The sequence below is a fragment of the Streptomyces yaizuensis genome (genome assembly GCF_034961445.1).
GTDB lineage: Bacteria > Actinomycetota > Actinomycetes > Streptomycetales > Streptomycetaceae > Streptomyces > Streptomyces yaizuensis.
Map to the genome: position 1 here is coordinate 57672 of NZ_BSBI01000012.1, position 111440 is coordinate 169111.

A 111440-nucleotide genomic window follows, 5' to 3' on the forward strand; every position below is an offset into this window, starting at 1 on the left:
CGCTGACGAACCGGGGGTTCGGGTCGACGCCCTCGCCCATGGGGTGGCGGCCCATGTGCTCGACGCCGCCGGCGACGACCACGTCGTACGCGCCGAAGGCGATGGAGCCGGCCGTGGTGGTGACGGCGGTCAGCGCGCCCGCGCACATACGGTCGACGGAGTAGCCGGGCACCGACTGGGGCAGCCCCGCGAGGATGCCGGCGGTGCGGCCCAGGGTCAGGCCCTGGTCGCCGATCTGGGTGGTGGCGGCGATGGCCACCTCGTCCACGCGGGCCGGGTCCAGGCCGGGGTTGCGGCGCAGCAGCTCGCGGATGGCCTTGACGACGAGGTCGTCGGCCCTGGTCTCGTGGTAGATGCCCTTCGGGCCCGCCTTGCCGAACGGGGTGCGGACGCCGTCGACGAAGACGACGTCCCTGAGGGTACGAGGCACGATGGCTCTCCTCCGGGTGCGAGGTTGCACTGCTGCGGGACACACTCGGGCCAGGCCCTAAGCGCGCGCTTGCTCCCCCATGCTACTTATGAGTAACCAGCCTGCACAGTCCCGCGCCGGTACGCGTCGTACGTCACATCGCGGCCCGGCGGACGGCCCGGCCCTCGGGCGGGACGCGAACCGCCCCCGGACGGAATCCGGGGGCGGTCGCGGGGGGTCGCGGAAGGCCGGGGCGTCAGGGCTGGGCGGCGACGGCCCGCGCGAGCAGCGGCGCCACCAGCTCCACCTGCCAGGGGCGGGCGCCGAGCGCGGCCAGCGCGGCACCGACGGCCGCCTCCGAGTGCTCGGCGGGCGGCTCCCAGCAGACCCGGCGGACCGTGTCCGGCGTGATCAGGTTCTCCTGGGGCAGATTCAGCCGCTCGGCCAGGGCGGAGACGGCCGTCCGCGCCGCCGAGAGGCGTGCGGCGGCCGCCGGGTCCTTGTCGGCCCAGGCGCGCGGCGGCGGCGGGCCGTTCAGTGCCTGGCCCGGCTGCGGCAGCTCGGACTCCGGCAGCGCCCGCGCCCGCTCCACGGCGGCCTGCCACTGCTCCAGCTGACGGCGGCCCATGCGGTGCCCGAACCCGGGCAGCGCGGTCAGGGCCTGCACCGAGACCGGCACCGCGAGGGCGGCCTCGATGATCGCGCCGTCGCTCAGCACCTTCCCGGGGGAGACGTCGCGCCGCTGGGCCACCGCGTCCCGCGCGGTCCACAGCTCGCGCACGACCGCCATCTGCCGGCGGCGGCGCACCTTGTGCATGCCGGAGGTGCGGCGCCACGGGTCCTTGCGCGGGGCGGCGGGCGGCGCGGAGACGATCGCGTCGAACTCCTGGCGGGCCCACTCCAGCTTCCCCTGCCGGTCCAGCTCCTTCTCCAGGGCGTCCCGCAGATCGATCAGCAGCTCCACGTCGAGCGCGGCGTAGCGCAGCCAGGGCTCGGGCAGCGGGCGGGTGGACCAGTCGACGGCGGAGTGGCCCTTCTCCAGGGCGTAGCCGAGGACGGACTCGACCATGGCGCCGAGGCCGACCCGGGGGAATCCGGCCAGCCGGCCGGCCAGCTCGGTGTCGAAGAGCCCGGCGGGGACCATGCCTATGTCCCGCAGGCACGGCAGGTCCTGGGTCGCGGCGTGCAGGATCCACTCGACGCCGTCGAGGGCGGCACCGAGACCGGAGAGGTCGGGGCAGGCCACCGGGTCGATCAGGGCGCTGCCGGCGCCCTCGCGGCGGAGCTGGACGAGATAGGCGCGCTGGCCGTAGCGGTAGCCGGAGGCCCGCTCGGCGTCCACGGCCACGGGGCCGGTGCCGGCGGCGAAAGCGGCGGTCACCCGGGCGAGCGCGGCCTCGTCCGCGACCACCGGTGGAATGCCCTCCCGGGGCTCCAGCAGGGGAGTGGGGGCCTCTTCGGCTGCGACGCCGTCGTCCGGGGGAGCGCCCCCGGCGGTTCGCAGTGCGGTCTCTGCTGCGGTCTCTTGGGCGTCGGTCACGTGTCAAGGGTATCCGTGAACGGAGCGCGCCTGTCGACGGAACGTTCCGTCGACAGGCGCGGACCGTCCGGCCGCTCAGTGGATGATGCCGGTACGCAGCGCCACCGCCACCATTCCGGCCCGGTCGCCCGTGCCGAGTTTCCGTGCGATCCGGGCGAGATGGCTCTTCACGGTGAGGGCCGAGAGCCCCATCGAGACGCCGATGGCCTTGTTGGACTGGCCCTCCGCGACCAGCCGCAGCACCTCCACCTCGCGCCCGGACAGCTCGCGGTAGCCGCCCGGGTGGCTCGGGGCGCCCGGGGGACGGCGGTGGCCGAGACGGGCCCCGGCGCCGATGGGGGCGGCGCCCGGCCGGGTGGGGTGGCCGATGTTGGTCCGGGTGCCGGTGACGACGTAACCCTTGACGCCGCCGGCGAGCGCGTTGCGGACGGCGCCGATGTCGTCGGCGGCGGAGAGGGCGAGGCCGTTGGGCCAGCCCGCCGCGCGGGTCTCCGACAGGAGGGTCAGCCCGGAACCGTCGGGCAGGTGGACGTCGGCAACGCAGATGTCGCGGGGGTTGCCGACGCGGGGACGGGCCTCCGCGATGGACGAAGCCTCGATCACATCACGCACTCCGAGGGCCCACAGGTGGCGGGTGACGGTGGAGCGGACGCGCGGGTCGGCCACGACGACCATGGCCGTCGGCTTGTTCGGGCGGTAGGCGACCAGGCTTGCGGGCTGCTCAAGTAGAACGGACACCAGGCCTCCTGGGGAAGGTTCGGGGCAGGCCGGCTCGGGGAGAAGCCGGGGCGAACCGATCGGTTCGGGTCACTGACCTCTTCGGCATCAAACCTGATCGCCTTTAGGGAAAGATCACGATTTAGTGAGTGATAAATGGTGCAATTCGGACAGGTGATCGATCATCCTACGAACGAGCAGCCGGAGGGGGCGGCTCGCGCCGCCGGAGGGGTGCCGTCGCGCGGGGCCCCGGAGGGCCCTGAGCGGCCCGGCCGCGCCGGCCGCCCGGGCCCGGGCGCGAGCTCCCGGGGGCTGTGCGGGGCGGTCGCCCTCGCCCCGGGCCTTGCGCCGCCGCGCGGGGGCGGGCCGTGGGGGCGGGCCCGTGTCGAGCCGGGGCCTGAGCCCCTGGCCCTGCGCTCGTACGAGTGACCGAGGGCTGTGCCTGCGCCTGTGCCGATCGGGGGTCTGTGCCCCGCGGCGTTCCGCCCTGTGGGAGTGAGCCGGGTGCCGCACCGGACGACTGCCTCCGCCCCTTTACGGTGCCCTCCGTGCGAGTGAGCCGAAGGGGCGCCGCGGGTGTCGAAAGGGAGAACGCGCGGAAGGTCCACCGGTACGCCGGCAACGACGCCCAGAGCACGATCGACCGTCGACACTCGCTCCAGCGCCCCGGAGGTGAACCGAGCCTGCAAATAAAGGCCGCGCGGGGCCCGCACCGGACGACCGCCACCGCCTCGGGGTGGTGTCCCCGCCGGTGGCCGACCTGCGGACGCCCCCGCACTGAACAGGGGCGTCGGCCTCGATGGCGCATCTCGGTGGCGAACCGCCCTCACCCCGTGGTGGTACCCCCGCCGACGCCCGACCCGCAGATGTCTCCGCACCGGACAGGGGCACCGGCCCCGACGGCCCGCCCCGGCGGCGAACCGGGCCTGCAAAAAGTCAGCGCTGGGGCCCCCGCCGTTGCGGCAGCGTCACCACGCCCGCGCCCGTCTCCGTCCCGCCCGCCGGGGCCGGTGGCAGCCCCGCGATCTGGCCCAGGAGGTCGCACCAGGCCACCAGGTGTGCGGCGGTGTCCGGGGCGCCTTCGGGGTCTTCCTCGGGGGTCCAGGACGCGCGGATCTCGATCTGGGTGGCGGGGCGCCGGTCGGCGAGTCCGCCGAAGTAGTGGGATCCCGCGCGGGTGACGGTTCCGCTCGGCTCCCCGTGGCCCAGCCCGCGGGCTTCGAGCGCGCCGGTCAGCCAGGACCAGGACACCTCCGGCAGCAGTGGGTCGGCGGCCATTTCGGGCTCCAGTTCGGCCCGGACCAGGGTCACCAGCCGGAACCGGCCCTTCCAGGCCTCGTGGCCGTCCGGGGCGTGCAGCAGCACCAGCCGCCCGTCGGCCAGCACTTCGTCACCGTCGGTGACCGTCGCTTCCAGCGCGTACGCGTACGGCGCCAGCCGCTGCGGCGGACGGGCCGGCTCCACCTCGATTTCCGGGCGCGGCGCGGCGGACCGCAGCGCTTCGACGGCCCGCCGGAACGCGCGGGGGACGGTGTCGTCCCCGGCGTCGTCCCGGTCGCCCGTGTCGTTCATATGATCTGGATGATCGGAAAAGTGTCCCTGCGCCGCAGCCATGCGGGGAAGACTAGGCGGAACGGGGGCCGCGCGCTCGGAGAGACACCCGGGGCGGCGCCGCCACTTGTCCGGGCCGTGCGAAGATTTGGGGCGTGAGCGCCATTGACCGCCCCTCGGGCCAGCAGCAGCCGACGCCGTACGACTCCGCCTTCCTGAAGGCGTGCAGGCGGGAGCCCGTGCCGCATACGCCGGTGTGGTTCATGCGGCAGGCGGGGCGTTCGCTGCCCGAGTATCTGAAGGTGCGCGAGGGCATCGGGATGCTCGACTCGTGCATGCGGCCGGAGCTGGTCAAGGAGATCACCCTCCAGCCGGTCCGCCGGCACGGCGTCGACGCCGCCATCTACTTCAGCGACATCGTCGTCCCGCTCAAGGCCATCGGTGTCGACCTCGACATCAAGCCCGGCGTCGGACCGGTCGTCGCGGAGCCCTTCCGCACCCGCGCCGACCTCGCCCGGCTGCGCGACCTCACCCCGGACGACGTCTGGTACGTCACCGAGGCCATGGGGCTGCTCACGGCCGAGCTGGGCACCACCCCGCTGATCGGCTTCGCCGGGGCCCCCTTCACCCTCGCGAGCTATCTCGTCGAGGGCGGCCCCTCCCGCAACCACGAGCACACCAAGGCGCTCATGCACGCGGACCCGGAGCTGTGGGCGGATCTGCTGGACCGCCTCGCGGAGATCACCGCCACGTTCCTCACCGTGCAGATCGAGGCCGGCGCGAGCGCCGTGCAGCTCTTCGACTCGTGGGCGGGGGCGCTGGCCCCCGCCGACTACCGCCGCTCCGTGATGCCCGCGTCGGCGAAGGTCTTCGAGACGGTCGCCGGGTACGGGGTTCCGCGCATCCACTTCGGCGTCGGCACCGGTGAGCTGCTCGGTCTGATGGGCGAGGCCGGCGCCGACGTGGTCGGCGTCGACTGGCGGGTCCCGATGGACGAGGCCGCCCGCCGGGTCGGCCCCGGCAAGGCGCTCCAGGGCAACCTGGACCCCGCCGTGCTCTTCGCCGGCCCCCGCGCCGTCGAGGCCGCCGCCGACGAGGTGCTGAGGGCCGCCGCCGGTCTCGAAGGCCATGTCTTCAACCTGGGCCACGGGGTGCTGCCCACGACCGACCCCGACGCGCTGACCCGGCTCGTCGCGCACGTGCACGAGCGCACCGCCCGCTGAGCCGTCGTCCCGGGCGGCGCCACTCCCGCCGTCCGGGACAGGCCGCCGAGGCCCGCTGAGCCCTGCCAGGGGCTGCCAGGGGCCGTCAGCCGGCCGCCCGGACCGCCGCCACCGCCTTGCGCGCCGCGATCAGCACCGGGTCCCACACCGGTGAGAACGGCGGCGCGTACCCCAGGTCCAGTGCCGTCATCGCCTCCACCGTCATCCCCGCCGTCAGCGCCACCGCCGCGATGTCCACCCGCTTCGCCGCGCCCTCGCGGCCCACGATCTGCGTCCCGAGCAGCCGCCCCGAGCGCCGCTCCGCCAGCATCTTCACCGTCATCACCGCCGCCCCCGGGTAGTACCCGGCCCGGCTGGTCGACTCGACGGTCACGGTCACGTACCGCAGCCCCACCGCCGCCGCGTCCTTCTCCCGCAGCCCCGTCCGGGCGATCTCCAGGTCGCAGACCTTGCTGACGGCCGTGCCGACCACACCGGGGAAGGTGCCGTAGCCGCCGCCCGCGTTGGCGCCGATGATCTGGCCGTGCTTGTTGGCGTGGGTGCCCAGCGGCACATGGCGCTCCCGGCCGGAGACCAGGTCCAGCACCTCCACGCAGTCGCCGCCCGCCCAGATGCCGTCGTGGCCGCGCACCCGCAGCGACAGATCCGTCAGCAGCCCCCCGTACACCCCGAGCGGCAGCCCGGCGGCGCGCGCGAGGCCCGTCTCCGGTTCCACGCCGAGACCGAGGACCACCACGTCCGCCGGGAACTCCCGCTCCCCGGCCGCCACCGCCCGTACCCGGCCGTCCGGGCCGGTCAGTACGGCGGTCACGGCGGTCCCGTTCACCGTGGTGATGCCGAGACCGTCCAGCGCGGAGCCGACCAGCGCCCCCATGTCGGGATCGAGGGTCGCCATCGGCTGCTCGCCCCGGTTCACGACGGTGACCTCGAAGCCCCGGTTCAGCAGCGCCTCCGCCATCTCGACGCCGATGTAGCCGGCGCCGACGACGACCGCGCGCCGCCCCCGTGCCGACGCGAGGCCGTCCAGGAGCGCCTGCCCGTCGTCCAGGGTCTGGACCCCGTACACCCCCGGGGCGTCGATCCCCGGCAGCGGCGGCCGCACCGGCCGCGCCCCCGTCGCGATCACCAGCTTGTCGTAGCCGGTCCAATCCTCGTGGCCGCTCTCCAGATCACGGGAGCGCACCCGGCCGCCCGCGACGTCGATCTCCGTCACCTCGGTCCGCATCCGCAGATCGATGTCCCGCTCGCGGTGCTCGGCGGGCGTCCGCGCGATCAGTTCGTCGCGCTCCTCGACCTGCCCGCCCACCCAGTACGGGATTCCGCACGCCGAGTACGAGCTGAAGTGGCCGCGTTCGAAGGCGACGATCTCCAGCTCCCCGGGGCCCTTGAGCCTGCGCGCCTGCGACGCGGCGGACATCCCCGCCGCGTCGCCCCCGACCACCACCAACCGCTCCGCTGCCATGGGACCCACGTTACGGGTGGGACCCGCAGGGACGGTACGGCGCGGGCGCGCTCAGCTCTGCCCGGAATCCTGCCCGGAGCCCTGCCCCGAGCCCTCCCCGGCGCCCTGGGGCGGTACCGCGACCGCCGTCCGCGAGCGCACCAGCGGCCGTACCGCCCACCGCCACACCGCGAACCCGGCCCCGAACACCACCGCGAACGGCAGCACCGCGCCGACGGCGGCCCCCGCCCAGCGCACCGTCGTCACCAGGGCGTCCCAGCCGCCGCCCAGCGCCGAGGCGAAGCCCGGATCGTCGTCGTCCCGCTCCGTGTCCCGGTGCGGCCTGCGCTCCGCCTCGGAGAGCGTGAGGGTGATCGTCGACAGGGTGGTCCGGTTCCGCAGCGACTCCTGCCGGGCGAGCAGCGCCTCCAGCTCCGCCTGCCGCTCGCTGAGCTGCCCCTCCAGGGCGACCACGTCGCTCAGCTCCTCCGCCCGGCCCATCAGCTCCCGCACCCGGGCCACGCTGGCCCGCTGGGTGGCCACCCGGCTGCGCACGTCCACCACCTGGTCCGTGACGTCCTCGGCCTTCACCGAGCGGCTCAGCAGCCTCCCGCCCCTGGCGAGCCCCGTGAGCACGGTGTCGTGCTCCTCCTGCGGCACCCGCAGCACCAGCACCGACGACATCCCCCGGCCGTCGCTCCCGGTCGTGTTCTCGTCGGCGACCTGGCCACCGGCCGCCACCGCCGCCGCGCGGGCCGCGGCCAGGGCCCGCGGCACGCTCTCGACCTCCACGTCCACCTCGGCGGTACGGATGATGTGGGCCCCCGCCGCCGGGGCCGGCTTCTGCTCCGCCGTCTTCCGGGCGCCCGGGTCCGCCGGCTCGGCGACCGCGCCCGCGGCCCCGGGCGCCCGGTCCGCCCGGTCCTCCCGGGGCTGGGCGGCCGCCTGGCCCTGTGCCGACTTCGACTGGTCCTGGGAGCCACCGCCGGCGGAGCAGCCCGCCACCCCCACCGCCGCCACCAGCGCCAGCGCGGCGGCCCCCTCCCGTACTCGTATCCGTATCCGTATCCGCTGTGCCCGCCGTATCCGCTGTGCCCGCATACCGGACCCCCCGTGATCGTTCCGCACCGACATCGTGTTCCTTCGACGGAGCGGGCCCGCCGGGCGTTTCCCCCGCAAGGCCGCGAAAAGGTCACGTTCGGGACACGGAACGGCGTTTGAGAGAGTGGCCCCATGCAGCCTTCCCCGCATACGCACAGCACCCCCGGGCCCGGTATCGGCCCGTCCGGCCCGCCCGGCCATGTCGTCGTCGTCGGAGGCGGGATCTCCGGCCTCGCCGCCGCCCACCGGCTGGTGACCGCCGGAGCGCGCGTGACCCTGGTCGAGGCGTCCGGCCGCCTCGGCGGCAAGCTGCGCACCGGGGAGATCGCCGGCGTCCCCGTCGACCTCGGCGCCGAGTCCATGCTCGCCCGCCGCCCCGAGGGCATCGCCCTGGCCCGCGCCGCCGGCCTCGGCGACCTGCTCCAGCCGCCCGCCACCGCCACCGCCGCCATCTGGACCCGGGATGCGCTGCGCCCCATGCCCCAGGGCCACGTCATGGGCGTCCCCGGCACCCCCGAGGCCCTGGCCGGGCTGCTCACCCCCGAGGGCGTCGCCCGCGTCGGCCGCGAGCGCGAACTGCCGCCCGCCGCCGTCGGCGACGACATCGCCGTCGGACAGTACGTCGCCGAACGCCTCGGCCGCGAGGTCGTGGACCGGCTCGTCGAGCCCCTGCTCGGCGGCGTGTACGCGGGGGACGCGTACCGGATCTCGCTGCGGGCGGCCGTACCCGGGCTGTTCGCCGCCGCCCGCCGCCACGGCCACCTCCTCGACGCCGTCCAGGAGGTCCAGCGGGAGGCGGCGGCCGCCGCACCCGCCGGACCCGTCTTCACCGGCCTCGCGGGCGGCATCGGCACCCTCCCCGACGCCGTCGCCGGCACGATCCGCGCCCACGGCGGCACCCTGCTGACCCGTACGCGGGCCCTGGGCCTCGCCCGTACCCCGGACGGCTGGCGGGTCCGCACCGAGTACGGCACCCTCGAAGCCGACGCGGTCGTTCTCGCCGCCCCCGCCTGGTCCACCGCCGAACTCCTCGCCGACTCCTCGCCCGCCGCGGCGGCCGGGATCGGCCGCATCGAGTACGCCTCCATGGCGCTGGTCACCCTCGCCTTCCGGCGCGCGGACACCGCCGCTCTCCCGGCCGGCAGCGGTTTCCTCGTCCCCCCCGCCGACGGCCGCGCCATCAAGGCGTCCACGTTCTCCAGCCGCAAGTGGGCCTGGCTGGACGAGTCGGCACCCGGACTGACCGTGCTGCGCGCCTCCCTGGGCCGCTACGGCGAGGAGGCCCAGCTGGACTGGGACGACGCCGACCTCGTCGCCGCCGCCCTGGCCGACCTCGCCACCGCCACCGGGCTCCGTGCCCGCCCCGTCGCCCACGAGGTCACCCGCTGGATCGGGGGGCTGCCCCAGTACCCCGTCGGCCATGTCACCCGGGTCGCCCGGATCCGCGCGGAGGTCGCCAAGCTGCCCGGACTCGCCCTCTGCGGGGCCGCGTACGACGGGGTCGGCATCCCCGCCTGCGTCGCCGACGGACAGCGCGCGGCGGACGAGATTCTCGCCACGCCGACCCTGGCGCGGGGCACCGGGGAAGGCGCGGGACAATAGGCACATGAGTGCGCCCGAAAAGATCCCGAACGCAGGCAAGAAGGCCAAGGACCTCAACGAGGTCATCCGCTACACGCTGTGGTCCGTCTTCAAGCTGCGCGATGTCCTGCCCGAGGACCGCGCCGGCTGGGCCGACGAGGTCCAGGAGCTGTTCGACCGGCTCGCCGCCGAGGACGTCACGGTGCGCGGCACCTACGATCTCTCCGGGCTGCGCGCCGACGCCGATGTCATGATCTGGTGGCACGCCGAGACCGCGGACGAACTCCAGGAGGCCTACAACCTCTTCCGCCGCACCCGCCTCGGCCGCGCCCTCGACCCGGTCTGGTCGAACATGGCACTGCACCGCCCCGCCGAGTTCAACAAGTCGCACATCCCGGCGTTCCTCGCCGACGAGACCCCGCGCGACTACGTCAGCGTCTACCCGTTCGTGCGTTCGTACGACTGGTACCTGCTGCCGGACGAGGACCGCCGCCGGATGCTCGCCGACCACGGGAAGATGGCCCGCGGCTACCCCGACGTGCGCGCCAACACCGTCGCGTCGTTCTCCCTCGGCGACTACGAGTGGATCCTCGCCTTCGAGGCGAACGACCTGCACCGGATCGTGGACCTGATGCGCCATCTGCGCGCCTCCGAGGCCCGCATGCACGTCCGCGAGGAAGTGCCGTTCTACACCGGCCGCCGCAAGGACCTCGCGGAGCTGGTGGCAGGGCTCGCCTGAGCCGCCCGGGGGCCGATTTCGGCCCCGCGCCGGTGCCGCTGACGCGACGGCACCGGCGCCGTACCGGCAGCCGGTTACCTCTCCGGTGCCTGACCTCGCGTAACATCCCTTCGCCGGGCCCATGACGGGTCCGTGCGACGCCCGTACCGGAGCCCAGCCAGGGTCGGGACGGCGCGGAAGCGGAAGGCAGGGGCCGTACACCAGCGGCCCGGCCTTTGACCCGGAAGATCAGACGGCGGGCCTGAGCCGCGGCTCCAGCGCCCGCCGGTCCAGCGACACCGGGTCCGGCTCCGGGTGCGGCGCGCACGACGCGCGCCGCACCGGCGTCACTCCGCGGAGCAGGTAGTCCTCCATGTGCGCGTTGACGCAGTCGTTGGCGCCGCCGCCGATCCCGTGCGTACCGGAGCCCTCCTCCGTGATCAGGACCGAGTCCTTGAGCCGCCGGGACAGCTCCCGGGCCCCCGCGTAGGGGGTCGCCGCGTCCCGCTCGGCCGCCAGGATCAGCACCGGCGGCAGCTCACCACGGTGGGTGCGCACTTCCAGCGGCTGCTGCCGGGGCGCCGGCCAGTAGGCGCACGGCAGGTTCATCCACACGTTGTCCCAGGTCTCGAAGGGCGCCCGGCGGGCCAGCGCCGTGTTGTCCCGGTCCCACACCGCGAAGTCCTCCGGCCACGGCGCGTCGTTGCACTCGATCGCCGTGTAGACGGCGGTGCCGTTCTCCGCCCCGCGTGCCGCCTGCCGCCGGGGCGCCGCCTGGTCGATCAGCGGCTGCTCGTCGCCGCGCAGATACGCCGCGAGCGCCCGCGCCCGGGGCGCCCAGAAGTCGTCGTGGTACGCGGCCGCCAGCATCGCCGCCTGGAGCTGCCCCGGCCCCACCCGGCCGCCCGCGGGACGCAGCGCGAGCCGCGCCCGTACCTCCTCGTACGCGCGCCCCACGGCCTCCGGGCTCCCCCCGAGACCGAACACGGAGTCGTGCCGGGCCGTCCAGGCCCGGAAGTCCGCCCACCGCGTCTCGAACGCCAGCGACTGGTCCAGGTTGCTGCGGTACCAGATCTTCTCGCGCGCCGGGTTCACCGGGGAGTCGAGGACCATCCGCCGCACCCGGTCCGGGAAGAGGGTCGCGTACAGCGCGCCGAAGTAGGTCCCGTACGACGCCCCGTAGAACGTCAGCCGCTCCTCGCCGACGGCCGCCCGCAGCACCTCCAGATCGCGCGCGTTGTTGAGCGAGGTGTAGTGCCGCAGCGCCGCACCGGCCCGCCGGGCACAGCCCGCCGCGTACGCCTTCGCCTCGGCGATCCGCTCGCGCTTGAACGCGGGGGAGGGGTGGACGGGGGCCTCGGTCGGCGCCTTGAGGAAGTCCTGGGGCTCCTGGCAGGTCAGCGGCGCGGAACGGTCGACCCCGCGCGGCGCGTAGCCCACGAAGTCGTACGCGCGGGCCAGCCGTTCCCACTCGGGGACCTGCGCCAGCAGCGGGAACCACATACCGGAGGCGCCGGGCCCGCCGGGGTTGAAGACCAGGGCGCCCTGCCGCTGCCCGGCGGGCCCGGTGGCCCGGCCCCGGCTCACGGTGAGCGCGATCCGGCGGCCGTCGGGCTCCGCGTAGTCGAGGGGGACCTCGACGGTGCCGCAGCGGACCGCCTCCTTCGGCAGCGACTCCACGGCGGGGCAGGGCCCGAAGTCGATGCCCCGCTCCGCCGCGCGCCGGGCGGCGACGGCGACACCGCGCGCCTCGGCGACGGCGGGGGTGACGTCCTCGGCCGGTGCGGTGCCGGTCGCCGGGGCGGCGGCCAGCGTACCGATGACCAAGGCGCCCAGACCCGTCATGAGCCCGGTCCTCAGCCCGGTCCTCGCCACTGCTCTCATCGAGGTTCCCTTCGTGCCGGAGGCATTCGGGGCATCCTTCGCCGGACGGGGGGCGGGGCCAAGCACCGCGGGGTGGTGTCGGACGGAAGTGCTCCGACGCGCCTGGGGCGTGCGCCCCTGGGGGCCGGGAATCGGCGGCGCCGGGCCTCGGTGCGTCCGGTACGGGCGGCTGCCCGGCGACGGTGCTGTCCGGGCGTCCGGGAGCAGCCGTGCCCCGGGGGCCCGCCGGAGGAACCCGGGTGTCTGGGCGGGACACCCGGGCGTCCCGAGGGAGGGGTCCGCGAGCCCGGGAGTCCGGGAGTCCGGGCGTCCGGGAGTTCGGGTGTCCGGGTGTCCGGGTGTCCGCGAGCCCGGGAGTCCGGGCGTCCGGGAGTTCGGGTGTCCGGGTGTCCGGGTGTCCGCGAGCCCGGGAGTCCGCGAGCCCGGGAGTCCGGGTGTTGCGCATTCGGCGCCGGGTCAGCCGCAGCCGCAGCCGCCGCACCCGCCGCAGCCTCCTCCGTCGCCGCCCCCGCCGTCCCCTCCTCCGTCACCGCCGCCGCTGCCGTCCGAGGAGCCGCCGTAGCCGGTGCCGCCCCCGCACCACTGCGCCGAGGCGGCCGTCTCCTCCCCGCCCGTACCGCCCCCGGCCGTACCGGCGGCGACCGCGCCGAGCAGGACGACCGGCACCACGGCGGCGGCGACGAGGGCCACCCGGGTCGTGGACTCGCCGGGCAGAGCGCCCGGCCCGCCGAGGGCCACCAGGACGGCCGGGTCGGTGGAGGAGGCGGTCCGGATCCGGTACGCCTCCAGGGTGTTCGTACCGGCGTAGGTGATCCGCCGCCCGTATCTGCTCACCAGCGAGAAGCTCTGGAGCATCGCGACGATGGTCACGGGCACCACCAGCAGCGCGAAGGGCAGCGGCGGACGGTCCCAGTCCAGTTCGTGGCTGAGCACTGTCACCACGAGCGACGCGATCATGGTCAGGACCGAGAGGGTGGCCAGGGCGCTGCCGGCGCTCCACAGCCGGTCCTGGGCGCGGCTCGGCGGCTGGAGCAGCCCCCGGGAGGCGAGGTCGTCCCCGATGCCCTGGACGGCGCGGTGCCGGGCCACCTGGGCGCGCAGCTGGGGCAGTGAGCCGTTCGGGGAGGCGTCCAGCGTGTCGAGGACCGCCCGGTGGACCGGGTCCCCGGCGGCCCGGCCCTCCGCGTCGGCCACGGGCGTGACGATGCCGGGACCGCCGATCTCCACCCGGCCGTCGGCGGCGAGGGCCGCGAGCGCCGTGTCCACGACCCGCAGCGGCCCGCCGCTCAGGAACGCGGCCTCGTGGGCGCCGAGGACGGGGGCGCCCTTGCCGAGAGAGGGCCGGGACCGGGTGCGGCGGTCCAGGACGTGCAGGACGGCCATGACCGTCACGAAGACGGCCACGGTCACCGCTGCGGCTGTACCCATTGCTACCTCCGAAGGAGAGCGGCGCGGACGGCGCGGGCCAGCCGGCCCGGCCGCCGCGGCGGTTGCGGTGGTGCGACACGCTCCTCCCACCAGCGGGTGAGCCGCAGGCGGGATGCGTCGTCGGCCGGCTGTCCGGCGACGAGCAGATGTTCGGCGAAGGCCAGGGAGTCCCGGCGGTAGCCGTCGCGCATGGGGCGGTTCCTGGCGTACGCGACGAACGCGGCCCGGTAGCCGTCGCCCAGGATCTCCCGCAGCTCGGGGGCGATCCGGGCGACGACGGACGCCCGCTTGGCGACGAGCGCCCGGCTCTGGGTACGGAGCCGGCGGGCGTCGAAGCCCTCGGGCGCGGGGGTGCCGGCGACGAGGGCGGACAGCAGGGCGGTCTGGGCGAGGGCGAGCCGCTGCCGGACGGCTGCGTCGGGGGCCGGCTCGGTGTCGACGGCGACGGCTGGAGCGGCGGGGGCCGGTCGCGGACTGTGCCCGGCCGACCGGGCCCCGGTGACGGCGAGTTCCCGCCGCACGGCCGGTTCCTTACGTACGGCCGGTATCGCAGTGGTGGCAAGAGCCTTACCCGCCCGGAGCGCCGCGCGGATGGCGTCCAGCTCCCCGGCCAGTTCGGCGGCGGGCGGGAAGTCCTCGTCGCGTTCCAGGAGCACCCCCGGGGGCGCGACCCGGGAACGCAGTTCCCGCAGGATGTCCAGGACGGGTTCGGTGACCGGGTGGGCGTGGCTGTCGTGCCAGACGCCGTCGCGTTCCACCCCGCCCGCGACATGGACGTACGCGATGGCCTCGACCGGCAGCTCGGCGAGGGCCCGGGCGGGGTCCTCGCCCCGGTTCACCCGGTTGGTGTGCAGGTTCGCGACGTCGATCAGGAGCCGTACGCCGGTCCGCTCGACCAGCTCGGCGAGGAACTGCCCCTCCGTCAGCTCCTCGCCGGGCCAGGAGAACAGGGCGGCGATGTTCTCCAGGGCGAGCGGCACGGGCAGCGAGTCCTGGGCGATCCGTACGTTCTCGCAGAGCACGCGCAGCGCGTCCCGGGTGCGGGGGACGGGCAGCAGATGCCCGGCCTCCAGGGGCCGCGAGGCGGTGAGCGCGCCGCCCGCGCGGACGAACGCGATGTGCTCGCTCACCAGGGGCGAGCCCAGCACCTCGGCCCGCCGCGCCAGGTCGGCGAGCTTCTGCGTGGAGGGCCGCTCCGCCCCGCCGAGACCGAGCGAGACCCCGTGCGGGACGACCCGTACGCCACGGGCGCGCAGCCGGACCAGCGCGTCGGGGAGATGGCCGGGGCAGACGTTCTCCGCGACCACCTCGACCCAGTCCACGCCGGGCAGCTCCGCGACGGTGTCCGCGATCTCCGGACGCCAGCCGATACCGATGCCGAGTTCCATGTGCTGTCCCCCTTCCCGGCCCCCCGATCGGTGGGGCGGGCTCTTTCCGGGGTCATGACCCTGCCAGGCGTCGATGAACCCCGGAGGGGAGACGTTCTGAGCATCTTCAGAGGTTCCCGGTCCGGCGTGGAATGTTGGTGTCCGCCTCGCCTCAGGGGCTGAGGGAGGGTTCCGGCCGGTCGGTATTGACGGGCCCGGGCTCGCCGGCCCCGGGCGAGGGCACGGACGTCAGCTGCCCGGGCGCGCCGGGCTCCACGGCCTGGGGCGCGGCCGGAAGATTCCCGTCCGGCGGCGGAGGCCCGGTCGGACTGGCGGTCAGCCCGCCGGCGGCCTCGTCGGCGATGGCGTCGAAGTCGACCTTCCCGGTCGCCTCCAGCATGGTGATGTGGTCCAGGACGGTCTGGTTGGCATCGGTCGCGAGCTGCCGGATCAGCGCATTCCGGGTGGTGTGCCGCACCTGCGCCACCAGCGAGAAGACCTTGCCGTGGGCGTTACGGAGCAGATTGGCGAACTTGCGCTCGTACTCCTGCCCACTGGCCGCCGACAGCTCCCGCAGCCACCCCTGCTGAAGATCGTTCGGCTGGTTCGGCAACTGCACCCCCAGCTTGCCGGCGACATCCCGGGCCCGCCGGTCGAGGTCGGCGTGACCGACGACGAGATGGTCCCCGGCGTCCCGGATCGCCTGCGTGGGCGCCCGCTCGATGGCCTGCTGCCCGGCGGGCAGCTCCCACAGCCCCGCGAGCCGCACCTTCACCAGGAAGTCGCGGTCGGTGGCGGACAGGGGCCCCCACTGGGTGGCGACGGTGCCAGCGTTGAGCTGGTCCTGCCCGGTCCCGGAGCGGTCGGCGTAGGTCCAGACGGGGAAGGCGAGAGCCCCGACGGTGGTCACGAGCCCCGCGATGATCAGTGTCGTCCCGTTGACGCGGCGTAACAAGGCGTTCCTCCCGAGCCGATGGTGCCCCCTGTGCCAACCAACCGCTTACTGAACCTTCGTTCAACCGGTTCGGGGGCAGTGAGAGGTACGTAACGGTGGGGCGGGGCGTTCAGCGGGGGTCGGTCGTCGCGGCCTGCCGGGGAGGGGGCGGTTCGGCGCCCTGACCGGAGGCGGGTCCGGCCCTCCGGGTGCCGTTGTTCGGGATCCTGGGGGCAGCGGTCTGCTCGCTCTGGTCGTCGGCGTGCTGGAACGGCTGCGTTGTCCCTGTCGGGGTGGGTACGGTGGCGTCGACTGTTCTTGAGCCAGAGGAAGTCCGTAATGTCGCAATCCTTGGAAGCGGTAAAAAACGCTGCCCTGCCGCGATAAAGCCGCAGGTCGCGTGCTCTGCTCCCCGCACGTGCGGGGACGGACCCCCTTCACATTGTCGGTTCCCCCCTCCTGGTGTCTGCTCCCCGCACGTGCGGGGACGGACCCCTGGCCAGACTTCGCCCGGGGGTGCCGTGGGGCTGCTCCCCGCACGTGCGGGGACGGACCCTGTGGCGACACACTCGCCGTTGATCGAGAAATCTGCTCCCCGCACGTGCGGGGACGGACCCTCGTACGGCAAGTCGTAGAGCAACTTGTAGGGCTGCTCCCCGCACGTGCGGGGACGGACCCGCTGCTCGTGGGCCACTCCCGGGGCGGCGAGGCTGCTCCCCGCACGTGCGGGGACGGACCCTGCCCGCCGGGGCCCGGATCGGGACCTCGTCCCTGCTCCCCGCACGTGCGGGGACGGACCCCCTCTCCCGACCCCGAATTTCCCCACGGGTGACTGCTCCCCGCACGTGCGGGGACGGACCCTGGAGGAGGTCCGCGAACGCAGGGCCGCTCTGCTGCTCCCCGCACGTGCGGGGACGGACCCGCCCAAGCTCGCCGTGCACACCGGCTTCAGCCCTGCTCCCCGCACGTGCGGGGACGGACCTCTACCTCGCCCCTGCGTCCCCGGAGCGACTGTGCTCCCCCATGGCCGCGTGCAGCCAGTCGAGAGGTGACTGGGCCAGCAGTTGGTCGGCAAGCGCCTGGCCGGACCTGGTGACGATTCGGGCGCGGCTGTTGTCGACCCATCGCTGAGCAGCTTCGTACCCCTGGGCTTTGTACTCCAGGCCCTGCAACATGCACTCCAGCTTGTCCGCGTCACGCGCGCAGATCGCCTCCGGGGTTTCGCCGGCCTCGTACTCCGCCACCACCGCGCGGATCGCCGTACGCAGAACCTCCGGCATCCCGGCCGTCTGGTCCGCTGTCACCGCGACGGGGTCGCCCGGGGCCGCGTACTTCTTCCCCAGGTGGTTCACGTCGCCCGTGCGTGTCTCCTGGGAGTCGTGCCACACCGCCATGTGGGAGGCCCGCGCTGCGTCGGCGCCCTCAAGGGTGGCGATGACCGAGGCGATGACGGACGTGCGCCAGGCGTGCTCAGCGACACTCTCCGGATCACGGACGCCGGCCAACCACCAGCCCGTTCGCCGGGCTGACTTCAACGTGCCTGCCTCCCAGAGGAAGTGGGCCACGTCCTCCAGGTCCTGGTCACCCATTGGTGTCCCCTTTCATGCCTCGGCGAGGCGGATTGCGTACCGCACACCGTCCCAGCTTCCACCGAGTCTGTGACGACAGCAGGTACGGGCAGTGGGCGAGCAGTGTTTAGATGGTGCGGGCGTTCAGGCCGAAGTCCATAGCACCTCGCTGATGAATTCGTCCGATAGCTGGGCATACGAAGCTCACCGACCCAGTACACCCGGTGGTTCAGGTTCGTCGCTGTTCAATCCGATTGGTGAACATAGTGGCCGCGCGAGCGCAAGGACGCGGCGCCCGGTGTCATGGCAGCGTGGTCCTCCGCGCACGGACCGCGTCGGTGTACAGCTCCCGCGTGAGATCGGCCGTGCCGATGCCCAGGCCGGCCAGGACCGCACGGATGTCGGCCAGGGCGTGACCCACCTGATCGGTGTCCACGAGGGTCTCGACCTCCAGGAAAGTGCCCTCCAGCTCAGGGACTCGTACGAGCGTCGCGAGCAGGCCCCGCCCCCGCTCCGTGAAGGCGTAGTTCCGGCACTCCTTCCGGAAGGCGATGACGACCTCGTACCCGAGACCCCGGAGGACGGCATGCGTGGCTTCGGCGTCCCCCACCCGGGTTTCACACTCCGGTTTTGAACCGGAGGCGGCCTCGACCTGAGCGCCCTTGTAGGTCAGGACGGTCCGGATCCCCTCAGGCCCGCGCACTGTCCGCAGCCGCAGCTCGTTATCCTGCCGGGCGAGGGGCCCGCCGGGCAGGTCGTAGTAGGTGTCCTCGTACACCTCGGCCACGCCGACCGCCCGCTCGTCCAGCCTCCGCAACACCTCGGCCGGTGTGTGGACTCGCGCCTTCAGCTCTGCCTCGATCACCGCAGCTCCGTCTCGGACGCCTTGGACGTCTCGGTCGACTCGACACGGTCGGGAACGCGCAGCAGAAGCAGATCGAACACGGGCCCGTTCCGGTAGGGGCCCGCGTAGGTGTACCCCAGCCGTGTGTACAGGTCTCTGCCTCCCCGGTTGGAGGGCAGCACGAGCAGCGACGACCATGCCGGGTCGATGGCCTTGACCAGCGCGGTGTGGAGGCGGGTGCCGATGCCCCGGGACTGCCAGGGCGGCCGGACGGCCAGTTCGCACAGCCCCATCAGTCGCTCGGTGCGGGCGCCTTCGGGGACCTGGTCGACCAGATCCGGTCCGAACCAGTAGTCGGCGGAGCAGGGAAAGGCGTAGCCGAAACCAACGGGAGTGCCGCCTGAGTACGCCACCGCCAGGGCGAATCCCCGGTGCTTGAGGTGTCCGGTGATCTGACGGTGGAGCGCGGACACGGAGAGCCCGTCGGTGTCGGTGCCGGGGTTGTCCAGCAGTTCGGGGTGTGCGTCCGCCCAGATGTCGGCGATCACATCAAGCATGGGCGACACCTCGCCAGGGCCGTAGGTGCGGATCACCACGTCCGTTCCAGTGCTCGGGATGGTCACCGTCTCCTCCTCAGCTGGCACCGACAGTTGTGTGGAACCCATCCAGCCAGGCGGCGACCGCCGGAACGGCGGCGAACGAGGAGCGGGAGTTGGCGCGGGGCCTGCTCGCCGCCCGTGGCCTGAACCGGGTGCCACGTCGAGGGACTCCGTCATTCAGCCACCCGGCGGCTTGGTAGACGGCTGCGCTCGTCGCTGAGGCGCAACGTGACTCCGCAGGGCGCGGCACGTGTGCGTCTTGACCGGTCAGACCCCCGACCACCGGTCCATGAGCGCGGCCATCCGCCCCGTGTGCTCGGCGACCGCAGCCCGGAGGGAGGGGAAGTCGCGTCTCGGGAAGCAGGCTTCCACTAGGCCGTAGTACGGGGCGTTCGTGGAGAGCTTTGAGGTGAGGTGCTCCGCCGGCGTGTAGTGGATCAAGGTGTTGCGGAAATGCCGTGCCTCGCCGCTGCGGATCTCGGCGCTCACGGGGTGGTCGAGCATGGCGGCGAGCAGCGAGCGGGATGCCATGCCCAACGCCTTCCCGTACTGGTGCCTGAGCTTCTCCAGGCTGGACAGCACGTGGTAGAGCGTGACGTATCTCAGCTTGAACACGGTCTCGGCGGAAGCAGGGTTGTCGTCGTCCCGCAGCATGGCGTCGAGGACGTTGAGGGAGCACTGGAAGGCGGTCAGGGACGCCTTCATCTCCTCGGGCAGGCCAGCATCGAAGATCCGGTTGAAGTGGCGCTCGGACCGGCGATTCCGGGCCTCAAAGGCGTCGAGGGTGATGCTGTTCATGAACGAGGGGCCAGGCCATGGCAGGTGCCCGGCTGCTTGGCTGACGTACGCGCTCTGAGCCTGGGCCACGGCCGATAGTTCCTGCCCCAGGGCTGGGAGGTCCTGCAGGGCGTTGGCGCGGAGGGCCATGACGAACCCGACCGTGTGGGTAGTGCTCACGAGCCGGCCTCGGTAGCGGTACTCGCCCAGGTCCGTCTCCCACCGGCGCGCGGGCGGGAACCAGGTGTTGCCCAGGAACGCCTGCCGTCCCTCGTCGATGATGCGTGTGAACGCGTCACCCACTTTGTCCAGGCCGGTCTTGGAGTCGTCGAAGAGCTTGACGCTGAGCCGCGCCCTCTGGATGGTCTCCTCGTGCTCATAAGCCAGGGAGGCAGCGAGTCCGGGGTCGTTGACCTTCAGGGTCCTGTACGACTCGTGGATGATGAGCGACAGGTAGCTGTTCATGCAGAAGATCGGGACGACGGCCTTGTCGATGTCCTCGACGACGCATTCCAGGAAGCGGCGTGAGAACGCGAGGTCGCCCTCGATGAGGAGACGCGCCACGTCTTGCTTGATCCCGGTTTCTGAACTCATCGAACTCCCCCGTTTCTTTCCTGATTTGGCGCTTTTTACCATATCGTCCTCGCCGGGGCGATGAGTTTTGGAGGCGGGCCCGGCGGGGGAGGCGAGCAGGGCGTCGGACTGCCCGGTGGTGCCGAGGGCTTCTCGGCCAGCTCGCGGCTGCGGCTGTCGGGGAGGCGCTCTGCGGACGCATAACTCACGGGCAGGCGTTGCCGATGGCATCACGGAGGGTGGCACGGGTGCTCGCCCAGGCGAGGCGGATCCGGGCGGTGTCGAAGGGCGACTCCTCCGCGGGCGGCAGTGCCAGTGCGCCCTCGAATCGTGCGCCTACATCACGAACGACGAAGGCGCGGGGTGGGGCAGTAGACCGTGCTGCTTCGAGTGTGACAGTTAGCCCGGGGGCGATCTCCGTGAAACCGGCATCGCCGACGACCGGCGGCCCCCGACGCCGTCAGAGCGGGCCAGGTGGCGGGGCCCTGGTCGGACCACCATGCGTGGGTTTCGTCCGGCACTCCACACCAGGCGGCTTCGCCGCGTGGCCCATCACCTTGTCGGCTGCCATCGGAACCGACGGGTTGAACCAGAAGGTGGAGAAGGAACGGTCCCGGTGAGGTGGGAGCCGGGACCGGTGAGGCGGAGTTGCTTACTGGGACAGCCGGAGGTTCCACCCGCTGGTGTCCCGGTCGTCTCCGTGAGGCACCAGGACGGGCCGGTGGGTCTCCGGGGCGGGCCGCCCGGCTTTCTCCCATGCGGCGAGCCAGCCGCGCAGGGCGGTGAGGGACGGGGAGTCTGCGGAGTCGGCGAGGATGGCGCCGTCCTGCTGGAGGACGGCGGCCGTGGTGGACGTGGAGTGCCCGAGCGCCCACAGGTCCGGGTTAAGCCCGGCCATGGTCAGCTGTCGGCCGGCGGTGGCCGCCGCCCAGGTGCGCCAGGACGGCCAGTCGAGCTTGGGACCGTCGTACGGCTCGGTGTACGGGTTCTTCAACAACCGATCCAGGGTGGTGCGTGCGCCGGTGTGGAGGTGGTCGTCGTCCTCGCGCCAGGCGATGGAGATCCAGGATGGTGCGGGAACGCGGTTCTCCCAGTCGACCCAGCGACCGGGCAGGTCGAGATCGGTCTTCGGAGAAGCGGTGGCTTCGATGTAGCCGCCGGTGAACACGGCTTCCACGGCCGGCTGGCCGCCCTTCACACGGATCTTGGTGACGAGGGTCATGTTGGGCACGGCCGCGATGGGCAGGGGGGCGACGATCAGGCCGCCTTCAACGGTCTGACCGACCCACGCCCTGGGCAGCAGCGGCGGGGTGCACCATGCCACGATCCGGTCGTACGGGGCCCGCCCGGCGAACCCGGCGGTGCCGTCGGCGGTATGACAGCGGATGTTGTCGACGCCGCGCTGGTGGTGGATGAGGCCGGCCCACCGTACGAGATAGTCGTCGATGTCGAGGCTGGTCACGGTGCCGGCCGGGCCGACGAGGTGGGCGAGGAGGGCGCCTGAGTAGCCGGAGCCGGTGCCGAACTCGGCGACGTTCATGTCCGGGCCGACGTCCAGGGTGGTGAGTTCGCGGTGGATCACCTTGGGGTTGGAGCGGTGCGGGGTGGTGCCCCGGCCTTCGTGATGGGTGTAGTGGCGCTCGGGAACGGTCTCGGCGGCCAGGGCGACAGGGGTCACGCTCACTCCTTGGAGGGACGGGCGGGTACGTGTGTGCAACTGCTCCGGGCGGGTGAAGGACACGTCTGGGGGAAGCCCGGTCAGATCCTCAGAGCTGCGTGGTGGTGCCAGCCGCCCTCGGTGTACTCGCCGACCGGCCCGGCGCCGGGTAGTTCGGCCCAGGCGTGGTACTCGGTCGGGGGCGGCGAGAACCGGGCTCCCAGGCACCAGGTCAGTTCCTGCCGCAGTAGCGCCGCCGCGAGGACGGACCCGAGGCTCGTTTCGGCGCATGCGAGGCGGCCCGGCCACAGCCGTCCCGTGTGTCGTACAGCTGCGACCAGGGCCTCGGCCCGTCCAGGGGTGAGCCGGAGGTGTCCGAGCCGTCGGGCCCAGCGGACCGTGCGGACGGTGTGACGGAAGGGCAGCCGCAGCAGCACCAGGGCAAGCGCGAGCCCGGCGAAGGCCGCAGTACGTTCGGGGAAGGTGCCGGTGCGCATGGTGGAGTACGCCTCCGTGCTCGTCATTGCCACCACCCCCACCAGCGGCGGTGGTGTGAGGTCGGTCCGGTCCGGGCGAGCCCGGTGGCGGCGAGGGCGTCCGAGACGGTCCGGATGTCCTCCCAAGCGTGGTTGGTGGCCAGCCGGTAGCGGATGGCGTACTTCTGGGCCGCCTGGGCGGGGGTATTGCCCGCCAGCAGGAGCATGACCGCCGCCGCAGCGGTCGGGGTCAGGTGGGTCCACCGGCCGGTCCGCTCGTCCAGGATGGCGCCGCCCTCGTCGGTGAGGACCGGGTGGGTGCTGTCACGCAGGTGCCACATGGGAGTTCACCTTTCGCCAGGCGGGCGCGGGCGCTGTGTCCAACTGTCGGAGCCAGATTTCGGCGCTGGTCATCAGGTGCAGGGCTCCCTGGGCGGTCGGCTGTCCGGCCGCAGCACGCTTCAGCATCTCGTGGACGGGGGCTTCGGTGACCAGGCCGAGGGCGGCGAGCCGGGAGGTGGTGCCGAGCAGGTCTTGCAGCTGGCCGGTGTGACGGCGCAGACCCTCATAGGCGAGGGCGTTGAAGCCGCCCTTGGTGATGCGAGTGAGGACGAAGCCCGGCAGGACCCCGGTGCCGACGAACGCCGAGGCCAGCAGGGGCTTGTACCTTCCGGGCGCCCCGCGCTGGTCGGCCGGGACGGAGAGGCAGGCCCGGACGACCTCGTTGTCCAGGTAAGGCGTGGCCAGCTCGATCCCGTACTCGGCCTGTGCGATCTCGCGCCATCCGTTGCTGTTCGCCCCGACCCGGGCGAGGTCCTGGCGGTCCGACCATGGGGCCAGCAGCTTCGGTGGGTCGGCCAGCTCCTCGGCTGCCCGGGTGAGGGCGTCGGCGAGGTGGTGGCGGGCATCCGGGCTCATCCAGTCGGCCGTGGCCAGCAGAGGTGTCCAGCTCACGGGCCGCTGGGCCTGCGGTACCCATGCCCGTGCAGGGCCGCGCAGTTCGGCGGCGATCTGCTGCCAGGCGCCGGGGAGGGTGGTGCGGGCAGCAGGGCGGGCCCGGCGAAGGGTCGTGAAAGCGGAGGTGTGCCGCAGGCGTGCGTGTCCGAGGGCGTGGCGCCAGGCGTCGCGGTGCCGCCCCTCGCGCAGCAGATCCGCCAGGTAGGACGACGGCGCGGAGAGCAGCGCGTCCCCGGCCGCCCCGGTCAGATGGACACCGGGTGCCGGATGCCGGGCGGAGACCGTGTCCAGCACCGCCCGTTTGATCGCGGCGGTTACGGTGTAGGCGCTGGGCGCGTCGGTGGCCGGCAGCTCCGTGAGGTCGTCCAGGCCCTGGTAGTACACCGTGTCCGGATTTCCGGATACCACCTGGTGGTGCAGGTCCGGGACGGTGACTGCGGTACGGGCCGCGTAGACGAGGTCGTCGTCCCTCAGCCTCGGGTCGGCGAAGGTCACGGCGGTCACTGGTCCGCTGCGGGCAGCGAGGCAGGCCAGGGTGGTGGAGTCCAGGCCCGCCAGGTCCGCGCTGACAGGACGATCGACGATCCGGGTGGCCACCGCTTCGAAGAGCGCGGCCCGCAGGGCTGGCCCGGCCCGGTGAAGGTCCACCGGGTCGTAGGAGGCCGGTTCGTAGGGCACCGTGCCAGCTTCCTCGGGGCTGATCAGCAACAAATGGCCCGACGGGACGCGGCGCACAGTGCGAAAGAGGCTCCGCTCTCCGAGGACGTCGGGCTGTCCGAAAGACAGATGGGCGGCGAGCGCTAACGGGTCGACCGGTGCTCCATCGAGTGTGGCGAGGGCACAGGCGGAGGTCGACCACCAGGTCCCGGCCGCGTCCGTGCGCCAGTACACCGGGTGTTGGCCGGTGAGATCGCCGATCACCGCGAGCGTCGGGCCACTGCGGGCGACCGTCAGGTAGGAGCCGGGCCAGCGGGTCAGCGCCCGCCATTTCCCGGCCCGCACCAGAGCCGGTGCGGTCGCCAGCTCACGGTCGTCGGCCCCGCACTCGCCGATGACAGCCAGGGCTGCCCATCCCTCAGCGGCCGTCCTGATCCGGGCCGAGGGCCAGCCAAGGGTCCATACCGCGTCCAGGCCCGGCACCGCCCTGCCCCCAGCGGGCAGCCGGTCACAGGCGCTGTCGCCGTACCATCCTGTGCTCCACCTCATCTGTGCCCCTTTCCGCGTACGCGTCTGCGTGGTTTCGTAGAGACGTGAAGGCGCCGGGTCACCCGCCCCGTGTCCCAGCACGGGAGGCGGGCAGACCCGGCGCCCTGGTGGCGCCGGAGCCGGTCCGTGGCGCAGGATTCCCTTCCCGGCCCCGGCGGATCAGAGGGTCAGGCGTTCTTGTACTCGGTGTCGTCGGCGGTGTCGAAGGTCTCGGTGCCCAGCGTCACCTCGACGACAGCGCCCGCGTCCAGCACGACGGGCGCTTCGTAGACCGCGGTGAGGGTGTCTTCCATGACGTTCTCCTTCACTCGCCGCCCCGTGCGCGTCCTTGTGAGCGCACCGCCGGGCGGGATGTTCCAGTCCGGCTGGCGCTGGCGTTCACGCTGCCGGGCTGTGACCAACAGTCAACTGGCTGCCACTCTCGGCGAGTAGAGTCCGGGCCGGGCCAGGCCGTATATCGGGTATACGAGGGCGAGGACCCCATGACCCAGCGCATGCCGAACCACCAGGTCAGCGATCTGATCGAGGAATCCGGGCTGTCGTATGACGGCGTTGCCCGCGCCGTGAGGGCGGTCGCGTCGGAGAGCGGCCAGCGCCTGGGAACCAACAAATCGGCCGTCCACCACTGGGTGGCGGGTGTCGTGCCGTCCGGGTCGACCCCGCAGTACCTGGCCGAAGCGCTGTCCCGCCGTCTTGGCAGGCGCATCACCCGCGAGGACCTCGGCCTGCCCTGCCCGGACGGCGGCGAAGATGGCAGCATCGGACTGACCCTCGACTTCGACCCGGTCGAAACCCTGGCCGCTATCGGGAAGGCTGATGTGAACCGCCGCAGATTCCTCTCCGCCTCCGCCTACTCGATGGCCGCCGCCACCCTGCCACTGGAGACCGTCCGGGAAACCGCCGCCCGGACCCGGGCCGCAGTGAACGGGGCCGTGGCCGGTCACGCCGACGTCGCAGCCATACGGGATATGGTCCGCCTCTTCATGGACATGGACGAGCGTCACGGTGGACAGCACGGGCGCTCCGCTTTCGTCCAGTACCTGGTCACCGACATCCTCGACCTGTGCCGGGCCCGGTTCAGCAGCGAGGAGGCCCGCGCCGAGGCCCTGTCCGTCGCCTCGGCAGGTGCCCACCTGGCCGGGTGGAAGGCGTACGACAGTGGCGAACAGGGACTCGCCCAGCGCTATTACCTGCAATCACTGGCCCTCGCCCGCGAGTCCGGCATCCCCGGCCAGGACGGCTTCGTCATGCGGACCATGTCCCAGCAGGGCATGAAACTGCACCGGGCCGAACACTGCCTCACCCTCGCCGAAAGCGGCTGGGACCGTGCCCGGGGCCGGGTCGACGCCCGGACCGAAGCCCTGTTCGCGATCACCCATGCCCACGCGCTCGCCAAGACAGGGCAGACCGATCGGGCGCTGGCCGACGTCAAACGGGCCCACGCCTCACTCGCGGCCGGGGCGGACGATCAGGTGCCGTTCTGGGCCCTGGTCTGGGGGCCGCCGGCCGCCACCGTCCACTCGCGGACCGCGAAGGTCTTCGAAACCCTCGGTGACCGCCCCAACGCCGCCCGCCAGTACGCCACCGCCGCCGCAAGCCGCCCTGGCACCACCTACGCCCGGATCATCGCCCTCGACCTTGTCGCCCAGGCCGAGCAGCAGGCCAAACAGGGCAGCATCGAGCAGGCTTGTGCCACCTGGACCCGGGCCATCGACACGATGGACGGCGTACGGTCCGCCCGTACCCGTAAGGCCGTCCGTTCCCTGCGTGGGGACCTGAACGTCTACCGTGCCCGGGGCCTGCGATGCGCCACGGAACTCGATGAGCGAGCCCGGCTTTTTCTCGCCCATCAGCGCTGATCGGAAGCTCTCCGGCCCTCTTCAACTGGCGGACCATCCCCGCCAGCGCGGGGAACATTCTTTCCGACCTGCGGTGTTGAAGCGACCTTGCCAAGCCGTGAAGCTGCCCGGCCCCTGCCGAGGGCGGAGAGCGAAGGCCCGGTCAGCCCACCCCGCCCGGCCCCGCCCCCATCAGGACCCCGTGGTCCGCCACCACCGTGCATGTCCCCGGAGCGATCTCCGTGAAGCCCGCATCGCGCACGACCGGCAGCCCCGACATCGTCAAGCCGGACCACGCGTCCGCGGCGGCCGTGCGGACGGACAAGGGGAAGCCCGCCGCCGACCACCGTTCGCGGGTCGCGTCCGGGAGTTCCCACCACGCCAGCTGCGCCGCGTGGCCCGCCTGGGCCATCGCCTTGCCGGCGGACATCGGGACCGACGGGTTGAACCAGAGGACCGGGGTGTCGGGGGCCGGCGGCGGTGGGGGCTCCGGGTCGGTCAGGTCCGTGCCCGAGACCTGGAGTTTGGCCAGGTCCTTCGGCCAGCCGTCCAGGGGGACCGGGGGGAAGACCCGGACCTCCGCGTCCGTGCCCGTCACCGTGATGCCCGGCAGGGTGGACGCCCGGCGCCACTCCGCGCCCCGGGCCCGGCGGACCACCTTGCGGATGCGGGCGTCCTCCCAGTCGCGGACGGCCTTCTCCCACTCCCCGCCGGGCCCCGAGCGCTCGTCGGCCAGGAGGGTCAGCACCGCGCGGGCCGCCGTCTCCAGGGCGTCGGTGCGGGACGGGGGCGTCGTCTTCTCGATGTGGACGACCAGGGGGAGGACGTACTGGGGGGCCGCATCGCGGTCCTCGGGGGAATCGCTGCTCACCAGGTCAGTCTGCCAGGCACGATGCGGAACCATGTTGTGGGAACGACGGGCTCCGGGCGAGGATGCACCGTATGAAAAGCGATCTCTTTGCCTCGGAAAACATGGCTCAGCCCGCCGCTGTCCCCGGAATGGTCCTCCAGAACCCCAAGTCGATCAAGTATGTGGTGAACGGGGAGATGCACGCCCGGCAGGGATCGATGATCGCCTTCCGGGGGAACCTCCAGTTCGAGCGGAAGGGCCAGGGCATCGGCGGCATGCTCAAGCGCGCCGTCACCGGTGAGGGCCTGGCGCTGATGGCCGTGCGCGGTCAGGGTGAGGCGTGGTTCGCCCACGAGGCCAACAACTGTTTCATCGTCGAGATAGAGCCGGGCGACGAGCTGACCGTCAACGGCCGCAACGTGCTGTGCTTCGACGCCACCCTCTCGTACGAGATCAAGACGGTGAAGGGCGCCGGCATCGGCGGCGGCGGGCTCTTCAACAGCGTCTTCAGCGGCTCCGGCAAGCTGGCCGTGATCTGCGAGGGCACCCCGATCGTGATCCCCGTGACGGCCCAGCAGCCGGTCTGCGTGGACACCGACGCGGTCGTCGGCTGGAGCGCCCACCTGGACACCTCGCTGAACCGCTCGCAGTCCATCGGTTCGATGGTGCGCGGCGGCTCCGGTGAGGCGGTGCAGCTGAAGCTCCAGGGCGAGGGCTTCGTCATCGTCCGGCCCAGCGAGCTGGTCGCCGAGAAGGCGGGAAGCTGACCCGCGGGCGTACCGGGCACGACGCCCGCCGAAGCGGCGCCGTGCCCGGTACGCTCGTCCACATGGACGAGCGCGGCGACGAACCGTACTGCGGGACCGACCGTCCCGCCCGCCCGGCGGCCGGTGGGCCGCCGTTCGCCGAGTGCGTGCTCTGCCGGGAGCCGACCGAGTATCCGGAGTCGACCCGGGGGGCGACCCTCTGCCCCGTCTGCGAGTGGCAGGAGGGCCAGCGCACGGCCTGCTCCGGCTGACTACTTTTTCTTCGCCGCCTTCATCAGGTCGGAGACCTTCACCAGCCGATAGCCCTGGTCACGCAGCTCGGGCACGATCTGCTCGATGGCCGCCTCGGTGACCGGCGCCGCGCTCCGGGTCAGGTGCAGCACCACGACCGACCCCGGCGTGACGTCCTCCATCACCTGTTCCACCACCGCGTCCGCGTAGTTGGCGAACGCGTCCCCGCTGACCACGTCCCACTGGACGGCCGTCTTCCCGGCCGGGGCGATGGCCTTGAGCGACGTCTTGTCGAAGCAGCCGCCGGGGAAGCGGAAGTACGGGACGATGTTGCGCGCCCCGGTCCGGCGGATCGCCGCGTCGGCCCGTTTCACGTCCGCGAGCATGCGGCCCTTGCTGACCGTGGGCAGGTCGTGGCAGTTGGCGGTGAAGCCGTAGTGGCTGTACGAGTGGTTCCCGATCTCGAAGAGCGGGTCGGTGCCGATCTCCTTGGCCTGGTCGGGGTACTCCTCCGCCCAGCGCCCGGTCATGAAGATCGTGGCGGGGACCTTCAGCGTCCGCAGGGTCTGGACGAGGTCCGGGTTGTCGAAGCGTTCGCCGCTCATCGCCCGCCGCCCCTGGTCGGCGGTCATGTCGGCGTCGAAGGTGAGGGCGACGAGCGGTTCCGTCTCCTCCGTCTCCTCCGATTCCTCGTCCGATTCGTCGGGGACGGGGGCCCGCCGGTAGACCGGGGTCACGGCGGGCGGCTTGATGGCGTTGGGGCCGTTGGCCGCCACCGGGTCGGACGCGCCCTTGCGGGGCTGGTCCGACGCGTTCTGCTGGCCGCAGCCGACGAGGGCGACGGCGCTCAGGGCGGCCACAGCCGTCAGTTTCCGCAGAGATGTAATCACATTACGTAAATATATGATTACCCATGGGAAAAGTGTGTAAATCGGGCATTGTGTCGCAGGGGGTCGCGGGAGGTCGCGGGGGTCAGGGTGCGGCCGCGTCCAGTGCCCGCGTCAGCCGCTCCAGCTCCTCCCGCAGGCCCCGGATGTCCTCCACCCGCAGGCCGGTGGAGTGCGCGATCCGGCGCGGCACGTCCCGCGCGCTTTCCCGCAGCTCCGTACCCGCCGGCGTCGGGCGCACCGTCACCGAGCGCTCGTCCTCCACCGAGCGGCGGCGCTCGACCAGGCCCGCCGACTCCAGCCGCTTCAGCAGTGGCGAGAGTGTGCCCGAGTCCAGCCGCAGCCGCTCCCCGATCCGCTTCACCGGCAGCTCGCCGTCCTCCCACAGCACCAGCATCACCAGGTACTGCGGATAGGTCAGCCCCAGATCCTTCAGCACGGTGCGGTAGACGCCGTTGAACGCCCGGGACGCGGCGTGCAGCGAGAAGCAGATCTGCTGGTCCAGGCGGAGGAAGTCGTCCCCGTCGGTGGCGGGGGAGCTGTGCGCGGTCATGAGGTCAGTGTACCGAGCGCGCCATTTGGTTGTGTGCAATTGAATTGTGTGGTGTAGTTACCTCGTCGGGCTCCCGCACGGAGGGCCCGGAAAAGAAACCCGAGAGAACCCGAGAGAAGGGGACGTCATGGACGCGCTCTACACCGCCGCCGCCACCGCCAACGGCCGCGAGGGCCGCGCCGTCAGCTCCGACGGCACGCTGGACCTCCCCCTCGCGCTTCCCCCGGCGCTCGGCGGCAACGGCAAGGGCACCAACCCCGAGCAGCTCTTCGCCGCCGGGTACGCCGCCTGCTTCGCCAGTGCCATGGGTGCCGTCGGCCGCCAGGAGAAGATCGACGTCTCGGACGTCTCGGTCACCGCCGAGGTCTCCATCGGCAAGGACGCCGCCGACGGCGGCTTCGCGCTCTCCGTGGTGATCCGGGCCGAGCTGCCCGACCACCTCCAGGGCGAGCCCGGCCGTGCGCTGCTGGAGAAGACCCACGCCTTCTGCCCGTACTCCAAGGCCACCCGCGGAAACATCCCGGTCGAGCTGGTCATCGAGTAATCGGGCGAGTGGTCGGGTGGGTGGTCAGGGCGGGGTGCTCCTCGATTGGATGGGCCCATGGGAGCTTCCGAGCACACAGAGGGGTACGGGCCCGGTCCGGCGGAGCCGCAGTGGGCGGCGCTGCGCGAGCGGATGCGGGCCACCGAGGCCAACTGGGACGCCCGCACCCCCGTCCATCTCGCCAGCGACTTCTACGGTCTCGACGACCGGGACCGCGACCCGGCCGACTGGTTCGCCCCCTTCGAATGGGCGGACCTCGGCGACCTGGCCGGCCGGAGCGTGCTTCATCTCCAGTGCCATCTGGGGACGGAGACCCTGGCCTTCGCCGAACGCGGAGCCCGCACCACGGGCCTCGACTTCTCCGCCGCCTCCGTGGCCGCCGCCCGCGAGCTGGCCGCCCGCCGGGGCCGCGAGGTCGACTATGTCCGGGCCAATGTGTACGACGCGCCCGAGGCCCTGGCCGGCCGCCGCTTCGATGTCGTCTACACGGGCAAGGGCGCCCTCTGCTACCTCCCCGACCTCGCCCAGTGGGCCCGGACCGTCTCCCGGCTGCTGACGGACGGCGGCCGGCTCTACATCGTGGAGTTCCATCCCCTGCTGAGCGCCCTGGGGCCCTCGCCGGGGCCGGGCGAGGGCCCCGAACTCCTGCTCCGCCACGACTATCTCGGCGGGGGAGAGGTGCGCAAGGACTCCCCGCACACCTACACCGACGGGCCCGCCGTCGAGGGGCCGACCGTCTCGTACGAATGGCCGCACGGCCTGGGCGAGGTGGTCGACGCGGTCCTCGGCGCCGGGCTGCGGATCGAGCGGCTGCGCGAGTGCGACGAGCTGCCCTGGCCGCGCTGGCCCTCGATGGACCGTACCCCGCACGGCTGGTGGCGGCTGCCGGACATCAGGATTCCGCTGCTCTACGCCCTGCTCGTGTCCCGCCCCTGAAGGAGTGGAAGAGAACCCACGAGAACCCACGAGAACCCAAGAGAACCCAAGGACACCGAAAATCCACAAGAACGCCAAGGGCCCGTGCGGACATCCGCACGGGCCCCGGGCACAGCCGGTGGATCAGGCCAGCTCGGCGCTGAGCGTGATCGTCGTGCCGGTCAGCGCCTGGCTCACCGGGCAGTTCTTCTTGGCGTTCTCGGCGGCCTCGGCGAAGCCCGCCTCGTCCAGTCCGGGCACCTCGCCACGGACCGAGAGGTGGATCCCGGTGATGCCCTCACCCGGCTGGAAGGTGACATCGGCCTTGGTCTCCAGGCGGGTCGGAGGGGTCCCGGCCCCGGCGAGCCCGTGCGAGAGCGCCATCGAGAAGCAGCTGGAGTGGGCCGCCGCGATCAGCTCCTCCGGGCTGGTCTTCCCGTTGGCCTGCTCGGCGCGGGACGGCCAGGAGACCGGCTGCGAACCGATGCCGGAGGAGTCGAAGGTGACCGTGCCCGAACCCTTGAGCAGGTCGCCCTCCCAGACCGTGTGCGCCGTACGCGTAGTGGCCATGGTGTGCATCCCTTCTGAAACGTCAGAAATCTGAGCGTGCGAGAAACGAGGAAAGCGGGTGAGAAACGAGGAAACGGAGGAACACGGAGGAACGAGGAAACGGAGGAACGGACAGGGGCGGCATGACGGGGACCCGGCACGCCGCCGGAAACGCACCCCCGACGCTACTGCCCCGCGGGCACCTTCGCGTCACGGGCCAGCGCCGTCAGCCGTGAGATCGCCCGGAAGTACTTCTTGCGGTACCCGCCGTTCAGCATCTCCTCGCCGAACAGCCGGTCGAAGGGCATCCCGGAGGCGAGCACCGGCACCTCGCGGTCGTACAGACGGTCGGCGAGGACGACCAGGCGCAGCGCCGTGGACTGGTCCGGCACCGGGCGGACATCGGTGAGGCAGACCGTCCGCACCCCGTCGATCAGGGCCCCGTACCGGCTCGGGTGCACCCTCGCCAGATGGTCCAGGAGCGCCGGGAACGCGTCCAGCGACGCGCCCTCCGTGGTGCGCGCGGTCCGCTCGACCACCTCGTCCGCGAACGGGGGCGGCGCCTCGGGCAGACCCCGGTGGCGGTAGTCCTCGCCGTCCACCCGCAGCGGGCGGAAGTGCGCCGAGAGGCCCTGGATCTCCCGCAGGAAGTCGGCGGACGCGAACCGGCCCTCGCCCAGCTTGCCGGGGAGCGTGTTGGACGTGGCCGCCAGCGCCACGCCCGAGTCCACCAGCTTGCCCAGCAGGGTGGAGACGAGCACGGTGTCGCCCGGGTCGTCGAGTTCGAACTCGTCGATGCAGAGCAGCCGGTGGCCGCCGAGGGTCCGTACCGTCTGCTGGAAGCCGAGGGCGCCGACCAGGTGCGTCAGCTCCACGAACGTGCCGAACGCCTTCAGCGCCGGCTCGGCCGGGGTGGCGTGCCAGAGGGAGGCGAGCAGATGGGTCTTGCCGACGCCGTAGCCGCCGTCGAGATAGACCCCGCGCGGCCCCGTCGGGGCGGGCGCCTGGCGGCGGCCGAAGAAGCGGCGCAGCCCGCCGCCCGCCGTGCCGTCGCCCGGGGCGGCGGTGAGGCCCGCCGCGAACGCGCTCAGCGCGGTGACCGCCTCGCGCTGGCTCGACTGCTTCGGGTCCGGGACATAGGTGTCGAAGCGGACGGAGTCGAAGCGTGGGGGCGGCACCATCTCCGCGACCAGCCGGTCGGCGGGGACATGGGGTTCACGGGAGCACAGCGACAGCGGCTCGCGCTCGGTGGGGGCACTGGTGGCAGGGGTCGGCACAGTTCCCCACTGTACGGGGCATGCCAGACTGATCCCCATGCGAAGCCTGCTCCCTGTGACCGACCGAACACCCGTCAACGGCGCTGTCGACCGCGAGTGGTCGCTGGACGAGCTGGCCGACGCGTACGCCTATCCGGAGCTGGGCGCGGACGGCGTCTGGCTGCGGGCGAACATGGTCTCCTCGCTGGACGGGGCCGCCCAGCACGAAGGGCGTTCCCAGCCGCTCTCCTCCGACGCCGACATGCGGATCTTCGGCACGCTGCGGGGGCTGGCGGACGCGGTCGTGGTGGGTGCGGAAACGGTACGCCAGGAGGGGTACCGGCCCGCCCGCGCCCGGGAGGCGTTCGCCGCCCGCCGGGCGGCGGCCGGGCAGGGGCCCGCGCCCGCCGTCGCCGTGGTGAGCGCCTCCCTCGCGCTCGATTTCACGCTGCCGCTCTTCACCGGGCCGCTGGTGCCCACGCTGGTGCTGACCGGCGCCGCCGCACCCGCGGAGCGGCTCCGGGCCGCCGCGGAGGCGGGTGTGAAGGTGCTGATCACGGGGGAGGGGCCTGGTGTGGATCCGGCCGCCGCCGTGCGGGCCCTCGCGGGCCAGGGGCTGCGCCGGCTGCTCACCGAGGGCGGGCCGAGGCTGCTGGGGCAGTTCGCGGCCGCCGGTGTCCTGGACGAGCTGTGTCTGACGATCTCGCCCACCCTGACGGCGGGCGGGGCCCAGCGGATCACCCAGGGTCCTTCGATGGCCGTTCCGGAGCGGCTGGCCCTCGCGGGTGTGCTGGAGGAGAAGGGGTTTCTGTTCACCCGTTACCGGCGCGTCTGACAATCGTCGGAATTTACCGTTCCGGTTAGCTGCGGATGGGCACACTTACTCTCGCAGGCCCCGTGCGGGCACGGGGAAGGATGGTTTCCGCAGAAGGGCTCCTGGCGTGTTCACAAGCGTACTGATGATCGAGAAGCCCCTGACCTCCGAGGACGTGGACTTCGTCACCACCCTGCACGGGGACGAGGAGATCTCGTTCATCGTGTTGTTGCAGCCCCGAGGCGATCAGGCCGACATCCTGCTCCGCGCGATCGACGACGTGGCCATGGGCGAGCTGAAGGACGCCGTCCACGAGGGCGAGGAACCCGAGGGCGCGGACGCCGAGGCCCCCGCCGCGCGCGGGCTCGAACACTCGCTCGCCGCCCTGCACGCCGCCGGCTGCGCCGCTGTCGGCCAGGTCGTGGAGAAGCACCCCCTGGACAGGCTGAGGGAGGTCGTGGACGAGTCCCGCGCCGACGAGGTCATCGTGCTGACCGCGCCCCACTACGTCGAGGAGTTCTTCCACCGGGACTGGGCCTCCCGGGCGCGGCACAAGGTGGGCGTCCCGGTGCTCAAGCTCTTCGCGCACAGCGAATAGGGTGGACCGGACACCCCGCCCGCGCGCCGGGCGGGGCGCCGCACACCCGGCCGGCGCCGCACCCGTGGCACCGGCCGCACCCGCCCCTCGTACCCGCCGTACCCCTGGAGACACACACATGGCACCCGCCGTTCCCACCGCCATGGAACGCCCGCACTTCATCGGCATCGGCGGCGCCGGGATGTCGGGCATCGCCAAGATCCTGGCCCGGCGCGGTGCCCGGGTCGCGGGCAGCGACGCCAAGGAGTCCCCGGTCGCCGGCGCCCTGCGGGAGCTGGGGGCCACCGTCCACATCGGGCACGCCACGGACCACCTCGCCTCCGACGCCAGCTGCGTCGTCGTCTCCAGCGCCATCCGCGCCGACAACCCCGAGCTGCTGCGGGCGGCCGAGCTGTCCGTCCCCGTCGTCCACCGCTCCGACGCCCTGGCCTCCCTGATGACCGGGCTGCGCGCGATCGCCGTGGCCGGCACCCACGGCAAGACCACCACCACCTCCATGCTCGCCGTCGCCCTCGGCGAGCTGGACCTGGACCCCTCGTACGCCATCGGCGGCGACCTCGCGGGCCCCGGCAGCAACGCCCACCACGGCGACGGCGAGATCTTTGTCGCCGAGGCGGACGAGAGCGACCGCAGCTTCCAGAAGTACGCCCCCGAGGTCGCCATCGTCCTCAACGTGGAGCTGGACCACCACGCCAACTACGCCTCGATGGACGAGATCTACGAGTCCTTCGAGATCTTCGCCGGGCGGATCGTCCCCGGCGGCACCCTGGTGATCTCCGCCGACCAGTCCGGCGCGGTCGAGCTGACCTCCCGGCTGCGCGCCCGGGGCGATCTGCGGATCGTCACCTACGGCGAGTCCGCCGGCGCGGACGTCCGCATCGAGCGGATCACTCCGAACGGGCTGACCAGCGAGGTCGCGGTGGTCCTCGACGGCACCCCGCTGACCTTCACCGTCTCCGTCCCCGGCAGCCACTACGCGCACAACGCGGTGGCCGCCCTCGCCGCCGGGGCCGCCCTCGGCATCCCCGTGCCCGACCTGGCGAAGGCCCTCGGCGCCTACACCGGCGTCGGCCGCCGGCTCCAGCTCAAGGGCGAGGCGGCGGGCGTGTCGGTCATCGACTCCTACGCGCACCACCCCACCGAGATGTCCGCCGACCTGGCGGCCATGCGCGGCGCCGCCGCCGGCTCCCGGCTGCTGGTGGTCTTCCAGCCGCACCTCTTCTCCCGCACCCAGGAGCTGGGCACCGAGATGGGCCGGGCGCTCGCCCTGGCCGACGCATCGCTGGTCCTGGACATCTACCCGGCGCGCGAGGACCCCGTCCCCGGCGTCACCAGCGAGCTGATCATCACCGCCGCCCGCGAGGCGGGCGCGGACGTCACCGCCGTGCACGACCAGGCGGCGGTCCCCGACGCGGTCGCGGGAATGGCGGGGCCCGGCGATCTCGTTCTCACCATGGGCGCGGGTGACGTCACGGACCTCGGGCCCCGGATCCTGGACCGGCTGTCGGAGCGGTCGATCCCGTCGAGCTGAGGAAGCGGTTTTCATGGCGTACGACATCGAGAAGCCCGACGAGGAGTGGCGCGCGGAGCTGAGCCCGGCGGAGTACCAGGTACTGCGCCGGGCGGGCACCGAGCCCGCCTTCACCGGCGAGTACACGGACACCACCACTGAGGGCGTCTACTCCTGCCGGGCGTGCGGCGCGGAGCTGTTCCGCTCGGACACGAAGTTCGCCTCGCACTGCGGCTGGCCGTCCTTCTACGACCCGAAGGACAGCGACGCGGTGGAGCTGGTCGAGGACACCTCGCACGGCATGCACCGCACCGAGGTGCGGTGCGCCCGCTGCGGGTCCCACCTCGGCCATGTCTTCTCCGGTGAGGGCTATCCCACCCCCACCGACCAGCGGTACTGCATCAACTCCGTCTCGCTGCGGCTCGCGCCCGACGAGAAGTGACCCGGTGGGGCGGCCCCGGGGCCGCCCCACCCCCCGCTCACGCGGGCTGGATCAGATCCCACAGGTTGCCGTACAGGTCCTCGAAGACGGCGACCGTGCCGTACGGCTCCGTCTTCGGCTCCCGTACGAAGCGGACCCCCGCCGCCGTCAGCCGGGCGTGGTACGCCGCGAAGTCCTCCGTGTACAGGAAGAACCCCACCCGGCCGCCGGTCTGCGCCCCGACGCCGGCCCGCTGGACCTCGTCGCGCGCCCGCGCGAGCAGCAGATCCGTCCCGCGGCGCAGCGGATCCGTCCCGCCGCCCGCGCCCGGCGGACGCACCACCACCCAGCGTGACCCGTCGCCCCGGTCGGTGTCCTCGACCAGCTCGAAACCCAGCTTCCCGGTGTAGAAGGCGATCGCCTCGTCGTACTCCCGGACCACGAGCGCCACCAGCGCGATGTAGGACATGAACGGGGACGTTATACGTATGACAACGGTGGGGGCAATGCGCTGGGACCATGGGGAGGTGCAGACCCTCCCGACCCCTCTCCTGGAGCGGGCCCGCTCCCTCGCCGCCCGGGGCCCCCGGTCCGTCCTGGGCATCACCGGAGCGCCCGGCGCGGGCAAGTCCACCCTCGCCGAGCGGCTCGTGACCGCCCTCGGACCGCACGCCGTCCTGGTGCCCATGGACGGCTTCCACCTCGCCCAGGCCGTCCTGGAACGGCTGGGCAGAGCCGGCCGCAAGGGCGCCCCGGACACCTTCGACGCCGACGGCTACGCCGCCCTGCTCACCCGGCTGCGCGCCCCCGAACCGGACACCACCGTCTACGCCCCCGCCTTCGACCGCGCCCTGGAGGAGCCGATCGCGGGCAGCGTCCCCGTACCCCCCGGAATCCCGCTGATCGTCACCGAGGGCAACTACCTCCTCCACGACGAAGGCCCCTGGGCCCGGATCCGGCCACTCCTCGACGAGGTGTGGTTCCTGGACACCGACCCCGGGGTCCGCGTGCCCCGGCTGGTCGAGCGGCATGTGCGGTACGGGCGGGAGCGGGCCCGCGCCGAACGCTGGGTCCGGGAATCCGACGAGGTCAACGCCCGGCTGATCGAACGCGGCCGGGACCGCGCCGACCTCGTCGTACCCCTGCCCGGGTGACCGGCCGCCACCTGGGTACCCTCACAGCGCGGGCAGCGGCAGGGAAGGCCACGAACGCCCGGAAGGCCGGGGAGGGCCGGGAGGGCCGGGGCCGGGGATTGCCGAGGAAGGGGCGACGACGTGGGGCTGTTCCGGCGGAGACCGAGACGCGACGGCCGGGAGACCCCCCGTGACCCCGCGTTCGGCTACTTCTCGGCCGACGAGGGTGCGCGCTTCCGCACCCTGGTGCGGGAGGCGTTCGCCGAGCGGGGACTCGAAGTGACGGTCTACGCGGACACGGTGACCGACAGCGCGGGCCGGCGCTTCGGCCTGACCAATCTCGCCGCCGTGCTCCACCACGACGACCGGGGCCGGCGGGCCTGGCCCGACCTGGTCCACCAGCACGTCGGCATGGTGCTGCGGACCATGGACGAGCCCTCCGCCCTCGACACCCTCTCGACCGAGCAGATCCGCTCCCAGCTCTACCCCCGGATCGTCGGCGCCGACGCCTTTGAAGCGGAGAACTTCGGCTACGCCCGCTCCCCGGCCCCGGGCCTCTACGAGATCATCGCGCTCGATCTGCCGGAGAGCGTCATGATGCTCACCGACGACGCCCTGCGCCCTCTGGGCGACCTGCGCTACCTGCGCGAACAGGCGCTCTACAACCTGCGTGGGCTGCCCGTCGAGAGCCACGAGACCATCCGGGGCGAGGCGGGCATGCGCTTCGAGGTGGTCGTCGGGGACTCCTTCTACACCGCCAGCCGGCTGCTCGCCCTGGAGAACGTCGTCCGCGAGACCACCGGCGAGGAGCTGACGCCCGACGGCGCGCTGGTCGCGGTGCCCTTCCGGCACCAGCTGGCCTTCCACGTCATCCGGGACGCCTCGGTGGTCCCCGCGCTCAACGCGATGGCCTCCTTCGCGGCCACCGGATACGTGGACGCGCCCGGCGCCATCAGCCCCTGCGTCTACTGGTGGCACGGCGGCCGGCTGACCGGGCTCAGCGCCCGGGACGAGGACGGGGAGGGGCTGCGGATCGTCGTCGGCGAGGAGTTCCAGGCGGTGCTGGAGCGGCTGGTGGGCGGGGTCTGAGCGGCGGTTGGCCGCGCCACGTCCCGCCGCTGGTCCCGTGCTTGTACGGCTCCGAGCGGCGGGACCGTACGGCCGCAGGCGCCCTGCCTCCGTGCTCGTACGGTCTCCGCAGGCGCCCTGCCCCGGCCGCCGTGCGGGCTCGCGGACCCGCCCCGCCCCGGGCACCATGGGCACATGCCGACGACACCCCCGCCCTTCACCGCCGACGACTACCGGGCGCGGATGGACCGCGCCGCCCTGGCCGCTGCCGACGCCGGGTTCGCGGGCGTCCTGGTCGCCCCCGGCCCCGACCTCGTCCACCTCACCGGCCACCGGGTGCCCGCCGACACCGAACGGCTCACCCTGCTCGTCCTCGCGCCCGGCCGCGACCCCGTCCTCGTGGTGCCCGCCCTGGAAGCGGGCGAAGCCGCCCACGCCCCCGCCGCGCCCGCGCTGACCCTGCGGGACTGGACCGACGGCCGGCACGACCCGTACGCCCTCACCGCGCCCCTGCTGGACGCGGCGGGCCGGTACGCCGTCAGCGACAATCTGTGGGCGCTCCATCTGCTGGGGCTGCGCGGGGCACTTCCCGGCACGGACTTCGCCGCGCTCAGCGACGCGCTGCCGATGCTGCGGGCCGTCAAGGACGCCCGCGAACTGGAGCGCCTCGCGGCCGCCGGGGCCGCCGCCGACGCCGCCTACCGCGAAGTGCTCCGGCTCCGCTTCGCCGGGCGGACCGAGCGGGACGTCGCCCGCGACCTCGCCGACCTGCTCCGCCGGTTCGGCCACGAACAGGTCGACTTCACCATCGTCGGCTCAGGCCCCAACGGCGCCGACCCGCACCACGAGGCCGGCGAACGGACCATCCGCCACGGCGACATGGTCGTCATGGACTTCGGCGGCCTCAAGGACGGCTACGGCTCCGACACCACCCGTACGGTCCACGTCGGCGAGCCGTCCCCCGCCGAGCAGCACATCCACGACGTGGTCCGCGAGGCCCAGCAGGCCGGGGTGGACGCGGTCCGGCCCGGCGTGGCCTGCCAGGACGTCGACCGGGCCGCCCGCGAGATCATCGAGGCGGCCGGGTACGGCGACCTGTTCATCCACCGCACCGGCCACGGCATCGGGGTGACCACCCACGAACCCCCGTACATGGTGGAGGGCGAGAAGCAGCCGCTGGTGCCGGGGATGTGCTTCTCCGTCGAGCCCGGCATCTATCTGCCGGGCCGGTTCGGGGTGCGGATCGAGGACATCGTGGCGGTGACGGAGGACGGCGGCCGGCGGCTCAACACCACCGACCGGGCCCTCGCCGTCGTCGAATAGCCGAGGAGTCGAGCGGACGGGGTCTCAGACCGCGAGGACCGCGCAGGACTCGCCCGGCAGCGACAGCACCCCGTCCGCCCCCGGCGGCCCCACCGGCTCCCAGGCCTCCAGCACCCGCCCGGCGCCCGCGCCCCCGACCCGTACCCGCGCGGGCTCCGGCGCCAGGTTCACCACGGTCCGCACCTCGCCCCGGCAGAGCACCAGCCGGCGGGCGTCCTCGTCGAACACGACCCGCACCGCCCCCAGGTCGGGATCGGTGAGATCCGGGTGGGAGCGCCGCAGCGCGATCAGCTCCCGGTGCCAGGCCAGCAGCCGGGCGTGCGGCTCGCGCTCCCGCTCGGACCACCGCAGCACGGAGCGGTCCCGGGTGGCCCGCGCCTGCGGGTCGGGGATCTCGTCCGGGGGCCATCCGTACGCGGCGAACTCCCGCCGCCTGCCCTCCCGTACCGCGTCCGCGAGCACCGGATCGGGGTGGTCGGTGAAGTACTGCCAGGGCGTGGTGGCCCCCCACTCCTCGCCCATGAAGAGCATCGGCGTGAACGGGCCCGTCAGCAGCAGCGCCGCCGCGCAGGCCAGCAGCCCGGGGGAGAGGGTGCGCCCGAGCCGGTCGCCGAGGGCGCGATTGCCGATCTGGTCGTGGTTCTGGGCGCAGGCCACGAACCGGTGGGCGGGCGTGCTCGTCACGTCCACGGGCCGCCCGTGCGTCCGGCCCCGGAACGCCGAGTGGGTGCCGTCGTGGAAGAAGCCCCGGGTCAGCGACTTCGCCAGGGCCGCCAGCGGGGCCCTCGCGAAATCGGCGTAATAGCCCTGCGACTCGCCGGTGAGCGCGGTGTGCAACCCATGGTGGAAGTCGTCGTTCCACTGGGCGTGCAGCCCCAGGCCGCCCGACCGTCGCGGCGCTGTGGTGCGCGGATCGCACCGGTCCGACTCGGCGATCAGGAAGAGCGGCCGCCCCAGTTCGGCGGCGAGCGCGTCCACCGCCGCCGACAGCTCCTCCAGGAAGGTCAGCGCCCGGCCGTCGGCGAGGGCGTGCACCGCGTCCAGGCGCAGCCCGTCCAGCCGGAAGTCCCGCAGCCAGGCGAGGGCGCTCTCCCGCAGATACGCCCGTACCTCGTCCGAGCCCGGACCGTCGAGATTGACCGCCTCGCCCCACGGGGTGCGGTGCGCGCCGGTGGTGTACGGGCCGAACGCGGGCAGGGGGTTCCCCGACGGGCCGAAGTGGTTGTGCACCACGTCCAGGACGACCCCGAGCCCCAGCCCGTGGGCCGTGTCCGCGAACCGCCGCAGCGCGTCGGGGCCGCCGTACGGCTCGTGCACCGCCCACGGCGCGACCCCGTCGTACCCCCAGCCGTGCGTCCCCGGGAAGGGACACACCGGCATCAGCTCCACATGGGTGACGCCGAGCGCGGCGAGGTCGCCGAGGCGGGCCGCCGCCGCGTCGAGGGTGCCCTCGGCGGTGAACGTGCCGGTGTGCAGCTCGTACAGGACCGCGCCGGCCAGGCCCCGGCCCGCCCGGTCATGACGCCAGGGGTACGCCCCGGGCACCACCACCGCGCTCGGCCCGCCGGGTCCTTCGGGCTGCCGCCGGGAGCGCGGATCGGGCAGCGGCGGGCCGCCGTCCAGGCGGAAGCCGTAGCGGTCCCCCTCCTCGGCCGGGGTCTCGACGGCCCACCAGCCCGCGCGCTCCGGCCGGGGGGCCATCGGCAGCTCCGACTCGCCCAGCCGGAGTACGACCCGCTCCCGGGCGGCGGGCGCCCACACCTCGAACAGCACTCGCGGTCCTCCAGGTCCGGCCGATGGATCCGTGCCGGTCCATGCTGGCCGATCCCGGCCCTGGAAGAGGGGCGGCTCGCCCGTTAGGGTCACGGGCCATGCCGACCCCACCGGAACAGCCCGCACCGGAACAGCCCGCGACCGGCCCCCAGGCGTCACCGCTGCCCGTCTTCCCGCCCGGGTTCCGCTGGGGAACCGCCGCCTCCGCCTTCCAGACCGAGGGCGCCGCCCGCACCGCGGGCAAGGGCCCCTCCGGATGGGACGACTTCGCCGCCCGGGGCCGGATCAAGGACGGCGCCGACGCCGCGCGCGGCACCGGCTTCCACGACCGCTACCGCGAGGACGTGGCCCTGCTCGCCGGGCTCGGCGCGGACGCCTTCCGGTTCTCCGTCAGCTGGCCCCGGGTCGTCCCCGGCGGCACCGGCCCCGTCAACCCCGCCGGGCTCGCCTTCTACGACCGGCTCGTCGACGAACTCCTCGCCCGGGGCGTGGCCCCCGCGCCCACCCTCTACCACTGGGACACCCCGCTGGAACTCGACCGGGCCGGCGGCTGGCTCGCCCGCGACACCGCGTTCCGGTTCGCTGACTACACCGCCGCCGTCGCGGACCGGCTCGCCGACCGCGTCCCGATGTGGATCACCATCAACGAACCCGCCGAGGTCACCCTCCTCGGCTACGCACTCGGCGAGCACGCCCCCGGCCACCGGCTCCTCTTCGACGCGCTGCCCGCCGCCCACCACCAGTTGCTCGCCCACGGCCTCGCCGTGGGCGCCCTGCGCGCCGCCGGGGCCCGCGAGATCGGGATCGCCTGCTCCCACTCGCCGGTCCGCACGGCCGGCGGCGGCCCGGCGGACGACGCGGCGGCCGGGCTCTACGACACCCTCACCAACCGGATGTTCGCGGATCCGGTCCTCACCGGCCGCTACCCGGACGACGACCTCGCGGCCCTGCTGCCGGGGCCGGTCGCCGACGATCTCGCGGTGATCTCCACCCCGGTGGACTGGTACGGCGTGAACTACTACCACCCCATGACGGTCGCGGCCCCCGGAGCCGGTGACGCGGACGGCTTCGGGGGCATCGAACTGCCCGAAGACATCCCCTTCGCGCTGCGGCGGACACCGAGCGCCGACCGCACCGACTTCGGCTGGCCCGTCGTCCCCGACGGGCTCCACGAACTCCTCACCGGGCTCCGGGCCCGCTACGGCGACCGGCTGCCACCACTGTGGATCACCGAGAACGGGTGCTCCTGCGCGCCCCTGGACGACCAGGCCCGGATCGCGTTCCTCGACGCCCATCTGCGCGCGCTGCACCGGGCCGTCGCGGACGGGGTCGACGTACGCGGCTACTTCACCTGGTCGCTGACCGACAACATCGAATGGGTGGAGGGCGCCTCCCAGCGGTTCGGCCTCGTCCACGTCGACTACGCCACCCTGGAACGCACCCCGAGGGCGTCCTACGCGTGGTACCGCGACACCATCGCGGCCCAGCGCGCCCACCACCGTACGGGCTGACCCACTGCCACCGGCGCTCACGGGCCTGCGCGGGATCCGCTCCAAGCTCAGCGGACCGACCGGATCCGCCACACCAGCACCGCGCCCAGACCCGTCGACAGCGACGCGGCCAGATAGAGCCCGGTGTACCCGCCGGCGACGGAGACCACCGTCGCGGCCATCACCGGCCCCAGCACCTGGGGCACGGTGTTCGCCGCGTTGAACATCCCCAGATCCTTGGCGTGGTCGCCCGAGTGCGGCAGCACCTGCGTGAGCAGCGCCTGCTCCGCCGAGACGTAGACGCCGAAGCCGAGCCCCAGCAGGGCCGCCGCGACCGTCGCCGTCGCCCAGCCGGGCCACACCGCCAGCACCAGCGACGCCGCCGACATCAGCACCGCCCCCGCCGAGACCGGCGCCCGCCGCAGCCCCAGCCGGTCCGACACCGCCCCGGCGGCGGACGCCGTCACCACCACACCCGTCGTGTAGAGCACGGTGAGGACCAGCACCCCGCGCTCCGGATCGCCGTATCCCACCGCGTCCTTGAGGAAGTAGAGGAGGTACAGCGTGCCCAGACCGTTCCCCAGATTCACCAGGAACCGGGTGGCCCACGCCCAGGCGTAGTCCGGATGGGCCCGCGGGCTCAGCCAGAAGTCCCCCGCCCGGGGCCGGGGCCGGGGCGCCGCCCGCACCGGCTCCTCCGGTACCAGCACGAACGGCAGCGCGCAGAACACGACCACGGCGGCGAGCAGCGCGTAACCGCCGCCCGTGCCCGACGCCACCACCGTCACCAGCACCGCGCCGACGACCAGCCCCAGCGCCTGCGGCACCGCGACCGAGCCGGAGACCGCCGCCCGCCGCTCCACCGGCACCCGGTCCGGTACGGCGGCCAGCGCCCCCGCGAGCTGCGCGCTCAGCCCCAGCTGCGCCAGGGCCCAGCCGAGGGTGACCCCGGCCGTCGTGGACTGCGCCGCCGTGAGGAGCAGCCCGCAGGCGCCGACGAGGGCGCCGCCCGCGATCCACGGCCGGCGGCGGCCGAACCGTCCCCCGGTCCGGTCCGACAGCGCGCCCGCGAACGGGGCGGCGGCCACGGCGACCAGCGCCCCCAGGCCGGTCGCCCAGCCGAGGGCGATCTCCTTGCCGCCGGGGTCGATCTCCGCCAGGTGCGCGGCGAGCAGGATCTGCATCGGGGTCAGCAGCGCCATGTACAGGCCGAGATGGAGCAGCATCAGCCGGGCGGTCCAGCCCCGGCCCACGGGCGCGGTCTGCCGCCGGGGGTCCCTCCCGGCGGTGGGCTGGTGCGCGTGCGTGTCCATGGGCGGCTCGCCATCGGCTCGGACGACAGGGGCCGTGCGTCCGCCGGCCGGGGCGCGGGGCCGGGCGCCTGCGGCCGGGGGGGGGTGTCCGGAGCCTACGGACACCCCCCGGCCGGGGACAACGCGTCAGGATTCGGCCGCGGCCGATTCCTCCTCGTACACCAGGATGGTCCGCTCGTCGGAGACCGGGTGTCCGGCGCGGGCGAAGTGCCGGGCCATCGGGATGTTGGTCCGGTCGGTGGCGCCCGCGATGAACTCGGCGCCCTCGGCGGCCAGCAGGTGGGTGCACTCGGCGAGCAGATCGTAGGCGTAGCCGTGGCCGCGCTGCTCGGGGACGACGCCGATGAAGCCGATGCACGGCCCGGAGGGGGTGTGCGCCGGGATGTGCAGCCCGACCAGCTCCCCGCCGGGGGTGTACGCCAGCTGCCACCACGCGCGCGGCGAGGGGCACCAGCGGAAGAAGTCCAGTTCCTCCTGGGCGGCGAGGTCGAGGCCGCCCCGGGCGATGTCGCGCAGGGCGTGCGCGTCGAGAGTGGCCGAGTGCACCCGGCGCAGCACGTCGAAGATGACGGCGTCGTCGGGCTCGGGCCGGAACACGAGCCGTCCGGGCCGCTCGGGGAGCCCGCAGTCGGGGGTCCAGCGGTACTGGTAGCGCTCCACCAGGACGCTCATCCCGGCGGCCTTCGCGATCCGCAGCCGGGCCTCGGCCGCGGCCCGGGCCACCGGGTCCTCGCGCCAGTCGCGGGGCAGGATCAGCTGGTAGGCGACCCGGTAGGGGGCGGTGCGCAGCAGCTCGACGCCCGCCTCCTCCTCACCGTCGGCGATGTCGAGCCGGTTGATGTTGCGGGGGGTGGTGTCGTCGGGGCCGCCCCACCAGGAGCCACGGGCCACGACCACGCCGTCGCGCAGGGCGACCCGCTGCCATTCGGGGCGGTAGGTGACATGCGCCAGCGTGCGGCCGGTGCCGAGCGGGTCGGGCAGGGTGTCGACGAGGGATGCGTCGCTCGCGTCGAGCGCGCGGATGACCAGAGAGGTCATGGGAGAGTCCTCCGGAAGAGATGCGGTGAGAGCGCTCCCGGTCAGACTGCGAACGCCGGACGGGCAGGGCGGGAGCGCGGAAAACGTGTGGTGTACACGGCACTCGCCTCCTCTCCGTACGTCCTCTGGCGTCGTGATCACGCTAACCCGGACGGTGCGGCGGAGTCCAGCGTGTTTTTCCGGGGCCTCGCGCGGGCCGTCCCCGTTTCTGGACACCGGGCGCGCTCCGGACCGACAATCGACGGGTGACGTCGTCGTTCGAGTTCCCCACGCACTCCGCTCCGGTTCAGGTCAGGGTCGCCGACGCCGAACGGGACCGGGTCGTCGGTCTGCTCAGCGAGGGCGCCGCGGAGGGCAGGCTCTCCCACGACACCTTTCTGCGCCGGCTGGAGCTGGCGCTCGCCGCCCGCAGCGCCGACGAACTCGCGGTGCTGACCGCCGATCTGGCACCGGAGGACGGCCCGGGGGTGCGCGGCCGGCTGGTCGGCGCGGTGGGCGAGGTGTCCGCGTTCTGGGAGCGGATGCGCCGTGCGTGGTACGCGCAGAAGCTGCCGCCGCTGCTGCTGCCGGAGCCGGGCCCCGGCCCGCTGGGCATAGGGCGGGACCCGGGCAACGGGCTGCGGCTGAACCACGACACCGTCTCGCGCCGGCACGCGGAGCTGACCCGGCGTCATGGCACGTGGGTGCTGCGGGACCTGGGGTCGACCAACGGGACCATGGTCAACGGGCGGCGGGTCGTGGGGGCGATCGTGGTCCGCGACGGGGACATGGTCAGCTTCGGCCGGGTGGGGTTCCGCCTCACCACGGACTGAGCACCGGCACCGCACCCGTACGGCTCCGGACCCGCGGGGAGCCTTCCGCGTACGGGCCGCTCATGCGGGGATCCGGGCGAGCAGCGCCACCGGCCGGTCGGCGAACAGCTCCCGCAGCTCCACCGGGCCGCCGCCGTCCCACCACCGCTCCCGCTCCGCGAGCCGGTCCGCCCACCGGCCCGGCGGCAGCTCCAGCGCCGTGTCCGCCCAGCCGCCCGCCCGCTCCAGCCGCAGCGACAGCCGGGTGACCGCCGTGACCACATCCCCCGTACGGCAGAAGGCCACACAGTGCGCGGCGGCGGCCCCGGCCGCCCGCAGCGGCGCATAGGTCCCCGACGCGCCGAACACCCCGGGCCGCTCCCGCCGCAGCCGCAGCGCCGCCCGGACGAGCACGGTCCGCTCGTCCGGCTCGGGCTGCCGGAACGGCGCCCGGTTGTCGGGGTCGACCAGGGCCGCGTACTCCCGCTCGCTGCCCTGGTAGAGGTCCGGTACGCCCACCGCCGTCAGGTGGAGCAGGGCCGCCCCCAGGGCGCCCGCCCGGCTGTGGGGGGCCAGCTCCCGGGCCAGGTCGCGCAGGGTGTGCAGCGGCGGGCCGAGGGGCCCGGCGGCCACGAAGCGGGCGACGGCCGCCTCGTACGCCGGGTCCGGCTCGCTCCAGCCGGTGTGCAGCGCGGCCTCCCGTACGCCCTTGAGGAGCGCGGCCGGCAGCCGCTCCGCGTCGGGGAGGCCGAAGCCGAGGGCGGTCTGCCAGGCCACCCACGCCAGATGGGGGTCCGGGGCCGCGGCATCGGGGGCCTGCGCCGCGGTGACCTCCGCCAGGAACGCCGACCAGCGCTCCGGGCACTGCGACAGCACCGCGATCCTGGCCCGTACGTCCGCGCTCCGCTTGGTGTCGTGGGTGGTGAGCACGGTGCCGGTGGTGGGCCAGTCGCGGGCGAGCCGCTCCTCGTGGGCGTGGAAGGCGTCCGGGTCGACGGCGGGTGCCCCCGGGTCGCCGCCGACCTCGGACGCCGACAGCAGCGGCGCGTACCGGTAGCCGGCCGTGTCCTCGACGGACTTGGCGCGCAGGGCGGCGGCCGTCTGCGCGAACCGGGCCCGGAAGGCGTCCCGGGACGGGCTCGTGCCCAGCCGGCCCAGCGCCAGATCCCGTACGACGTCGACCGCGCCCGCCTCCTGCGCGACGGAGAACGCGGCCTTCGCGCCCGCCGCCGCCGCGATGGTGAGCACGTCCTCGCCGCCGGACGGGTAGGGGCGGTAGACCGGCACCCGCACCAGCAGCTCCCGGATCGCGACCGCGAGCGCCCAGGGCGCGTGGTCGCGCAGGGCGAGATCGTCGGCGCAGACCCGTTCGGCGAGCCGCACCAGGGCATTGACCTCGGCGGCCAGGTCGTGGTGGACGAAGCGGTACGCGGCCCTGCGCACCGTCGGCTCCCAGAAGCCGCCCCGGTCCCCGGCGGCCTGGGTGAAGGCGCGGTAGCGGCGGGTCAGCTCGGCCAGCCCCTCCGGGTCGGTGAACAGGCCGTCGATCCGCCGCAGGGTGTCGTAGCCGGTGGTCCCCGCGACCGGCCACGCGGGCGGCAGCCGCTCGTCCCCGGTGAGGATCTTCTCGACCACCGTCCAGCAGGCGCCGCCCACCGCCGCGTCGAGCCGGCGCAGATACGCCTCCGGGTCGGCGAGCCCGTCGGGGTGGTCCACGCGCAGCCCCGCGACGACACCGTCCCGGACCAGCTCGATCACCTTGGCGTGGGTGGCGTCGAAGACCTCCGGGTCCTCCACGCGGACCCCGATCAGCCCGAGGACGGTGAAGAACCGCCGGTACGCCAGCTCGGTGCGGCCAAGACGCCACCAGCCGAGCCGGTACCACTGGGCGTCCAGCAGCTCCGGCAGCGGCAGCGACGCGGTGGACTCGCGCAGCGGCAGCCGTACCTCCCCGTAGCGCAGCTCGGTGCCCTCGACGCGCAGCGCGGCCAGCCGCTCCGCGCCCATGGGCCCGTCCAGCAGGGGCAGCAGCACCCGTCCGCCGCCCGCCTCCCAGTCGATGTCGAACCAGCGGGCGTACGGCGAGGAGGGGCCCGAGCGCAGGACGTCCCGGAGGGCCGCGTTGTCCTGGGGCAGCGCGGACATGTGGTTGGGCACGATGTCGAGGACGAGCCCCAGGCCGTGGGCGCGCGCGGTGCGGGACAGCTCCCGCAGCCCCTCCTCGCCGCCCAGCTCGCGGCGGACGCGGGTGGGGTCGGTGACGTCGTAGCCGTGGCGGGAGCCGGGAGTGGCCTCCAGGACGGGGGAGAGGTGCAGATGGGAGACGCCGAGGGAGGCGATGTAGGGGACGGCGGCCGTCGCCGCGGCGAAGTCGAACGCGGGCTGGAGCTGGAGCCGGTAGGTGGCGGTGGGGTGCATGCCCGCGTATGTACCCGCTGGGTGCCGCTCCCTGACATCCCCGTGGTGTTCGGGTACGGGAGGCGGCCCCGGTCAGCGGCGGCGCAGCACCACCAGGCTCCGGCCGGTCAGCGGGACCTTCTCGCCCGCCGTGGCCTCCGGTCCGCCGCCGGGGGGCACGGCCACCGGGCGGGCGGTGTCCACCACGGTCCGCCAGCGCGCCCCGAGCCCCTCGGGGACCACGAAGTCCAGGTCGTCCGCGTCGGCGTTGAACATCAGCAGGAAGGAGTCGTCCGTGATCCGCTCGCCGTGCGGGCCCGGCTCCGAGATGGCGGCCCCGTTCAGGAAGACGGAGAGCGCCCCGGCGCGCGCGGACTGCCAGTCCCGCTGGGTCATCGCGTCGCCCTGGGGGGTGAACCAGGCGATGTCCATCAGCCCGTCCCCGTCCCCGCCGTCCCCGCCGCCCGTGCCGTCGCCCGTGGCCACCGGGCGGCCCTGGAAGAACCGCCGCCGCCGGAAGACCGGGTGGTCGCGGCGGAGCCAGACCATCGCCCGGACGAACTCCAGCAGCGACTCGGGGCCCTTCTCGGCCGGCTCCGGCCAGCGCACCCAGGAGACCTCGTTGTCCTGGCAGTACGCGTTGTTGTTGCCGCCCTGGGTGCGGCCGAACTCGTCGCCGTGGCCGAGCATCGGCACCCCCTGGGAGAGCAGCAGGGTCGCGATCAGGTTCCGGACCTGGCGGGCCCGCAGCGCCAGCACCTCCGGGTCGTCGCTCTCGCCCTCCGCCCCGCAGTTCCAGGAGCGGTTGTGGTCCTCGCCGTCGCGCCCGCCCTCGCCGTTGGCGGCGTTGTGCTTCTCGTCGTACGACACCAGATCGCGCAGGGTGAAGCCGTCGTGGCAGGTGACGAAGTTGATGGAGGCGAGCGGCCGGCGGCCGTCGTCCTGGTAGAGGTCGGAGGAGCCGGTGAGCCGGGAGGCGAACTCCGGGAGCGCGCGCGGCGCCCCGCGCCACAGGTCCCGTACGGTGTCGCGGTATTTGCCGTTCCACTCGGTCCACAGCGGCGGGAAGTTGCCGACCTGATAGCCGCCCTCGCCCAGGTCCCAGGGCTCCGCGATCAGCTTCACCTGGCTGACCACCGGGTCCTGCTGCACCAGGTCGAAGAAGGAGGAGAGCCGGTCCACCTCGTGGAACTGCCGGGCCAGGGTGGCCGCCAGATCGAAGCGGAAGCCGTCCACCCGCATCTCGGTGACCCAGTAGCGCAGCGAGTCCATCACCAGCTGGAGCACCTGCGGGCTGTTCATCCGCAGGGAGTTCCCGGTTCCGGTGGTGTCCGTGTAGTGGCGCCGGTTCTCGGCCAGCCGGTAGTAGGAGGCGTTGTCCAGGCCCCGGAAGGAGAGGGTGGGGCCGAGATGGCTGCCCTCGGCGGTGTGGTTGTAGACGACGTCGAGGATGACCTCGATGCCGGCCTGGTGCAGCGCCCGTACGGCGTGCTTGAACTCCAGCACCTGCCCGCCGCGCTCGCCCCAGGAGGCGTAGGCGTTGTGCGGGGCGAAGAAGCCGATGGTGTTGTAGCCCCAGTAGTTGGCGAGGCCCGCGTCCACCAGCCGGTGGTCGTGGACGAACTGGTGCACCGGCATCAGTTCGAGGGCGGTGACGCCCAGCTCGGTGAGGTGGGAGAGCACCGCCGGGTGGGCGAGCGCCGCGTAGGTCCCGCGCAGCTCGGGGGGCAGCGCCGGATGGAGCATCGTCAGGCCCTTCACATGGGCCTCGTAGATGACCGTACGGTGGTACTCCGTCCGGGGGGCGCGGTCGTCGCCCCAGTCGAAGTACGGATTGACCACCACGGAGGCCATCGTGTGCGGGGCTGAGTCCAGGTCGCTCCGGGAGTCCGGGCGGCCGAAGTGATAGCCGTACACCGACTCGTCCCAGGTGACGGCGCCGCTCATCGCACGGGCGTACGGGTCGAGGAGCAGTTTGGCGGAGTTGCAGCGGTGCCCCCGTTCGGGAGCGTAGGGGCCATGGACCCGGAAGCCGTACCGCTGGCCCGGCATCACCCCCGGCAGATAGGCGTGCCGGACGAAGGCGTCGGTCTCCCGCAGCTCCACCGGGGTCTCGGAGCCGTCGTCGTGCAGCAGGCACAGCTCGATCCGGCGGGCCGCCTCCGAGTACACCGCGAAGTTGGTGCCCGCGCCGTCGTAGGTGGCCCCGAGGGGGTAGGCCCGTCCCGGCCAGACCTGCATGGGGGAACCTCTCCCTGTCGACCCGGATGTACCGGAAACAACGGTATACAGGGTTTCAATCGGGATGAAAGTACATTGATCCGGCATTTTGCCGGGAGGGTGACCCGGTCAACCGGGAGCGGCCCCCGTCCCACTCCGGCGGCCCTCCCCTCCCGCCGTTATGAATCAGCTCACTCCCGGCGACCCCGCCAGGAGGAACCTGCCCGGGCCCGGCGGGAGTTGGGCCACGACCCGGCCGATCCTGCTGCGTCGGCTCCCGTGCGCGGAGTAGTCTTCCTTGATCGTTGGGTGGGGGACGGGAAGGCGGTGCGCGGGTGAGCGGAGGGCTGGAACTGCCCCCCGGTGACACGGGTCACGACGGGGACTCCGCCGACGCTCCACCCGGCGCGGTCTCCCTCGCCCGGCCGATGGAGATCGGGGCGGAACTCGACTGGGACGCGGACGCCTGGAGCGAGGTGCGCACCCGGGCCCAGCGCGCCGGACGGGCCTACATCTGGCTCAATCTGGTCGAACAGCGGCTGCGCGCGGTGGTGGCGGCGGTGGTGCGGCCCGTCTACGAGCCGGTCCACGGCGACGACTGGGTGGTGGCCGCCGCCGGGCCCGCGGGCCAGGAGTGGGTGCAGCGGGCGGTCGCGGTCCGGGAGGTCTCCCGGCGCAAGGGGTATCTGCTCGACCCCGCCGACGACAACGTCCTCTCCTTCCTCACCCTGCCCCAGCTGCGCGAGCTGATGGTGCAGCACTGGCCGTGCTTCGAGCCGTACTTCGACGACCGGCGCGATGTCGAGCTGGCCCTGGACGAACTGGAGGTCGCCCGCAATGTGGTCTCCCGCAACCGGGCGCTGAACGAGGCCGTCCTCGCCCAGGCCGAGCGGGCCTCCGGGCGGCTCATCGCGATCCTGTCCGGCGGCGGGGCCGGGGTGCCCTCCGCCGACCGGCTGCCCGTCGACGCCGTCGAGGACCTGGTGGGGGACCGGTACGCGGACGTCGTCTCCGTCCACCCCGACCGGGTCAGGCTCCAGCGCCAGCTGCCCGCCGAGGACCTCTTCGGCGGCGCCCGCCGCCTCGACGCCATCGGCATAGGCCTCAATCTGCTGGTGCAGAACTTCTCCGGCCGCCGCCTGGTCCACCTGGCCGGGTCGGGCTGCCGGGTCCGGCTGCTCTTCCTCAACCCCGCCAGCAGCGCCGTCAAGCGGCGCGAACGCGAGCTGGGCATCCGCAAGGGGGAGCTGAGCCGCACGGTGGAGATGAACATCCTCCACATGCGCCGGGTACGGGCCCGGCTGCGGGACCCCGGCGCCTTCGAGATCCATGTCTTCGACGAGACGCCCCGCTTCACCGCGTACCTCGTCGACGGCGACGGCGCCGACGGACTGGCGGTCGTGCAGAGCTATCTGCGCCGGGCCCGCGGGATGGAGGCGCCGGTGCTGGTGCTGCGCGGCGGCGGCCGTCCGGTGGTCCGCGCGGGCGGCGACGCCGAGCACGGGCTCTTCCAGACCTACCGGGAGGAATTCGAATCGGAGTGGGCCGACTCCCGGCCGGTCTCCTGACCCTGTCCTGGCCGGCCCCTGACCCTGTCCTGGCCGGCCCCTGACCCTTCCCCGGCCGACCCCTGGTCCTTCCCCGGCTGTCGCCCCGGACCTTCCCCGGCCGTCCGGCCGGTTGTGGGGGTGCTCCGGTCAGGGTGTCAGTGGCGCATGGGAGGGTGAGTGTCCGATGGGGGAAAGCACCACAGACGCACCACGGAGGAGGGCTCCACGATGGCTTGGCACGGGGAACCGCTGGTCGGCTTCGACCTGGAGACGACGGGCACCGACCCGCGGGAGGCACGGATCGTCACCGCCGCCGTGGTCGAGGTGCGGCTCGGACAGCCGGAGCATCGGCGGACCTGGCTCGCGGACCCGGGGATCCGCATCCCCGAGCAGGCCTCGGCGATCCACGGCATCAGCAGCGAGCGGGCCAGGGCCGAGGGCCGGCCCGCGCGGGAGGTCGCCGACGAGATCGCCGACGAGCTGTGCGGCCACTGGTCCCGGGGGGTCCCCGTCGTCGCGTACAACGCCGCGTTCGACCTGTCGCTGCTCGCGGCTGAGCTGCGGCGCCACGAGCTGCCGTCGCTGGCCCGGCGGCTGGGGGGCGCCGCCACCGGCCCCGTGATCGACCCGTACACCATCGACCGGGCCGTCGACCGCTACCGCAAGGGCAAGCGGAATCTGGAGGCCGTGTGCGCGGAGTACGGGGTGGAGCTGGACGCCGCCCACGACGCCACGGCGGACGCGGTGGCGGCGGTCCGCGTCGCCCGCGCGCTCGCGCTGCGCCACCCCTCCGTCGCGGCCCTGGACCCCGAGCGGCTGCACGAGCGCCAGATCCGCTGGTACGCCGAATGGGCGGCCGACTTCCAGGCGTTCCTGCGCCGCAAGGGGAACGCGGACGCGGTGGTGGACGCCGAGTGGCCGCTGCGGGAGCAGGCGGCGGCGGGCGTCTGACCCACGGCCCACGGCCCGGGTCCAGGGGCGATGGGCCGGGCCGGCCGCTCCGGCGCCGTCGGCGACGAGGCCCCCAGACGTATACCGACGCCGTGCCGGAGGCCGTCCGCGCGCCGGTACCGGCAGGCCGTCCGCCGTACCCGGGTACGCGGTTTCCCGCGAGCGCAGGCCCGCCGGGCCGGACCCCGCCTAGGTCGTTTCTTACGGATCAGGCTGGGTCAGGGAGCGGGGTCTGGTGCCGTGGATCGCAAGGCGGAGGAGGGAGTCCATGCGGAGCATCGGCGACTGACGACAACGCGGCGAGGCGCGGTGCCAGGGCACGCGAGCCCCAGCAAGATCCGTAAGAGACGGCCTAGCCGCCGGCCGGGTGCGGCCGGCGGCGAGGCGGGGTCCGGAAGCGCGTGCCTCAGTCCTGTCGGCTCGTGACCTCGACGAGGTGCATCCCGAACTGGGTCTTCACCGGGCCCTGAACCTCGTTGACCGGCGCGCTGAAGACCACCGCGTCGAACTCGGGGACCATCTGACCGGGTCCGAACGAGCCGAGGTTGCCCCCGTCGCGGGAGGAGGGGCACGTGGAGTGCTGCCTGGCGAGCTGGGCGAAGTCCGCTCCGCCCGCGATCTGCTCCTTCAGCCGCAACGCCTCGGATTCCGTCTTCACCAGGATGTGGCGGGCAGTGGCCCTGGCCATGGCAGTTCCCTTCGAGTGGCCTGATCATGAAATGAGCTACCCGGCATGCTACCGAGCGCCTCCGCGGGCCTCCGACGCCGCCGGGCCCGGGGCGGTATGCCCCGAGGCCCCGAGGCCCCGGGTGATCCGGCGGCCCGGTCAGAAGGGGTGCCAGCGCACCTCGGGCCGGTTCTCCCGCAGGGACGCCACCCGGCGGGCGAACTCCTCGCGGGCGCGCGGGTTCGCCGGGGCGTGCTGGGCCACCCACGCACAGCTCGCGGTCTCCCGGGCGCCCCGCAGCACCGCGCAGCCGTCCCAGTCCCGCACGTCCCACCCGTACACCCGGGTGAAGTCGTCGTACTCCCCGGGCGGCAGCCCGTACCGGTCCCGGGCCAGCGCCAGGACCACGAGGTCGTGCTCGCGCAGATCCGCCGAGAAGGTCTCCAGGTCCACCAGGACCGGCCCGTCCGGACCCACATGGACATTGCGGGTGAGCGCGTCGCCGTGGATGGGCCCCGGCACCAGACGCGGGGTGAGCGCGGCGGCGGCCTCGGCGAAGCCGTCCCGGCGGGCCCGCAGATAGGCGGCGTCCGCCGGGTCGATCGCGTCGCCCGCCAGCCGCAGCCAGCGCTCCACCCCGCCCAGCAGCTCACGCGGCGGCAGCTCCACGGGTGCCGCGCCCAGCGCGTGCACCAGCCGCAGCAGCTCCGCCAGATCCGCCGGCCGGGCCGGGCGGACCGCGTCCGGCAGCCGCTGCCAGCGGGTCACCGGATGACCGTCGACCAGCCGGGCCACCGGCTCGGCGGGCCGCACCGCCGGGACGCCCGCCGCCGCCAGCCACAGCCCCACGGCGACCTCCCGCCCGGCCCGCTCCAGCAGCTCCGCCGAGCGCCCCACCTTGACGACGGTGTCGCCCACCGCGAAGACCGCGTTCTCCCCGAGCGCCAGCAGCGGGGCATCGGCGGGCTCCCCCGCGGCGGCCAGCACCTCCCGCGCGCGTGCCTCGTCCATCGCCCTGCTCTCCCGCCGGTGTCGGTCCTGCCTCGTACGGTCGTCACGGACCGCCGCGCCGCATGTTTCCCCGGCGACCGGCCCGAACACGCCAAAGTCTGCCATCCGGACCAACGCGCCTTGACGGGCCGACCCCCCCGTCAGCACGATGACCGTGCCTCATGGACCGTGCCTCATGACTGCCGGACCGGCGGAAATCGGCCCCTCGGCAAGGAGTCGACATCGTGACATCGACCGCTCCGGCCCCCCAGCCCCCTCCGCCCCGCACCGCCCGGCGCTCCTTACCGCGGCAGCGCCCCGGGCGCCACGCCCGCCCCCGCGTGCTCGACCACGGCGCCTGGTTCCTGGTCCTGCCCGCGCTGCTCCCGATCCTCCTGCTCAGCGTCGCGCCCCTCCTCTACGGGATCTCCCTCGCCTTCACCGACTCGCAGGCCGGGCGCACCGACCCCACCCGGTGGATCGGCTTCCTCAACTTCCGCGACCTCGCCCGCGACACCCTCTTCCTGGAGTCCTTCGGCATCGGCCTGGTGTGGGCCGTCGGGGTCACCGTCCCCCAGTTCGCCCTCGCCCTCGGGCTCGCCCTCCTGCTCGACCAGGAGCTGAGGCTGCGCTGGCTGGCCCGCGCCCTCGTGATCATCCCGTGGGCCATGCCCGAGGTGGTCGTCGGCGTCATGTGGCGGCTCGTCTACCACCCCGACGCGGGCATCCTCAACGAGACCCTGCGCGACCTCGGCCTCGGCTCCGGCCAGGCCTGGCTGACCGGCCTCGACACCGCCCTGCCCGCCGTCGTCGCCGTCGGGATCTGGGCCGGGCTGCCGGTGACCGCCGTCGCCCTCCTCGCCGGACTCCAGAACACCCCGCGCGAACTCCACGAGGCCGCCGCCCTCGACGGCGCCGGCGCCTGGCGCCGGTTCACCACCGTCACCTGGCCCGCGCTGCGGCCCGTCGCCCTTTCCATCACCGCGCTCAACGTCATCTGGAACCTCAACGCCTTCGCCCTGGTGTACGTGCTCACCGGCGGCGGCCCCGGCGGCCGCACCCGCCTCCCGGCCCTCTTCGCCTACGAGGAGGCCTTCCGCTACGGCCAGTTCGGCTACGCGGCCGCCATGAGCTGCGTCCTCGTCGCCGTGGTCGCGGTGCTGCTCGCCGTCTTCCTTGTCGGACGGCTCACAGGAGGCGACGAGAAGTGATCCGCACCAGCCGGGCCGCCCGGACCGGACAGTACCTCGCCCTCGCCTGCTATCTCGTCCTCCTCGGCTTCCCCTTCGTCTGGCTGCTCTCCACCGCCGTCAAACCCGCCCGCGAACTGGCCTCGCTCCACCCCGCCTGGATCCCCGCGGACCCCACCCTCGCCAACGTCCGCCAGGCGTTCGAGGAGCAGCCCCTGCTGCGGGCTGCGGGCAACAGCCTCCTCGTCGCCGTCTGCGCCGCCCTGATCTGCGTGGCCGTCGCCACCCCGATGGCCTACGTCCTGGCCCGGCGGCGCACCCGGCTCACCGCCGCCGCCACCGGCTGGGTGGTCGTCAGCCAGGCCTTCCCCTTCGTCCTCGTGATCATCCCGCTCTTCCTGGTGCTGCGGAACCTGCGGCTGGTCGACACCCTGACCGGGCTGGTCCTCGTCTACGTCGTCTGGTCGCTGCCCTTCGCCCTGTGGATGCTCACCGGCCATGTCCGCGCCGTCCCCCGCGAGCTGGAGGAGGCCGCCGCCGTCGACGGCGCGGGCCGGGTGCGCACCCTCGTCTCCGTCGTCGTCCCGCTGCTCGCCCCCGGGCTCGCCGCCACCGCCCTCTTCGCCTTCATCACCGCCTGGAACGAGTTCTTCTTCGCCCTGGTGCTGCTGAAGTCCCCCGAGCACCAGACCCTGCCGGTGGTCCTCACCCGCTTCATCGGCGCCGAGGGCGTCGCCGACCTCGGCCCGCTCGCCGCCGCGGCCCTCCTGGCGACCCTTCCCTCCCTGCTCGTCTTCGCCGTGATCCAGCGGCGGATCACGAGCGGCGTCGCGGCCGGGGCGGTGCGCGGCTGATGGGCGCGGCCCTGGCCCGGCGTACCGCCGTCGAACGGCTCGCGGCGGCCGCCACCGGGCTCGCCCTGCTGCTCACCGGCTGCGCCGGCGACGGCGACCGGCACCGCCGCGCCGACGGCACCATCGAACTGCGCTTCCACTCGCTGGCCTGGCAGAAGGAGTCCGTCGCGGCCACCAAGGAGCTGGTACGGGAGTGGAACGCCCGCAACCCGGCCGTGCGGGTCCGCTATGTCCAGGGCTCCTGGGACAGCGTCCACGACCAGCTGCTGACCTCCTTCGAGGGCGGCGAGGCACCGGACATCATCCACGACGCCGCCGACGACCTCGCCGACTTCGCGTACGGCGGCCGGCTCGCCGATCTGCGCCCGCTGCTCTCCGCGCGGCTCACCGCCGACATCCCCGCCGCGAGCTGGGAGACGACCACCTTCGGCGGCGACGGCGGTGTGTACGGAGTGCCCTTCCTCCAGGAGCCCCGGGTCCTCATCGCCAACCGCCGGCTGATCGAGGGGTCCGGGGTACGGATCCCCACCCCCGAGCGGCCCTGGAGCTGGCCCGAGTTCCGCGCGGTGGCCAGGGAGCTGACCGCGTACATGGGCCGGGGCCGGTACGCCGTCGCCTGGCCGCTGCGGGAGCCGGTCTCCGTCACCCTCAATCTCGGGCTCTCCGCCGGCGGCCGGCTCTTCGTGCGGGACTCCGGCGGCAAGGCGCGGATCCGCTTCACCGACGGGGACGCGGTGGTGCCCGACACCATCCACCACCAGGTCAACACCGACCGGACCGCGGCCCCCGACACCGCCGGCACCGGGGGCTCGGACACCCTGCCCGGCTTCTTCGGCGGCCGGTACGCGATGGTGCCGCTCGGCTTCGCCTACCGCCAGCAGATCGCGCAGCAGGCCCCCGAGGGCTTCGCGTGGACGGTGCTGCCCGCGCCCGCCGGGCCCGGAGGGCCGGTGCAGGGGGTGAGCCCGCAGACGCTGTCGATCGCCCAGGACACCCCGTACAAGAAGGAGGCCGCGCGTTTCATCGAGTTCCTGCTGCGGCCGCCGAACATGGTGCGGCTGGCCCGGGGGGACTGGATGCTCCCGACCGGGCGGGCGGCCCTCGCGGACCCGGCGCTCCGCACGGACCGGGACGGCTGGGCCGTCGGCGCGGCGCTCGCCCGGGAGCTGCGGGCCGCACCGGCCCCGGCGGTGCGGGGGTACCCGGAGTGGAAGGACAAGGTGGCGACCCCCGCGTACCAGGAGTACTACAGCGGCGCGATCGACCGGGAGGAGCTGGCCGAACGGCTGGTCGAGGACGGGAATCTGGTGCTCGCCCGCTATCAGCGCTGAGCGCCGCCGGGGGAGCCCGGGAAAATTTATGTTGCACGAGACGTCTCGTCTCGTTTATGCTCAGTGCATGATCGAACGACGCCCCGCCCACATCGCCATGTTCTCCATCGCCGCCCCCGGCCATGTGAACCCCAGCCTGGAGGTCGTGCGCGAGCTGGTCGCGCGCGGACACCGGGTCAGCTACGCCATCCCCGCGTCCTTCGCGGACAAGGTCGCCGCGACCGGCGCGACCCCCGTCGTCTACGAGTCCGTCCTGCCGACGGAGGACGACCCCGACGCATGGGGCACCGAGCTGATCGACAACCTGGAGCCCTTCCTCAGGGACGCCGTCCATGTCCTGCCGCAGCTGGTGGACGCGTTCGCGGGCGACGAACCGGATCTGGTGATCCACGACATCACCGCCTACCCGGCCCCGGTCCTCGCCCACCGGTGGGGGGTGCCCGCCGTCTCGCTCTGGCCCAACCTCGTCCCCTGGGAGGGGTACGAGGAGGAGGTCGCCGCCCCGATGTTCGACGAGCTGAAGAAGTCCGAGCGGGGGCAGGCGTACTACGCGCGCTTCGGCGCCTGGCTCGCGGAGAACGGGCTCGGCGAGGTGGAGCCCGACCATCTCGTGGGCCGCCCCCGGCGCGGGGTCGTGCTGATCCCGAAGGCGCTCCAGCCGCAGGCCGACCGCGTGGACACCGATGTCTTCACCTTCGTCGGCGCCTGCCAGGGCGAGCGGGCCGAACAGCCCGACTGGGAGCGCCCGGCGGACGCCGAGAAGGTGCTGCTGGTGTCGCTCGGCTCCTCGTTCACCAAGGTGCCCGACTTCTACCGGGCCTGCCTGGAGGCCTTCGGCGGGCTGCCGGGGTGGCACACGGTGCTCCAGATCGGCAAGCACGTCGACCCCGCCGAGCTGGGGGAGATCCCGGCCGGCGTCGAGGTCCACCCCTGGGTCTCGCAGCTGTCCATCCTGCGCCAGGCCGACGCCTTCATCACCCACGCGGGTGCGGGCGGCAGCCAGGAGGGGCTGGCCACCGCCACCCCGATGGTCGCCGTCCCGCAGGCCGTCGACCAGTTCGGCAACGCGGACATGCTGGCGGCGCTGGGCGTCGCACGACGGCTGGACTCCGCCACGGCGACCGCCGATGAGCTGCGGGAGGCGGTGCTCGGCCTGGTGGGCGACCCGGCCGTCGCCCGGGAGCTGGCCCGGATCAGCCGGCAGATGGGAGAGGAGGGCGGCACCCGGCAGGCGGCGGACCTGATCGAGGCCGAACTGCCGGTGCGCTGACACCCCCTCCGGTCCCGGGGCCGTCGGCGCTCCACGGCCCCGGGAGCGGAAACCCCCGCTTCACCCGCCCGTCATGGCGCTGAAACCCGTGCGCCACAAGGTGGTTGACGGTGCCGGGCCGGTGCCGAGTCCGTTCTGAACGGCCATGGCCGATTTTTCATTATAAAACCTTGTTGCAAAAATCACACCTGCTCAGGGCGCTTGATCTGAGCACGCCAGATGGGCAGAGTTCGGGTCAGCCCCGGGACTTCCCCTCACCCGGGGCGGGCGGCTCCGTGCTCACCCCCCACGGGGCACGGGGCCGCCCACCACGACCTCGCCGGGCAGCCGGGCCGAGCGCCCCGGTCGGCGGCTCAGCCGACGTCCAGCGCCGTCCCGTACAGCCGGTCCACCCGCAGCCGGAGCACCACCCGGCCCTGTGCGACCTGCTGCTCCAGGAAGACCGTCTCCGCCGCTCCGCCTTCGGGGCGCATGTCCCCGGGGAGCATCGCCAGCAGCTCCCGGCCCACCGCGTCCCCCGGCACGCTCGTGACCGGCGACACCTCGGCCTCGCCCTCCGCGACCGCGAACGACCACACGTCACCGCCGGGTACGTGCACCGCGGCCCGGGGGTCTTTCCGCAGCTGCCGTACCTTGACCCGGTCGGCGGTGGTGGAGAAGCGCACGATCCGCTCCTCGGGATCCCAGTGGTAGAGCATCGTCGTCAGATGCGGACGGCCGTTGCTCTTGTTGGTCGCGAGGGTGCCGAAGCGGCCCGCGCTCAGCAGCTCGGAGAGCGCGGCGTCGGAGAGGGCGCGGGGTGCGGGTCCTTGACTCATGACCGGTCAACACCCTTGTCCCACAAGGATATTCCGGCCCATCCGCCTCCCCCGGGGCGGCTCAGTGGCGCCGCCGGCGGTGCCTGCGCCAGACGAAGCCGCCGGGCAGCCGGACGGCCACCCCGCTCCTGCCGTGGCTGTCCCGGGTCAGATGGGCGCGCCGGCCACCGAGCCGCAGCGACCAGCCGTGCCGGCCGACGTTCAGGTACAGCACCTTGGGGATCAGGGTGATCCGCTTGTGGTAGTGGAACGGCATGGGGGCCTCCTTTCCTCCAGGGTGCGCCGTGCGCACCCCGTACCCGTCACCGTACGGGCACGGCCCTGTCACACCGTACGGGCCGCTCCGGCGGAAGAAGGAGGGGGTCGGTCAGGAGGTCGGTCAGGCGGGGACGGCGAGCGACCCCGTCCGCCGTACCGCGCGCACGGTCCCCGAGGTCCCGACGGCCGCGGCGGTCGCGGCGGTCTGATCGAAACGGTGCAGCAGCAGCCGTGCCAGCTCCGGCGCCGGGCCCAGCACACCGGCCAGGACATCGGCCTCCCGCGCGCCCTCGGCGATCCGGTCCGGCAGTCGGCCGGGGGCGATGACCAAAGGGGCCACCGCCACCCGGACGCAGCCGTCCCCGCGCAGGGCTCGCACCGCGACGTCGGTGCGTGGCGGGGACGCGGAGGCGAACGCGGGCCGCACGGCGCACCAACCGGTGCGCCTCAGCTCCCGCGCCATGTCAGCGATCACCGCGATCGCCTCCGGGTCGGTGGTGCCCGCCGAGGCCAGGACCAGCCCCGTCGAGCACCGGTCGGACGGGGTCAGCCCCGCCTCCCACAGCCGCCGCTCCAGAGCGGCGAGCAGCAGCGGCGAAGGACCCAGGACCCCCGCCTGCCGGATCCGCAGCCGGGGCAGCCGGGCCCCGGCCTCCCGCAGTACCGCCGGGATGTCCGACTTGGCGTGGAAGGCCCGGGTCAGCAGCAGCGGGACCGCCACCACGTCGTCGGCGCCCTCGTCGGCCAGCCGCTCCAGGACCCGCGGCACGGTGGGCGCGTCGAAGTCCAGGAACGCCGTCTCCATCCGCTGCCCCGGCCGCAGCGCGCGGGCCCGCCGCAGCAGGGCGTGGACGGTCGCCGCGTGCCGCGGGTCACGGCTGCCGTGGGCGACGGCCAGCAGGACGGGAAGGGACATGACACGACTCGACTCTGTTCGGGACGGACCGGAGGGGGCAAGGGGAGGAGGGGCCTGCCGTCAGGACTTGACCAGCAGACCGCGGCCGCGCAGCACGGCCCGCTCCAGCGGACTGAAGAGCAGCAGGTCGATGGCGATGCCGACGATCAGGATCAGCAGGATCGCCATGAACACCCCGGGCATGTCGGAGTTGCTGCGGCCGTTCTCCAGGAGCTGGCCGAGGCCGAGGCCCAGATCGGGCGACGACGCGATGATCTCCGCGGCCATCAGCGAGCGCCAGGAGAACGCCCAGCCCTGCTTGAGCCCCGCCACATAGCCGGGCAGCGCGGCCGGCATGACGATGTACCAGGTCCCCTTGAGGCCGGTGGCGCCCAGGGTCCGGCCCGCCCGCAGGAAGAGCGGCGGCACCTGGTCGACGCCCGAGACCAGACCGTTGGCGATCGAGGGCACCGCGCCCAGCAGGATCACCGCGTACATCATCTGGTTGTTGAGCCCCAGCCAGATCACCGCGGGCGGCACCCAGGCCACCGACGGCAGCGACTGGAGCCCGGAGAGGATCGGGCCGATCGCCGCCCGGACGAACTTCACCCGGGCGACGAGCAGCCCCAGCGGGGTGCCGATGGCGAGCGCCAGCAGGAAGCCCAGCAGGCCCCGGGAGACGCTGGTCCAGACGACCTCCAGCAGGGTGCCCTGGAGCCACAGGTCCGAGACGCTGTCCCAGACGGCCCCCGGCGCGGGCAGGCTGCCCTCGTCGGTGACCTCGGCCCAGACCAGGATCTGCCAGACGACGACGACCAGCGCCACCGCCGACAGCGGCGGCAGCACCTTCTGGAGCAGTACCTGCCTGACGGGGGTGCGCTGGGACTCGACGGTCTCCAGCGCGTCGAGCCCGGCTTCGAGCCCCGCGAGGTCGTGCGAGGCGCCCCCCGGTGCCTTCGCGGTGTCAGTGCTGGCCATGTCGGCGGATCTCCCCACGCAGTTCTTCAGTGATCTCGATGGACAGCTCGGCCACCGCGGCGTCCTCGATCCGGCGCGGGTGCTCGATGCCGACCGTCCACTCGCGGGCGATCCGGCCCGGCCGGGACGACAAGAGCACCACCCGCTCGGCCAGCCGGACCGCCTCGCGCACGTTGTGCGTGACGAACAGCACCGACAGGCGGGTCTCCCGCCAGATCCGGGTCAGCTCGTCGTGGAGCACGTCCCGCGTGATGGCGTCGAGCGCCGCGAACGGCTCGTCCATCAGCAGCAGCTGGCTGTCCTGCGCCAGCGCGCGGGCGAGCGCGACCCGCTGCCGCATCCCGCCCGACAGCTCGTGCACCCGCTTGCGGTACGCGCCGCCGAGCCGCACCAGCTCCAGCAGCCGCTCGGCCTCCGGGCGCCGCTCGGCCTTGGGCACCCCGCGCAGCCTGAGCGCCAGCTCGATGTTCTTGCCCGCCGTCAGCCACGGGAAGAGCGCGTGCTCCTGGAACATCAGCGCCGGGCGGCCCTGGGTGGTGATGGTGCCCGCGCTGGGTGCGTCAAGACCGGCCACCAGATTGAGCAGGGTGGACTTTCCGCACCCGGACGCCCCCAGGAGGGTGACGAACTCGCCCGGCGCGACATCGAGGGTGATGTCGTCCAGGACGAGCTGCCGCCCCGAGGGGCCCGCGAAGGACTTCGAGACATGCTCGATGCGGGCGGAGTGCCCGGCCGTCGTACGGTCCTCGGCCTGATCCTTGGTGAGGGTGGCCATGGTCGTCACCTCCTGGGAACGTACTGAGCTGGTTACTTGACGCCGAGACCGGCGTCGGAGACCTCGGCAGCGCCCTCGGCGGCGAGCACCTTGTTGAGGATGGAGAGGTCGTAGATGCCGGCCAGGTCGGGCTTCTCCAGCAGACCGGCCTTGACGGCGTACCCGGCCTGCGTCTGGAGCGTCGACGCCAGCGGGTCGTCGGTGAACTGGATGGACGGCCACGCCGGGTCGATGATCTCGGCGGGCAGCTCCTTGCCGGTGAGCGCCTTCAGCTTGGCGTTGGCGGACGCCTTGGCCCGGTCCGGGTCGGCCTTGATGAACGCGTTCGTCTTCACCGAGCCGCGCACCACGGCCTCGACCACGTCGGGGTGCTCCTTGAGGAACTTCTGCGCCACGATGATGTGGGTGATCACGAACTTCTTGTCCGGCCACAGCTCGGCCTCGTCGAGGAGGACCTTGGCGCCCTGGTCGACCAGCCTGGACGCGGTCGGCTCCGGCACCCACGCGCCGTCGATGGAGCCGGACTTGTAGGCATCCGGGGTGATCTTGTTGTCGGTGCGGACGACCAGTACGTCGCCCTTGCCGCTCTGGGCGTCGGTCTTCCAGCCCCGCTCGTTGATCCAGTTGAGGAAGGCGACGTCCTGGGTGTTGCCCACCTGCGGGGTCGCGATCCGCTTGCCCTTGAGATCGTCCAGCGTCTTGATCTTCTTCGGGTTGACCACCAGCTTGACCCCGCCGGACGCGGAGCCGGCGACGATCCGCAGGTTCTTCCCCTTCGACTTGGTGAAGCCGTTGATCGCGGGGGAGGGGCCGATGAAGCCGATGTCGATCGAACCGGCGTTCAGCGCCTCGATCTCGGACGGGCCGGCGTTGAAGGTGGTCGACTGGAGCTGTGTGCCGCCCAGCTCCTTCTGGAGGATGCCCTCCTGCTCACCGACGAGGGCGGTGGCGTGGGTCAGATTGGGGAAGTAGCCCAGCCGCACCTTGTCGGTGGAGAGCTTCTTGCCCGTGGCGGCCGGGGCGACCTCGTCGTCCTTCTTCTCGGAACCGTAGCCGCAGGAGGCGAGCGCTCCGGTCAGCAGGGTCAGCGCGAGCGCCGTGGTCGCGCCGCGGCGCAGGGTGGTACGGATGGCAGGCACGGAGGGCGTTCCTCTCGTAATCCCCGGTGCGGACGCCGTGCGGGCGCGGCCGGGGAACTGGTGCGGGCGGGTCTTCGTCGGGACAACGGGTCTGTGGTGCTCCGGGTCATCGCGCACATCGCGAGACACCTCCGGATCCGGCACCGAGCGTGCCGCTGCCCACCCGTCCGCCCTCCTTGGCGAAGGTCGCGAAAGCGTTGTTCGTCATCTGGGAAATCCCCCCCTGGGATGTTTTCAGAAGTCCCACTCGGAGCCGGCGGTGTCGCCGTCGGCCCCGTTCCCGGCGTGGGTGGTGTGCGCGAAGGCCTCGCCCGCCATGCCGGCGGCGAGCGTGGTGCCGTCCGCCGGGTCGATCAGCAGGAACGAGCCGGTGCGGCGGGAGTCCGCGTACGCGTCCAGCGCCAGCGGCTCCGCGGTGCGGAGCCTGACCCGGCCGATGTCGTTGGCGACCAGCTGCCCGGGGGCCGGGTGCTGGGAGAGGTCGTCCAGGGTGAGCCGCGAGGGGATCTCCCTGACGATCGCCTTCACCGTACGGGTGGTGTGCTTCAGCAGGACCCGCTGCCCCACCGACAGCGGCTGATCGGCCACATGGCAGACGGTGGCCTCGATGTCCTGGCTGGTGGTGGGCGCGTCACCGCTGGGGACGAGCAGGTCGCCCCGTGAGATGTCGATGTCGTCCGCCAGCAGCAGCGTCACCGACTGCGGCGTCCAGGCGATGTCCACGGGCTTCCCGAGGAGATCGATCCCCGCGATCGTGGAGGTGCGCCCCGACGGCAGGACGGTCACCGGCTCGCCGACCCGGAAGGTGCCGGCCGCGATCTGGCCCGCGTACCCCCGGTAGTCGGGGTGCTCGGCGGTCTGCGGACGGATCACGTACTGGACGGGGAAACGGGCGTGGCAGCCGGTCAGGTCATGGCTCACCGGCACCGTCTCCAGGTGCTCCAGCACCGTGGGGCCGCCGTACCAGTCCATGTTCGCCGACGGGTCGACCACGTTGTCCCCGGCCAGCGCCGAGATCGGGATGGCGGTGATCTCCGGGACGCCCAGCTCGGACGCGTAGCCGGTGAACTCCTCCGCGATCCTCGCGAAGACGCCCTCCGCGTAGTCGACCAGGTCCATCTTGTTGACGGCGAGGACCACGTGCGGCACCCGCAGCAGCGCGGCGACGGCCGCGTGCCGGCGGGTCTGCTCCACCACTCCGTTGCGCGCGTCGACCAGGACCACCGCCAGCTCGGCCGTGGACGCGCCCGTCACCATGTTCCGTGTGTACTGCACATGGCCGGGGGTGTCGGCGAGGATGAAGCGGCGCCGCGCGGTCGCGAAGTAGCGGTAGGCGACGTCGATGGTGATGCCCTGCTCGCGCTCGGCCCGCAGGCCGTCGGTGAGCAGCGCCAGGTCCGGGGCCTCCTGGCCGCGGGAGCGGGAGGCGTGCTCCACCGCCTCCAGCTGGTCGGTCAGCACCGACTTGGAGTCGTGCAGCAGCCGTCCCACCAGGGTCGACTTGCCGTCGTCCACGGAACCGGCGGTCGCGAAGCGCAGCAGCGTCGTCGCGGAGAGCTGTTCGGTCGCAGAGGTCATGGCTAGAAGTACCCTTCGCGTTTGCGGTCTTCCATCGCCGCCTCGGAGAGCTTGTCGTCGGCGCGGGTGGCCCCGCGCTCGGTGAGCCGGGAGGCGGCGATCTCCGCGATCACCGCGTCCAGCGTGGTGGCGTCGGAGTCGACCGCGCCCGTGCAGGACATGTCGCCCACCGTGCGGTAGCGGATCTGCCGCACCTCGACGGGCTCGGACTCCTTCGGGCCGCCCCACTCGCCGGCCGTCAGCCACATCCCGCTGCGGGAGAACACCTCGCGCTCATGGGCGAAGTAGATCTCCGGCAGCTCGATCCCCTCCCGGGCGATGTACTGCCACACGTCCAGCTCGGTCCAGTTCGACAGCGGGAACACCCGGACGTGCTCGCCGGCCGCGTGCCGCCCGTTGTAGAGCTGCCACAGCTCCGGGCGCTGGCGGCGGGGGTCCCACTGGGAGAACTCGTCCCGCAGCGAGAACACCCGCTCCTTGGCCCGCGCCTTCTCCTCGTCGCGGCGGCCGCCGCCGAAGACCGCGTCGAAACGGTGCTCCTGGATCGCCTCCGTCAGCGGCACCGTCTGGAGCGGATTGCGGGTCCCGTCGGGGCGCTCGCGCAGCTTGCCCGCGTCGATGTACTCCTGCACCGAGGCCACGTGCAGCCGCAGCCCGTGCCGCGCGACCGTGCGGTCCCGGTACGCCAGCACCTCGGGGAAGTTGTGCCCGGTGTCCACGTGCAGCAGCGTGAACGGCACCGCCGCCGGGGCGAACGCCTTCAGCGCCAGATGCAGCATGACGATGGAGTCCTTGCCGCCGGAGAAGAGCAGCACCGGCCGCTCGAACTCCCCCGCCACCTCACGGAAGATGTGCACCGACTCCGACTCCAGCGCGTCCAGGTGCGACAGCGCGTACGGAGTGTCCGCACCGCCCGCGTCCGGAACGCCGGGGACGGCGGCGGTGGTGCCCTGGGCCTCGCTCACAGCATGCCCCTCTCGGCGAGCAGCGCGTACAGCGCCGCCGCGGACTCCTGGACGCTCTGGTGCTGGGACTCGATCCGCAGATCCGGCGCCACCGGCACCTCGTACGGGTCGTCCACCCCGGTCAGGCCGCTGATCTCGCCGGCGGCCTGCCGCGCGTACAGCCCCTTCACGTCCCGCTCCGAGCACACCTCGACCGGGGTCGCGACATGCACCTCGACGAAGGGCGTGCCGGCGGCGGCGTGCCGCTTGCGGACGGCCTCGCGGCTGTCCGCGTACGGCGCGATCACCGGGACGAGCACCAGGACCCCGTGGGAGGCGAGGAGTTCGGCGACGAAGCCGATCCGCTGGACGTTCGTGTCCCGGTCGGCGCGGTCGAAGCCGAGGCCCGCGGAGAGGAACTCCCGGATCTCGTCCCCGTCCAGCACCTCCGTGGCCCGGCCCGCGGACTCCAGCCGCTCCGCCAGCGCCCGCGCGATGGTGGTCTTGCCCGCGCTCGGCAGCCCGGTGAGCCAGATGGTGGCCCCAGTCACGTCGTTCTCCCGCTTCCCTGTCCGCTGCCCGTCACTCATCCGTGCAGCCCGCATTCCGTCTTGCCCCTGCCCGCCCAGCGGCCGGCCCTGGCGTCCTCGCCCTGGCGCACCCGGCGGGTGCAGGGCTCGCAGCCCACGGACGCGTAGCCGTCCATGAGCAGCGGATTCGTCAGTACCCCGTGTTCCAGGACATAGGCGTCCACATCGTCCTGCGTCCAGCGGGCTATGGGGGAGACCTTCACCTTGCCGCGCCGCTCGTCCCAGCCGACGACGGGCGTCGCCGCGCGGGTGGGGGACTCGTCCCGGCGCAGCCCGGTCGCCCAGGCGTCGTAGCCGACGAGGCCCCGCTCCAGCGGCTCGACCTTGCGCAGCGCGCAGCACAGGTCCGGGTCCCGCTCGTGCAGCCGGGGACCGTGCTCGGCGTCCTGCTCGGCCACGGTCCGCCGGGGGGTGAGGGTGATCAGCCGTACGTCCATCACGGCCCCGACGGCGTCCCGGGTCCCGATGGTCTCGGGGAAGTGGTAGCCGGTGTCCAGGAAGACGACGTCGACGCCGGGCCGGGCGCGGGAGGCGAGGTGGGCGACCACCGCGTCCTCCATCGAGGAGGTGACGCAGAACCGGGGGCCGAAGGTGTCGGCGGCCCAGGTGAGGATCTCCAGCGCGGAGGCGTCCTCCAGCTCCGTACCGGCGCGCTCGGCGAGCAGCCGGTTGCCGGTGCGGAGGTCGTCGCCGGCCAGGTGGTCCTCGTCGGTGTGGCGATCCTCGTCGGTGCGGTGGGCGGTCATATCTCCCCTCCCGTGTCGCTGTCGCGGGTCAGGCCGCGGGCCAGCAGCCCGAGGAACTTCACCTGGAAGGCCCGGTTGCAGGCGGCGCACTCCCAGGCGCCGTGGCCCTGCTCGCCGGGGCGCAGGTCCTCGTCGCCGCAGTAGGGGCAGTAGAAGGGCGCGGCGCGCTCGCTCATGACAGCGCCTCCTCGGAGGCCCGCGCCGCCCAGACCGCGAACCGCTCGCCGTCCTCGCGCTCCGCCTGGAAGCGGCGCAGCACCCGCTCGACGTAGTCGGGGAGTTCGGCGGAGGTGACCTTCAGCCCGCGGACCTTGCGGCCGAAGCCGGGCTCCAGGCCCAGCGCCCCGCCCAGGTGCACCTGGAACCCCTCGACCGTGCGGCCCTCGTCGTCCAGGACCAGCTGGCCCTTGAGACCGATGTCCGCCACCTGGATACGGGCGCAGGCGTTGGGGCAGCCGTTGATGTTGATGGTGATCGGCTCGTCGAAGTCCGGGATGCGGCGCTCCAGTTCGTCGATGAGGGAGGCGCCGCGCGCCTTGGTCTCGACGATGGCCAGCTTGCAGAACTCGATGCCGGTGCAGGCCATGGTGCCGCGCCGGAACGGGGTCGGGTCGGCCCGCAGGTCGAGGGCCTCAAGGCCGGCGACCACCGAGTCGATCCGCGACTCCTCGATGTCGAGGACGAGCATCTTCTGATCGGCGGTGGTGCGCAGCCGGCCGGAGCCGTGGGACTCGGCCAGCTCGGCGATCTTGGTGAGCGTGGTGCCGTCCACCCGGCCGACGCGCGGCGCGAAGCCGATGTAGTAGCGGCCGTCCTTCTGGCGGTGGACGCCGATGTGGTCGCGCCACCGCTGGACGGGCTGCTCGGGCGCGGGCCCGTCGGCCATCTTGCGCAGCAGATACTGGTCCTGGAGCACCTGGCGGAACTTCTCCGCGCCCCAGTCGGCGACGAGGAACTTGATCCGGGCGCGGTTGCGCAGCCGGCGGTAGCCGTAGTCCCGGAAGAGGGAGATGACGCCCTCGTAGACGTCGGGCACCTCCTCCAGCGGGACCCAGGCCCCCAGCCGGACCCCGATCTTGGGGTTGGTGGAGAGCCCGCCGCCGACCCAGACGTCGAAACCGGGGCCGTGGTCGGGGTGGTCCACGCCGACGAAGGCGATGTCGTTGATCTCGTGGGCCACGTCCAGCGAAGGGGAGCCGGAGATCGCGGACTTGAACTTGCGGGGCAGGTTGGAGAAGTCCTTGTTGCCGACGATCCGGCGGTAGATCTCGTCGATCGCCGGGGTGCCGTCGATGATCTCGTCCTCGGCGATGCCGGCGACGGGGGAGCCCAGGATCACCCGGGGAGTGTCGCCGCAGGCCTCGGTGGTGGAGAGCCCCACCGCTTCGAGGCGCCGCCAGATCTCCGGGACGTCCTCGATCCGGATCCAGTGGTACTGGACGTTCTGCCGGTCGGTGATGTCGGCGGTGCCGCGCGCGAACTCCTGGGAGATCTCGCCGATCACCCGGAGCTGCTGGGTCGTCAGGCGGCCGCCGTCGATGCGGACTCGGAGCATGAAGTACTTGTCGTCCAGCTCCTCCGGCTCCAGGACCGCGGTCTTGCCGCCGTCGATGCCGGGCTTGCGCTGGGTGTACAGCCCCCACCAGCGCATACGGCCGCGCAGGTCGGCGCCGTCGATGGAGTCGAAGCCGCGGTGGGCGTAGATCGTCTCAATACGTGTCCGTACGTTGAGACCGTCGTCGTCCTTCTTGGTCTGCTCGTTGGCGTTGAGAGGTGTCATATGGCCAACGGCCCACTGTCCCTCGCCGCGGTGTCGTCCGGTGCGGCGGCGGGACGCGGCTGGGGCGGGCTTCTCTGGGGTGGCGGCCATGGCGATGTGTCCTTCGAGGCGGGCAGGAGGGCGGCTCGGAGCCGCACAGCCGGGTGCGGAGACGCGGATGTGCGCAGGGGAGACGAACGAGGCGAACGGGCGGTCGCGTACAACGGCTCGGTACGGGGGCGCAGTCGGGCGGCGCTGCGCGAGCTGCGGAGAGGGCAGGAGCCGGAAGAGGCTGAGTGTGTGCGCGGTGGTGCTGAGCTGTCAGCAGGCCGGACAGATGGCGCTGGACACGCGGACGAGATCGACGTGCCGCCGACTCACCAAGGCAATTCCAGCTTCAGACATGACGGAAGCCTGTCACGGCGATCGGACACCAGTCCACCGATGTCCGCATCTCGGACAGTCCTATCCCGAATGGTGGGATGGAGGTCATCGGCCGCGCGTGATTCGGGGGTGCGCGCACGGCGCTGACCGGTGGTTCGACCGTGCGGGGCGGCCTGGGGCCGACCGGTCGGGAAAGAGCCGGACACGGACCGGCCGGGTGGGGTCGTGGACACCGCACCCGGCCGGGAAAACGTCGATTTTCAGCCGCTCTCGGCAGGGTTGGCGGTGGTGCCGGTGGTGCCGGCAGGGGTGGTGCCGGCCGTGGCGCCGGTGGCGGGCTCCTCGGGGAGGGCGCCGGGCCAGGGGCCGGGGGTCTCCCGCACCGTCTCCTCGGCGACCGTGGTGTCGAAGAGGGTGAAACCGCGCCGCTGGTAGTTGGCCATGGCGTGCGGCCCGTCCAGCGAGCAGGTGTGCACCCAGACCCGCTTGGTCGGCGAGCGGTCCGGCCACCGCTCGGCCAGATCCCAGGCGCGGGCGGTGGCGTACGCGAGCAGATGGCCGCCGATGCGCCGCCCCCGGAAGGCCGGGACGAGTCCGAAGTAGACGATCTCCACCGTGCCGCCGTCCTGGGCCTGGAGTTCCGCGTACCCGGCCGGTGTGCCGTGGTCGTACGCCACCCAGGTCTCCGTCCCCGGCCGCTCCAGGGTCTCCTGCCACTGCGCGTAGGTCAGCCCCAGCCGGTCCGTCCAGCGGATGTCGCCGCCCACCGCCGTGTAGAGGAAACGGCTGAACTCGGGCGAGGGGCGCTCGGCGCGGACGATCCGGATGTCCCCCTCCGGCACGGCGGCCGGCCGCAGGTCGGCGGGGGACGTCTGCTCCAGGGACCAGGTGGTGACGGCGATGTTCATACAGGTCAGGGAAGCACGCCGGGGCGGCGGGGCCCAAGCCGGGGCCGGATCGCGGGCTCCGGGGGGGCGCCCGGGTCCCGGGTGCTCCGCCCGGCTCCGGCCGTGGGCGTGGCAGGGTCCCGGCCGGCTGCCGCGTACTGGCTCTCCCGTACGGGGCCGGTCGCCCCGGGCCCTCGGGCGGTCGGTGTGGCACCTGGTGGTCCTCGTCCCGGATCGCGCCGGACTGCGTCGACCTGACGGGGCCGGCGTGAACAGGCTCGACCGGGCGCGGTCGGTCGGCTCCCCGGGGGCGTGCTTTCCGGCGGGGAGTCCGATTCCGGCGGGCCGCCGGGCACTCGGTGGTCCCTGTCCCGGATCGCGCCGGACTGCACCGGCCCGGATCGCGTCGACGGGACGGGACCGGCATGAAGAGGCCCGACTGGCCGGATGGCAGGCTCTCTTGTCCTCTCGCCCGGGCCTTCCCCGTCCGGCTCCCCCGGGGCGCACTTCCCGGTGGGGAGTCCGATTCCGCCGGTCCGCCCGGCACCCGGTGGTCCTCGTCACCGGACCGCACCGGACCGCACCGGACCGCCTCGACCCGACGGGACCGGGCCGGACCGGCCGGGTCGGCCGACTTCCCTGTTCTGCCGCCGGGCCTCGGACGCGGGGACTGCCCCGACGCGGCCGGGCTCGTGGACTCCCACGAACCCCGCGACTCCCACCGTCGACGCCCCGTCCGGGAGGCGGGAGAACCGTCCTGCGCCGCAGGGGCCCGGGGACGCCTCCGCCCCCGGCCGGGGCGCGCCGGAGGTCCCCACTGCCGCATGGGAGACCGGTGCACGTGCGCCCCCACCGGTGCCCAGGGGGCCGCGAGCCGGGCGCGGCGGGTACGCACGATCGTCCGGGTGGGCTCCGCGGGCTGTCCCCACCGCTGCCGGGGCAGGCGGTCGCTCGCGGACACGGTGCGGCGGACCGTCCCCCGGTGCCGCCGGGTGCTACAGGACCGGTGGCACCGGGGGGACGACCTCCACCGTGACCCCGTCCGCGAACCGGTACGGGCGGCTCGCCAGCACCGGTGCCAGGTGCCGGCGCAGCCGCGAGAACTCGGCCCGGACCGTCACCGTGCGGGTCGGGTCGGCGAAGAGGTCATCGGCCAGCTCGGCCGCGCTCCGGCCGCCCGGGTGGCGGGCCAGCGCCCTCAGCAGGTCGGCGTGGCGCGGGCTCAGCTCCTGCGTCCAGCTGCCCGCCTCGCCCCGGACGGTGACCGAGGGCCGGTGCGGGCCGCCGAGGTCCAGCACCACCCGGGCGCCGTACCCCGGGCTGCCCGTGGGCTCGTCCACCCGCAGCAGCCACCCCCCGGGCAGCGGCTCCATCGCGCACATGCCCAGCGAGGGCAGCCAGACGCGGCCGTCCGGCGGCGCCTTCGGCAGTATCAGCCGGTCCGGCGGCGGCATCCCGATCACCGCCGCCGTCCAGCCGTCGGCGTCCACGGCGAGTGCCCGGCCGCCGACCCGCCCCAGCAGCGGTGCCGCCGTCGACCGCAGCCGCTCCAGCGCGGCCGAGTGGTGCCGCCGCAGCTCCGCCTCCGCGAGCCGGGCCACCGAGGTCATCAGCGCCAGCAGGGCCGGATGCATCGTGGACAGCGGCCCGCTGACATTGATCACCCCCAGCGGACGGCCGTCCCGGGGGTCGGTGACCGGGGCGCCCGCGCAGGTCCAGCTGCGGTGGGAGACGAGGAAGTGCTCGGCGGCGTGCACATGGATCGGCCGCCCGGTGACCAGCGCCGTGCCCACGCCGTTGGTGCCGATGCGGTCCTCGCCCAGATCCGCGCCCGGCACGAGGCCGTGGTGGTCCGCCTTGCGCCGGACCGACGACTCCCCGTCCCGCCACAGCATCCGGCCCTCGGCGTCGGCGACGACCAGCACCAGCCGGGCGGCCTCGGCGGCGGGCAGCAGCGGCGCGCTGAGCATGTCCAGCACCCCGCGCAGCGGCGACTCCTGCCGGCGGCGTTCCAGCTCGTCCCGGGGGAGCAGACACCCCGGCCGCTCCCGCCCGGGGTCGAGACCGCTGCGCCACAGCCGCCGCCAGGACTCCTCGATGTCGGCCCGGTGCCCGGCGGACGGCGCGCCGGTGCCGGGCGCGCCGGGCGGGCAGGGCGGCGGCACGGGCGCCTCAGGGGGTACGGGGGGTACGGGCGGCGGCCCCGGCGGTCGGTCTGCCCCCGCCGGGTCCGCGGGGAGGGGACCGGGCAGGTCGAGCGGTGTGGTCGGCACGCGGGGGTCCTCCAGCGCGTTGATGCGGCGCGGTCGTGCGGCGCGAGGGGTCCGGGGGCGCGGCGGCCGGCCCGGGGCCGGCCGCTGCAACCCCCTGCAACCCTCGTGCGGAATTCGGGTCGGTACGAGAGTGGGGCGCGCCGGGGGTGGTGCCGTGTCGGCGCGGCATCACCCCGGGCTTGCAGACCATGATCCCTTGTCGGCGGCGTCCCCTGCCGACGGCGGGGCGCGGCCACGGTACGGGGGTCCGGGGCCGCCCGCGCGGTGTGCGGGGGACTCGTCCCCGTCCCCGGGCCGCCGCCGGCCGGGGGCGGTCGGGGTCCCCCCGGGGACCCCGCACCCGGCCGGCCCGGGCCGCGTCGTCACTCCACCGGCCGGGCCCGTTCCACCACCGCCGCCAGCGCCTGGGTGTGCGGGAGGGTCCCGAACGCCGCCCCCCAGTCACCGCCCAGCCGGGAGGCGCAGAACGCGTCCGACACCTCCGGCGGCGCCCAGCGCACCAGCAGCGACCCCTGGAGCACCAGCGCCATCCGCTCCACCAGCCGCCGGGCCCGCGCCTCGATCCCGTCCAGATCGGCCAGCTCGGTCAGCAGCGCCTTGATCGCGCGGTCCAGCCGGTGGTCCGCGCCCCGGGCCGCGCCCACCTCCTGGAGGAACGCGTTCAGCGCGGCGGGCTCCCGCTGGAGGGCCCGCAGCACGTCCAGCGCCTGGACATTGCCCGAGCCCTCCCAGATGGAGTTGAGCGGCGACTCGCGCAGCAGCCGGGGCAGCCCCGACTCCTCGACGTAGCCGTTGCCGCCCAGGCACTCCAGGGCCTCTCCGGCCACCGGGACGCACCGCTTGGTCACCCAGTACTTGGCGGCGGGCACCGCGATCCGCAGAAGGGCCCGTTCGGCCTCCGTGTCCGCGTCGTACGCGGCGGCCAGCCGCAGCCCCAGGACGGTCGCCGCCTCGGACTCCAGCGCCAGATCGGCCAGGACGTTGCGCATCAGCGGCTTGTCGATCAGGAGCCCGCCGAAGGCGGACCGGTGGGCGCTGTGGTGGATCGCCTGCGCGACGGCCTGCCGCATCAGCGCGGCCGAGCCGATGACGCAGTCCAGCCGGGTCGCCGCCACCATCCCGATGATGGTCCGCACGCCCCGGCCCTCCTCGCCGACGCGGCGGGCCCAGGTGCCGTCGAACTCCACCTCGGCGGAGGCGTTGGAGCGGTTGCCCAGCTTGTCCTTGAGCCGCTGGATCGCGAAGGCGTTCCGGCTGCCGTCGGGGAGCACCCGGGGGACGAGGAAGCAGGTCAGCCCGCCGGGGGCCTGGGCGAGCACCAGGAAGCCGTCGGACATGGGCGCGGAGCAGAACCACTTGTGGCCGGTGAGCAGGTACTCGCCGGCCGCCGCGAGGGGGAGCGCCGCCGTCGTGTTGGCCCGGACATCGCTCCCGCCCTGCTTCTCGGTCATGCCCATGCCGAAGAGCAGGCCCGGCTTGGCGGACGGCACGGTGAGTTCCGGCTCGTACACCCGCGAGGTCAGCAGGGGTTCCCACGCGGCCGCCAGCTCCGGGTCGGCGCGGAGCGCGGGCACGGCCGCGTGGGTCATCGACAGCGGACAGCCGTGCCCGGCCTCGGCCTGGGTCCACACGAGGAAGCCGGCGGCCCGCAGGACGTGCCCGGACGGCCGGTTCCAGGCGTCGGTGAGCCCCGCCCCGACGGCGTGGGAGAGCAGCCGGTGCCAGTCCGGATGGAACTCGACCTCGTCGATCCGGTGGCCGTACCGGTCGTGCGTACGCAGCCTCGGCGGATGCTCGTTGGCCCGTACCCCCCACTCCTGGACCCCGGCGGAACCGGAGGCCCGCCCCAGTGCGGACAGCTCGGTCGCGGCCTGCTCGGCCAGCTCCGCCGGAACATGTCGTTCCACTGCTTCGGTCAGGGCCCGGTCGGAACGGAAGACGTCATATCCCACCAGGGGCGGAGGCTGGTTGGTCACGGTGTGGGTGCTGGTCGCCATGCCGATACGGTAAGGAGGTGCAGGCAGCAAATGAAACACCTGAGCGGCCGACGGGCCGACTCCACCGGGCCCGGGTCCTCTACCGGAACGTCTCCAAACGGAAGATGGCCTGGCTGTTGGTGAAGGACACGGTCAACTCGTGCATCGAGTACCGGATCCTGGGGCTGGCGGCCGAGGCGGCGTTCTTCACCCTGCTGTCCCTGCCGCCCCTGATGCTCGGTCTGCTCGGCCTTCTGGGCTACATAGACGACTGGACCAACACGACCACCGTCGCGTCCATCGAGCAGAACATCCTCCAGGCGGCGGGAACGGTGCTGTCCGAGCGGGGCGTCAACGACGTCGCCCGGCCGCTCCTGGAGGACGTCACCCACGGGGGCCGGCCGGACCTGATCTCCATCGGCTTCGCGATCGCCCTGTGGTCCGGCTCGCGCGCGGTGAACGTCTTCATCGACACCATCACCGTCATGTACGGGCTCGACGGGCACCGGGGCATCGTCGCCACCCGGCTGCTGGCCTTCCTCCTCTATCTGATCGCCCTGGTCATCGGGGCGGTGGTGCTGCCGCTCGCGGTGGTCGGGCCCGACCGGGTGGTGGAGCTGGTCCCCTGGGGCACCACCCTCGTCACGATCCTGTACTGGCCGGTCGTCAGCCTGCTGTCGATCGCGTTCCTCACCACGCTGTACCACGTCTCCGTGCCGGTGCGCTCCCCGTGGGTCGAGGACGTGCCCGGCGCGCTCGTGGCCCTCGCGATGTGGGTCCTCGGCAGTTTCTTCCTGCGGATCTACCTGACCAGCACGGTCGAGGGCCCCACGATCTACGGCTCGCTCTCCGCGCCCATCGCGGTGCTGCTGTGGATCGGCATCTCCGCCTTCGCCGTCCTGGTCGGCGCCGCCGTCAACGCGGCGATCGACCGCGTGTGGCCGTCGGTGGCCACCGCCGCCGCCCGTGCCGAGGGCGAGCGCCGCCGCGCTGCCGAGGCCGCGCAGGTGCTGGCGCGGGCGCGGGCCGCGCGCCTCTTCGAGGAGTTCCGCGACGCCGCCGACGGCCCCGAGGACACGGACGACGAGACCGACTGGGACGAGGACGACTTCATCGTCGGCGGGGACACGGACATGCCGTCGGAGTTCCCCGAGCGCTGGTCCCGCTTCCTGCCGCCGGACGATGTGCGGTCCCGGCTCCACACGCACCGGGGGCACCACCACAAGACCCCGCCCAACGGCCACAAGGGCCCGCCGGGACCGCCCGGCGGCTGAGCCCCCCGTCCCCCTGTCCCCTCCCGCCCCCGGTGAACCGTTCGCCGGGGGCTTCTCCGTACCGGGGACCGCTCTCCCCTAGGATCAAACGGGTGTACGAGGAACGGCCGTCCCGGCTTCCCGGAGCCGTGGTCTGGGAGATCTCCCGCAGCGAGGGCCGCCCGGTGCTGCCCGACGGCTGCATGGACCTCATCTGGACCCCGGGCGACCTGTTCGTCGCCGGACCCGACACCCGCGCCCACCCCGGCGGCGACCGCCCGCCCGGCGCCCGGTACGCCGGCGTCCGCCTCGCCCCCGGCACCGCGCCCGCCCTGCTGGGCGTACCGGCCCACGAACTGCGCGACCGCCGGGTCCCCCTCGCCGACCTGCGCGGCGCCGCCCGGGCCCGCAGCCTCACCGCACGGCTGGACGCCGCGCCCGACCCCGTGACCGCGCTGGAACGGATCGTGCTGCGGGCCGCCGCCGACGCGCCGGAACCACCCGATCCGCTCATCGCGGAGGTGGTCCGCAGGCTCGCCGAAGGCACCCCGGTCGCCGTCACGGCGGCCGCCGTCGGCCTCGGGGAGCGCCGGCTGCACCGCCGCTCCCTGCACGCCTTCGGCTACGGGCCCAAGACCCTGGCCCGGGTGCTGCGCCTCCAGCGGGCGCTGGCCCTGATCCGGCGGGGCACGCCCCACGCGGTCGCGGCGGCCGCCGTGGGCTGCGCCGACCAGGCACATCTGGCCCGCGAGACGCGGGCGCTCGCCGGGACGACCCTGAGCGCCTACGCGGCGTCGCTGCCGGCCCCCGCCGGGTCGGGGGAGGCGTCGGCAAAGAGGGAGACCCCGAGGCCGTCCGGGTCCAGGACGACGGCGTAGCGCTGGCCCCACACCGCGTCCCACGGCGGCAGATGGCCCCGGTACCCGGCGTCCGTCAGCTCCGCGTAGAGCGCGTCCACCCCGGCCGGATCGGCGCAGCGGAAGGCCAGCCCGAGCCGTTCGCCGCCCGCTGGGCGACTCCAGCCGGGGTCGAAGGAGCGGATGACGTCCTCCGTGTCCCACAGCAGCCGTGTCCCGCCCGGCAGTACGGCCTCCACATGAGGGGCGCCGCCGGCGTCCGCCGGTACGTCGATGCCGAGACGGCGGTAGAAGGCGAGCGAGGCGGGCAGGTCGGCGGTGACGATGCCGATGGCGTCGAAGCGCGCGGTGGCTGTGCGTGGCGTCATGGCCCGAGCGTAGGCCGGGCGCGCGCCGGTGGTCTTGAAGGAAACGGACACGCTCCGGAACGGCGGTGCCCGGCCCCGGGTCGGTGGTCTTGAAGGAGACGGACAGGCTCCGGAACGGCGGTGCCCGGCCCCGCGCCGGGCCGGACACCCCCGTACAGCCGTGCCGGTCAGCGCGGTGCCGGGGTGCGGTCGCGGAATGCGGCGCCCGCCGTACGGCCGGGCGTGAACAGCCGCTCGGCCAGCTCGCCGAAGACCAGCCCGAAGACCGTCCACAGCGTGGCCTGGATCGCGAGCGTGGCGAGCCGGAACTCCCAGACCACCTGGGCCGGGAAGCCCTTCGGCACCTCGTCGAACGACGGCAGGAAGGCGTAAGCGACGCCCACCACCAGGACGAAGGCGGCACCCGCCGCCACCGTCGCGTTCCAGTCGCCGAGCCGCCCGGCCAGCCGCCGCCCGAACAGGATCGCGCCCACCGCCAGCAGCACACTGAGCAGGATCAGCAGGAAGTGGAGCGCGGTCCGCTGACCGATGGTGTCCGGGTCGCCGACGGCCGGCGGGTTGGGCGGGTACTTCAGATACGGCACGACGTAGACGGTCAGCAGCGCCCCCAGGGCCACCAGCGCGGCCGTGGCGCGCGGCCCGAAGCGGCCGACGCGCCCCAGCGCCACGCAGTAGGCGAGGGAGGCGATGCCGCCGACGGCGACACCGAAGACCAGGACGCCGGTGGCGAGCCCGGCCGTGGACTGCAGGGCACGGCTGACGAGTTCCTCGCCACCGTGCTCATGCGCGCCTGCCTCCTCGAACGCGATGGCCGCGTCCACGGGGCCCTCGCCGAGGAAGTACGCCACCAGCATCGCGGCGAACCCGGCGACGAGACCCGCGAGCATGCCGCGCGTCAAAAGGGACCTGACGGATCGAGAGTTCATGAAAGCGCTGTTCCCCCGGATCAGTGGCAGGGGAAGCCGAGCAGATGGCGACCGTCGTGGACCCATTCGTGGACGGTCTCGCCGGCGAAGACGGCGGTGGCGCCCTGCTCCGCGCCGACGAAGTAGAGCAGGATCAGCATCAGTACGCCGAAGAAGGCGGCCCAGGGCGCTATCGCCCTGAGCGAGATGGGTGTGATGGCCGGTGCGGCGGCGCTGGCCGGCGCGGTGGTCTGGGCCATGGCGGAACCTCCTGGGGGAACACGCGTCCCGGTCGTGGTGCCTGGTGCATGGAGCGGTACGAGAGCCGGGTCTGACTTCCCCGTGGGCCGGGGACACAGTGGCGCGACCGTGCCGGATTTCCACCGGACTTCCGTCATCTCGTCATGTACACGCGTGACCGTACCGTGTGGGGGCGTGGCCCGCCATGGCCCGCGATGGCCGAAATGCATACGTACGGCAAAGGAAACCGCGATGACGGCGACGCTACGACTGGCACTGATCACCCCCGCGACGACGGCCGCGCTGCGCGAGGCCCGGTTCGAGGCGGACGTACCGCTGGACGCGGCGGGGGAGCGGGCGGCCCGCGCGGCGGCGGCCGGCCTGCCCCGGGCGGACCGCGCGGTGTGCGGGCCCTCCCGGCGCTGCCGGGAGACCGCCGCCGCGCTCGGACTGCGGGTCTCCGGCGCGCCGACGGCCGCCGCGCTCGCCGACTGGGACCTGGGCCGGTGGCGCGGGAGGACCCTCGCGGAGGTCTCCGGCGCCGAACCGGATGCCGTGGGCCAGTGGCTCGGCGACCCGGCCGCCGCCCCGCACGGCGGCGAATCCCTCACCGCCCTGCTCGCCCGCGTGGGCGCCTGGCTGGACGGGCTCACCCCCGGCGGCGGCGCCCTGCTCGCGGTCGTCGACCCCGCCGTCGCCCGCGCCCTCCTGACGCACGCGCTGGACCTGCCCCCGGCCCTCTTCTGGCGACTGGACACCGCGCCGCTGACCCTCACCGAACTCTCCGCGAGATCCGGCCGCTGGAACCTGCGCTGCGGCACCCGGCTGCCGGCCGCCGGAGAGCGTCCGGGCACGGCGGGCGGCGAGGGCTGATGTCCTCGAATCCCTGTTCCCCTGCGGGTGTTGTGGTGAAGGATGGCCCCATGAGGACCTTCCCCCACCGCGCGGCCCGCACCGCCCTCGCCGCACTGCTGGCGTCCGCCGCGGTCGCCCTGGGCGCCGGGCCCGCCGCCGCCCACGCCGGAGTGACCGCGTCCAACCCCCAGGCGATGGCGACGGACGTCAAGCTGACCTTCACCTCCGAGGCGGAGTCCGCCACGGCGGGCCTCGCCCGGATCCACATCCTGCTGCCCCCCGGCCTGTCCCGGGCCGCCGTGGTGACGGACAAGCTCCCGAAGGGCTGGCAACTCTCCTTCGCCGAGGGCGGCTACGTCGTCACCGGGAAGCCGCTCCCGGTCGGCACCGACGCGGTCCACACCGTCGTGATCAAACAGCTGCCGAAGGCGAAGCAGCTGGTCTTCAAGGTCCTGGAGACCTACAGCGACGGCAAGATCTCCCGCTGGATCGAGGAACCGGGCGCCGGCGACACCGGGGACAACCCGGCCCCGGTGCTCCAGCTGCGCCCTGCGGCGAAGGGCGCCAAGAAGATCGACCTGAACATCTTCCAGCCGCCGTCGGTCTCCCCCTCCGCCGGCGGATCCCCGGCCGCCTCCTCCGCGCCGCCCACCCCGTCCACATCCCCGTCCGCTCCTGCTTCCGCGTCGCCGGAGCCCGCCGCGAGCACTTCGGTCAGGGCCACCCAAGCCGATCCCCCCGGTTCGGCCACGGACGAAAGCAACAGCCAGAGCACCGGTACGGGAGTGCTGATCGGCGGCGCGGTCGCCGTGGTGGTCGTGGTCGGCGCGGGCGTCTGGTTCCTCCGGCGCGCGGGCCAACGCCGTACCTGACGGCTTTCGCGACAGAGGGCCCCGGACGTTCCCCGGTGGGAGCGGTCGGGGCCCTTCGCTGTCCACCGCCGGGGGGTGCGGTAGCTCGTTCGGGGGAACACCTCCCGGATCCGCCGCCCTTCGCCTTGGCGGGTGCGTAGGACGTGGTGGCATGGCACTGGGAGACCGGCATCAGAAGAAGGACGTTGAGGCGGCCCTCAAGAGGGCAGAGGCGGCGGGCCTCAAGGTGACCCACGACAAGAACCGCCATCGGTGGGGGTGGGTGCTCTGCTGCCCCTGCAATGAGCGGCATCGTGTGAGCTGCACGCCCAAGAGTCAGGGAGACGAGGCGAACAAGATCGATGAATTCATCAGGGACCACCGTGGCCATGCGTAAATGGCACTTCACCCTGCATCTTCAGGAGCCGCTGACCTCAGAGCAGTCGGACACCCTGGACGGGCTCGACAGCTTCAACGACGGGCGCATGAGCCTGGTCGAGGGCCCTGGCTGGGCGAAGTTCACCTGCATCTTCGAGGGCGCAACGCTGACCGCTGCCGTCGCAGAGGCTTTGAGTCTCTTCAGGGACTTCCCAGGTCCGCTGGTGCGGAGCGTCGAGCTGCGTCCCATCGCACTGGAGGCCAACGACATGGCGACCCCCGCCGTGGTCCCCGCGCCGCCCCCGGTGGAGGCAGCTTTTCCTGGAGTTTCGTGAACCGCCGCGACTTCCTGACCGGGTCCGGCTTCGCCGCATCCGCGTTCACCACCCCCGTGACCCACCGGCTGGTCACCCCTGCCGACGAGGCCGCCAACCACCAGGGCGGCAAACAGGTCGGCCGGGCCGACCTGGACGAGCTGCGGGACGCGGCCGAGGACGCCCGCCGCTGGGACTCCAAATACGGCGGGGGGAACTGGAAGGCCGACTCCGTCACGGCCTGCCTCCAGGAACGGGCCGCCCCGCTGCTGAGGGGCTCCTTCACGGATGCGGTCGGCCGGGACCTGTTCTCCGTCACCTCCGAGCTGTCCCGCCTCGCCGGATGGACCGCGTTCGACATCGGCCACCACGACATCGCCCAACGGCACTTCATCCAGGCCCTCCGCCTCGCCCGCGCCGGCGGGGACGTCCAGCTCGGCTGCTATGTGCTCACCACCATGGCGATGCAGTCGCTGCTGCGGGGCTTCTCCAGCGAGGCCGTCGACATGGCCCAGGGCGCCTTCGAGCGGGCCAGGGGCCGGGCCGCCCCGAGGGTGTTGGCCTTCACCAAGCTGATCGAGGCCCGTGCCCATGCCCGCGAGCGGGACGCGAAGGCCGCCTCACGGGCCCTGGCCGCCTCCGAAGACCTCCTCGGCCGGGCGGACGCCGCAAGCGGCCTGGAGCCCGCCTGGATCGACTTCTATCACCACGCCCGGCTCTCCGCGGACGCCGCCGAGGTCTTCCGCGACCTGAAGAACCCGAAGGCCGCCCTGGCCTGGCACCAGCAGGCCGCCGCGATGCCTCCCGGTGTGTTCACCCGCTCCGTCGGCATGCGGCTCGCGATCGTGGGCACCGCCCACCTCCAGGCCCGCGACCTCGACCACGGCCTGCAACTCGGCAACCGGTCCGTCGACATCCTCGCCCGGGTCCAGTCCTCCCGGGCCAAGGACTACGTCCGCGAGTTCACCACCGCCCTCGGCCCCTGGCGGCGCGAGCCCGCCGTCCGCGACTTCCTCCACCGCGCCTGCAAAGAACTCGGCATCGCGGCATGACCAAGACCCGCAGGCCGGGTCAGCACAGAGCTGCGGGGCCGGCCACACGGCTCGCAGGGGTCCCGGAGGCTTCGGTTTCCTCTGGCGCGAGCTGAGGAGTGAGGGCCTTCAGAGTCGCCTGAAGCCCCCGGCCTCACCCGCAGTGGCCTGCCTTACAGGCCCCCCGTGGCCCGGCGCCAGCACCGGATCCGCGCCCAGGTCGCGCACGGCCAGCGGCACATCCGCCGTGCACTCCTGACGGCCGCACTCGCAGGCGAACGGCAGGACGGTCGCGGTGGCGTCGCCGGGCGCCCAGGGCCGGGCGGCGAACGCCCGGTACTGGCCCGCCAGCGCCGCGTTCGCGTACCGAAGCAGGGCGCCCCGCTCGTCCGCAGACGCGGCGCCCGCCGACAGGGCGTCCCCGCCGAAATGTGCCGCGACTTCCGCCGCCGTCTCCTGTGGGCTCCTGCGGCCGTCGACCCGCAGTACCGCGCCCCCGTACCGCTCCACCTGCTCCTCGATCACGCGCACCAGATGGGCGTACAGCGCCAGCGGGCCCGGTTCCAGGCCCCGTTCGGCCAGCCGTTCCCGCTGGACCTGTGCCGTCGGGAGCAGCCAGATCGCGTGCGGGCCGACGCCTGCCACCGACGGGGTGACGGGGGTGCCCTCCACCAGGGGCGGCGGTGTGGCCGGCAGGGCGCGTACATCGGCGGCGATCATCGGGCCGCGCTCGTGGTGCAGCGACATCGCCAGCAGTTCGTCCGGCGGGGCGGTCCAGCGTTCCGCGCGGGGCAGGGCCTCCCAGCGCACGGCCGCCGGCCGGCCCGCCGCGATGGCCCGGTCCCGGTGGCTCCAGGTGTGCGCGTCGGCGCTGTACCAGCGCAGGCCATGGCGGCGGGCGAGCAGCCGGGCCACCGTCGTCTTGCCCGCGCCCGGCGGGCCGCCGATCCACAGGGCCCTCGTCCCTTGCCGTGCGTCGCTCATCCCGCCTGTTCCCCTGTCTCCCGACACCTCGCCGATCAGGGTACGGTCGCGGATCCGCCGGGGCCGTCGTGACTCCGACGGGCAGCCCCGCTCCCTCGGGTCCGGGGGAGCGGGGCTGTGGTGTGCTCGCTCTACCGGGCGGCGGTACGGGCCAGGGTGACCAGGCCCGTGAACGCGGTGGTGGAGAGCATGAGGATGGGTCCGTGGGCTTGCTTGCTGTCGCGGACGGGGATGGTGCTGGTGGTGGACGCGTGCGCGGGCGCCCACTCGACGCACGCACCTCCATCGGGGCCGCTGTGGCTGCTCTTGACCCATACGGCGTCTGCCGTGTCGAACGAGGACATCACGCCGCGTACTCCTTTGCCAGGGTGACCAGGCCGGTGAACGCGGTGGTGGAGAGCATGAGGACAGGGCCGTCGGATCGCTTGCTGTCGCGGACGGGGACGGTGCCGGTGGTGGACGCGTGCGCGGGCGCCCACTCGACACACTCACCGCCGTCAGGGCCGCTGTGGCTGCTCTTGATCCATATGGCGGTCTTCGGGTCGAAGACGGAAGTCATGGCACGTACTCCTTGTGAATCTCGTGGATACGGGCGACAGACGCATCATGCCCCAGCGCCTCGGACCGCAGACGATCGAAGATGGCCAGTCCTGTCCTCACTGCCTTGGGTGTCTCCAACGGACGGCTTACCTGGGGCCCTTCGACATGGAGCACGGTAGGGGCCTGGTCGAAGGCCAGCAAGATGAAGGCGGTGCCGACGGGCGGTACCACGCTGAAGGGGAGGAACTGAAGAGTGATGTTCGGAGCTTCCGCCTCGTCCTCCAGTTGCTCCAACTGGTCGGCCATCACGCGATGCGAGCCGACGAAGGTGCGCACACACGCCTCGTAGAGGACCACCCAGACGTCCGGGGGGTTGACCTGTTCCAGCACTTCATGGCGGCGCATACGAGCGGCCAGCCGGGATTCGACGGCAGCCGCCGAAAGCCTGGGAGCGCTCGCGCTGGGTGTACGGCTCGAACCACGCGGGGTGATCCCCGTCGATCGCCTGCTGACGCTGTCGTGCCAACAGTGTTCCCGTACCGAACACCCTGTCGCATCCTTCGGCGAACTTCTCATTGGGTACGAGCTTGGCGTTCTCCACCTTGGACACATAGGCGCCGGAGCAGCCAATCGCGCTGCCCAGGCCCCGGACGCCCATCTTGCGTGCCGTCCGCATCTCGCGGACATGGGCGCCGAATTGCTCAACGGGCGTTAACGGCTTCTGCGGTGCGTCATCGTCCATGGCCCTGACCTCTGGCGTTCTTATTTTTCGGGGACGTCGAACGTCGTTCGAAGCGCCCCACGCCTCGCGCTCCCTGGCTCCGGCCGCCCCCGCCCCCGCACCCGGCGGCGGCCGGAGCCGCTCCCCCGACCCTGACCGGCCCGCTCACATCCCCGGCAGCGACTGCTCCGTCCAGATCACCTTGCCGTCCGGCGTGTAGCGGGTCCCCCAGCGGTCCGCGAACTGCGCCACCAGGAAGAGTCCCCGGCCCCCCTCGTCGGTGCTCGCCGCCTGCCGCAGATGCGGCGACGTGCTGCTGTGGTCCGACACCTCGCAGATCAGGGTGCGGTCGCGGACCAGGCGGACCCGGATCGGGCCGGTGGCGTAGCGGATCGCGTTGGTGACCAGTTCGCTGAGGATCAGCTCGGTCGTGAACGCCTCCTCGCCCATGCCCCAGTCGGCGAGCCTGCGGGTCACCGCCGCGCGGACGTCGGCCACCGCCGACGGGTCCGACGGCACCTCCCACTCGGCCACGCGGCCCGGTTCCAGCCGGCGGGTGCGGCCCACCAGGAGGGCGATGTCGTCGCGCGGGCGCTCCGGGAGCAGGGCGGCGAGGACCGCCTCGCAGATCTCGTCCGGGGTGCGCTCGGGGTGGTCCTCGACGGTCCGGCGCAGCAGGGTCAGGCCCTCGTCCATGTCCCGGTCGCGGTCCTCGACCAGGCCGTCCGTGTACAGGAGCAGCGAGCTGCCCTCGGGGAGGTCCAGCTCCAGGGTCTCGAAGGGCATGCCGCCCAGGCCCAGCGGCGGCCCGCCGGGTACCTCCGCGAGGGACGCCGAGCCGTCGGGGCGCAGCACCAGGGGCTGGAGGTGTCCGGCGCGTGCCATCGTGCAGCGGCCCGTCACCGGGTCGTAGATGGCGTACAGGCAGGTCGCGCCGGTGATCTGGGACTCGGAGCCGAATCCGGACTCGTCCTGGTCGAGCCGGTTGACCAGCTCGTCCAGGTGCCACAGCAGTTCGTCCGGGGGCAGGTCGAGGGTGGAGAAGTTGTGCACGGCGGTCCGCAGCCGGCCCATGGTGGCCGCCGCGTGCACCCCGTGGCCCACCACGTCGCCCACGACGAGCGCCACCCGCGCGCCCGGCAGCGGGATGATGTCGAACCAGTCGCCGCCGACGCCGCCGAGCCCGCCCAGACCGGCCTGCGCGGGCCGGTAGCGGTAGGCGATGTCGATGGCGCTCTGCTCGGGGAGCACCCGGGGCAGCAGGCTGCGCTGGAGGGTGACCGCCATGGTGTGCTCGCGGCTGTAGCGGCGGGCGTTGTCGACGCTCACCGCCGCCCGTGCCACCAGTTCCTCGGCGAGGGAGCGGTCCTCCTCCTCGAAGGGCTCCGGGGTGCGGGAGCGCCAGAACATCGCCACGCCCAGGATCGCCCCGCGCGCCCGCAGCGGCACCGCGATCATCGAGTGGAAACCGGCCTCGACCAGGCGTACCGCCCGCTCGGGGGACTGCTGCTCCCAGCCGTCGTACGCGGGCAGGTCCCGTTCCAGGATCCCCTCGCCCTTGCCGAGCCCCGACCCCATCCGGGTGGTGGTCAGATAGCGGATGGTGGTCCCGAGGGCGAAGTGCGCGGTCTCGTCGCCGACGCCGCCGATCGAGATCCGCCGCATGTCCTCGCCCGCCCCCGTCGACCGGGGCTCCTCGCCGCGCAGCACCGCCTCCGACAGGTCGACGGTGGCGAAGTCGGCGAACCGGCCCACGGCGAAGACGGCCAGCTCGTCGCAGGTGCGGACCACGTCCAGGGTGGTCCCGACCTCGGCCCCGGCGTCGTAGAGGAGCTTCAGCCGGGCGCGGGCCACGTCCGCGCGGCCGGTGAGGGCCCGCAGCTCGGTGGTGTCCCGGATGGTGGCCACGCTGCCGGGCGGCCCGCCGTCGCGGCCGGTGGGCGTGGGGCGCTGGTTGACGGCGAGCAGCCGCTCGCCGACCTGGTGCACCTCGTCGGTGACGACCCGGCCCGACATGAGCAGCCGCTCGGTCGGCGGGTCGAGCCCCAGGTCGGTGACGTGCCGCCCCTCGACGGCCGCGGGCAGCCCCAGCAGCCGCCGGGCCTCGTCGTTGGCGAGCAGCACCCGCCCGCCGCCGACGATGAGCACCCCTTCGCGCACCGTGTGCAGCACGGCGTCGTGGTGCTCGTACATCCGGGTCATCTCCTCCGGCCCCAGGCCGTGGGTCTGCCGTCGCAGCCGGCGGGTGACCAGGGCGGTGCCGCCGGTGGTGAGCAGCAGGACCGCGGCGCCCACCCCGAACAGCAGCGGGAACTGGTTCTCGACCACCCCGCTGACCTTGTTCAGCGTCACCCCGGCGGAGACCAGGCCGACCACCTCGCGGTCGGCGCCGTAGACGGGGACGACGGCCTGGACCAGCGGTCCGATGGTGCCGGTGAGCCGTTCGGTGACCACCTCGCCGTGGAGCGCGGGCGCGTACTCGCCGACGAACCGCTTCCCGATCCGGTCCGGTCTGGGGTGCGTGTAGCGGATCCCGTCGGTGTTCATCACCACGACGAAGTCGACGTGGGAGCGGCGGCGGGCCTCCTCGGCGCTGGGCTGGAGCACGGCGGTGGGGTCGGGGGCGCGCAGGGCGGCGGCGACGCCCGGTGCGCTGGCGAAGGTCGCGGCCACGGAGACGGAGCGGTTGACGGCCTCCCGTTCGCTGTCCGCGTGCGACTGGAGCACCAGCGCCACGATGCCCGCCGCGACCAGCAGCAGCACGATCACCACTTGGAGGAGGAAGACCTGCCCGGCGACGGTCCGCATCCGCAGAACCGAAGGGGGGCGACCGTAACGTGCGGCCATGTCCTCTTTCTACACCTCCCGCAAATGGTGGGCCATCCGCGCACGGTAGAACGCGAAGGTCACACGCGTGACCCCTTTGGCCAAATCTCGTCACGCGTGTGACCTGTGCAACTCTTGCGCGCCGTCGCGCCCGCACCGTGCTCAGCGCAGCCGCAGCACCTCCGCGAGGGCTTCCTCGACCGCCCGTTCGGGGTCGAGCGCGCCGCCCGGGGAGCGCCAGGCGACGAAGCCGTCCGGGCGGACGAGGAGCGCGCCCTCCGCGGTCGTCCCGTGCGTGCCGGTCCAGTCGCAGCCCTCCTCCGGCACCAGGTCCGCGAGCGGCCCGTCGCCGATCGCGTACACGTCCAGCGGTACGGAGAGCCGGGCCGCGGCCTTGTGCGCGGCGTCCCGCCACACCGCGCCCTCGCCGCAGAGCAGCACCATCGACCGTTCGTACAGATCGAGTGTGGACAGACGTGTCCCCGCGCGGCGCACCCACAGATGCGGGGCGCGGGTGCCCGGCTCCCCGGTGAGGCTCATCCGCTCGGGGACCACCGGCCGGTCCGGGTCCACGCCGACGACGGCGCCCGCCGGGTAGCCGTACCCCATCGCGACCGTCAGCACCCCGCCGCGCGGGCCGCCGGGCAGCACCGGGGCCGCGTACCCCGGGTGGCTGTGCTCGGCGGAGCGCGCCGACGCCCGCTCGCCGGTCGCCTTCGCCACCGGTCTGCGCTCCTGGCCGTAGGTGTCGAGCAGGGCCTGACCCGCCCAGCCCTGGAGGACCGCCGCCAGCTTCCAGGCCAGGTTGTGCGCGTCCTGGATGCCGGTGTTGGAGCCGAAGGCGCCGGTCGGGGACATCTCGTGGGCCGAGTCCCCGGCCAGGTGGACCCGGCCGGCGCCGTAGCGGCGGGCCACCCGTTCGGCGGCGTGCCAGGGCGCCTTCCCGGTGATCTCCACATCGAGGCCGGGGGCGCCGACCGCCCGCCGGATGTGCTCCCGGCAGCGCTCGTCGGTGAATTCCTCCAGCGTCTCGCCCCACTCCGGGTGCCAGGGGGCGTGGAAGACCCAGCGCTCGGCGTTGTCGACGGGCAGCAGCGCGCCATCGGCGCCCGGGGTCGTCAGATAGCAGACGATGAAGCGCCGGTCGCCGACGATGTCGATGAGCCCCCGCGAGGTGAAGGTCAGGCTCACGTTGTGGAACAGCTCCCCGGGGCCGCTGCGGGCGATCCCGAGGGCTTCGCGCACGGGGCTGCGCGGGCCGTCGGCGGCGACCAGGTAGTCCGCCCGCACGCTCGTGTGCTCGCCGGTGAGGCGGTCCTTCAGCAGTGCCGTCACCCCGGTGGGGTCCTGCTCAAAGGAGAGCAGCTCGGTCCCGAAGCGCAGCTCGGCCCCCGCCTCGGCGGAACGTTTTGCCAGTACCGGTTCGATGTCGTTCTGGCTGCACAGGCACCAGGTCGCCGGGCTGATCCGGGACAGCCCGCCACCGGGGTCGATCTCCTTGAACAGCCACGCGCCGTCGCCGCCGTCGGGGCCCGTCAGCGAGCCCGCCTGGAGGATGCCGTGGTTCGGCGCCAGCACGGCCGCCGCCTCCCGGATGTCCCGCTCCACCCCCGCCCGGCGGAACAGCTCCATCGAGCGGACGTTGATGCCCCGCCCGCGCGGATGCGTCGACGTGCCCGCGTGCTTCTCCACCAGCAGATGCCCCACGCCGTGCCGGCTCAGGAACATCGAGGTGGACAGGCCCACCAGCGACCCGCCCACGATCAGGACCGGCACACGCAGGTCGGTGGACTCGGTTTTCTTGGCGTACTCAGCTGTCCCTTGCATGGAATCTGTGTGCCCGTCACGGCGCCGCTTGCCCCGCCCATTCACTCGTACGGTGCCCATCTCTCGCGCCACACGTGGTACCGCATCACGATCGGTTCACGGGAGCGCCCCGGGCAGCCGGGGCACCGCACACACCGCGGCGATCCCCCGACGACCCAGATGCACCGGACGCCGACGACGGGCCCTGTCCCCGGCGGCGGCGCGGGCGCGAAGGAGTGAAGAGGAATGACTACGTTGTCCGAACGTATATCGCAGTCCGCCTTCGACGGATCCCGGCTCCGGGTCGTCCTGCTGCTGGACCTCTACGACGGCTGCCAGAAGCAGTTCCTTGAGGCCTACGAGCACATGCGCAACCATGTCGCCTCGGTGCCGGGACACATCAGCGACCAGCTCTGCCAGTCCATCGAGAACCCCTCCCAGTGGCTGATCACCAGCGAGTGGGAGAGCGCGCCCCCCTTCCTCGCCTGGGTCAACAGCGAGGAGCACGTGGCCACGGTCATGCCGCTGCACAGCTGCGTCCGGGACACCCGCTCGCTCCGCTTCAGCGTGCTGCGGGAGACCGGACAGGCGTTCAGCGCCCCCCGGCAGGAACCGCGCGGCGGCCTCCAGCCCTACCCCCGCGTCGGCGACGGCGTCGTCCGCCACGCCCTCACCTTCACCGTGAAACCCGGCACCGAGAAGGCCGTGGCGAAGATCCTGGCCGGCTACAGCTCCCCGTCCGCGCGGGTGGACGAGCAGACCCGGCTGCGCCGCACCTCGCTCTTCATGCACGGCAACCGGGTGGTCCGGGCCATCGAGGTCCAGGGCGACCTGATGGCGGCCCTGCGCCATGTCGCCCGCCAGCCCGAGGTCCGCGCCGTCGAGGAGGCCATCAACCCCTACCTGGAGCAGGACCGCGACCTCGACGACGCCAACTCGGCCCGGCTCTTCTTCACCCGCGCGGCGCTGCCCGCCGTCCACCACGTCACCGCCGAAGGCCGGGGACCCGACGAGGTCAACCGGCACGCCCTGCTCTACCGCGCCAAGGAGGAATGCGGGCTCGCGGTCGCCCGGCTCCTCTCCCGGCAGGACGAGCTGGCCGCCGAGGACCCGGCCAACCCCGTCGTCGGCAGCACCGTCTTCCAGCGCGACGACATCGTCGTCCGGCTGATCGACATCAGCGGGCCCCTCGACGGGCAGCCGGCACTCGCCCTCGGCGTCCACGGGCCCCGCAAGCCCGCGGTCCTCGGCCGGCTCCTCGTCGACGGCGACCGGGCCGCCCGGGGCACCCGCGCCGACGTCTCCCGCTTCGTCACCGACTCCGACATGCAGCTGATCACCGACCGGCTCGCCGCGCCCGATTCCTGACCCGGGCACCCCGCCGGCCGACCCGGCAGCCTGCCGGCCGACCCGGCGCCCAGCCGACCGACCCCGGCCCCACCGCCGACTGGAGGAAGAACCACCATGACCACGACCGGCCCACGCATCGTCGACCTGAGCGAGAGCAAGCCCAACACCCGGCGCGGCGGCGACCTGCGTGCCCTGCTCACCCCCACCGCCGTGGGCTCGACCAGCGGATTCATGGGACTGGCCATCATGCGGCCCGGGGAGAGCATCGCCGAGCACTACCACCCGTACTCCGAGGAGTTCGTCTATCTCGTGCAGGGCCGCCTGGAGGTCGACCTCGACGGCGTCACCCACCCCATGCGCCCCGACCAGGGGCTGATGATCCCCATCGACGTACGCCACCGCTTCCGCAACACCGGCGACGAGGAGGTCCGCATGGTCTTCCACCTCGGCCCGCTGGCGCCCCGGCCCGAACTCGGCCACGTCGACACGGAGACGGCCGAGGAGGCCGCCGCCGCGCAGGGCGGCCCGCCGCAGCACACGGGGGCGGTGTCGTGAGGCGCCGGGTCGCGGTCACCGGGGTCGGCGTCGTCGCCCCCGGCGGAGTCGGCGCCTCGGCCTTCTGGGACCTGCTCTCCGCCGGCCGGACGGCGACCCGGGGCATCACCCTCTTCGACCCCGAGGGCTTCCGCTCCCGGATCGCCGCCGAGGTCGACTTCGACCCGGCGGCCCATGGACTCGACGCGGACACCACCGCCCGCGCGGACCGCTACATCCAGTTCGCCCTGGTCGCCGCCGACGAGGCGATACGCGACGCCGGACTCGACCCCGGCGCCGAGGACCCCTGGCGGATCGCCGTCTCCCTCGGCACCGCCGTCGGCGGCACCACCCGGCTCGAACACGACTACGTCGCCGTCTCCCGGCGGGGCGAGCGCTGGGACGTCGACCACCGGGCCGCCGACGCCCATCTGCACCGCGCCTTCTCCCCCTCCACCCTCGCCTCCGCCGTCGCCGAACGGACCGGCGCCCGCGGACCGGTGCAGACCGTCTCCACCGGCTGCACCTCCGGCCTCGACGCCGTCGGATACGCCTTCCAGGCCATCGAGGAGGGCCGCGCCGACATCTGCATCACCGGCGCCACCGACTCCCCCATCTCCCCGATCACCGTGGCCTGCTTCGACGCCATCAAGGCCACCTCCCCCAACAACGACGACCCCGAGCACGCCTCCCGGCCCTTCGACGCCCACCGCGACGGCTTCGTCATGGGCGAGGGCGGCGCCGTCCTCGTCCTGGAGGAACTGGAGCACGCCCGCGCCCGGAACGCCACCGTCTACTGCGAGATCGGCGGCTACGCCACCTTCGGCAACGCCTACCACATGACCGGCCTCACCAAGGAGGGCCTGGAGATGGCGCGCGCCATCGACCTGGCCCTGGACCACGCCCGCGTCGACCGCACCGCCATCGACTACGTCAACGCCCACGGCTCCGGCACCAAGCAGAACGACCGGCACGAGACCGCCGCCGTCAAACGCTCCCTCGGCGCCCACGCATACGCCACCCCGATGAGTTCCATCAAATCCATGGTGGGCCACTCACTGGGCGCGATCGGCGCGATCGAACTGGTCGCCTGCGTCCTCGCCATGGACCGCCAGGTCGTGCCCCCCACCGCCAACTACCAGACCCCCGACCCCGAGTGCGACCTGGACTACGTGCCGCGCACCGCCCGCCCCCGCAAGCTGCGCCACGTGCTCTCCGTGGGCAGCGGGTTCGGCGGATTCCAGTCCGCGGTCGTGCTGACCCCACCCCATGGGAGGGCACCATGACCGGCTCCCGGCAAGGCCGCCGCACCGTCATCACCGGCATCGGCGTCATCGCCCCCAACGGCATCGGCGCCGACGTCTTCTGGAAGTCGACGCTGGAGGGGCTGTGCGTCCTGGACCGGATCTCCCGGGAGGGCTGCGACCACCTGCCCCTGCGCGTCGGCGGCGAGGTGCGCGACCTGGAACCCGGCAGCATGGTCGAGGACCGCTTCCTGGTGCAGACCGACCGCTTCACCCACTTCGCCATGGCCGCCGCCGACCTCGCGCTCGCCGACGCCCGGCTCGGCCGCGCCGACTACCAGGACACCCCCTACGACATCGGCGTGGTCACCGCCTCCGGCTCCGGCGGCGGCGAGTTCGGTCAGCGCGAACTCCAGAACCTGTGGGGCCAGGGCTCGCGCTACGTCGGCCCCTACCAGTCCATCGCCTGGTTCTACGCCGCCAGCACCGGCCAGATCTCCATCCGGGGCGGCTTCAAGGGCCCCTGCGGGGTGGTGTGCAGCGACGAGGCCGGCGGACTCGACGCCATCGCCCACGCCGCCGGGGCCGTCGCACGCGGCACATCGGCCGTCGTCGTCGGCTCCGCCGAGGCACCGCTCGCGCCCTACTCCATGGTCTGCCAGCTCGGCTACGAGGACCTCAGCACCAGCGACGACCCCGCCCGCGCCTACCGCCCCTTCACCGCCGAGGCCCGCGGCTTCGTCCCCGCCGAGGGCGGCGCGATGCTCGTCGTCGAGGAGGAGGACACGGCCCGGCGGCGCGGCGCCCTGCCCCGCGCCCATGTGGCGGGGCACGCCGCCACCTTCACCGGGGCCGCCCGCTGGGAGGCCTCCCGCGAGGGCCTGGCCCGCGCGATCCAGGGCGCGCTGCGGCAGGCCCGGTGCGCCCCGGAGGAGATCGACGTCGTCTTCGCCGACGCGCTCGGCGTACCGGAGGCCGACCGCGCCGAGGCCCTGGCGCTCACCGACGCGCTCGGCGGGCACGGCCGCCGGGTGCCCGTCACCGCCCCCAAGACCGGCATCGGACGGGCGTACTGCGGCGGCCCCGTGCTGGATGTCGCCACCGCCGTCCTCGCCATGGAGGACGGGGTCGTCCCCCCGACGCCCAACGTCTTCGACGTCTGCCACGACATCGACCTCGTCACCGGCAAGGCCCGGCGGGTGCCGCTGCGCACCGCGCTGATCGTCAGCCGGGGGCTGATGGGGTCGAACGCGGCCCTGGTGCTGCGCGCCGCCGACCCCGGCGAGCGGGACCGGGACGGCCGGGGGAGCGGGGACGCACCCGAGCAGGACTGAGCGGCCCGCCCCCGTACCGCGCGGGCGAGCGCCGACCAGCATCGAGAAGGCCGGTAGGCCGAGAAGGAGCACAGGTATGACTGAGCCCGTCACCCCGGAGGAACTGGCCGGCCTGATGCGGCAGAACGCCGGCATACAGGTCGAGCCCACGGATCTCGCGGACCGGCCGGACACCTCGTTCGAGGAGTACGGCCTGGACTCGCTGGGACTGCTGGGCATCGTCGCCGCGCTGGAGAACCGGCACGGCATCACCATGCCGCAGGACGCGGAGAAGTGCCCGACCCCCCGGGCCTTCCTCGACCTCGTGAACACCTCACTGACCAAGAGCGGAGCCTGAAGGTGGCAGGACACACCGAGAACGAGATCACCGTCAACGCGCCCCTGGACATCGTCTGGGAGATCACCAACGATCTGGAGAACTGGCCCCAGCTCTTCAGCGAGTACGCGTCGGTCGAAGTGCTCGACCGGAAGGGGGACACCACCACCTTCCGGCTCACCATGCACCCCGACGACAACGGCAAGATCTGGAGCTGGGTCTCCGAGCGCACCCCCGACCGGGAGAGCCGCACGGTCCGCGCCCGCCGGGTGGAGACCGGGCCCTTCCAGCACATGGACATCCACTGGGAGTACAGCGAGGTCCCCGGCGGCACCCGGATGCACTGGCGGCAGGACTTCGCGATGAAGCCCGACGCGCCCGTCGACGACGACTGGATGACCGACAACATCAACCGCAACTCGAAGATCCAGCTGGCGCTCATCCGGGACAAGATCGAGGAACGGGACCGCCAGCGCCGCACGGCCTCGGCCGGCTGACGGGGGGCGGATCGTCATGACAGGACTTCCCGCGGGACTCCCGGGAGCGACCCGGCTCCCGGCGCCCCCCGCCCACCAGGCGCTGATCGTGGCCCGGATGGCACCGGGCTCCGGCGACGGCATCGCCCGGCTCTTCGCCGAGTCCGACGGCGGTGAGCTGCCCCGTCTCGTCGGCGTGCGCCGGCGCAGCCTCTTCCAGTTCGGCGATGTCTACCTGCATCTGATCGAGGCGGACCGGCCGCCGGGCCCGGCGATCGCCGGGGTGAGTGACCACCCGGACTTCCGGAATCTGTCCGACCGGCTGACGGAGTTCGTCAGCCCGTACGACCTGGACACCTGGCGGAGCCCCAAGGACGCCATGGCCCACCGCTTCTACGTGTGGGAGCGCCCCGACCCCTGACCCCGGTGCCGGAAACGCCTGCGGCCCCCGCCGTGACAGCGGGGGCCATGGGCTGTGCGGGCTCAGCGCTCGGCGGGCGCCGCCGGGACCACGGCCTCGAAGGCGTGCAGATAGGCGTTGACCGGGCGGATGACCTCCGGCACGAGACCGGCGCCGGTCATCCGCTCCACCATGCTGTGCCGGGTGTGCTTGGCGCCGCCCACGTTCAGCAGGAGCAGCAGGTCCATGGCGGTGGTGAACCGCATCGACGGGGTGTCGTCGACCAGGTTCTCGATCACCACGACGCGGGCGCCGGGACGGGCGGCGGCCACCACGTTGTGCAGGGTCGCCCGGGTGCTGGCGTCGTCCCACTCCAGGATGTTCTTGATGATGTAGAGGTCGGCGTCGACGGGGATCTCCCGCCGGCAGTCGCCGGGGACGACGGTGACCCGGCTCGCCAGATCGCCGTCGTCGCGCAGCCGGGGATCGGCGCCCGCGACCACGTCGGGCAGGTCGAGCAGGACGCCGCGCAGCCCGGGGTGCCGCTCCAGCAGGCTGACCAGGACATGCCCCTGCCCGCCGCCGATGTCGGCGACCGAGCCGACCCCGGTGAGGTCCAGCAGCTCGGCGACGTCCTCCGCGGACTGTCTGCTGGAGGTGGTCATCGCCTGGTTGAAGATCTGCGCCGACTCCGGGGCGTCCTGGTGGAGATGGTCGAAGAAGCCCTTGCCGAACAGCTCGTGGAAGACGTCGCCGCCCGAGCGCACGGCGTCGTCCAGCCGGGGCCAGGCCGCCCAGGTCCACGGCTCGGTGCACCACAGGACGATGGCCCGCAGGCTGTGCGGGTCGTCCTCGCGCAGCATCCGCGACATCTCGGTGTGGCAGAAGGTCCCGTCGGGCCGTTCGTCGAACACGCCCTGGCAGGCCAGGGCGCGCAGCAGCCGCCGCAGCGGCCCGGCCTCGGCGCCCACGGCCCGGGCCAGCTTCTCGGGGGTGGCCGGCACATCGCCGAGGGCGTCGGCCACCTTCAGCCGGGCGGCGGCGCGCACGGCGGCGGCACAGGCGGCCCCGAAGGCGAGTTCGCGCAGCCGCATGCCCGGGGGAGGGGCCGAGTCGAGGGAGACGGTCTGGACGGGTCGGGTGCTGAGGGTGGTCATGCGGCGTTCACTCTCCTGGCGTTCGTGGACGGGCGCGCCGGGCCGCGTCCGGTGGATCGGACTCAGCACAGGCCGGCGGGCTGGGACGTGGAGCAGTCGTTGCCGGTGAACCGGTTGCCCGTACCGCCGCCGCCGTCGACCAGGTCCGCCCGGGAGTTGCCCCGGACGTCGTTGCGTTCGACGACGTTGTCGGTGTTGGCCGCGCCGACGAAGCTCTTGAAGAGGACGACTCCGCCCGACATGGGTCCGGTGCCCGCGTTGTCCCGGATCCGGTTGCCGCGGATGACGGTCGCCTCGGAGCCGGTGAGGACGATGCCGGAGCCCTGGAGCACGGGGAGCCGCGCGGTCGCCGGACAGAAGGCGTTGTTCCGGTCGACGGTGTTGTCCCGGACCGTCATCGCGCCCGCCGCCGGCCGGGACTCGTCGCCCACGATGAACATCCCGGCGCAGTTCCCGGTGACGACATTGCCGCGGACGGAGAGGTTGCGGACACGCCGTACGGTGACGCCGATCCGGTTGCCGGTGGCCCGGTTGTCCGCGATCACCGTGCCGCCGGTGTCGGTCGCGCCGCCCTCCGCGTCCACGGCGTTGGCGACGAAGATGCCGGCGTCGCCGTTCTCCCGCACGGTGTTGCCCCGCAGCGAGGACCGGGTGGAGCGCTGCTGGGCGATGCCCCAGACACCGTTCTCCTCGGCCCTCACCCCGCGCACGGAGAGCCGGTCGGTGCGCGAGGCCCACAGCCCGTTGACCCGGAAGCCCCGCAGGGTGAGCGAGCGGACGGACACCCCGGTGAGAGCGGCCCCCTCGGTCCCGGTGACGCAGATGCCGTTGCCCGCCTTGGCACAGGAATGGACGGCCCGGGAACGGGTCTGGGCGGGCGCGAGCACGGTCTGCGGCCCGGCGCCGCGCAGGGTCAGCGCCTTGGTGATCAGGACGCTCTCCCGGTAGGTGCCCCGGGTGAGCACCACCGTGTCCCCGGGGCTCGCCGCGTCGACCGCCGCCTGGATCGAGGCACCGGGCCGTACGGTGTGGCTGCGCGGGGCCGCGAAGGCGGGGGCGGGCGCGGCGGCCAGACCGGCGATGAGGGCCGTCGTCAGGGCAGTGGTCAGTACATAAGGTGTTTTAAGGTGATTTCTTCGTTGGGTCATGAGGCGACGTTAGGAGCGGGCCGGAGGGCCCGCCACACGAGTCGCGCGGACGGGGGAGAGCACGCCGGCCCCTGCCGGCGGCGGGGTGCCGACCGGGGCCCGGGCCTCGTGCATCGGCGCATGCCCCGCCCCGGGTCAGGGCCGGTGGCGCTGTTCCGCCGCCGCCGCCAGATCGCGGCAGAAGTCGCCGAAGCCGAGCCCGGCGGCCTCAAGCGCCATGGGATACGTACTGGTCAGGGTCATCCCGGGGGCGACGTTCGTCTCCAGCGCCACCACCTCGCCCTCGGCGGTGACGATCGCGTCCGTACGGGACAGGTCCCGCAGCCCGAGCGCCCGGTGGGCGGCGACCGCGACCCGGGCGGCCTCCTCGGCGGCGGCCGGCGGGATCCGGGCCGGGTGGTGGAACTCGACCGCGCCGGGCGTGTAGCGGGCGGTGTAGTCGTACAGGCCCTCCGCCACGATCTCCACGGCCGGGAGGGCGAAGGGCCCGTCGCCCAGGTCGGCCACGCCGATGGCGATCTCCGTGCCGGTGACGAGACGTTCGATCAGGGCCTCGTCGTGGTAGGCGAAGCACGCCATCAGCGCCTCCGGCAGCCGCTCGGCCGACTCCACCCGGCTCACGCCGAACGCGCTCCCGCCCGCCCGGGGCTTCACGAACAGCGGCAGCCCCAGCCGCTCGGTGATCCGGGCGGTCAGCGCGGCCGCCCCCAGGTCGTGGAACGCCTCCTTGGGGAGGGTGACCGACTCGGGCGTCCGGAGCCCGGCCCGGGTGAACGCCTCCTTCGCCACCGCCTTGTCGAACGCCGCCCGGCACGCCCCGGGCCGGGCCCCGACGTACGGCACCCCGGCCAGCTCCAGTACCTCCTTGATGGTCCCGTCCTCGCCGGCCACCCCGTGCAGCACCGGGAAGGCCACAGCGCCCCGCGCGCCGGCGAGCGCGGGCAGCAGATCCGTCCCCACATCGCGGAGTTCGGTCTCCACCCCGGCCCGGCGCAGGGCGTCGGCGACCCGGGCGCCGGACTTCTGCGACACCTCGCGCTCGGGGGAGAGGCCCCCCGCGATGACGACCACCCGCAGATCGGTCATGCCTTCTTCTCCTTCGGTGGTCATGCCTGGTCGGGGCCGGGCGCCTGGGGCCCGGTGCTGGTGGCGGGGGCGGAGGTGCCGAAGATGTCGCGCATCCGCAGTTCGGCGCCGATGACGTCCGCCAGCAGCCGCACCCCGTCCCGGATCCGTTCCGGCGGCGGATAGCAGTACGACAGCCGCATCGCCTGGCGCCCGCCGCCGTCCGCGAAGAACCCGGTACCGGGGACGTACGCCACCCGCGACTGGATCGCCCTCGGCAGCATCGCCTTGGAGTCCAGCCCCTCGGGGAGGGTCACCCAGACGAAGAAACCCCCGGCCGGGCGGGTCCACGTCACCCCCGGCGGCATGTACTTCTCCAGCGCGTCGAGCATCGCACCCCGCCGCTCCCGGTACATCGCCCGGAAGTCCCGCATCTGTTCCGGCCACGGCTGGGTGCGCAGATAGCGGTCCACGGCGAGCTGGTTGAAGACGGAGTGCGAGAGCATCGCGCTCTCGGCCGCCAGCACCAGCTTCTCCCGCACGGCGGACGGGGCGAGCGCCCAGCCGACCCGCAGCCCCGGCGCCAGCGTCTTCGAGAACGAGCCCAGATAGACCACATCGTCCGGGGCGTCGGCCCGCAGCGCCCGCATCGGCTCGTCGCCGTCGAGGTGGAGCAGCCCGTACGGATTGTCCTCCAGGAGCAGCACCCGGGCCCGGCGGCAGATCTCCACCACCCGGTGGCGGCGCTCGGCGGAGAGGGTGGCACCGGCCGGGTTCTGGAACGTCGGTACGGTGTAGAAGAGCTTCGCGGGCCGCCCCTCGCGCTCCAGCCGGGCGAAGGTCTCCGCCAGCGCCTCCGGTACGACGCCGTCCTCGTCCATGGCGACGTGCACGACGTCCGCCTGGTACACGGCGAAGACGCCGAGCGCGGTCACATAGGTGGGGGCCTCGGTGACCACCGTGTCCCCGGGGTCCACGAACACCCGCGTCACCAGGTCCAGCGCCTGCTGCGAGCCGACCGTCACCACGACGTCGTCCGGCGACGCGTCGTCGATACCCTCGGCCGCCATCACCTCGCAGATCGTCTCCCGCAGCCCCGGATCGCCCTGCGCGGAGCCGTACTGGAGCGCCACCGCGCCCCGCTCCGCGACCAGTTCCGTCATCAGCGCGCCGACCGTGTCCATCGGCAGCGCGGACACGTTCGGCATCCCACCGGCCAGCGACACGATCTCCGGCCGGGACGCGACGGCGAACAGCGCCCGCACCTCGGACGCCACCATCCCCGCCGCCCGTGCCGCGTACCGCCCCCGCCACGGATCGACCCGCGAACCCGACCGGGAAGACTGCTCGCCAGACTGCATCGGCACACTCCTGTCCGTCACCGTCCAAGTGCACCGACCCTACCGAGCCCTCGTGATCACCACGCTGAATTTCGCGGGGCGCCGTCCGTCCGTGCGTGCCGTGCCGTGTCTAGCGGGCGCTGAGCTTGCCCCGTTTGAGCTGCAACACCTCGTCGGAGGCGTCCGCGACCGCACGGGAGTGCGTCACCACCACCACGCACTTGCCCTCGTCGTGCGCCAGCTTCCGGAACACGGCGACGATCCCGTCCGCCGTCTCGTGGTCGAGGCTGCCGGTGGGCTCGTCCGCGAAGAGGATGTCGACCTCGCAGGCCAGCGCACGGGCGATGGCCACGCGCTGCTGCTGCCCGCCGGACAGCTCCAGGGTCCGCCGGCTGTGGTCGGCGGCGTCCACCCCGAGCAGATCGAGGAGTTCGACAGCGCGCCGGCTCCTGTTGCTCCGGCGCACCCCGGTGATCTCCATGGCGGAGGTGATGTTCTGCACCGCCGTCATGTACGTGAGCAGGTTCAACGACTGGAACACGGTGGCCGCATGACGGTTGCGGTAACGGCCGAGGCCCAGTTCCGCGACGTCCCGGCCGCGGAAGCGGACAGTGCCGGCGCTCGGTGAGTCCAGGCCGCTGGCGAGCGAGAGCAGTGTGGTCTTGCCACTGCCGGAGGGGCCGACCACGGCGTACATGCGGCCCGCTTCGAAGGCGCAGCTGATGCCCCTGAGCACGGTGCGCTTGCGGTTGCCGCTCTGGTAGGAGCGGGCCACGCCGGTGAGTTCGAGCACCGGATCCTCGGTGGGGGAAGTCATCGCCTCAGTCGCCCTTCGTCAGGATGTCGCGCGGGTCGAGGCGCAGCACGCGCGCGCCGGGGATGAGGGTGGCCAGGGCGGCGATGCCGAGGCCGGTGGCGCCGACCCTGGCGATGTCGGCGGCGCCGAGCCGTACGTCGATCGAGTCGATGGGGTCGACCCCGGGTGCCTCCTCCGTGAGGGGGATGGCGCCTCCGGCTCCGGTCACGGCACTGAGGTCGGCGCCGCCCTCCGCGTTCGCGGCGGACTCCCTGGCCGAGGACACCTCGCCCGCCAGCAGCTCGTCGCCGACGGCCTGGGACAGGAACTGGCTGCCCGCCGAGGCGAGGCCCACCGCGATCACCGCACAGGCGACGACCTCCACCAGGTGCTGGCCGAGCAGCCTGGGCTTCTTCTCGCCGAGCGCGAGCAGGATGCCCAGCTCCTTGCGGCGTTCGCGCAGCGACGAGGCGACGATCAGGGCGAGGATCACGGTGCCGGCGAGGGCGACGATCCACACGGTGACGGTGGCGAAGTCCGCGGTCCTGCCGATGGGCCCGACGAGCTGCTGGTACTGCTTGTCGTTGACGGTCATCGGGAAGATGCCGAGGTCGGCGCCGCGTGCTGTCGCGTCCTTCTTCAGCCGGTCCAGGTCGGCCGGGTCGCCCAGGGTGAAGGTGGCCTGGTCGACCACGCCGCCCTCGGCGCCCTGCTTCTTGCCGAGGAGCCGGCTGCCGCCGTCCGGGGTGACGTACAGCTGGTTCACCGGGTCCATCATGGCCGGCGTGTACTGGCCGCTGTCCGGGGTGCCGCCGGCGTAGATACCGACGACCGTGAAGCCGAACTCGTCCTTGTTCGGTTTCTTGCCGGCCTCCGGCAGCTGGCCGACCCTCAGCCTGATCCTGTCGCCGACCTTCCAGCGGTTGTGCTGGGCCAGCCGCTGTTCGACCACGACCTCGTCGCTCCTGCTCCCCGGGCCGATCCCGCGCCCGGCGACCATCTTCGCGTCGCCGTTCCGGAACGAGGACACCGACTGCTGATCGCGCACCCCGTCGGCCTTGAAGAGGTCCAGTCCGTCCGGCTGGGTGCCGGCGGGCCGTGGCACCGCCCGGTACAGCTTCGAGCCCCGGGTGGGCGCGGCGCTCGAATCCGTCGAGTAGTTGCACCGCTTGACCACCGGCGACTGGCAGATCCTGTCGACCAGGCCGCGGTGCAGATCACCACCCGGGCCGATCGTTCCGGGCATGGAGCCGTTGGACTCGGTGCCCTGCCCCGACGCGATCAGCGCGTTCACGTCCAACTGCATGGTGGCGACGGCCCCGACGCTCTCCTTGGCGTCGTCGGCCGCCCGGGCCGACGCGGACCGGATGAGAAACCCGGAGAGCACCAGGGTGCAGATGACGAAGAAGAGACCGACCAGCATCAGGGTCTTTCCCGGATGGCTGGTCAGCCGCCACCACGCCCGTTTGAAGAGATTCATTGCCTACGACAACTCCCTGCCCGGTGAATTACGTGAAACCGCATGTCACCGTAGCCAGGCCCCGTTGTGAGCCGTGTTTGCCGAATGCGCGGTCCGGGCGGTGGCTCATACACGGCTCACATCCCGCTTCTGATAATTGTGGGCGGCGAAGAGATCGAAGGCACCCGGAAATTCACAGGAAAGGGCCGCGGATCGTGCGAGTGCTGGTGGTGGAGGACGAGCAGTACATGGCCCGGGTCCTGGAGATCGAGCTGCGCCGCGAGGCCATCGCCGTCGACGTCGTGCACGACGGGGCGGCCGCTCTGGAGAAGCTGGCGGTCTACGACTACGACGCCGTCGTCCTCGACCGCGACCTGCCCGGTGTCCACGGTGACGAGGTCTGCCGGCGCGTCGTCGCCCTGCGCCTGGAGTGCCGCGTCCTCATGCTCACCGCCGCCGGGCGCCTGGGCGACAAGGTCGAGGGGCTCGGCCTCGGCGCCGACGACTATCTGGCGAAACCCTTCGACTTCCCCGAACTCGTCGCCCGTCTGCGGGCGTTGTACCGGCGCAGTCCCGTGGCCCACGCCCCCGTCCTCACCTTCGCCGACCTCGCCTTCGACACCCATCGCCGCCGGGTGCTGCGCGCGGGACGGGAGATACGCCTCACGCCGAAGGAACTGGCCGTGCTGGAGCTGCTGATGCGCGCCGACGGCGGCGTACTGAGTGCCGAACACCTCCTGGACAAGGCGTGGGACGCGTACACGGATCCGCTCACCAACGCGGTCCGTCTCGTCGTGCACACCCTGCGCCGCAAGCTCGGCGAGCCCCGGCTGGTGCGGACGGCGATCAGCGCCGGCTACTACCTGGGCACGGAGTGAGGGGGCCGGGGCTGCCGGGCCTGCGGCGGCCGGGGCGGCCGGGTCTGCGGCGGGTGGGGCGGCCGGGTCTGCGGCGGCCGGGTCTGCGATGGCCCTTCCGGCCGGGTCTGCGGTGGCTGCCCTGGCGGGGTCTTCGCCGTCCCGGGCGGACCCGGAGCATCCACACCCGGCTCTTCCTCGGCTTCGCGGGCGCGCTCGCCGCCTCGGCCGTCCTGATGGTCGCCGTCATCTACACCGGAATGCGGTTCGTGCCGACGTACGACTTCCGGGACACCCTCGTCGTCAAGGGCCCCGGGACGGTGGAGCGGCTGCCCCGCACCTGGGAGTCGTTCCCCGAGGCCGGGATGGTGCCGGGAGCCACGCCCGGCACTCCCGTCGACCGGTCGATCCGCAGCAAGGAGGACGTCTGGAACACCCTGCTGCGGCTGTCCACCGGAGGTCTCCTCCTGGTGATGGCGATCGGTCTGGCCGTCGGCTGGCGGCTGTCGAAACGCCTCCTCGCGCCCCTCGGCACCGTCAGTCAGGCCGCCGCGAGGGCCGCCGAGGGCCAGCTTCAGTACCGCATCAACGCGGAGGGCCCCGCCGACGAACTCAAGCAGCTCGCCGACACGTTCGACACCATGCTCGCCCGTCTTGAGGAGTCCTTCGCCGCCCATCGGCGCTTCGCGGCCAACGCCTCGCACGAACTGCTCACCCCGCTGGCCACCACCCGCGCCGTCCTCCAGCTCGCGGCCGCCGACCCCGGCGGTGAGGAGTTCGCCGAACTCGTCCCGATGCTCGTCGAGACGAACGAACGCAACATCACCATCGTCCAGGCCCTCCTCGACCTGGCGGCGGCCGACCACGCCCCCTTCGACCCGGACCCCGTCGACCTCGCGGCCCTCGCCACGGACGCGGCCGCCGAACGGGCCGCGCGGGCGGCCGCGACCGGCCTGCGCCTCGACATCGACACCGAGCCCGGCTGCACCGTCCCCGGCAACACCACCCTGCTCCGGCAGCTCCTGCTCAACCTCCTCGACAACGCCCTGGCCTACAACAGGCCCGGCGGCTCGGTGCACCTCGCGGTCCTGCGCGAGAACGGGATCGTCATCGAGGTGGAGAACACCGGGCCGCGCATCGACGGCATCGTCGCCCAGCGCCTGTTCGAACCCTTCTACCGGCAGCGGTCCCGCGTCACCAGCGACCGCTCCGGCCACGGCCTGGGCCTCGCCATCGTCCGCTCGATCGTGCACGCCCACCACGGCACCGTCACCGCGCACGCCAACCCCGACGGCGGCCTGACCGTACGCGCGGAGCTGCCGCCGGGCCCGGGGCGCGGTCCTCGATCGCCGTCCGCCGCTGTCGGGTCCGCGGACAGTCGACAAGGACCGGGGGAGGGCGTGCGCCGGTCAGGCGGCGACGAACTTCCAGCCGGTCTCGAAGGCGTTCCAGGGGGCGCTGGACAATTTCGTGCCTGATGTCTCGGGGGTGGCGCCGGCCACTTCGCCGCCGGACCTGTAGTCGCCCTTGAAACGCACGCGGATGCCGTCGGAGCCGGTGGGGTGCGGCTGGGCGGGCCTGGCGGGCTCGTAGCTCGAACCGGCGAAGCCCGGGTAGCCCATGGCCCACACCTGGGACCAGCCGTCCTGGGCGAGCGGCTGCTGGACAAAGACATCGCCGTCCGCCTGGTGGACCAGGGCCATGCCGCTGTGGACATTGGTGATCCGGAACCAGGTGTAGAACTGGTTCTCGTCGTCGAAGATGGTCACCCGCCACCGCTGGTTGGCGCCGCCGTGGCGCTGCCACAGCAGCGCCCTCGCGCCCGCCTGCTGGGAGTGGCCGGCCATGTCCCACACCAGATCGGGGCGCCCGGCCAGGTGGATGAACACCTCTCCGTCGGGGATGTCGAACCGTGCTTCGCGGTCACGGATCGTCGGCATACCGCTCCCTCCCTCCAACAGTCATGACAAGTCGTCACAAGTCGTCCGGTACGGCCCCGGCGGCCTGCGCCAAGGCGCCGGGGCTGGGGACAGGGTGAACCGGCTGCACCGTAGGAACCGTGCGGACGCGGTGTACAGAACGTCGAACCGGCTACGCCATCCGGCCACCGTGGCCGCGCTGTGTGTGGGCCCGGGTCGCCCTGGGGCGGGTTCCGGTCGTTCTCGGGAGCCTGAGGGGGAGTGGCGGAGCGGGTCCAGTGGTTCCGGTTACGGCCGGGACCGTGGGGCCGCCCCGAAGCCACGGGCATCAGGGCCTCCCGGATCAGGGAGGTATACGCCATTCCGTCTCTGTGCGAGCACAGTGGGCCGTCTGTTCGATTTCCGGTGAGGGTGGGGTGTGGTCGACTGTGCCCCGGCTCGGCATGACCCTTTCTTTACCTGCTCCCCGTGCGGCGGCTGTTCCTTCCCGCCCGGGCAGGGACGGTCGCCGGGTACGGGGTGGCAGGGGTACGGGCCGGAAGGGGACCGGCGCTCCGTACCGCGGGGCGGGCATCCCGCTCCGTGGGCTTCACCTTCTCTGAGAGGAGTACGGGTCATGGGGTTCATGCGCTACAAGGCGACGGGCTTCAGCTGGGTGCTGGCGGCTCCCGCGGGCAGTGAGTGGCGGCTGTTGTTCTCGCAGGGCTCGGAGGGTGCCCTGATCAACGAGCAGCAGCGGATCGGGTCGGACTACCTCACCGGGCTGGCACCCCAGTTGTTCTACTTCCATCAGCGGGGTCTCGCCCTGGGCGCGCTGCTGCTGTCCCAGCCGGGGGAGTCGCAGCAAAGCATCTTCTTCTGGGGCGACAACCACTATTGGTACGACTGGGAGAAGCAGTCCACCCTGAGCGAGGGGCGGTGGACGAAGCTGGCGAACTGGGGCACCGCGCTCCCGGCCGACTACCGTTTCGAGATCGACGTCCTGTTCCAGGCGCCCAACGCGGCGGATGGCTCGCGGCAGACGTACTTCTTCAAGGGCGGGCGGGTCCTCACCCTCAACTGGTCCACCGGCGTGGTGCGCGAGGCCCTGATCACCGATGGCCCGGACGCCTCGGGGTGCGCCGGGTGGGCCGCGCTGCCGGAGGACTTCCGTTCCGGGCTGGACCATGTGGCGCCGTACAAGCCCGCGGCTGACGGGACCCGGCAGAGCCTGCTGATCAAGGGCGCCCAGGGCGTCCTGCTGAACTGGAAGACCGGGGTCCTGGCCTCCGGCGCGTTGGACCGGCTCGGTGTGCCCGGCCTCGCCGCCCTCCCCGAGCACTACCGCACGGCCTACCGTCCGGTCACCGGCCGGTGGACGGGCACCCTCGGAAACCAGCGGGTCGAGGTCCGGGTCGACCTGGAAGGCGAGCGGACCCTGGGGGTGATCAGCGGTGACCTGTTCACCGGCGACACCTGGACCGACTCCTTCCGCACCACCGCCGAGATCATCGCCCTGTCGAGCCGCAACCACCTCGTGGTCGACAGCCTGGGTCTGTCCTGGGCGAACAACTCACCCTGGACGCAAGTCGTACTTCAGCTGCCCCGCGTCGCCGCGAGCAGCCCCATGCCCACGGCGCACTTCGCCCTGCTGAGCCGCGACAACACCCCGTCACTGCAACTGACCTGCTCCTACGTGGGTCCGGCGCTGCGCTCGGTCGAGCTGGAGACCGATGCCATGGCGGGCACCCAGGTCTTCCAGAGCTATGACACCTCCCGGGGATCCTGGGTCCCGCGCGGATACCGCAACCGGGTCCTGACCCTCGCCTCCGCCTACGCCGAGGCGGGCATCGAGCTGAAGAACGCGGGCCAGGTCAATGTCGTCGCCGATACCTCGGGCGCCGATCTGAAGTGGTCGGAGGCCGAGCTGCACGCCGCGATGGAGGCCAACTTCAGCCTCCACCGGGACGCCGAGCAGTGGAAGATCTGGAACTTCATCGGCACCTACCACTCCTACCACGACGGCGTCGCCGGCATCATGTTCGACCAGACCGGCAGGCAGCGCCAGGGCGTGGCGATCTTCTACAACTCCCTGCGGGACTACAACTGCTTAGGCACCGCAATGGAGTTGTTCACCTACGTCCACGAACTCGGGCATGTCTTCAACATGCTCCACTCCTGGGACAAGAATCTGGCCGTCCCGCCCGCCCCGCTGGGGCCGAACAGCGGCTTCGGCGAACTGTCCTGGATGAACTACCCGGCGCTCTACAACAACGGCGCCGGCCGGGCCGAGGGACAGCACTTCTGGCAGGACTTCCCGTACCGCTTCAGCGACAACGAACTGCGCCATCTGCGCCACGGCTTCCACCGCCACATCGTCCCCGGCGGCGACAACGCCCTCACCAACGCCGCACTCGACCTCAGCGCCACCGCGCAGACGTTCACCCTGCCGGGCGCCGGTGAGGACCCGGGCCTGTCCCTGTCGCTGGGCGGGAAGCAGTTCTTCGGCCACGGCGAGCCGGTCATGGCCGAGCTGCGGCTCTCCCGTACCGGGGTGACCGGGGATGTGACCGTGGCCGGGTCGATCGGCCCGAAGGGCGAGCGCACCAAGGTCGTGATCACCGATCCGTACGGCCGTACCCGGGTCTTCCGGCCCATCGCCCGCACCTGCTCCGGGCACGGGGAAGCGGAGGGGACCGTCACCCTCACCGAGGCGAACCCGGCCGTCTACGAGACCGCCTACCTCGGCTACGGCAGCGACGGCCTGTACTTCGCCGAACCCGGCGCCTACCAGGTCACCGCCGTCCACACGGGCCTCGACGGCGCCCGTACCGTCTCGCCCACCCGCACCCTCCGGGTCCGTACCCCCCTCGACCGCGCCGACCAGGAGGTCGGGGAGTTCCTCACCGGTGACGACCAGGGCACCCTGCTGGCCTTCCTCGGCTCCGACGCGCCCCACCTCACCGCCGGGAACGACGCCCTCCAGGAACTGATCGAGCGCCACGGCGACCACCCGCTCGCCGCCTACGCCCGCCTCGCCCGGGGCGCCAACGCCGGACGCCACTTCCAGACCATCGGCGGGGGCAGCGTCCAGGTCCGGCAGCCGGACATCGCCGAATCGGTCACCCAGCTCACCGAGGCCATCACCACCTCCCGCACCGACCAGGAGACCGGCCTCGACAACCTCACCCTCAACGCCGCATTCCGCCGCCTCGCGACCGTCCACGCCAAGGCCGGCGACCTGGAACGGGCCGAGGCCACCCTCGACACCCTCACCGCCCACTTCCAGGAACAGGGCGTCCCCGCCCATGTCCAGGAGCGCATCCAGGAACAGGCCGACACGGCCCGCGCCGCGATCCGCGAAACCGTCGGAGAACAGCCGGAATCCTGAAACGGTGGTCCTGCCTCTGCCCGCCGGTGGTGTCGCGGCGGGCAGAGCCAGGGCGGCGACCGGACGAGGCAGGAGCACCCGCCCATAAAGGGGTGGCGTGGGCCGGCGGGGCGGGTCTAGTCTTCATCCCGTTCCGCCGGTAAGGCCATGTGCCGCACCCGGCCGGTTGCCGGTTCGGATGAGGAAGCAGGAGGTGAGGACAGTGATGACGGTCATTGTTACGGGCGCTGCCCGCACGCAGGAATTCATCCTTTCCCCCTCCGTGGTCTCCGGCTGACACCCACACACTTCCGCGCGCCGCCGTGCGCGCTCGCCGGGACCACCCTTCACCCTCGTAAGGGATTCCCGTCTTGTCCAGCAATCCGCTGCACCTGAACCTGACTTCTTCCGCTGCCTCCGCCCAGGTCGAGGCCGCTCTCGCCCCGTACGGCTGGGACGAGGAGTGGGCCGCCGCGTTCGCTCCGTACGCCGCCCAGGGCCTGCTCCCCGGCCGGGTCGTCCGCGTCGACCGTGGCCACTGCGACCTGATCACCCCCGAAGGCCCGGTCCAGGCCGACACCGCCTTCGTCACCCCGCACGACCCCCTGCGGGTCATCTGCACCGGTGACTGGGCCGCCGTCGACCCGGCCGGTGACCCCCGTTTCGTCCGCGCGTATCTGCCGCGCCGCACCGCGTTCGTCCGCTCCACCTCCTCCAAGCGCTCCGAGGGGCAGATCCTCGCCGCCAACGTCGACCACGCCGTCATCGCCGTCTCCCTCGCCGTCGAACTCGACCTCGGGCGGATCGAGCGCTTCCTCGCCCTGGCCTGGGAGAGCGGCGCCCAGCCGCTGGTCGTGCTCACCAAGGCCGACCTGGTCCCGGACGCGGGCGTGCTCTCCCATCTCGTCCAGGACGTGGAGGCCACCGCGCCCGGCGTGTCCGTCCTGCCCGTCAGTTCGCACAGCGGCGAAGGTCTCGACGTACTGACGGCCCTGGTCCTTGGCGGCACGACGGTGCTGCTGGGGGTCTCCGGCGCGGGGAAGTCCTCCCTCGCCAACGCCCTCATCGGCCATGACACGATGACGGTCCAGGCCGCCCGGGACACCGACGGCAAGGGCCGGCACACCACCACGACCCGGAATCTGCTCGCGCTGCCCGGCGGCGGAGTGCTGATCGACACCCCGGGACTGCGCGGGGTCGGCCTCTTCGACGCCGGGGCCGGGGTGGGGCAGACCTTCGCCGAGATCGAGGAGATCGCCGAAGGGTGCCGCTTCCACGACTGCGGGCACGACGCCGAGCCCGGATGCGCCGTGCTCGCGGCGATCGCCGACGGTTCGCTGGCCGAGCGCCGGCTCACCAGCTACCGGAAGCTGATCAGGGAGAACCGCTACATCGTCGCCAAGACGGACGCCCGTGCCCGGGCCGAGATGCGCCGCGAGTGGCGGATCAAGGGCGCGCAGGGGCGTGCGGCCATGGAGGCCAAGCGCGGGCGCCTGAGGTGAGCGGACGGGCCCGGGGAGCGTACGCGCCGCCCCGGGCCCGGGCCCGTGCCCGCGCCCGACCGGAAGCCGCCTGCCGCCTGCCGTCGGCCGGAAAGCCGTAAGCCGCAGGCCGTAAGCCGGCGGCCGCCGGGGACGCGGAACGGACCGTCACTCCAGACCCCAGCTGTGGATCTTCCTGGGGTGGATACGGATCAACTCCTCGCTGAAGTGCGGTCCGAGGTCGTGCGGCCCCGTCAGCAGCTCCGCGTCCCCCCGGATGTCCACCCCCCGCACCCGCCACGGCCGGACGCTGACGATGTCGTCCACCACCAGCGCCACCTTCGGGTTGGACCGCAGATTGCGCCACTTCTTGGTGGTGCCCAGCGCGTACCCCCCGATCAGGATCGTCCCGTCCGCCTGCGGGAAGAAGCCGACGGGATTCGCCTGGGGCTGGCCCTTCGGATCGACGGTGGCCAGCCGCCCCAGTCGCTGCGACGCGAGATAGGCCCGCTCGGCCTCGGTGAATTCGGTCATGCACGCAGCTTCACACGCCCCGTCCGCGGGCCACCGGGCGGCCTGCCGCATGGGCAGCGGGACCGGCCTCTGCCACAGTGCGGTCATACCCGGCCGCCCGCGCGCGGCCCCGCCCCGAAGCAGCGGGAGGAATCCGTATGTCCGCACCCCGGCGCCTGCTCACCACCCTGGCCGCGACGGTGGCGCTCACCCTCCTCGGCACCCCCGGCGCCACCGGGCCGGTCCACGCCGCCGACCGCGACCCGGCGGCCGGCCCCGCGCGGGACGCCCCGCACCGCGGCGGCTGGACCGGCACCTGGGGCGCCGCGCCCTCCCACGCCGTGCCCCCGCTCCCCGGCACGTCCATCCGCAACGTCGTGCACACCAGCGTCGGCGGCCGGGCCGCCCGCATCCGGGTCACCAACCGCTTCGGCACCGCGCCGCTGCGGATCGGCGCCGCCACCGTGGCCCTCCAGGTCCCCGGAGCGCCCAGGAGCCCGGCCGCCGTCCCCGGTTCGCTGCGCGCCGCCACCTTCGGGGGCGAGCCCTCCGCCACCGTGCCCGCCGGCCGGGACCTCCTCTCGGACCCGGTGCCGCTGCGGGTCCCCGCCGCCGCGAACCTCCTCGTCACCCTCCACACACCCGGCGACCCGGGCCCCGCGACCCAGCACCGGTCCGCCCTCCAGACCAACTTCCTCGCCCCCGGCGGCGACCACACCGCCGACGGGAGCGGCACCCCCTACACCGCCACCACCGGCTCCTGGCACTACCTCAGCGGCGTCGACGTCCTCGGCTCCGGCGCGCGCGGCACCCTCGTCGCCCTCGGCGACTCCATCACCGACGGCTCCGGGTCGACGGCGAGCGCGAACCGCCGCTGGCCCGACCGGCTCGCCGCCCGGCTGCGGGCCCTGCCCCCGCACCGCAGGCTGGGCGTCGTCAACGCCGGCATCGCCGGGAACCGGCTGCTCCGCGACGGTACGGGACCCAGCGCCCTCGCCCGTCTCGACGCCGACGTCCTCTCCCGCCCCGGGCTGCGCGCCGTCATCGTGATGATCGGCATCAACGACATCAAGGGCACCCCCGAGGCCGCCGACCCGGCCGTCTACGAGGCCGCGTTCCGCCGGCTCGCCACCCGCGCGC

General features: G+C 73.1%; 108 protein-coding genes and 1 CRISPR repeat array (2 of these 109 cut by a window edge). Of the genes, 42 read left to right on the forward strand and 66 right to left on the reverse strand.

Features of this window, described 5'->3' with window-relative positions; translation table 11 throughout:
• The 4 genes from SYYSPA8_RS26125 to SYYSPA8_RS26140 form a co-directional block, all read right to left on the reverse strand.
• On the reverse strand, positions 1 to 430 hold the beginning of the coding sequence (locus SYYSPA8_RS26125) for a thiolase family protein (protein ID WP_323449770.1). Its footprint begins 791 nt before the window's first position; 430 of the gene's 1221 nt are visible here — the first part of the coding sequence; its start codon is at positions 428 to 430; its stop codon lies off the left edge, out of view.
• 235 nt (positions 431 to 665) lie between these two features.
• Positions 666 to 1949, reverse strand: coding sequence for a ribonuclease D (locus SYYSPA8_RS26130; protein WP_323449771.1), 1284 nt, complete (start codon positions 1947 to 1949; stop codon positions 666 to 668).
• Positions 1950 to 2024: 75 nt separating this feature from the next.
• Positions 2025 to 2687, reverse strand: a complete 663-nt coding sequence (locus SYYSPA8_RS26135; RefSeq protein WP_323449772.1) for a helix-turn-helix transcriptional regulator — start codon at positions 2685 to 2687, stop codon at positions 2025 to 2027.
• 915 nt (positions 2688 to 3602) lie between these two features.
• A complete protein-coding gene (locus SYYSPA8_RS26140; protein WP_323449773.1) occupies positions 3603 to 4280 on the reverse strand; it encodes a DUF3000 domain-containing protein in 678 nt (225 codons plus the stop codon).
• A 92-nt stretch (positions 4281 to 4372) separates the two neighbouring features.
• On the opposite strand from SYYSPA8_RS26140, the gene hemE reads away from it, so the two are divergent.
• A complete protein-coding gene (gene hemE, locus SYYSPA8_RS26145) occupies positions 4373 to 5440 on the forward strand; it encodes a uroporphyrinogen decarboxylase (protein ID WP_323449774.1) in 1068 nt (355 codons plus the stop codon).
• A gap of 85 nt (positions 5441 to 5525) precedes the next feature.
• Here hemE and SYYSPA8_RS26150 read toward each other — a convergent pair whose 3' ends face one another.
• Both SYYSPA8_RS26150 and SYYSPA8_RS26155 read right to left on the reverse strand, forming a co-directional pair.
• Positions 5526 to 6902, reverse strand: a complete 1377-nt coding sequence (locus SYYSPA8_RS26150; protein WP_323449775.1) for an FAD-dependent oxidoreductase — start codon at positions 6900 to 6902, stop codon at positions 5526 to 5528.
• A gap of 51 nt (positions 6903 to 6953) precedes the next feature.
• Positions 6954 to 8009, reverse strand: a complete 1056-nt coding sequence (locus tag SYYSPA8_RS26155; RefSeq protein WP_323449776.1) for a DUF4349 domain-containing protein — start codon at positions 8007 to 8009, stop codon at positions 6954 to 6956.
• Between the two features lie 105 nt (positions 8010 to 8114).
• Between SYYSPA8_RS26155 and hemG the strand changes: the two genes are divergently transcribed.
• Positions 8115 to 9584, forward strand: a complete 1470-nt coding sequence (hemG, locus tag SYYSPA8_RS26160; RefSeq protein ID WP_323449777.1) for a protoporphyrinogen oxidase — start codon at positions 8115 to 8117, stop codon at positions 9582 to 9584.
• Between the two features lie 4 nt (positions 9585 to 9588).
• Positions 9589 to 10302 carry a hydrogen peroxide-dependent heme synthase gene (hemQ, locus tag SYYSPA8_RS26165; RefSeq protein WP_323449778.1) on the forward strand — a complete coding sequence of 238 codons (714 nt, stop codon included), beginning with the start codon at positions 9589 to 9591 and terminating at the stop codon, positions 10300 to 10302.
• Positions 10303 to 10530: 228 nt separating this feature from the next.
• On the opposite strand, the gene SYYSPA8_RS26170 is transcribed toward hemQ, so the two are convergent.
• From SYYSPA8_RS26170 to SYYSPA8_RS26230, 13 genes are all read right to left on the reverse strand, one after another.
• Positions 10531 to 12165, reverse strand: a complete 1635-nt coding sequence (locus tag SYYSPA8_RS26170) for an alpha/beta hydrolase (protein ID WP_323449779.1) — start codon at positions 12163 to 12165, stop codon at positions 10531 to 10533.
• A gap of 456 nt (positions 12166 to 12621) precedes the next feature.
• Positions 12622 to 13593 (reverse strand): TIGR04222 domain-containing membrane protein, encoded by a 972-nt coding sequence (locus SYYSPA8_RS26175; protein ID WP_323449780.1) that lies wholly within the window; start codon positions 13591 to 13593, stop codon positions 12622 to 12624.
• Positions 13594 to 13595: 2 nt separating this feature from the next.
• Positions 13596 to 14981: a DUF692 domain-containing protein gene (locus SYYSPA8_RS26180; RefSeq protein ID WP_323449781.1), complete on the reverse strand. Its 1386-nt coding sequence runs from the start codon at positions 14979 to 14981 to the stop codon at positions 13596 to 13598.
• A 151-nt stretch (positions 14982 to 15132) separates the two neighbouring features.
• Complete coding sequence (locus tag SYYSPA8_RS26185; protein ID WP_323449782.1) at positions 15133 to 15915, reverse strand: DUF4142 domain-containing protein; 783 nt, start codon at positions 15913 to 15915, stop codon at positions 15133 to 15135.
• A 384-nt stretch (positions 15916 to 16299) separates the two neighbouring features.
• A CRISPR array of direct repeats spans positions 16300 to 16877; the repeat unit is 29 nt; unit sequence CTGCTCCCCGCACGTGCGGGGACGGACCC.
• Positions 16878 to 17483 carry an HD domain-containing protein gene (locus SYYSPA8_RS26190; protein WP_323449783.1) on the reverse strand — a complete coding sequence of 202 codons (606 nt, stop codon included), beginning with the start codon at positions 17481 to 17483 and terminating at the stop codon, positions 16878 to 16880.
• A 280-nt stretch (positions 17484 to 17763) separates the two neighbouring features.
• Positions 17764 to 18327 carry a class IV adenylate cyclase gene (cyaB, locus tag SYYSPA8_RS26195; protein WP_323449784.1) on the reverse strand — a complete coding sequence of 188 codons (564 nt, stop codon included), beginning with the start codon at positions 18325 to 18327 and terminating at the stop codon, positions 17764 to 17766.
• Complete coding sequence (locus SYYSPA8_RS26200; protein ID WP_323449785.1) at positions 18324 to 18929, reverse strand: GNAT family N-acetyltransferase; 606 nt, start codon at positions 18927 to 18929, stop codon at positions 18324 to 18326. Before SYYSPA8_RS26200 ends, cyaB begins: the two co-directional genes overlap by 4 nt.
• A gap of 243 nt (positions 18930 to 19172) precedes the next feature.
• Positions 19173 to 20276, reverse strand: a complete 1104-nt coding sequence (locus SYYSPA8_RS26205; RefSeq protein ID WP_323449786.1) for a hypothetical protein — start codon at positions 20274 to 20276, stop codon at positions 19173 to 19175.
• A 631-nt stretch (positions 20277 to 20907) separates the two neighbouring features.
• A complete protein-coding gene (locus SYYSPA8_RS26210; RefSeq protein WP_323449787.1) occupies positions 20908 to 21933 on the reverse strand; it encodes a protein-L-isoaspartate O-methyltransferase family protein in 1026 nt (341 codons plus the stop codon).
• An 80-nt stretch (positions 21934 to 22013) separates the two neighbouring features.
• The gene (locus tag SYYSPA8_RS26215) at positions 22014 to 22436 is read right to left on the reverse strand and encodes a lasso peptide biosynthesis B2 protein (protein WP_323449788.1); all 423 of its coding nucleotides are present in this window, start codon (positions 22434 to 22436) and stop codon (positions 22014 to 22016) included.
• The gene (locus SYYSPA8_RS26220) at positions 22433 to 22729 is read right to left on the reverse strand and encodes a hypothetical protein (protein ID WP_323449789.1); all 297 of its coding nucleotides are present in this window, start codon (positions 22727 to 22729) and stop codon (positions 22433 to 22435) included. The genes SYYSPA8_RS26215 and SYYSPA8_RS26220 overlap by 4 nt, the downstream gene beginning before the upstream one ends.
• On the reverse strand, positions 22713 to 24551 hold the full coding sequence (locus SYYSPA8_RS26225; protein WP_323449790.1) for an albusnodin/ikarugamycin family macrolactam cyclase: 1839 nt from the start codon (positions 24549 to 24551) through the stop codon (positions 22713 to 22715). Before SYYSPA8_RS26225 ends, SYYSPA8_RS26220 begins: the two co-directional genes overlap by 17 nt.
• 167 nt (positions 24552 to 24718) lie before the next feature.
• Positions 24719 to 24844: a lasso RiPP family leader peptide-containing protein gene (locus SYYSPA8_RS26230; RefSeq protein ID WP_186767996.1), complete on the reverse strand. Its 126-nt coding sequence runs from the start codon at positions 24842 to 24844 to the stop codon at positions 24719 to 24721.
• A 189-nt stretch (positions 24845 to 25033) separates the two neighbouring features.
• Here SYYSPA8_RS26230 and SYYSPA8_RS26235 point away from each other — a divergent pair, with 189 nt between their 5' ends.
• The gene (locus tag SYYSPA8_RS26235; protein WP_323449791.1) at positions 25034 to 26410 is read left to right on the forward strand and encodes a hypothetical protein; all 1377 of its coding nucleotides are present in this window, start codon (positions 25034 to 25036) and stop codon (positions 26408 to 26410) included.
• A 142-nt stretch (positions 26411 to 26552) separates the two neighbouring features.
• Here the strand turns inward: SYYSPA8_RS26235 and SYYSPA8_RS26240 are convergent, their stop codons facing one another.
• Positions 26553 to 27293, reverse strand: coding sequence for a peptidyl-tRNA hydrolase (locus SYYSPA8_RS26240; protein WP_407706089.1), 741 nt, complete (start codon positions 27291 to 27293; stop codon positions 26553 to 26555).
• Positions 27294 to 27331: 38 nt separating this feature from the next.
• Between SYYSPA8_RS26240 and SYYSPA8_RS26245 the strand changes: the two genes are divergently transcribed.
• Together SYYSPA8_RS26245 and SYYSPA8_RS26250 are read left to right on the forward strand one after the other, a co-directional pair.
• Positions 27332 to 28006, forward strand: a complete 675-nt coding sequence (locus SYYSPA8_RS26245) for an AIM24 family protein (RefSeq protein ID WP_323449793.1) — start codon at positions 27332 to 27334, stop codon at positions 28004 to 28006.
• 62 nt (positions 28007 to 28068) lie between these two features.
• Entirely contained in the window at positions 28069 to 28257 is a 189-nt protein-coding gene (locus SYYSPA8_RS26250; RefSeq protein WP_323449794.1) for a hypothetical protein, read from the forward strand.
• Here SYYSPA8_RS26250 and SYYSPA8_RS26255 read toward each other — a convergent pair whose 3' ends face one another.
• Complete coding sequence (locus tag SYYSPA8_RS26255) at positions 28258 to 29127, reverse strand: polysaccharide deacetylase family protein (protein ID WP_323449795.1); 870 nt, start codon at positions 29125 to 29127, stop codon at positions 28258 to 28260.
• A gap of 82 nt (positions 29128 to 29209) precedes the next feature.
• On the reverse strand, positions 29210 to 29677 hold the full coding sequence (locus tag SYYSPA8_RS26260; protein WP_323449796.1) for a MarR family winged helix-turn-helix transcriptional regulator: 468 nt from the start codon (positions 29675 to 29677) through the stop codon (positions 29210 to 29212).
• 127 nt (positions 29678 to 29804) lie between these two features.
• On the opposite strand from SYYSPA8_RS26260, the gene SYYSPA8_RS26265 reads away from it, so the two are divergent.
• Both SYYSPA8_RS26265 and SYYSPA8_RS26270 read left to right on the forward strand, forming a co-directional pair.
• The gene (locus tag SYYSPA8_RS26265) at positions 29805 to 30221 is read left to right on the forward strand and encodes an organic hydroperoxide resistance protein (RefSeq protein ID WP_323449797.1); all 417 of its coding nucleotides are present in this window, start codon (positions 29805 to 29807) and stop codon (positions 30219 to 30221) included.
• Between the two features lie 132 nt (positions 30222 to 30353).
• Positions 30354 to 31157, forward strand: a complete 804-nt coding sequence (locus tag SYYSPA8_RS26270; protein ID WP_323449999.1) for a class I SAM-dependent methyltransferase — start codon at positions 30354 to 30356, stop codon at positions 31155 to 31157.
• Positions 31158 to 31280: 123 nt separating this feature from the next.
• Here SYYSPA8_RS26270 and SYYSPA8_RS26275 read toward each other — a convergent pair whose 3' ends face one another.
• A complete protein-coding gene (locus tag SYYSPA8_RS26275; RefSeq protein ID WP_323449798.1) occupies positions 31281 to 31706 on the reverse strand; it encodes an OsmC family protein in 426 nt (141 codons plus the stop codon).
• 164 nt (positions 31707 to 31870) lie between these two features.
• Entirely contained in the window at positions 31871 to 32962 is a 1092-nt protein-coding gene (zapE, locus tag SYYSPA8_RS26280; RefSeq protein ID WP_323449799.1) for a cell division protein ZapE, read from the reverse strand.
• Positions 32963 to 32999: 37 nt separating this feature from the next.
• Between zapE and SYYSPA8_RS26285 the strand changes: the two genes are divergently transcribed.
• The 4 genes from SYYSPA8_RS26285 (at position 33000) to msrB (ending at position 36305) form a co-directional block, all read left to right on the forward strand.
• Positions 33000 to 33776: a pyrimidine reductase family protein gene (locus SYYSPA8_RS26285; RefSeq protein WP_323449800.1), complete on the forward strand. Its 777-nt coding sequence runs from the start codon at positions 33000 to 33002 to the stop codon at positions 33774 to 33776.
• 106 nt (positions 33777 to 33882) lie between these two features.
• Entirely contained in the window at positions 33883 to 34353 is a 471-nt protein-coding gene (locus SYYSPA8_RS26290; protein ID WP_323449801.1) for an indole-3-glycerol phosphate synthase, read from the forward strand.
• Between the two features lie 118 nt (positions 34354 to 34471).
• Positions 34472 to 35884 carry a UDP-N-acetylmuramate--L-alanine ligase gene (gene murC, locus SYYSPA8_RS26295; protein ID WP_323449802.1) on the forward strand — a complete coding sequence of 471 codons (1413 nt, stop codon included), beginning with the start codon at positions 34472 to 34474 and terminating at the stop codon, positions 35882 to 35884.
• 13 nt (positions 35885 to 35897) lie between these two features.
• Positions 35898 to 36305 carry a peptide-methionine (R)-S-oxide reductase MsrB gene (gene msrB / locus SYYSPA8_RS26300; protein ID WP_323449803.1) on the forward strand — a complete coding sequence of 136 codons (408 nt, stop codon included), beginning with the start codon at positions 35898 to 35900 and terminating at the stop codon, positions 36303 to 36305.
• A 37-nt stretch (positions 36306 to 36342) separates the two neighbouring features.
• Here msrB and SYYSPA8_RS26305 read toward each other — a convergent pair whose 3' ends face one another.
• Positions 36343 to 36753 carry a VOC family protein gene (locus SYYSPA8_RS26305; protein WP_323449804.1) on the reverse strand — a complete coding sequence of 137 codons (411 nt, stop codon included), beginning with the start codon at positions 36751 to 36753 and terminating at the stop codon, positions 36343 to 36345.
• A gap of 37 nt (positions 36754 to 36790) precedes the next feature.
• On the opposite strand from SYYSPA8_RS26305, the gene SYYSPA8_RS26310 reads away from it, so the two are divergent.
• From SYYSPA8_RS26310 to SYYSPA8_RS26320, 3 genes are all read left to right on the forward strand, one after another.
• Complete coding sequence (locus tag SYYSPA8_RS26310) at positions 36791 to 37438, forward strand: nucleoside/nucleotide kinase family protein (protein WP_323449805.1); 648 nt, start codon at positions 36791 to 36793, stop codon at positions 37436 to 37438.
• A 120-nt stretch (positions 37439 to 37558) separates the two neighbouring features.
• Positions 37559 to 38506, forward strand: coding sequence for a hypothetical protein (locus SYYSPA8_RS26315; protein WP_323449806.1), 948 nt, complete (start codon positions 37559 to 37561; stop codon positions 38504 to 38506).
• Between the two features lie 174 nt (positions 38507 to 38680).
• Positions 38681 to 39808, forward strand: a complete 1128-nt coding sequence (locus SYYSPA8_RS26320) for a M24 family metallopeptidase (RefSeq protein WP_323449807.1) — start codon at positions 38681 to 38683, stop codon at positions 39806 to 39808.
• 24 nt (positions 39809 to 39832) lie between these two features.
• On the opposite strand, the gene treZ is transcribed toward SYYSPA8_RS26320, so the two are convergent.
• Entirely contained in the window at positions 39833 to 41581 is a 1749-nt protein-coding gene (gene treZ / locus SYYSPA8_RS26325) for a malto-oligosyltrehalose trehalohydrolase (RefSeq protein ID WP_323449808.1), read from the reverse strand.
• A 98-nt stretch (positions 41582 to 41679) separates the two neighbouring features.
• Between treZ and SYYSPA8_RS26330 the strand changes: the two genes are divergently transcribed.
• A complete protein-coding gene (locus SYYSPA8_RS26330; RefSeq protein ID WP_323449809.1) occupies positions 41680 to 43092 on the forward strand; it encodes a GH1 family beta-glucosidase in 1413 nt (470 codons plus the stop codon).
• Positions 43093 to 43139: 47 nt separating this feature from the next.
• On the opposite strand, the gene SYYSPA8_RS26335 is transcribed toward SYYSPA8_RS26330, so the two are convergent.
• Positions 43140 to 44384, reverse strand: coding sequence for an MFS transporter (locus SYYSPA8_RS26335; protein ID WP_323449810.1), 1245 nt, complete (start codon positions 44382 to 44384; stop codon positions 43140 to 43142).
• A gap of 126 nt (positions 44385 to 44510) precedes the next feature.
• Complete coding sequence (locus SYYSPA8_RS26340; RefSeq protein ID WP_323449811.1) at positions 44511 to 45422, reverse strand: GNAT family N-acetyltransferase; 912 nt, start codon at positions 45420 to 45422, stop codon at positions 44511 to 44513.
• 245 nt (positions 45423 to 45667) lie between these two features.
• Here SYYSPA8_RS26340 and SYYSPA8_RS26345 point away from each other — a divergent pair, with 245 nt between their 5' ends.
• Complete coding sequence (locus tag SYYSPA8_RS26345; RefSeq protein ID WP_323449812.1) at positions 45668 to 46234, forward strand: DUF1707 and FHA domain-containing protein; 567 nt, start codon at positions 45668 to 45670, stop codon at positions 46232 to 46234.
• Between the two features lie 60 nt (positions 46235 to 46294).
• On the opposite strand, the gene treY is transcribed toward SYYSPA8_RS26345, so the two are convergent.
• A complete protein-coding gene (gene treY / locus SYYSPA8_RS26350; RefSeq protein WP_323449813.1) occupies positions 46295 to 48631 on the reverse strand; it encodes a malto-oligosyltrehalose synthase in 2337 nt (778 codons plus the stop codon).
• A 72-nt stretch (positions 48632 to 48703) separates the two neighbouring features.
• Entirely contained in the window at positions 48704 to 50851 is a 2148-nt protein-coding gene (gene glgX, locus SYYSPA8_RS26355; protein WP_323449814.1) for a glycogen debranching protein GlgX, read from the reverse strand.
• Positions 50852 to 51165: 314 nt separating this feature from the next.
• On the opposite strand from glgX, the gene SYYSPA8_RS26360 reads away from it, so the two are divergent.
• Together SYYSPA8_RS26360 and SYYSPA8_RS26365 are read left to right on the forward strand one after the other, a co-directional pair.
• Entirely contained in the window at positions 51166 to 52398 is a 1233-nt protein-coding gene (locus tag SYYSPA8_RS26360; protein ID WP_323449815.1) for an SAV2148 family HEPN domain-containing protein, read from the forward strand.
• A gap of 210 nt (positions 52399 to 52608) precedes the next feature.
• Positions 52609 to 53331 (forward strand): 3'-5' exonuclease, encoded by a 723-nt coding sequence (locus tag SYYSPA8_RS26365; RefSeq protein ID WP_323449816.1) that lies wholly within the window; start codon positions 52609 to 52611, stop codon positions 53329 to 53331.
• A gap of 406 nt (positions 53332 to 53737) precedes the next feature.
• Here SYYSPA8_RS26365 and SYYSPA8_RS26370 read toward each other — a convergent pair whose 3' ends face one another.
• Complete coding sequence (locus SYYSPA8_RS26370) at positions 53738 to 54019, reverse strand: peptidylprolyl isomerase (protein ID WP_323449817.1); 282 nt, start codon at positions 54017 to 54019, stop codon at positions 53738 to 53740.
• 138 nt (positions 54020 to 54157) lie between these two features.
• The gene (locus SYYSPA8_RS26375) at positions 54158 to 55009 is read right to left on the reverse strand and encodes a phosphotransferase enzyme family protein (RefSeq protein ID WP_323449818.1); all 852 of its coding nucleotides are present in this window, start codon (positions 55007 to 55009) and stop codon (positions 54158 to 54160) included.
• Positions 55010 to 55233: 224 nt separating this feature from the next.
• On the opposite strand from SYYSPA8_RS26375, the gene SYYSPA8_RS26380 reads away from it, so the two are divergent.
• From SYYSPA8_RS26380 to mgt, 4 genes are read left to right on the forward strand one after another with little or no spacing between them, the layout of a single operon-like run.
• Positions 55234 to 56199: a carbohydrate ABC transporter permease gene (locus tag SYYSPA8_RS26380; protein WP_407706091.1), complete on the forward strand. Its 966-nt coding sequence runs from the start codon at positions 55234 to 55236 to the stop codon at positions 56197 to 56199.
• Positions 56199 to 57032 carry a carbohydrate ABC transporter permease gene (locus SYYSPA8_RS26385; RefSeq protein WP_323450001.1) on the forward strand — a complete coding sequence of 278 codons (834 nt, stop codon included), beginning with the start codon at positions 56199 to 56201 and terminating at the stop codon, positions 57030 to 57032. Before SYYSPA8_RS26380 ends, SYYSPA8_RS26385 begins: the two co-directional genes overlap by 1 nt.
• Complete coding sequence (locus tag SYYSPA8_RS26390) at positions 57032 to 58363, forward strand: ABC transporter substrate-binding protein (protein WP_323449819.1); 1332 nt, start codon at positions 57032 to 57034, stop codon at positions 58361 to 58363. Before SYYSPA8_RS26385 ends, SYYSPA8_RS26390 begins: the two co-directional genes overlap by 1 nt.
• Before the next feature lie 28 nt (positions 58364 to 58391).
• A complete protein-coding gene (mgt, locus tag SYYSPA8_RS26395) occupies positions 58392 to 59633 on the forward strand; it encodes a macrolide-inactivating glycosyltransferase (RefSeq protein ID WP_407706092.1) in 1242 nt (413 codons plus the stop codon).
• Between the two features lie 353 nt (positions 59634 to 59986).
• On the opposite strand, the gene SYYSPA8_RS26400 is transcribed toward mgt, so the two are convergent.
• The 16 genes from SYYSPA8_RS26400 to SYYSPA8_RS26475 all read right to left on the reverse strand — a co-directional run bounded on the left by SYYSPA8_RS26400 (position 59987) and on the right by SYYSPA8_RS26475 (position 75654).
• Positions 59987 to 60451 (reverse strand): PPOX class F420-dependent oxidoreductase, encoded by a 465-nt coding sequence (locus SYYSPA8_RS26400; RefSeq protein ID WP_323449821.1) that lies wholly within the window; start codon positions 60449 to 60451, stop codon positions 59987 to 59989.
• Positions 60452 to 60512: 61 nt separating this feature from the next.
• Entirely contained in the window at positions 60513 to 60707 is a 195-nt protein-coding gene (locus tag SYYSPA8_RS26405; RefSeq protein ID WP_323449822.1) for a DUF4236 domain-containing protein, read from the reverse strand.
• A gap of 123 nt (positions 60708 to 60830) precedes the next feature.
• Positions 60831 to 61625, reverse strand: coding sequence for a sirohydrochlorin chelatase (locus SYYSPA8_RS26410; protein WP_323449823.1), 795 nt, complete (start codon positions 61623 to 61625; stop codon positions 60831 to 60833).
• A 60-nt stretch (positions 61626 to 61685) separates the two neighbouring features.
• Entirely contained in the window at positions 61686 to 62582 is an 897-nt protein-coding gene (locus SYYSPA8_RS26415; protein WP_323449824.1) for an ABC transporter permease, read from the reverse strand.
• Positions 62569 to 63357, reverse strand: a complete 789-nt coding sequence (locus tag SYYSPA8_RS26420) for an ABC transporter ATP-binding protein (protein ID WP_323450002.1) — start codon at positions 63355 to 63357, stop codon at positions 62569 to 62571. The genes SYYSPA8_RS26415 and SYYSPA8_RS26420 overlap by 14 nt, the downstream gene beginning before the upstream one ends.
• A 32-nt stretch (positions 63358 to 63389) precedes the next feature.
• Positions 63390 to 64496 carry an aliphatic sulfonate ABC transporter substrate-binding protein gene (locus SYYSPA8_RS26425; protein WP_323449825.1) on the reverse strand — a complete coding sequence of 369 codons (1107 nt, stop codon included), beginning with the start codon at positions 64494 to 64496 and terminating at the stop codon, positions 63390 to 63392.
• Between the two features lie 234 nt (positions 64497 to 64730).
• Positions 64731 to 66074 carry a sulfate adenylyltransferase subunit 1 gene (locus tag SYYSPA8_RS26430; RefSeq protein ID WP_323449826.1) on the reverse strand — a complete coding sequence of 448 codons (1344 nt, stop codon included), beginning with the start codon at positions 66072 to 66074 and terminating at the stop codon, positions 64731 to 64733.
• A 2-nt stretch (positions 66075 to 66076) separates the two neighbouring features.
• Positions 66077 to 67039 carry a sulfate adenylyltransferase subunit CysD gene (cysD, locus tag SYYSPA8_RS26435; protein ID WP_407706093.1) on the reverse strand — a complete coding sequence of 321 codons (963 nt, stop codon included), beginning with the start codon at positions 67037 to 67039 and terminating at the stop codon, positions 66077 to 66079.
• The gene (gene cysC / locus SYYSPA8_RS26440; RefSeq protein WP_323449827.1) at positions 67036 to 67623 is read right to left on the reverse strand and encodes an adenylyl-sulfate kinase; all 588 of its coding nucleotides are present in this window, start codon (positions 67621 to 67623) and stop codon (positions 67036 to 67038) included. The genes cysD and cysC overlap by 4 nt, the downstream gene beginning before the upstream one ends.
• The gene (locus SYYSPA8_RS26445; RefSeq protein ID WP_323449828.1) at positions 67605 to 68354 is read right to left on the reverse strand and encodes a phosphoadenylyl-sulfate reductase; all 750 of its coding nucleotides are present in this window, start codon (positions 68352 to 68354) and stop codon (positions 67605 to 67607) included. Before SYYSPA8_RS26445 ends, cysC begins: the two co-directional genes overlap by 19 nt.
• A complete protein-coding gene (locus tag SYYSPA8_RS26450; RefSeq protein WP_323449829.1) occupies positions 68351 to 68530 on the reverse strand; it encodes a hypothetical protein in 180 nt (59 codons plus the stop codon). Before SYYSPA8_RS26450 ends, SYYSPA8_RS26445 begins: the two co-directional genes overlap by 4 nt.
• Positions 68527 to 70224 carry a nitrite/sulfite reductase gene (locus SYYSPA8_RS26455; protein ID WP_323449830.1) on the reverse strand — a complete coding sequence of 566 codons (1698 nt, stop codon included), beginning with the start codon at positions 70222 to 70224 and terminating at the stop codon, positions 68527 to 68529. Before SYYSPA8_RS26455 ends, SYYSPA8_RS26450 begins: the two co-directional genes overlap by 4 nt.
• Positions 70225 to 70434: 210 nt before the next feature.
• Positions 70435 to 70518: a putative leader peptide gene (locus tag SYYSPA8_RS26460; protein WP_321167512.1), complete on the reverse strand. Its 84-nt coding sequence runs from the start codon at positions 70516 to 70518 to the stop codon at positions 70435 to 70437.
• Positions 70519 to 70757: 239 nt separating this feature from the next.
• Positions 70758 to 71405 (reverse strand): GNAT family N-acetyltransferase, encoded by a 648-nt coding sequence (locus SYYSPA8_RS26465; protein WP_323449831.1) that lies wholly within the window; start codon positions 71403 to 71405, stop codon positions 70758 to 70760.
• 974 nt (positions 71406 to 72379) lie between these two features.
• Complete coding sequence (locus SYYSPA8_RS26470; RefSeq protein ID WP_323449832.1) at positions 72380 to 73657, reverse strand: helix-turn-helix domain-containing protein; 1278 nt, start codon at positions 73655 to 73657, stop codon at positions 72380 to 72382.
• A gap of 362 nt (positions 73658 to 74019) precedes the next feature.
• Positions 74020 to 75654 carry an acyl-CoA dehydrogenase family protein gene (locus SYYSPA8_RS26475; protein ID WP_323449833.1) on the reverse strand — a complete coding sequence of 545 codons (1635 nt, stop codon included), beginning with the start codon at positions 75652 to 75654 and terminating at the stop codon, positions 74020 to 74022.
• Positions 75655 to 75671: 17 nt separating this feature from the next.
• Here SYYSPA8_RS26475 and SYYSPA8_RS26480 point away from each other — a divergent pair, with 17 nt between their 5' ends.
• Together SYYSPA8_RS26480 and SYYSPA8_RS26485 are read left to right on the forward strand one after the other, a co-directional pair.
• Positions 75672 to 76907, forward strand: a complete 1236-nt coding sequence (locus SYYSPA8_RS26480; RefSeq protein ID WP_323449834.1) for a YihY/virulence factor BrkB family protein — start codon at positions 75672 to 75674, stop codon at positions 76905 to 76907.
• A gap of 92 nt (positions 76908 to 76999) precedes the next feature.
• On the forward strand, positions 77000 to 77764 hold the full coding sequence (locus SYYSPA8_RS26485) for a helix-turn-helix domain-containing protein (protein WP_323449835.1): 765 nt from the start codon (positions 77000 to 77002) through the stop codon (positions 77762 to 77764).
• Here the strand turns inward: SYYSPA8_RS26485 and SYYSPA8_RS26490 are convergent.
• From SYYSPA8_RS26490 to SYYSPA8_RS26500, 3 genes are all read right to left on the reverse strand, one after another.
• Entirely contained in the window at positions 77671 to 78111 is a 441-nt protein-coding gene (locus SYYSPA8_RS26490; protein ID WP_323449836.1) for a VOC family protein, read from the reverse strand. The genes SYYSPA8_RS26485 and SYYSPA8_RS26490 overlap by 94 nt on opposite strands.
• 167 nt (positions 78112 to 78278) lie before the next feature.
• On the reverse strand, positions 78279 to 79037 hold the full coding sequence (locus tag SYYSPA8_RS26495) for a CbtA family protein (RefSeq protein WP_323449837.1): 759 nt from the start codon (positions 79035 to 79037) through the stop codon (positions 78279 to 78281).
• 20 nt (positions 79038 to 79057) lie between these two features.
• Positions 79058 to 79276 carry a CbtB domain-containing protein gene (locus tag SYYSPA8_RS26500; RefSeq protein ID WP_323449838.1) on the reverse strand — a complete coding sequence of 73 codons (219 nt, stop codon included), beginning with the start codon at positions 79274 to 79276 and terminating at the stop codon, positions 79058 to 79060.
• Between the two features lie 232 nt (positions 79277 to 79508).
• Here SYYSPA8_RS26500 and SYYSPA8_RS26505 point away from each other — a divergent pair, with 232 nt between their 5' ends.
• The 5 genes from SYYSPA8_RS26505 to SYYSPA8_RS26525 all read left to right on the forward strand — a co-directional run bounded on the left by SYYSPA8_RS26505 (position 79509) and on the right by SYYSPA8_RS26525 (position 82706).
• Positions 79509 to 80129, forward strand: a complete 621-nt coding sequence (locus tag SYYSPA8_RS26505) for a histidine phosphatase family protein (RefSeq protein ID WP_323449839.1) — start codon at positions 79509 to 79511, stop codon at positions 80127 to 80129.
• A gap of 50 nt (positions 80130 to 80179) precedes the next feature.
• Positions 80180 to 80983, forward strand: coding sequence for a DUF1775 domain-containing protein (locus SYYSPA8_RS26510; protein ID WP_323449840.1), 804 nt, complete (start codon positions 80180 to 80182; stop codon positions 80981 to 80983).
• Between the two features lie 151 nt (positions 80984 to 81134).
• Positions 81135 to 81359: a hypothetical protein gene (locus SYYSPA8_RS26515; protein WP_323449841.1), complete on the forward strand. Its 225-nt coding sequence runs from the start codon at positions 81135 to 81137 to the stop codon at positions 81357 to 81359.
• Entirely contained in the window at positions 81352 to 81675 is a 324-nt protein-coding gene (locus tag SYYSPA8_RS26520; RefSeq protein WP_323449842.1) for a hypothetical protein, read from the forward strand. Before SYYSPA8_RS26515 ends, SYYSPA8_RS26520 begins: the two co-directional genes overlap by 8 nt.
• Positions 81672 to 82706 (forward strand): sporulation protein, encoded by a 1035-nt coding sequence (locus SYYSPA8_RS26525; RefSeq protein ID WP_323449843.1) that lies wholly within the window; start codon positions 81672 to 81674, stop codon positions 82704 to 82706. The genes SYYSPA8_RS26520 and SYYSPA8_RS26525 overlap by 4 nt, the downstream gene beginning before the upstream one ends.
• 108 nt (positions 82707 to 82814) lie before the next feature.
• Here the strand turns inward: SYYSPA8_RS26525 and SYYSPA8_RS26530 are convergent, their stop codons facing one another.
• The 7 genes from SYYSPA8_RS26530 to SYYSPA8_RS26560 form a co-directional block, all read right to left on the reverse strand.
• Positions 82815 to 83669, reverse strand: a complete 855-nt coding sequence (locus SYYSPA8_RS26530; protein WP_323449844.1) for a hypothetical protein — start codon at positions 83667 to 83669, stop codon at positions 82815 to 82817.
• A 131-nt stretch (positions 83670 to 83800) separates the two neighbouring features.
• Entirely contained in the window at positions 83801 to 84013 is a 213-nt protein-coding gene (locus tag SYYSPA8_RS26535) for a DUF397 domain-containing protein (protein ID WP_323449845.1), read from the reverse strand.
• Complete coding sequence (locus SYYSPA8_RS26540; RefSeq protein ID WP_323449846.1) at positions 84013 to 84228, reverse strand: DUF397 domain-containing protein; 216 nt, start codon at positions 84226 to 84228, stop codon at positions 84013 to 84015. Before SYYSPA8_RS26540 ends, SYYSPA8_RS26535 begins: the two co-directional genes overlap by 1 nt.
• Entirely contained in the window at positions 84225 to 84614 is a 390-nt protein-coding gene (locus SYYSPA8_RS26545; protein WP_323449847.1) for a DUF5753 domain-containing protein, read from the reverse strand. Before SYYSPA8_RS26545 ends, SYYSPA8_RS26540 begins: the two co-directional genes overlap by 4 nt.
• Positions 84601 to 84951: a helix-turn-helix domain-containing protein gene (locus tag SYYSPA8_RS26550; RefSeq protein ID WP_323449848.1), complete on the reverse strand. Its 351-nt coding sequence runs from the start codon at positions 84949 to 84951 to the stop codon at positions 84601 to 84603. The genes SYYSPA8_RS26545 and SYYSPA8_RS26550 overlap by 14 nt, the downstream gene beginning before the upstream one ends.
• Positions 84952 to 85095: 144 nt before the next feature.
• Positions 85096 to 87777 carry a SpoIIE family protein phosphatase gene (locus SYYSPA8_RS26555; protein WP_323449849.1) on the reverse strand — a complete coding sequence of 894 codons (2682 nt, stop codon included), beginning with the start codon at positions 87775 to 87777 and terminating at the stop codon, positions 85096 to 85098.
• A 141-nt stretch (positions 87778 to 87918) separates the two neighbouring features.
• The gene (locus SYYSPA8_RS26560; protein ID WP_323449850.1) at positions 87919 to 89583 is read right to left on the reverse strand and encodes an FAD-dependent oxidoreductase; all 1665 of its coding nucleotides are present in this window, start codon (positions 89581 to 89583) and stop codon (positions 87919 to 87921) included.
• Positions 89584 to 89808: 225 nt separating this feature from the next.
• Here SYYSPA8_RS26560 and SYYSPA8_RS26565 point away from each other — a divergent pair, with 225 nt between their 5' ends.
• The 7 genes from SYYSPA8_RS26565 (at position 89809) to SYYSPA8_RS26595 (ending at position 95237) form a co-directional block, all read left to right on the forward strand.
• On the forward strand, positions 89809 to 90930 hold the full coding sequence (locus tag SYYSPA8_RS26565; RefSeq protein WP_323449851.1) for a SchA/CurD-like domain-containing protein: 1122 nt from the start codon (positions 89809 to 89811) through the stop codon (positions 90928 to 90930).
• Between the two features lie 96 nt (positions 90931 to 91026).
• A complete protein-coding gene (locus tag SYYSPA8_RS26570) occupies positions 91027 to 91467 on the forward strand; it encodes a cupin domain-containing protein (protein ID WP_323449852.1) in 441 nt (146 codons plus the stop codon).
• Complete coding sequence (locus SYYSPA8_RS26575; RefSeq protein ID WP_323449853.1) at positions 91464 to 92732, forward strand: beta-ketoacyl-[acyl-carrier-protein] synthase family protein; 1269 nt, start codon at positions 91464 to 91466, stop codon at positions 92730 to 92732. The genes SYYSPA8_RS26570 and SYYSPA8_RS26575 overlap by 4 nt, the downstream gene beginning before the upstream one ends.
• Positions 92729 to 94024 carry a ketosynthase chain-length factor gene (locus SYYSPA8_RS26580; RefSeq protein ID WP_323449854.1) on the forward strand — a complete coding sequence of 432 codons (1296 nt, stop codon included), beginning with the start codon at positions 92729 to 92731 and terminating at the stop codon, positions 94022 to 94024. The genes SYYSPA8_RS26575 and SYYSPA8_RS26580 overlap by 4 nt, the downstream gene beginning before the upstream one ends.
• A 76-nt stretch (positions 94025 to 94100) precedes the next feature.
• Positions 94101 to 94361: an acyl carrier protein gene (locus SYYSPA8_RS26585; protein ID WP_323449855.1), complete on the forward strand. Its 261-nt coding sequence runs from the start codon at positions 94101 to 94103 to the stop codon at positions 94359 to 94361.
• Positions 94362 to 94363: 2 nt separating this feature from the next.
• Positions 94364 to 94837 carry an SRPBCC family protein gene (locus tag SYYSPA8_RS26590; protein WP_323449856.1) on the forward strand — a complete coding sequence of 158 codons (474 nt, stop codon included), beginning with the start codon at positions 94364 to 94366 and terminating at the stop codon, positions 94835 to 94837.
• Positions 94838 to 94853: 16 nt separating this feature from the next.
• Positions 94854 to 95237: a TcmI family type II polyketide cyclase gene (locus SYYSPA8_RS26595; protein ID WP_323449857.1), complete on the forward strand. Its 384-nt coding sequence runs from the start codon at positions 94854 to 94856 to the stop codon at positions 95235 to 95237.
• 62 nt (positions 95238 to 95299) lie between these two features.
• Here the strand turns inward: SYYSPA8_RS26595 and SYYSPA8_RS26600 are convergent, their stop codons facing one another.
• The 6 genes from SYYSPA8_RS26600 to SYYSPA8_RS26625 form a co-directional block, all read right to left on the reverse strand.
• Positions 95300 to 96373, reverse strand: coding sequence for a methyltransferase (locus SYYSPA8_RS26600; RefSeq protein WP_323449858.1), 1074 nt, complete (start codon positions 96371 to 96373; stop codon positions 95300 to 95302).
• A 62-nt stretch (positions 96374 to 96435) separates the two neighbouring features.
• On the reverse strand, positions 96436 to 97521 hold the full coding sequence (locus SYYSPA8_RS26605) for a right-handed parallel beta-helix repeat-containing protein (RefSeq protein ID WP_323449859.1): 1086 nt from the start codon (positions 97519 to 97521) through the stop codon (positions 96436 to 96438).
• 135 nt (positions 97522 to 97656) lie between these two features.
• The gene (locus SYYSPA8_RS26610; RefSeq protein WP_323449860.1) at positions 97657 to 98607 is read right to left on the reverse strand and encodes a D-alanine--D-alanine ligase family protein; all 951 of its coding nucleotides are present in this window, start codon (positions 98605 to 98607) and stop codon (positions 97657 to 97659) included.
• 20 nt (positions 98608 to 98627) lie between these two features.
• Entirely contained in the window at positions 98628 to 99947 is a 1320-nt protein-coding gene (locus SYYSPA8_RS26615) for an aminotransferase-like domain-containing protein (RefSeq protein WP_323449861.1), read from the reverse strand.
• A gap of 109 nt (positions 99948 to 100056) precedes the next feature.
• Positions 100057 to 100743: an ABC transporter ATP-binding protein gene (locus SYYSPA8_RS26620; protein ID WP_323449862.1), complete on the reverse strand. Its 687-nt coding sequence runs from the start codon at positions 100741 to 100743 to the stop codon at positions 100057 to 100059.
• A gap of 4 nt (positions 100744 to 100747) precedes the next feature.
• A complete protein-coding gene (locus tag SYYSPA8_RS26625) occupies positions 100748 to 102202 on the reverse strand; it encodes an ABC transporter permease (RefSeq protein ID WP_323449863.1) in 1455 nt (484 codons plus the stop codon).
• Positions 102203 to 102396: 194 nt separating this feature from the next.
• Between SYYSPA8_RS26625 and SYYSPA8_RS26630 the strand changes: the two genes are divergently transcribed.
• Together SYYSPA8_RS26630 and SYYSPA8_RS26635 are read left to right on the forward strand one after the other, a co-directional pair.
• On the forward strand, positions 102397 to 103059 hold the full coding sequence (locus SYYSPA8_RS26630) for a response regulator transcription factor (RefSeq protein WP_323449864.1): 663 nt from the start codon (positions 102397 to 102399) through the stop codon (positions 103057 to 103059).
• Positions 103060 to 103112: 53 nt separating this feature from the next.
• Entirely contained in the window at positions 103113 to 104516 is a 1404-nt protein-coding gene (locus tag SYYSPA8_RS26635; protein ID WP_323449865.1) for a sensor histidine kinase, read from the forward strand.
• On the opposite strand, the gene SYYSPA8_RS26640 is transcribed toward SYYSPA8_RS26635, so the two are convergent.
• On the reverse strand, positions 104448 to 104978 hold the full coding sequence (locus SYYSPA8_RS26640) for an RICIN domain-containing protein (RefSeq protein WP_323449866.1): 531 nt from the start codon (positions 104976 to 104978) through the stop codon (positions 104448 to 104450). The genes SYYSPA8_RS26635 and SYYSPA8_RS26640 overlap by 69 nt on opposite strands.
• Positions 104979 to 105573: 595 nt before the next feature.
• On the opposite strand from SYYSPA8_RS26640, the gene SYYSPA8_RS26645 reads away from it, so the two are divergent.
• Both SYYSPA8_RS26645 and rsgA read left to right on the forward strand, forming a co-directional pair.
• Positions 105574 to 108327: a zinc metalloprotease gene (locus SYYSPA8_RS26645; RefSeq protein ID WP_323449867.1), complete on the forward strand. Its 2754-nt coding sequence runs from the start codon at positions 105574 to 105576 to the stop codon at positions 108325 to 108327.
• Positions 108328 to 108704: 377 nt separating this feature from the next.
• Positions 108705 to 109808 carry a ribosome small subunit-dependent GTPase A gene (gene rsgA / locus SYYSPA8_RS26650; RefSeq protein ID WP_323450004.1) on the forward strand — a complete coding sequence of 368 codons (1104 nt, stop codon included), beginning with the start codon at positions 108705 to 108707 and terminating at the stop codon, positions 109806 to 109808.
• A gap of 147 nt (positions 109809 to 109955) precedes the next feature.
• Here rsgA and SYYSPA8_RS26655 read toward each other — a convergent pair whose 3' ends face one another.
• Positions 109956 to 110321, reverse strand: coding sequence for a PPOX class F420-dependent oxidoreductase (locus SYYSPA8_RS26655; RefSeq protein ID WP_323449868.1), 366 nt, complete (start codon positions 110319 to 110321; stop codon positions 109956 to 109958).
• A 137-nt stretch (positions 110322 to 110458) separates the two neighbouring features.
• Between SYYSPA8_RS26655 and SYYSPA8_RS26660 the strand changes: the two genes are divergently transcribed.
• Positions 110459 to 111440, forward strand: the 5' portion of a protein-coding gene (locus tag SYYSPA8_RS26660; protein WP_323449869.1) for an SGNH/GDSL hydrolase family protein. 335 nt of this gene lie beyond the right edge of the window; 982 of the gene's 1317 nt are visible here — the first part of the coding sequence; the start codon lies at positions 110459 to 110461; its stop codon lies beyond the right edge, outside the window.

Coding starts and splice junctions, on each gene's coding strand:
- SYYSPA8_RS26140 (WP_323449773.1), bottom strand. CDS start 4,280: ATGGCTGCGGCGCAGGGACACTTTTCCGATCATCCAGATCATATGAAC.
- SYYSPA8_RS26150 (WP_323449775.1), bottom strand. CDS start 6,902: ATGGCAGCGGAGCGGTTGGTGGTGGTCGGGGGCGACGCGGCGGGGATG.
- hemG (WP_323449777.1), top strand. CDS start 8,115: ATGCAGCCTTCCCCGCATACGCACAGCACCCCCGGGCCCGGTATCGGC.
- hemQ (WP_323449778.1), top strand. CDS start 9,589: ATGAGTGCGCCCGAAAAGATCCCGAACGCAGGCAAGAAGGCCAAGGAC.
- SYYSPA8_RS26170 (WP_323449779.1), bottom strand. CDS start 12,165: ATGAGAGCAGTGGCGAGGACCGGGCTGAGGACCGGGCTCATGACGGGT.
- SYYSPA8_RS26175 (WP_323449780.1), bottom strand. CDS start 13,593: ATGGGTACAGCCGCAGCGGTGACCGTGGCCGTCTTCGTGACGGTCATG.
- SYYSPA8_RS26180 (WP_323449781.1), bottom strand. CDS start 14,981: ATGGAACTCGGCATCGGTATCGGCTGGCGTCCGGAGATCGCGGACACC.
- SYYSPA8_RS26190 (WP_323449783.1), bottom strand. CDS start 17,483: ATGGGTGACCAGGACCTGGAGGACGTGGCCCACTTCCTCTGGGAGGCA.
- SYYSPA8_RS26205 (WP_323449786.1), bottom strand. CDS start 20,276: ATGAGTTCAGAAACCGGGATCAAGCAAGACGTGGCGCGTCTCCTCATC.
- SYYSPA8_RS26215 (WP_323449788.1), bottom strand. CDS start 22,436: ATGACGAGCACGGAGGCGTACTCCACCATGCGCACCGGCACCTTCCCC.
- SYYSPA8_RS26220 (WP_323449789.1), bottom strand. CDS start 22,729: ATGTGGCACCTGCGTGACAGCACCCACCCGGTCCTCACCGACGAGGGC.
- SYYSPA8_RS26225 (WP_323449790.1), bottom strand. CDS start 24,551: ATGAGGTGGAGCACAGGATGGTACGGCGACAGCGCCTGTGACCGGCTG.
- SYYSPA8_RS26230 (WP_186767996.1), bottom strand. CDS start 24,844: ATGGAAGACACCCTCACCGCGGTCTACGAAGCGCCCGTCGTGCTGGAC.
- SYYSPA8_RS26235 (WP_323449791.1), top strand. CDS start 25,034: ATGACCCAGCGCATGCCGAACCACCAGGTCAGCGATCTGATCGAGGAA.
- SYYSPA8_RS26240 (WP_407706089.1), bottom strand. CDS start 27,293: ATGGTTCCGCATCGTGCCTGGCAGACTGACCTGGTGAGCAGCGATTCC.
- SYYSPA8_RS26245 (WP_323449793.1), top strand. CDS start 27,332: ATGAAAAGCGATCTCTTTGCCTCGGAAAACATGGCTCAGCCCGCCGCT.
- SYYSPA8_RS26250 (WP_323449794.1), top strand. CDS start 28,069: ATGGACGAGCGCGGCGACGAACCGTACTGCGGGACCGACCGTCCCGCC.
- SYYSPA8_RS26260 (WP_323449796.1), bottom strand. CDS start 29,677: ATGACCGCGCACAGCTCCCCCGCCACCGACGGGGACGACTTCCTCCGC.
- SYYSPA8_RS26265 (WP_323449797.1), top strand. CDS start 29,805: ATGGACGCGCTCTACACCGCCGCCGCCACCGCCAACGGCCGCGAGGGC.
- SYYSPA8_RS26270 (WP_323449999.1), top strand. CDS start 30,354: ATGCGGGCCACCGAGGCCAACTGGGACGCCCGCACCCCCGTCCATCTC.
- SYYSPA8_RS26275 (WP_323449798.1), bottom strand. CDS start 31,706: ATGGCCACTACGCGTACGGCGCACACGGTCTGGGAGGGCGACCTGCTC.
- SYYSPA8_RS26285 (WP_323449800.1), top strand. CDS start 33,000: ATGCGAAGCCTGCTCCCTGTGACCGACCGAACACCCGTCAACGGCGCT.
- murC (WP_323449802.1), top strand. CDS start 34,472: ATGGCACCCGCCGTTCCCACCGCCATGGAACGCCCGCACTTCATCGGC.
- msrB (WP_323449803.1), top strand. CDS start 35,898: ATGGCGTACGACATCGAGAAGCCCGACGAGGAGTGGCGCGCGGAGCTG.
- SYYSPA8_RS26305 (WP_323449804.1), bottom strand. CDS start 36,753: ATGTCCTACATCGCGCTGGTGGCGCTCGTGGTCCGGGAGTACGACGAG.
- SYYSPA8_RS26310 (WP_323449805.1), top strand. CDS start 36,791: ATGCGCTGGGACCATGGGGAGGTGCAGACCCTCCCGACCCCTCTCCTG.
- SYYSPA8_RS26320 (WP_323449807.1), top strand. CDS start 38,681: ATGCCGACGACACCCCCGCCCTTCACCGCCGACGACTACCGGGCGCGG.
- SYYSPA8_RS26330 (WP_323449809.1), top strand. CDS start 41,680: ATGCCGACCCCACCGGAACAGCCCGCACCGGAACAGCCCGCGACCGGC.
- SYYSPA8_RS26335 (WP_323449810.1), bottom strand. CDS start 44,384: ATGGACACGCACGCGCACCAGCCCACCGCCGGGAGGGACCCCCGGCGG.
- SYYSPA8_RS26340 (WP_323449811.1), bottom strand. CDS start 45,422: ATGACCTCTCTGGTCATCCGCGCGCTCGACGCGAGCGACGCATCCCTC.
- treY (WP_323449813.1), bottom strand. CDS start 48,631: ATGCACCCCACCGCCACCTACCGGCTCCAGCTCCAGCCCGCGTTCGAC.
- glgX (WP_323449814.1), bottom strand. CDS start 50,851: ATGCAGGTCTGGCCGGGACGGGCCTACCCCCTCGGGGCCACCTACGAC.
- SYYSPA8_RS26365 (WP_323449816.1), top strand. CDS start 52,609: ATGGCTTGGCACGGGGAACCGCTGGTCGGCTTCGACCTGGAGACGACG.
- SYYSPA8_RS26370 (WP_323449817.1), bottom strand. CDS start 54,019: ATGGCCAGGGCCACTGCCCGCCACATCCTGGTGAAGACGGAATCCGAG.
- SYYSPA8_RS26375 (WP_323449818.1), bottom strand. CDS start 55,009: ATGGACGAGGCACGCGCGCGGGAGGTGCTGGCCGCCGCGGGGGAGCCC.
- SYYSPA8_RS26390 (WP_323449819.1), top strand. CDS start 57,032: ATGGGCGCGGCCCTGGCCCGGCGTACCGCCGTCGAACGGCTCGCGGCG.
- mgt (WP_407706092.1), top strand. CDS start 58,392: ATGTTGCACGAGACGTCTCGTCTCGTTTATGCTCAGTGCATGATCGAA.
- SYYSPA8_RS26400 (WP_323449821.1), bottom strand. CDS start 60,451: ATGAGTCAAGGACCCGCACCCCGCGCCCTCTCCGACGCCGCGCTCTCC.
- SYYSPA8_RS26405 (WP_323449822.1), bottom strand. CDS start 60,707: ATGCCGTTCCACTACCACAAGCGGATCACCCTGATCCCCAAGGTGCTG.
- SYYSPA8_RS26410 (WP_323449823.1), bottom strand. CDS start 61,625: ATGTCCCTTCCCGTCCTGCTGGCCGTCGCCCACGGCAGCCGTGACCCG.
- SYYSPA8_RS26415 (WP_323449824.1), bottom strand. CDS start 62,582: ATGGCCAGCACTGACACCGCGAAGGCACCGGGGGGCGCCTCGCACGAC.
- SYYSPA8_RS26420 (WP_323450002.1), bottom strand. CDS start 63,357: ATGGCCACCCTCACCAAGGATCAGGCCGAGGACCGTACGACGGCCGGG.
- SYYSPA8_RS26430 (WP_323449826.1), bottom strand. CDS start 66,074: ATGACCTCTGCGACCGAACAGCTCTCCGCGACGACGCTGCTGCGCTTC.
- cysC (WP_323449827.1), bottom strand. CDS start 67,623: ATGCGGGCTGCACGGATGAGTGACGGGCAGCGGACAGGGAAGCGGGAG.
- SYYSPA8_RS26445 (WP_323449828.1), bottom strand. CDS start 68,354: ATGACCGCCCACCGCACCGACGAGGATCGCCACACCGACGAGGACCAC.
- SYYSPA8_RS26450 (WP_323449829.1), bottom strand. CDS start 68,530: ATGAGCGAGCGCGCCGCGCCCTTCTACTGCCCCTACTGCGGCGACGAG.
- SYYSPA8_RS26455 (WP_323449830.1), bottom strand. CDS start 70,224: ATGGCCGCCACCCCAGAGAAGCCCGCCCCAGCCGCGTCCCGCCGCCGC.
- SYYSPA8_RS26460 (WP_321167512.1), bottom strand. CDS start 70,518: ATGTCTGAAGCTGGAATTGCCTTGGTGAGTCGGCGGCACGTCGATCTC.
- SYYSPA8_RS26465 (WP_323449831.1), bottom strand. CDS start 71,405: ATGAACATCGCCGTCACCACCTGGTCCCTGGAGCAGACGTCCCCCGCC.
- SYYSPA8_RS26475 (WP_323449833.1), bottom strand. CDS start 75,654: ATGGCGACCAGCACCCACACCGTGACCAACCAGCCTCCGCCCCTGGTG.
- SYYSPA8_RS26490 (WP_323449836.1), bottom strand. CDS start 78,111: ATGACGCCACGCACAGCCACCGCGCGCTTCGACGCCATCGGCATCGTC.
- SYYSPA8_RS26495 (WP_323449837.1), bottom strand. CDS start 79,037: ATGAACTCTCGATCCGTCAGGTCCCTTTTGACGCGCGGCATGCTCGCG.
- SYYSPA8_RS26500 (WP_323449838.1), bottom strand. CDS start 79,276: ATGGCCCAGACCACCGCGCCGGCCAGCGCCGCCGCACCGGCCATCACA.
- SYYSPA8_RS26505 (WP_323449839.1), top strand. CDS start 79,509: ATGACGGCGACGCTACGACTGGCACTGATCACCCCCGCGACGACGGCC.
- SYYSPA8_RS26510 (WP_323449840.1), top strand. CDS start 80,180: ATGAGGACCTTCCCCCACCGCGCGGCCCGCACCGCCCTCGCCGCACTG.
- SYYSPA8_RS26515 (WP_323449841.1), top strand. CDS start 81,135: ATGGCACTGGGAGACCGGCATCAGAAGAAGGACGTTGAGGCGGCCCTC.
- SYYSPA8_RS26520 (WP_323449842.1), top strand. CDS start 81,352: ATGCGTAAATGGCACTTCACCCTGCATCTTCAGGAGCCGCTGACCTCA.
- SYYSPA8_RS26530 (WP_323449844.1), bottom strand. CDS start 83,669: ATGAGCGACGCACGGCAAGGGACGAGGGCCCTGTGGATCGGCGGCCCG.
- SYYSPA8_RS26535 (WP_323449845.1), bottom strand. CDS start 84,013: ATGTCCTCGTTCGACACGGCAGACGCCGTATGGGTCAAGAGCAGCCAC.
- SYYSPA8_RS26540 (WP_323449846.1), bottom strand. CDS start 84,228: ATGACTTCCGTCTTCGACCCGAAGACCGCCATATGGATCAAGAGCAGC.
- SYYSPA8_RS26545 (WP_323449847.1), bottom strand. CDS start 84,614: ATGCGCCGCCATGAAGTGCTGGAACAGGTCAACCCCCCGGACGTCTGG.
- SYYSPA8_RS26550 (WP_323449848.1), bottom strand. CDS start 84,951: ATGGACGATGACGCACCGCAGAAGCCGTTAACGCCCGTTGAGCAATTC.
- SYYSPA8_RS26555 (WP_323449849.1), bottom strand. CDS start 87,777: ATGGCCGCACGTTACGGTCGCCCCCCTTCGGTTCTGCGGATGCGGACC.
- SYYSPA8_RS26560 (WP_323449850.1), bottom strand. CDS start 89,583: ATGCAAGGGACAGCTGAGTACGCCAAGAAAACCGAGTCCACCGACCTG.
- SYYSPA8_RS26565 (WP_323449851.1), top strand. CDS start 89,809: ATGACTACGTTGTCCGAACGTATATCGCAGTCCGCCTTCGACGGATCC.
- SYYSPA8_RS26570 (WP_323449852.1), top strand. CDS start 91,027: ATGACCACGACCGGCCCACGCATCGTCGACCTGAGCGAGAGCAAGCCC.
- SYYSPA8_RS26580 (WP_323449854.1), top strand. CDS start 92,729: ATGACCGGCTCCCGGCAAGGCCGCCGCACCGTCATCACCGGCATCGGC.
- SYYSPA8_RS26585 (WP_323449855.1), top strand. CDS start 94,101: ATGACTGAGCCCGTCACCCCGGAGGAACTGGCCGGCCTGATGCGGCAG.
- SYYSPA8_RS26595 (WP_323449857.1), top strand. CDS start 94,854: ATGACAGGACTTCCCGCGGGACTCCCGGGAGCGACCCGGCTCCCGGCG.
- SYYSPA8_RS26600 (WP_323449858.1), bottom strand. CDS start 96,373: ATGACCACCCTCAGCACCCGACCCGTCCAGACCGTCTCCCTCGACTCG.
- SYYSPA8_RS26605 (WP_323449859.1), bottom strand. CDS start 97,521: ATGACCCAACGAAGAAATCACCTTAAAACACCTTATGTACTGACCACT.
- SYYSPA8_RS26610 (WP_323449860.1), bottom strand. CDS start 98,607: ATGACCGATCTGCGGGTGGTCGTCATCGCGGGGGGCCTCTCCCCCGAG.
- SYYSPA8_RS26615 (WP_323449861.1), bottom strand. CDS start 99,947: ATGCAGTCTGGCGAGCAGTCTTCCCGGTCGGGTTCGCGGGTCGATCCG.
- SYYSPA8_RS26620 (WP_323449862.1), bottom strand. CDS start 100,743: ATGACTTCCCCCACCGAGGATCCGGTGCTCGAACTCACCGGCGTGGCC.
- SYYSPA8_RS26625 (WP_323449863.1), bottom strand. CDS start 102,202: ATGAATCTCTTCAAACGGGCGTGGTGGCGGCTGACCAGCCATCCGGGA.
- SYYSPA8_RS26640 (WP_323449866.1), bottom strand. CDS start 104,978: ATGCCGACGATCCGTGACCGCGAAGCACGGTTCGACATCCCCGACGGA.
- SYYSPA8_RS26645 (WP_323449867.1), top strand. CDS start 105,574: ATGGGGTTCATGCGCTACAAGGCGACGGGCTTCAGCTGGGTGCTGGCG.
- SYYSPA8_RS26655 (WP_323449868.1), bottom strand. CDS start 110,321: ATGACCGAATTCACCGAGGCCGAGCGGGCCTATCTCGCGTCGCAGCGA.